Annotated in this window: 83 protein-coding genes, 2 tRNA genes and 1 riboswitch (1 of these 86 cut by a window edge); of the genes, 62 read left to right on the top strand and 23 right to left on the bottom strand. The window is 62.8% G+C overall.

All coding sequences use genetic code 11. The features are described from left to right. The first annotated feature begins 226 nt into the window (after positions 1-226). The 6 genes from H7B90_RS13650 (at position 227) to H7B90_RS13625 (ending at position 8,532) form a co-directional block, all read left to right on the top strand. Positions 227-1,729 (top strand): sugar ABC transporter ATP-binding protein, encoded by a 1,503-nt coding sequence (locus H7B90_RS13650; RefSeq protein WP_185136432.1) that lies wholly within the window; start codon positions 227-229, stop codon positions 1,727-1,729. A gap of 13 nt (positions 1,730-1,742) precedes the next feature. Next, positions 1,743-2,741, top strand: a complete 999-nt coding sequence (locus H7B90_RS13645; RefSeq protein WP_185136431.1) for an ABC transporter permease — start codon at positions 1,743-1,745, stop codon at positions 2,739-2,741. A gap of 57 nt (positions 2,742-2,798) precedes the next feature. Further along, positions 2,799-3,857 (top strand): ABC transporter substrate-binding protein, encoded by a 1,059-nt coding sequence (locus H7B90_RS13640; RefSeq protein ID WP_260411013.1) that lies wholly within the window; start codon positions 2,799-2,801, stop codon positions 3,855-3,857. A 138-nt stretch (positions 3,858-3,995) separates the two neighbouring features. Continuing rightward, positions 3,996-5,612 (top strand): helix-turn-helix domain-containing protein, encoded by a 1,617-nt coding sequence (locus tag H7B90_RS13635; protein WP_185136430.1) that lies wholly within the window; start codon positions 3,996-3,998, stop codon positions 5,610-5,612. Next, the gene (locus tag H7B90_RS13630) at positions 5,612-7,384 is read left to right on the top strand and encodes a cache domain-containing sensor histidine kinase (RefSeq protein WP_185136429.1); all 1,773 of its coding nucleotides are present in this window, start codon (positions 5,612-5,614) and stop codon (positions 7,382-7,384) included. Before H7B90_RS13635 ends, H7B90_RS13630 begins: the two co-directional genes overlap by 1 nt. Further along, a complete protein-coding gene (locus tag H7B90_RS13625; RefSeq protein WP_185136428.1) occupies positions 7,381-8,532 on the top strand; it encodes a substrate-binding domain-containing protein in 1,152 nt (383 codons plus the stop codon). The genes H7B90_RS13630 and H7B90_RS13625 overlap by 4 nt, the downstream gene beginning before the upstream one ends. 635 nt (positions 8,533-9,167) lie before the next feature. On the opposite strand, the gene H7B90_RS13620 is transcribed toward H7B90_RS13625, so the two are convergent. Both H7B90_RS13620 and H7B90_RS13615 read right to left on the bottom strand, forming a co-directional pair. After that, on the bottom strand, positions 9,168-10,250 hold the full coding sequence (locus tag H7B90_RS13620; RefSeq protein WP_185136427.1) for a phosphodiester glycosidase family protein: 1,083 nt from the start codon (positions 10,248-10,250) through the stop codon (positions 9,168-9,170). After that, a complete protein-coding gene (locus tag H7B90_RS13615) occupies positions 10,247-10,678 on the bottom strand; it encodes a hypothetical protein (protein ID WP_185136426.1) in 432 nt (143 codons plus the stop codon). The genes H7B90_RS13620 and H7B90_RS13615 overlap by 4 nt, the downstream gene beginning before the upstream one ends. 162 nt (positions 10,679-10,840) lie before the next feature. Between H7B90_RS13615 and H7B90_RS13610 the strand changes: the two genes are divergently transcribed. Further along, entirely contained in the window at positions 10,841-11,518 is a 678-nt protein-coding gene (locus H7B90_RS13610; RefSeq protein ID WP_185136425.1) for an HAD family hydrolase, read from the top strand. Positions 11,519-11,661: 143 nt separating this feature from the next. Here the strand turns inward: H7B90_RS13610 and H7B90_RS13605 are convergent, their stop codons facing one another. The 6 genes from H7B90_RS13605 to H7B90_RS13580 are packed head-to-tail and all read right to left on the bottom strand — an operon-like array spanning position 11,662 to position 18,507. Further along, entirely contained in the window at positions 11,662-12,909 is a 1,248-nt protein-coding gene (locus H7B90_RS13605; RefSeq protein ID WP_185136424.1) for a YheC/YheD family endospore coat-associated protein, read from the bottom strand. A gap of 6 nt (positions 12,910-12,915) precedes the next feature. Beyond that, complete coding sequence (locus H7B90_RS13600; protein ID WP_185136423.1) at positions 12,916-13,422, bottom strand: GNAT family N-acetyltransferase; 507 nt, start codon at positions 13,420-13,422, stop codon at positions 12,916-12,918. Beyond that, complete coding sequence (locus tag H7B90_RS13595; protein WP_185136422.1) at positions 13,419-14,594, bottom strand: YheC/YheD family endospore coat-associated protein; 1,176 nt, start codon at positions 14,592-14,594, stop codon at positions 13,419-13,421. The genes H7B90_RS13600 and H7B90_RS13595 overlap by 4 nt, the downstream gene beginning before the upstream one ends. Further along, a complete protein-coding gene (locus H7B90_RS13590; RefSeq protein ID WP_185136421.1) occupies positions 14,591-15,970 on the bottom strand; it encodes a YheC/YheD family protein in 1,380 nt (459 codons plus the stop codon). Before H7B90_RS13590 ends, H7B90_RS13595 begins: the two co-directional genes overlap by 4 nt. Then, complete coding sequence (locus H7B90_RS13585) at positions 15,951-17,162, bottom strand: YheC/YheD family endospore coat-associated protein (protein WP_185136420.1); 1,212 nt, start codon at positions 17,160-17,162, stop codon at positions 15,951-15,953. Before H7B90_RS13585 ends, H7B90_RS13590 begins: the two co-directional genes overlap by 20 nt. After that, positions 17,137-18,507: a YheC/YheD family endospore coat-associated protein gene (locus H7B90_RS13580; protein ID WP_185136419.1), complete on the bottom strand. Its 1,371-nt coding sequence runs from the start codon at positions 18,505-18,507 to the stop codon at positions 17,137-17,139. The genes H7B90_RS13585 and H7B90_RS13580 overlap by 26 nt, the downstream gene beginning before the upstream one ends. Positions 18,508-18,799: 292 nt before the next feature. Here H7B90_RS13580 and H7B90_RS13575 point away from each other — a divergent pair, with 292 nt between their 5' ends. The 3 genes from H7B90_RS13575 to H7B90_RS13565 all read left to right on the top strand — a co-directional run bounded on the left by H7B90_RS13575 (position 18,800) and on the right by H7B90_RS13565 (position 21,501). Next, positions 18,800-19,273, top strand: a complete 474-nt coding sequence (locus tag H7B90_RS13575; protein WP_185136418.1) for a methyltransferase domain-containing protein — start codon at positions 18,800-18,802, stop codon at positions 19,271-19,273. Next, positions 19,270-20,331 carry an MBL fold metallo-hydrolase gene (locus tag H7B90_RS13570; RefSeq protein ID WP_185136417.1) on the top strand — a complete coding sequence of 354 codons (1,062 nt, stop codon included), beginning with the start codon at positions 19,270-19,272 and terminating at the stop codon, positions 20,329-20,331. Before H7B90_RS13575 ends, H7B90_RS13570 begins: the two co-directional genes overlap by 4 nt. 150 nt (positions 20,332-20,481) lie before the next feature. Beyond that, complete coding sequence (locus H7B90_RS13565; protein ID WP_185136416.1) at positions 20,482-21,501, top strand: bile acid:sodium symporter family protein; 1,020 nt, start codon at positions 20,482-20,484, stop codon at positions 21,499-21,501. Positions 21,502-21,841: 340 nt separating this feature from the next. Here H7B90_RS13565 and H7B90_RS13560 read toward each other — a convergent pair whose 3' ends face one another. Further along, a complete protein-coding gene (locus H7B90_RS13560) occupies positions 21,842-22,405 on the bottom strand; it encodes a phosphatidylglycerophosphatase A family protein (protein ID WP_185136415.1) in 564 nt (187 codons plus the stop codon). Positions 22,406-22,554: 149 nt separating this feature from the next. Between H7B90_RS13560 and H7B90_RS13555 the strand changes: the two genes are divergently transcribed. Continuing rightward, complete coding sequence (locus tag H7B90_RS13555; protein ID WP_185136414.1) at positions 22,555-23,610, top strand: GerMN domain-containing protein; 1,056 nt, start codon at positions 22,555-22,557, stop codon at positions 23,608-23,610. Here H7B90_RS13555 and H7B90_RS13550 read toward each other — a convergent pair. The 3 genes from H7B90_RS13550 to H7B90_RS13540 are packed head-to-tail and all read right to left on the bottom strand — an operon-like array spanning position 23,607 to position 27,172. Then, positions 23,607-24,686 (bottom strand): Ger(x)C family spore germination protein, encoded by a 1,080-nt coding sequence (locus tag H7B90_RS13550; protein WP_185136413.1) that lies wholly within the window; start codon positions 24,684-24,686, stop codon positions 23,607-23,609. The genes H7B90_RS13555 and H7B90_RS13550 overlap by 4 nt on opposite strands. 15 nt (positions 24,687-24,701) lie before the next feature. After that, positions 24,702-25,841 carry an SLC5/6 family protein gene (locus H7B90_RS13545; RefSeq protein WP_185136412.1) on the bottom strand — a complete coding sequence of 380 codons (1,140 nt, stop codon included), beginning with the start codon at positions 25,839-25,841 and terminating at the stop codon, positions 24,702-24,704. A gap of 2 nt (positions 25,842-25,843) precedes the next feature. Then, positions 25,844-27,172 (bottom strand): spore germination protein, encoded by a 1,329-nt coding sequence (locus tag H7B90_RS13540; protein WP_185136411.1) that lies wholly within the window; start codon positions 27,170-27,172, stop codon positions 25,844-25,846. A 176-nt stretch (positions 27,173-27,348) separates the two neighbouring features. On the opposite strand from H7B90_RS13540, the gene rph reads away from it, so the two are divergent. The 7 genes from rph to H7B90_RS13505 all read left to right on the top strand — a co-directional run bounded on the left by rph (position 27,349) and on the right by H7B90_RS13505 (position 36,250). Next, positions 27,349-28,095 (top strand): ribonuclease PH, encoded by a 747-nt coding sequence (rph, locus tag H7B90_RS13535; RefSeq protein ID WP_185136410.1) that lies wholly within the window; start codon positions 27,349-27,351, stop codon positions 28,093-28,095. Further along, positions 28,092-28,742, top strand: a complete 651-nt coding sequence (locus tag H7B90_RS13530; RefSeq protein WP_185136409.1) for a non-canonical purine NTP pyrophosphatase — start codon at positions 28,092-28,094, stop codon at positions 28,740-28,742. Before rph ends, H7B90_RS13530 begins: the two co-directional genes overlap by 4 nt. 274 nt (positions 28,743-29,016) lie before the next feature. Next, positions 29,017-29,880, top strand: a complete 864-nt coding sequence (locus H7B90_RS13525) for an ABC transporter permease (RefSeq protein WP_185136443.1) — start codon at positions 29,017-29,019, stop codon at positions 29,878-29,880. A 34-nt stretch (positions 29,881-29,914) separates the two neighbouring features. Next, the gene (locus tag H7B90_RS13520; RefSeq protein WP_185136408.1) at positions 29,915-30,811 is read left to right on the top strand and encodes a carbohydrate ABC transporter permease; all 897 of its coding nucleotides are present in this window, start codon (positions 29,915-29,917) and stop codon (positions 30,809-30,811) included. A gap of 77 nt (positions 30,812-30,888) precedes the next feature. Then, complete coding sequence (locus tag H7B90_RS13515) at positions 30,889-32,592, top strand: type 2 periplasmic-binding domain-containing protein (RefSeq protein WP_260411011.1); 1,704 nt, start codon at positions 30,889-30,891, stop codon at positions 32,590-32,592. A gap of 62 nt (positions 32,593-32,654) precedes the next feature. Next, positions 32,655-34,274, top strand: a complete 1,620-nt coding sequence (locus H7B90_RS13510) for a response regulator transcription factor (RefSeq protein ID WP_260411009.1) — start codon at positions 32,655-32,657, stop codon at positions 34,272-34,274. A gap of 164 nt (positions 34,275-34,438) precedes the next feature. Further along, entirely contained in the window at positions 34,439-36,250 is a 1,812-nt protein-coding gene (locus tag H7B90_RS13505) for a cache domain-containing sensor histidine kinase (protein WP_260411008.1), read from the top strand. An 84-nt stretch (positions 36,251-36,334) separates the two neighbouring features. On the opposite strand, the gene asnB is transcribed toward H7B90_RS13505, so the two are convergent. Beyond that, positions 36,335-38,188, bottom strand: a complete 1,854-nt coding sequence (gene asnB, locus H7B90_RS13500; RefSeq protein WP_185136407.1) for an asparagine synthase (glutamine-hydrolyzing) — start codon at positions 38,186-38,188, stop codon at positions 36,335-36,337. A 203-nt stretch (positions 38,189-38,391) separates the two neighbouring features. Here asnB and H7B90_RS13495 point away from each other — a divergent pair, with 203 nt between their 5' ends. The 5 genes from H7B90_RS13495 to H7B90_RS13475 all read left to right on the top strand — a co-directional run bounded on the left by H7B90_RS13495 (position 38,392) and on the right by H7B90_RS13475 (position 41,855). Then, positions 38,392-38,745 (top strand): hypothetical protein, encoded by a 354-nt coding sequence (locus H7B90_RS13495; RefSeq protein WP_185136406.1) that lies wholly within the window; start codon positions 38,392-38,394, stop codon positions 38,743-38,745. Between the two features lie 18 nt (positions 38,746-38,763). Further along, positions 38,764-39,126 carry a hypothetical protein gene (locus H7B90_RS13490; protein WP_185136405.1) on the top strand — a complete coding sequence of 121 codons (363 nt, stop codon included), beginning with the start codon at positions 38,764-38,766 and terminating at the stop codon, positions 39,124-39,126. Next, the gene (locus tag H7B90_RS13485; protein ID WP_185136404.1) at positions 39,116-39,253 is read left to right on the top strand and encodes a hypothetical protein; all 138 of its coding nucleotides are present in this window, start codon (positions 39,116-39,118) and stop codon (positions 39,251-39,253) included. The genes H7B90_RS13490 and H7B90_RS13485 overlap by 11 nt, the downstream gene beginning before the upstream one ends. Positions 39,254-39,600: 347 nt before the next feature. Next, a complete protein-coding gene (locus H7B90_RS13480) occupies positions 39,601-40,782 on the top strand; it encodes a BMP family ABC transporter substrate-binding protein (protein WP_185136403.1) in 1,182 nt (393 codons plus the stop codon). A gap of 89 nt (positions 40,783-40,871) precedes the next feature. Continuing rightward, positions 40,872-41,855, top strand: a complete 984-nt coding sequence (locus H7B90_RS13475; protein WP_185136402.1) for an aromatic ring-hydroxylating dioxygenase subunit alpha — start codon at positions 40,872-40,874, stop codon at positions 41,853-41,855. Between the two features lie 54 nt (positions 41,856-41,909). Here the strand turns inward: H7B90_RS13475 and H7B90_RS13470 are convergent, their stop codons facing one another. The 6 genes from H7B90_RS13470 to H7B90_RS13445 all read right to left on the bottom strand — a co-directional run bounded on the left by H7B90_RS13470 (position 41,910) and on the right by H7B90_RS13445 (position 44,824). Further along, the gene (locus tag H7B90_RS13470; RefSeq protein ID WP_185136401.1) at positions 41,910-42,740 is read right to left on the bottom strand and encodes a YihY/virulence factor BrkB family protein; all 831 of its coding nucleotides are present in this window, start codon (positions 42,738-42,740) and stop codon (positions 41,910-41,912) included. Positions 42,741-42,800: 60 nt separating this feature from the next. Next, positions 42,801-43,226 carry an EamA family transporter gene (locus H7B90_RS13465; protein ID WP_185136400.1) on the bottom strand — a complete coding sequence of 142 codons (426 nt, stop codon included), beginning with the start codon at positions 43,224-43,226 and terminating at the stop codon, positions 42,801-42,803. Further along, positions 43,223-43,627, bottom strand: coding sequence for a potassium channel family protein (locus H7B90_RS13460; protein WP_185136399.1), 405 nt, complete (start codon positions 43,625-43,627; stop codon positions 43,223-43,225). The genes H7B90_RS13465 and H7B90_RS13460 overlap by 4 nt, the downstream gene beginning before the upstream one ends. A gap of 84 nt (positions 43,628-43,711) precedes the next feature. Then, entirely contained in the window at positions 43,712-43,945 is a 234-nt protein-coding gene (locus tag H7B90_RS13455) for an alpha/beta-type small acid-soluble spore protein (RefSeq protein WP_185136398.1), read from the bottom strand. 170 nt (positions 43,946-44,115) lie between these two features. Beyond that, a tRNA-Arg gene (locus tag H7B90_RS13450) sits at positions 44,116-44,192 on the bottom strand. A gap of 71 nt (positions 44,193-44,263) precedes the next feature. Then, entirely contained in the window at positions 44,264-44,824 is a 561-nt protein-coding gene (locus H7B90_RS13445; protein WP_185136397.1) for a GNAT family N-acetyltransferase, read from the bottom strand. A 124-nt stretch (positions 44,825-44,948) separates the two neighbouring features. Next, positions 44,949-45,152, top strand: a riboswitch (cobalamin riboswitch). Between the two features lie 180 nt (positions 45,153-45,332). Here H7B90_RS13445 and cobJ point away from each other — a divergent pair. The 11 genes from cobJ to H7B90_RS13390 all read left to right on the top strand — a co-directional run bounded on the left by cobJ (position 45,333) and on the right by H7B90_RS13390 (position 57,197). Further along, complete coding sequence (gene cobJ, locus H7B90_RS13440; RefSeq protein WP_185136396.1) at positions 45,333-47,264, top strand: precorrin-3B C(17)-methyltransferase; 1,932 nt, start codon at positions 45,333-45,335, stop codon at positions 47,262-47,264. Positions 47,265-47,685: 421 nt separating this feature from the next. Further along, a complete protein-coding gene (locus tag H7B90_RS13435; protein ID WP_311772726.1) occupies positions 47,686-48,729 on the top strand; it encodes a sirohydrochlorin chelatase in 1,044 nt (347 codons plus the stop codon). Further along, positions 48,726-49,502 (top strand): precorrin-6A reductase, encoded by a 777-nt coding sequence (gene cobK / locus H7B90_RS13430; RefSeq protein ID WP_185136394.1) that lies wholly within the window; start codon positions 48,726-48,728, stop codon positions 49,500-49,502. The genes H7B90_RS13435 and cobK overlap by 4 nt, the downstream gene beginning before the upstream one ends. A 3-nt stretch (positions 49,503-49,505) precedes the next feature. Beyond that, complete coding sequence (locus tag H7B90_RS13425; protein WP_185136393.1) at positions 49,506-50,150, top strand: precorrin-8X methylmutase; 645 nt, start codon at positions 49,506-49,508, stop codon at positions 50,148-50,150. A gap of 21 nt (positions 50,151-50,171) precedes the next feature. Next, the gene (locus H7B90_RS13420; RefSeq protein WP_185136392.1) at positions 50,172-51,308 is read left to right on the top strand and encodes a cobalt-precorrin-5B (C(1))-methyltransferase; all 1,137 of its coding nucleotides are present in this window, start codon (positions 50,172-50,174) and stop codon (positions 51,306-51,308) included. Beyond that, complete coding sequence (cbiE, locus tag H7B90_RS13415) at positions 51,305-52,591, top strand: precorrin-6y C5,15-methyltransferase (decarboxylating) subunit CbiE (RefSeq protein ID WP_185136391.1); 1,287 nt, start codon at positions 51,305-51,307, stop codon at positions 52,589-52,591. The genes H7B90_RS13420 and cbiE overlap by 4 nt, the downstream gene beginning before the upstream one ends. Then, a complete protein-coding gene (gene cobI, locus H7B90_RS13410; RefSeq protein WP_185136390.1) occupies positions 52,588-53,298 on the top strand; it encodes a precorrin-2 C(20)-methyltransferase in 711 nt (236 codons plus the stop codon). The genes cbiE and cobI overlap by 4 nt, the downstream gene beginning before the upstream one ends. After that, positions 53,295-54,077, top strand: a complete 783-nt coding sequence (cobM, locus tag H7B90_RS13405) for a precorrin-4 C(11)-methyltransferase (RefSeq protein ID WP_185136389.1) — start codon at positions 53,295-53,297, stop codon at positions 54,075-54,077. Before cobI ends, cobM begins: the two co-directional genes overlap by 4 nt. Continuing rightward, positions 54,074-55,246 (top strand): cobalt-precorrin 5A hydrolase, encoded by a 1,173-nt coding sequence (locus tag H7B90_RS13400; RefSeq protein ID WP_185136388.1) that lies wholly within the window; start codon positions 54,074-54,076, stop codon positions 55,244-55,246. Before cobM ends, H7B90_RS13400 begins: the two co-directional genes overlap by 4 nt. Further along, a complete protein-coding gene (locus tag H7B90_RS13395; protein WP_185136387.1) occupies positions 55,246-56,643 on the top strand; it encodes a cobyrinic acid a,c-diamide synthase CobB in 1,398 nt (465 codons plus the stop codon). The genes H7B90_RS13400 and H7B90_RS13395 overlap by 1 nt, the downstream gene beginning before the upstream one ends. Continuing rightward, positions 56,640-57,197: a nitroreductase family protein gene (locus H7B90_RS13390; protein ID WP_185136386.1), complete on the top strand. Its 558-nt coding sequence runs from the start codon at positions 56,640-56,642 to the stop codon at positions 57,195-57,197. The genes H7B90_RS13395 and H7B90_RS13390 overlap by 4 nt, the downstream gene beginning before the upstream one ends. A 69-nt stretch (positions 57,198-57,266) precedes the next feature. On the opposite strand, the gene H7B90_RS13385 is transcribed toward H7B90_RS13390, so the two are convergent. Further along, complete coding sequence (locus tag H7B90_RS13385) at positions 57,267-57,590, bottom strand: hypothetical protein (RefSeq protein WP_185136385.1); 324 nt, start codon at positions 57,588-57,590, stop codon at positions 57,267-57,269. 141 nt (positions 57,591-57,731) lie between these two features. Here H7B90_RS13385 and H7B90_RS13380 point away from each other — a divergent pair, with 141 nt between their 5' ends. Further along, on the top strand, positions 57,732-57,935 hold the full coding sequence (locus H7B90_RS13380; protein ID WP_185136384.1) for a hypothetical protein: 204 nt from the start codon (positions 57,732-57,734) through the stop codon (positions 57,933-57,935). Between the two features lie 105 nt (positions 57,936-58,040). On the opposite strand, the gene H7B90_RS13375 is transcribed toward H7B90_RS13380, so the two are convergent. Next, a tRNA-Gly gene (locus tag H7B90_RS13375) sits at positions 58,041-58,114 on the bottom strand. Positions 58,115-58,324: 210 nt separating this feature from the next. On the opposite strand from H7B90_RS13375, the gene H7B90_RS13370 reads away from it, so the two are divergent. The 21 genes from H7B90_RS13370 to hemB all read left to right on the top strand — a co-directional run bounded on the left by H7B90_RS13370 (position 58,325) and on the right by hemB (position 81,813). Continuing rightward, positions 58,325-59,242 (top strand): HEAT repeat domain-containing protein, encoded by a 918-nt coding sequence (locus H7B90_RS13370; RefSeq protein ID WP_246578541.1) that lies wholly within the window; start codon positions 58,325-58,327, stop codon positions 59,240-59,242. Between the two features lie 108 nt (positions 59,243-59,350). Continuing rightward, positions 59,351-60,640 (top strand): trigger factor, encoded by a 1,290-nt coding sequence (tig, locus tag H7B90_RS13365; protein WP_185136383.1) that lies wholly within the window; start codon positions 59,351-59,353, stop codon positions 60,638-60,640. A gap of 187 nt (positions 60,641-60,827) precedes the next feature. After that, complete coding sequence (gene clpP, locus H7B90_RS13360; RefSeq protein ID WP_185136382.1) at positions 60,828-61,418, top strand: ATP-dependent Clp endopeptidase proteolytic subunit ClpP; 591 nt, start codon at positions 60,828-60,830, stop codon at positions 61,416-61,418. Between the two features lie 11 nt (positions 61,419-61,429). Further along, the gene (gene clpX / locus H7B90_RS13355) at positions 61,430-62,689 is read left to right on the top strand and encodes an ATP-dependent protease ATP-binding subunit ClpX (RefSeq protein WP_185136381.1); all 1,260 of its coding nucleotides are present in this window, start codon (positions 61,430-61,432) and stop codon (positions 62,687-62,689) included. 120 nt (positions 62,690-62,809) lie between these two features. Continuing rightward, complete coding sequence (gene ispG, locus H7B90_RS13350; protein WP_185136380.1) at positions 62,810-63,907, top strand: flavodoxin-dependent (E)-4-hydroxy-3-methylbut-2-enyl-diphosphate synthase; 1,098 nt, start codon at positions 62,810-62,812, stop codon at positions 63,905-63,907. An 11-nt stretch (positions 63,908-63,918) separates the two neighbouring features. Continuing rightward, entirely contained in the window at positions 63,919-64,428 is a 510-nt protein-coding gene (locus H7B90_RS13345) for a PCYCGC motif-containing (lipo)protein (RefSeq protein ID WP_185136379.1), read from the top strand. 794 nt (positions 64,429-65,222) lie between these two features. After that, positions 65,223-65,843, top strand: a complete 621-nt coding sequence (locus H7B90_RS13340) for a TetR/AcrR family transcriptional regulator (RefSeq protein WP_185136378.1) — start codon at positions 65,223-65,225, stop codon at positions 65,841-65,843. Then, on the top strand, positions 65,840-66,304 hold the full coding sequence (locus tag H7B90_RS13335; RefSeq protein WP_185136377.1) for a DUF2269 family protein: 465 nt from the start codon (positions 65,840-65,842) through the stop codon (positions 66,302-66,304). Before H7B90_RS13340 ends, H7B90_RS13335 begins: the two co-directional genes overlap by 4 nt. Before the next feature lie 21 nt (positions 66,305-66,325). After that, a complete protein-coding gene (locus tag H7B90_RS13330) occupies positions 66,326-66,775 on the top strand; it encodes a DoxX family protein (RefSeq protein ID WP_185136376.1) in 450 nt (149 codons plus the stop codon). A gap of 138 nt (positions 66,776-66,913) precedes the next feature. After that, on the top strand, positions 66,914-68,701 hold the full coding sequence (gene lonB / locus H7B90_RS13325; protein ID WP_185136375.1) for an ATP-dependent protease LonB: 1,788 nt from the start codon (positions 66,914-66,916) through the stop codon (positions 68,699-68,701). Positions 68,702-68,846: 145 nt separating this feature from the next. Beyond that, complete coding sequence (gene lon / locus H7B90_RS13320; protein ID WP_185136374.1) at positions 68,847-71,288, top strand: endopeptidase La; 2,442 nt, start codon at positions 68,847-68,849, stop codon at positions 71,286-71,288. Between the two features lie 19 nt (positions 71,289-71,307). Next, positions 71,308-71,952, top strand: coding sequence for a ribosome biogenesis GTP-binding protein YihA/YsxC (gene yihA / locus H7B90_RS13315; RefSeq protein WP_185136373.1), 645 nt, complete (start codon positions 71,308-71,310; stop codon positions 71,950-71,952). A 155-nt stretch (positions 71,953-72,107) separates the two neighbouring features. After that, entirely contained in the window at positions 72,108-72,698 is a 591-nt protein-coding gene (locus tag H7B90_RS13310; protein ID WP_185136372.1) for a non-ribosomal peptide synthetase module, read from the top strand. A 168-nt stretch (positions 72,699-72,866) separates the two neighbouring features. Continuing rightward, positions 72,867-74,357: an ABC transporter substrate-binding protein gene (locus H7B90_RS13305; RefSeq protein ID WP_185136371.1), complete on the top strand. Its 1,491-nt coding sequence runs from the start codon at positions 72,867-72,869 to the stop codon at positions 74,355-74,357. Between the two features lie 260 nt (positions 74,358-74,617). Continuing rightward, on the top strand, positions 74,618-75,016 hold the full coding sequence (gene speD, locus H7B90_RS13300; RefSeq protein ID WP_185136370.1) for an adenosylmethionine decarboxylase: 399 nt from the start codon (positions 74,618-74,620) through the stop codon (positions 75,014-75,016). Positions 75,017-75,283: 267 nt separating this feature from the next. Next, on the top strand, positions 75,284-76,687 hold the full coding sequence (gene hemA / locus H7B90_RS13295; protein ID WP_185136369.1) for a glutamyl-tRNA reductase: 1,404 nt from the start codon (positions 75,284-75,286) through the stop codon (positions 76,685-76,687). A 43-nt stretch (positions 76,688-76,730) separates the two neighbouring features. Continuing rightward, positions 76,731-77,552 (top strand): cytochrome C assembly family protein, encoded by an 822-nt coding sequence (locus tag H7B90_RS13290; protein WP_185136368.1) that lies wholly within the window; start codon positions 76,731-76,733, stop codon positions 77,550-77,552. 42 nt (positions 77,553-77,594) lie between these two features. After that, the gene (locus tag H7B90_RS13285; RefSeq protein ID WP_185136367.1) at positions 77,595-78,251 is read left to right on the top strand and encodes a precorrin-2 dehydrogenase/sirohydrochlorin ferrochelatase family protein; all 657 of its coding nucleotides are present in this window, start codon (positions 77,595-77,597) and stop codon (positions 78,249-78,251) included. 52 nt (positions 78,252-78,303) lie between these two features. After that, entirely contained in the window at positions 78,304-79,242 is a 939-nt protein-coding gene (hemC, locus tag H7B90_RS13280) for a hydroxymethylbilane synthase (protein WP_185136366.1), read from the top strand. Positions 79,243-79,245: 3 nt separating this feature from the next. Further along, positions 79,246-80,799 (top strand): uroporphyrinogen-III C-methyltransferase, encoded by a 1,554-nt coding sequence (gene cobA, locus H7B90_RS13275; protein WP_185136365.1) that lies wholly within the window; start codon positions 79,246-79,248, stop codon positions 80,797-80,799. A 24-nt stretch (positions 80,800-80,823) separates the two neighbouring features. Continuing rightward, complete coding sequence (gene hemB, locus H7B90_RS13270; RefSeq protein WP_185136364.1) at positions 80,824-81,813, top strand: porphobilinogen synthase; 990 nt, start codon at positions 80,824-80,826, stop codon at positions 81,811-81,813. Positions 81,814-81,849: 36 nt separating this feature from the next. Here the strand turns inward: hemB and H7B90_RS13265 are convergent, their stop codons facing one another. Next, positions 81,850-82,512: a Crp/Fnr family transcriptional regulator gene (locus tag H7B90_RS13265; protein ID WP_185136363.1), complete on the bottom strand. Its 663-nt coding sequence runs from the start codon at positions 82,510-82,512 to the stop codon at positions 81,850-81,852. An 80-nt stretch (positions 82,513-82,592) separates the two neighbouring features. On the opposite strand from H7B90_RS13265, the gene hemL reads away from it, so the two are divergent. Together hemL and H7B90_RS13255 are read left to right on the top strand one after the other, a co-directional pair. Further along, positions 82,593-83,894 (top strand): glutamate-1-semialdehyde 2,1-aminomutase, encoded by a 1,302-nt coding sequence (gene hemL / locus H7B90_RS13260; RefSeq protein ID WP_185136362.1) that lies wholly within the window; start codon positions 82,593-82,595, stop codon positions 83,892-83,894. A gap of 175 nt (positions 83,895-84,069) precedes the next feature. Next, on the top strand, positions 84,070-85,617 hold the full coding sequence (locus H7B90_RS13255) for a LysM peptidoglycan-binding domain-containing protein (RefSeq protein ID WP_260411004.1): 1,548 nt from the start codon (positions 84,070-84,072) through the stop codon (positions 85,615-85,617). Between the two features lie 879 nt (positions 85,618-86,496). Here the strand turns inward: H7B90_RS13255 and H7B90_RS13250 are convergent. Beyond that, positions 86,497-87,363, bottom strand: coding sequence for a transposase (locus H7B90_RS13250; RefSeq protein ID WP_185136361.1), 867 nt, complete (start codon positions 87,361-87,363; stop codon positions 86,497-86,499). An 805-nt stretch (positions 87,364-88,168) separates the two neighbouring features. Here H7B90_RS13250 and H7B90_RS13245 point away from each other — a divergent pair. The 4 genes from H7B90_RS13245 to H7B90_RS13230 all read left to right on the top strand — a co-directional run. After that, positions 88,169-90,835 carry a valine--tRNA ligase gene (locus H7B90_RS13245; RefSeq protein ID WP_185136360.1) on the top strand — a complete coding sequence of 889 codons (2,667 nt, stop codon included), beginning with the start codon at positions 88,169-88,171 and terminating at the stop codon, positions 90,833-90,835. A 16-nt stretch (positions 90,836-90,851) separates the two neighbouring features. Beyond that, positions 90,852-92,228, top strand: coding sequence for a bifunctional folylpolyglutamate synthase/dihydrofolate synthase (locus H7B90_RS13240; protein ID WP_185136359.1), 1,377 nt, complete (start codon positions 90,852-90,854; stop codon positions 92,226-92,228). Positions 92,229-92,235: 7 nt separating this feature from the next. Continuing rightward, positions 92,236-93,621, top strand: coding sequence for a UDP-N-acetylmuramate--L-alanine ligase (gene murC, locus H7B90_RS13235; RefSeq protein WP_185136358.1), 1,386 nt, complete (start codon positions 92,236-92,238; stop codon positions 93,619-93,621). A gap of 138 nt (positions 93,622-93,759) precedes the next feature. Then, on the top strand, positions 93,760-93,762 hold the start of the coding sequence (locus H7B90_RS13230; RefSeq protein ID WP_185136357.1) for an SPOR domain-containing protein. The gene runs 1,566 nt beyond the window's last position; the window shows 3 of its 1,569 coding nt (coding positions 1-3); its start codon is at positions 93,760-93,762; its stop codon lies off the right edge, out of view.

The raw sequence follows: 93,762 nt of genomic DNA, 5'->3' as shown, positions 1-93,762 counted from the left end.
CCGTCAGGCGTTTTTCTTATCTATTTCCAACGCCCCGAAGGGCAAGCTGCATGGCGGGGATTTGCATCGGAGCAGCGGGAAAGCGGGAAGAGGAGCAACGAGCAGGCTGCATAGGCGGCACAACGTTTATCGTAAATTAATCGATTTTTTCCGGAAATTATTCCACTCTCTTCGCCCGCGGCGTTCCCTACAATGGGAGCAGATCAACGAAAACGAGGTGAGAGGAATGGGCGAGCCCTTGGTGCGGATGGAAGGAATCGAGAAGAGCTTCCCGGGCGTGCTGGCCCTGTCCGACTGCCGCTTCGAGCTGAACGCGGGGGAAGTGCACGCTCTCGTCGGCGAGAACGGGGCGGGCAAGTCGACCTTGATGAAAATATTGACGGGCGTCTACCGGAAGGATGCCGGAACGATCCGGTACAAGGGCCGGGAGGTGGACATCCCCCATACGAAGGCGGCCCAGCAGCTCGGCATCGGCATCATTCATCAGGAGCTGAACCTGATTCCGGACCTGACCGTCGCGCAGAATCTGTTCATCGGCCGGGAGCCGCGAAGATGGATGGGGCTTCTGCTCGACGACAAGGAGCTCGAACGACGGGCAAGGCATTGGCTGGAGCAGCTCAACCTGAAGGTCGACCCGCGCGCCAAGGTGGAGGATCTGACGGTCGCCATGCAGCAAATGATCGAAATCGTGAAAGCGCTGTCTCTTCACTCCGAGGTGCTCATCATGGACGAGCCGACCGCCGCGCTCACGGACGCCGAGATCAAGGAGCTGTTCCGGGTCATCGCCCGGCTCAAGGAGAACGGAGTGGGCATGGTGTACATCTCCCACCGGATGGAGGAGCTGAAGGCGATCAGCGACCGGATCACCGTCATGCGCGACGGGCGCTACATCGATACGGTGCCGACGGCGGACACGCCGATCGACCGGATCATCTCCATGATGGTCGGCCGGGAGCTTCAGAGCGCGAGCCGCGCGGCGGCGGGGCGACACCCGACGGAGGCCGTGCTGGAAGCGAACGGCTTAAGCCGCGGCACGGCGGTCAAGGACGTCAGCTTCAGCCTTCGGAAGGGCGAGATTCTCGGAATCGCGGGACTGATGGGCGCGGGCCGAACGGAGGTGGCGCGGATTCTGTTCGGCGCCGACCGGCCGGATTCCGGCGAGATCAAGGTCCGGGAGCGCAAGGCGCGGATCCGGAACCCGCACGACGCGGTCCGGCTCGGGATCGGCTACCTGTCGGAGGACCGCAAGCGCTACGGGCTGCTGCTCGAGATGGACGTCGCCGCCAACATCGCCGTCTCCTCGTACCGGCGCTTCCGCAACTGGGCCGGCTGGATGAAGGACAAGGCGATCGAGAAGACGGCCGAAGAGCAGGTCGGGGCGCTTAGAATCAAGACGCCCGGCGTCCGCCAGGAAGCGAAGAACCTGTCCGGCGGCAACCAGCAGAAGGTCGTCATCGGCAAGTGGCTCGTCCGCGACTGCGACATCCTCATCTTCGACGAGCCGACGCGGGGCATCGACGTCGGGGCGAAGGCGGAGATTTACGCCCTGCTGGAGGAGCTGGCCGCGCAGGGCAAGTCGATCGTCATGATCTCGTCGGAGCTTCCCGAGATCCTGCGGCTCAGCCATCGCATCCTCGTCATGTGCGAAGGCCGGATCACGGGCGAGCTGAACGGGGAAGAAGCGACGCAAGAGCAAATCATGAAGCTGGCCACCCAGAGAGGGGCATAGAGGAGTGAAAACCATGGAATTGTCCGTCTCGCCGTCTTCCAAGCCGTCCGTCCTGAAGCGCTCCGGGGCCGCGCAGAAGCTGCTCGCCTTCGCCAGCCTCATCCTGCTTATCGTCGTGTTCTCGCTGTCGTCGGCGAACTTCTTCAAGTTCGACAACATCGTCGGCATCCTGCTCGCGACGGCGGTCACCGGCATTCTGGCGCTGGGCTCCACCTTCGTCATCATCACGGGGGGCATCGATCTGGCCGTCGGCACGGTCATGACGTTCTGCTCGGTTATCGCCGGCGTTATCATCACTTACGGCGGTGCGCCGATTCCGTTCGGCATCGCCGGGGCGATCGGAGCGGGAGCGCTCTGCGGGGCCGCCAGCGGGTTCGCGGTGTCCCGGATGAAGATTCCGCCGTTCATCGCGACGCTGGCGGTCATGATGATCACGAAGGGGCTGTCGCTCGTCATCTCCGGCACGAAGCCGGTCTACTTCGTCGACACGCCGGCCTTCGCCCAGATCGCGATGGGCACGGCCGTCGAGAAGCTCGTTCCGGGGCTCGCGATTCCGAACGCGGTGTTCATCTTCTTCGGCATGGCGATCCTGGCGAGCCTCCTGCTGTCGAAGACGATCGTCGGGCGCTACAACTTCGCGCTCGGCAGCAACGAAGAGGCGACCCGGCTGTCGGGCGTCAACGTCCGCTTCTGGAAGATCGTCATCTACACGATCACCGGCGTGTTCAGCGGCGTGGCCGGCATCCTCATGGCCTCCCGGCTCAATTCGGCGCAGCCGGCGCTCGGCCAAGGCTACGAGCTGGAAGCGATCGCGGCCGTCGTCATCGGCGGCACGTCGCTCAGCGGGGGCAAAGGCTCGATTCTCGGCACGGTGATCGGGGCGCTCATCATGAGCGTGCTGACGAACGGGCTGCGCATTCTGTCGGTGCCCCAGGAATGGCAGACCGTCATCATCGGCGGGGTCGTGGTGCTCGCGGTGTACACCGATATTCTGCGCCGCCGCAAGGGCTGATCCCTGGCCGCACGGAAGCCTGAAGCTCACATAACCAACGTTAAGGGGAGAAAATCGATGAAAACAAACCGAAAGCTCGGCATGACGATCGTACTCGCGCTGATGTTCGCCTTGCTGGCCGCGTGCGGCGGCAACAACGAAGGGAAGAACGCGGGCGGCGCGTCTTCTTCCCCGGAAGCTTCTTCTCCGCCGGCTTCGTCTTCCGCATCGCCCTCCGCGTCCCCGTCCGGATCGAACGCGGCTGCGGACAAGGTATACATCCCGGTCATCTCCAAGGGATTCCAGCACCAGTTCTGGCAAGCGGTGAAGCAGGGCTCCGAGAAGGCCGCGAAGGAGCTCGGCGTCGAGGTGACGTTCGAAGGGCCGGAGACCGAGTCCCAGGTCGACAAGCAGATCGAGATGCTGCAGGCGGCTCTCGACAAGAAGCCGCAGGCGATCGCCCTGGCGGCGCTGGACAGCAAGGCCGTCATCCCGCTTCTGCAGAAGGCGCAAGCGGCGAACATTCCGGTCGTCGGCTTCGACTCCGGGGTCGACAGCGACATCCCGGTCTCGACGGCCGCCACCGATAACCTGAAGGCTGCCGCGCTCGCCGCCGACAAGATGGCGGAGCTGATCGGGGGCAAGGGCGAGATCGCCATGGTCGTGCACGACCAGACGAGCCGGACCGGCGTCGACCGCCGCGACGGGTTCAAGAAGCGGATCGAAGAGAAGTACCCCGACATCAAGATCGTGGACATTCAATACGGCGGAGGCGACCATCTGAAGTCGACCGACCTGGCCAAGGCGATCATTCAGGCGCATCCGGATCTCAAGGGGATTTTCGGATCGAACGAAGGGTCGGCGGTCGGCGTCGTCAATGCGGTGACGGAGCTGAAGAAGACGGGAATCGTCGTCATCGGCTACGACTCCGGCAAGGCTCAGATGGATGCCATCCGCAGCGGTACGATGGCGGGAGCGATCACGCAGGACCCGATCGGCATCGGCTACTGGGCCGTCAAGGCGGCGTACATGGCGTATAAGGGCGAGAAGGTCGAGAAGACGATCGACACCGGCTTCCACTGGTACGACAAGACGAACATCGACTCCGAGGAGATCAAGCCGCTGCTGTACGAATAAGCGAACCGGAATCGGAGGCGCCTATGCCGGGCTGCCTCCGATTCGCGGCGTCGCGGGAAGGGAATCGTTGCCGCTGGCGGGAGTCCGAGCGGCTCTGGTACACTCTTGGTGAACAGGACGGCGAAGGGGGTCGAACCCATGTACAAGCTCTATCTGATCGACGACGAGGACGAGGTGCGGGAAGGGATCCTGGCGAAGACCGATTGGGCGTCGCTCGGCTTCGAGCTCGCCGGGGCGTTCGCCAACGGCCGGGACGCGCTCGAGGCGGCGGAGGCCGAGCCTCCCGACCTGATCATCACCGACATCTGCATGCCGTTCATGGACGGGCTGGAGCTGACGAAGCGGATCGGGGAGAGGCACCGCGACGTCAAGACGGTCATTCTGACCGGCTACGAGGACTTCGAGTACGCGAAGCGCGCCATCAGTCTCAAGGTGCACGAGTATTTGCTCAAGCCGATCAACTTCCATGAATTTGCCGAGCTGCTCGGAAGGCTCCGGCGGGAGCTCGACGAGGAGAGGGAGAGGCGCGAGGACCTGGCGCGAATCCGCCTGCAGCTGAACGAGAGCTTGCCGCTTCTGCGGGAGAAGTTCCTGGAGCGCCTCGTGACCTCTTCCGTCGGGGAAGAGGAGATCGGGCGCAAGTTCCGGCTGTTCGGCATCGGATTGGATGGGCCCGCTTACGTCGCCCTCGTCATGGATATCGACGAGCTGCCGCCCGAAGCGGCCGGGGATCGGGAATGGGGAAGGGAGCTGCTTCGGTTCGGGGCCGCCAATATCGCGCAGGAGATATTCGAGAAGGAGCGGGGCGGGCTCGTGTTCGGGACGAAGGACGAGCGGACCGCGATTCTGTTCTCGGACGAAGCGGCCGCGTGCTCGGTTGCCGCCCAGACGTTGGCGATGCAGGCGGCGCGCAGCATCGAGAAGTATTTGAAGACGCGCGTGTCGTTCGGTATCGGGCGGGTCAAGGATCGGCTTCCGGAATTGGCTTCCTCTTATATGGAAGCGATTACAGCGCTCGATTACCGGTTCCTCCTCGGCCGCAACCGGGTCATCGCCATCGACGACGTGCAGCGCGGTTCGGGCCGGAACCGGCTCTGCTACGCGGACTGGGAGAAGAAGCTGCTGTCCGCGCTCAAGGCGGGCAACGAGGAAGCGTACGCGGCCCGAATGGCGGAATGGATCGAGCGGCTCAAAAGCGAGTCGCCGTCCGCGGACAAGGGCTACGCGTCCATCCAGCGGTTCCTCGTCTCGGTCATGAACCTCGTGGAGGAGACCGGCTACGGCGAAGCGGCGTTCGAAGCCGGCCGGCCGTTCGCGCGCGCGCCGTCGATCAAGACGCTCGACGAGATGAAGCTGTGGCTGACGGAATGGGGAATCGGCGTCATGCGCGAGATGGAGAGCCTTCGCCGGACCGACGCCCACGCCCAGGCGAAGCTGGCGGCCGACTTCATCCGCGAGCGCTACGCCGATCCGAATCTGTCGCTGCAAGAAGCCGCCCAGGTCGCCTGCATGAGCGTGAACTACTTCAGCGCCGTGTTCAAGCAATATGCCGGCGAGACGTTCATCGAGCATCTGACGAGGCTTCGGATCGAGAAGGCGAGAGAGCTTCTGGCCTCCACCGCGCTCAAGTCGTACGAGATCGCCGAGAGGGTCGGGTACGAGGACCCTCAATATTTCAGCGTCATTTTCAAAAGGAACGTCGGACTTACCCCGAAGGAATACCGGGCCGCGGCGAAGGAAGGGAAGCTCGCTTGATGAGACGGCGTCCGTTCCAATTCAAGAGCATCCATACGAGCATCGCGCTCGCGTTCTCTCTGCTTATTCTCGGAACGACGCTCCTTCTGAGCTACAGCTCCTACCGGCAGTCGGCTTCGTTCGTCGCGGACACCTCGGTCGAGTACACGACGACGCTGATCGAGCAGGTGAACGCCAACATCCGGACTTACGTCGACAACATGGAGAGCATCTCGGCGCTGGCGATCGGCAACGGGGACCTGACGAAGTTCCTCTCCGCCCCGCTCGGGACGCCGGAGAGCGAGCAGCTGAAGGCGCGGATCGGCCGGTTTTTCCATTCGGTCGTCGCGTCCCGCACCGATATCGCCACTCTCGCGTTCGCCGGCTCCAACGGGGCGGTCATCTCGGACCGGGAGGGGGCGAAGCTGAAGGACTACACCGAGCTGATCGGCCAGGACTGGTACCGGGAAGCGCGGGCCGCCAAGGGCGAGGTCGTGCTGTCCTCCTCGCGCGTCCAGCACCTGTACCCGAAGGAATACCGCTGGGTCATCTCGCTCAGCCGGGAGCTGAGCGGGGAAGGGCGGCTCGATCCGAGCGGCGTTCTGCTGGTCGACCTGAATTACAATCTGATCGACGACCTGTGCAGGCAGATCCAGCTCGGCAGCCGGGGGTACGTCTTCATCGTCGATTCCGCGGGCGATCTGATCTATCATCCGCAGCAGCAGATCATGTTCACGGAGCTGAAGACGGAGGATATTCCGCTGATTCTCCGCTCTCCGGACACGACTTTGACCGTCCAAGACGGCAAGGAGCCGAAGAAGTATACGATCCGTTCGACGGACTTCGGTTGGAAAATCGTCGGAGTGACCTACCCGAAGGAGCTGGTCGGCGACAAAGCGAAGATGCAGCTGTCCGCGGCCCTATGGGGAGGCCTCTGTCTCGTTATCGCGCTCGGCCTGTCCGTCCTGCTGTCGTTCACGATGGCGAGGCCGCTGAAGCGGCTCGACGCGCACATGAAGCAGGTCGAGAAGGGCAGCTTCGACATCCGCGTCGACGTGACGAGCACGAACGAGATCGGCAAGCTCGCCCGGACGTTCAACCTGATGATCGCCAAGATCCGGGAGCTCATGAACCAGAAGCTCCGCGACGAGGAGATCAAGCGGACGAGCGAGATCAAGGCGCTGCAGGCTCAGATCCAGCCTCACTTCCTGTACAACACGCTCGATTCGATCATCTGGATGGCGGAGACGAACAAGATGGCGGAGGTCGTCAAGATGACGACGGCGCTGTCCCGATTGTTCCGGTCGAGCATCGGACAGGGAGAAGAGGAGGTGCCGCTCTCCGTGGAGCTCGAGCACGTCGGGAACTACCTGACGATCCAGTCGATGCGCTACCGGAACCGGTTCGTTCACCGCATCGACGTGCCCGAGGAGCTGCGGGACGCCCGCATTCAACGCGTCATCCTGCAGCCTCTCGTCGAGAACGCGATTTACCACGGCATGCGGAACAAGGCGGAGACGGGAGAGATCGTCGTCTCGGGCCGGCTCGCCGGAAGCCTGCTGGAGCTGACCGTCGCGGACGACGGGGCGGGCATGACGCCGGAGCAGGTCCGGACGATTCTGTCCGAGCGGAAGGCGTCGGAGAGCGGCACGGGGATGGGCGTTCTGAACGTGCATCGCCGGATTCAGTTGTTTTACGGGCCGCAATACGGGCTGGAGTACCGGAGCGAACGGGAGGAAGGAACCGTCGTCACGCTTCGGGTTCCTTGGCGCAAGGGAGGCGAGGATACGTGAGAAGGGGACGCCAAGCCGGGCTCGTCGCCCTCGCCGTTCTGCTGGCCGCCGCGGCGGTCGCGGGATCGGTCCGCTGGGCGCAGGCGAAGTGGCTCTCTCCGTCAGGACCGGTCGTCTATATTCCGAAAACGATCGACCCGCGCATCGAGTTCTGGCAGGCGGCGCGCCAAGGGGTGGACGCCGCGGCCAAGGAGCTCGGGACGGAGGTGCTGACGCTGGGCACGGACAAGGAGAAGGACATCGACGGCCAGATCGCGCTCGTCGAGCGGGCGATCGGGATGCGCCCGAAGGCGATCGTGCTGTCGGCCACCGATTACGAGCGGCTCGTCCCGGTCGCGAAGAAGATCCGGAGCGCCCGCATCCCGCTCGTCATCATCGACTCCGGCATCAACGGCGACTACGCGCTCAGCCTGATCGCGACGGACAACTTCGAGGCGGGAAGGAAGGTCGGCGACGCCTTGAAGGAGCTGCTGCCGGAAGGCGGCGAGGTCGGCGTCGTCAACTTCATCAAGGCCTCGTCCACCGCGATCGAGCGGGAGAACGGCGTGCTGGCCAGCCTGCGGGAAGGGAGAGGGGGGCTGGAGGAAGGCGCGGCATCGGGGATCGGGGAACAGGCGAGTAAGGGAGTCGGACGATTGCCGGGGGCGAGTTCGATTGCAGCTGCAGGGCGGGTGGAGAGCGGTTCTAGTTTGGGGGCGGGCTCGGATGAGGGGCAAGTCTATGAGATCGTTCCGACCGTCTATAGCGAAGGGTTGATCGACAAGGCGTACGAGGTGACCAAGGCGCTGCTGCGGGAGCGTCCCGGGCTGGCGGGCATCGCGGCGCTGAACGAGCCGTCCACCGTCGGCGCGGCCCGGGCCATCGAGGAAGCGGGCGCGGCGGGACGGGTGAAGCTGGTCGGGTTCGACAGCTCCACGAGCGAGATCGATTACCTGGAGAGAGAGGTGCTGCAGGCGATCGTCGTCCAGAAGCCGTTCAACATGGGCTATCTGGCGATCAAGACGGCGATGCAGGCGTACCGGGGGCGGAAGGTGGACCCTTCCATCGGCACCGGCTCGGTCGTGATCACGAAGAAGAACATGTTCAGCCGGGAGAATCAGAAGCTGCTGTTCCCGTTCCTGGACGGCTCGGGCGGGGGCGGAGGCTAGCCAAGCCGCGCACGCAAAGCGAGCGGCGGCTCGGCATTCAGCGGCCTCGCGTCGTCGCGAACCGCCGCCAATGCCGAAAAATTCGGCATTCGGGGGCCTCGCGCCGTCGCGAACCGCCTCCAATGCCGAAAAATTCGGCATTCAGCGGCCTCGCGCCATCGCGAACCGCCGCCAATGCCGAAAAATTCGGCATTCAGCGGCCTCGCCCCGTCGCGAACCGCCTCCAATGCCGAAAAATTCGGCATTCAATGGCCTCGCGCCGTCGCGAACCGCCTCCAATGCCGAAAAATTCGGCATTCGGGGGCCTCGCGCCATCGCGAACCGCCTCCAATGCCGAAAAATTCGGCATTCAATGGCCTCGCGTCGTCGCGAACCGCCGCCAATGCCGAAAAATTCGGCATTCAGCGACCTCGCGCCGTCGCGAACCGCCGCCAATGCCGAAAAATTCGGCATTCAATGGCCTCGCCCCGTCGCGAACCGCCTCCAATGCCGAAAAATTCGGCATTCGGCGGCCTCGCGTCATCGCGAACCGCCTCCAATGCCGAAAAATTCGGCATTCAGCCTCAAAGCAAAGCCCCCGCCGGCGCAAATGGAACTTGCGTGCCGGAGGGGGCTTATGTAACGCGACGCCAGGGTTACTTGAAGAACAGAAAGTTCGTGGCGAGCGGCCGGAGCTGCCCGTCGGACGGATGGTTGACGATCCGTCCCTTGAAAATCAAGCTGGAAGACCCGCCGCCGTCCAGGTTGTAGGCATCGACGACGCCGAAGCGGGTCAGCAGCATCTGAACCTCCTCCAGCGTCGCGCCGGAGCTGCCGTTCTCGTCCCGCCCGTCGATGACGAGCAGCAGCAGCTGATCGTCCTTGTAGTTGCCGATGACGGTGCGCGGGGCGCGGACGGGGCTGGTCCGCCACTTGACCGGAATCGGCAGGTTCACGCCGTTCTTGCGCAGCACCGGCACGAACGAAGCGCCGAACTTCGGCTTCTTCTTGTCGAGCTCGGCCTGGCTGGAGAACTCGCCGCCGATCAGCTCCATGTTCTCGCTCAGCCCGACGAAGAACAAATCGTTATAGCTCGGCTCGAAGCCGGTCACGTACTTGCCGTCGACGACGGTCGTGCTGAGCGGATAGCGCTTGCCCCGCGAATCCGCGAAGCCTCCCGCGTTGACGCCGGCCACGGCGCCGGTGCGCTTCACGGCCGCGAGCGTCGTCTCGGCCCCGCCGAGCTTGTCCTTGCCGAGCGCCATCGTCATCGCGCCCGCGCTCTTCAGCTTCACCTTGAGCGCGTAGCCGCTGAACTTCTGGGCGCGAATCGAGAACAGCTGGGCCGTCAGCTTGCCGGACTGCACCGAGTCCTTCACGGCGCCGAGCCGCCGGGTAATCCGCCGGTCGTAGATGAGCGCGGGCCGGTTCGCCTGAGCTTTGGCCGTCGTCATGATCGCGCTCATGTTCCGGTTCGTTTTGACATAGAGCTCCGACACCTTCTTGATAGAGACCGAGATCTCCTTGGCGACGGCCTCGGCTTGCCCGAGACCGGCATCCGCCTCCGCGGCGATCTCCGACAGCAGGGGCGCGGACGGCGCCGACGCTCCCGCGCCCGAATCGCCGAGAGACAGCGAGAGAGAGAAGTTCGAGACAAGAACCCAGATCATCGCCCCGAGGAACGGAGCGCAGGCGAGCAGGACGGTCCGGTTGAGACGCTGCGCCGTAGTGAGCGTCATTTGAGCACGTCCAGGTTTTTCTTCAATTGGTCGAGTTGCTTCTTAAGCTCGCTGATCTGGGTGTACAGCTTGTTGCTGTTGTCGGTCTTGTCGTTCATGTTGTCCTTATTGAACGTCAGCAGTTCGTTCAGGGCTTCGACCTTGGACTGCATCTTGGCCATCTCTTCCTCGTAATTCTTCTTCAACTCTTCGAGCTGATTCGTATAATCGGCCTGCATCGCTTCGATCCGGGTCGCGGTCTGGCGGCTCAGATCTTCGGACAATCGCTGGCGGAGATGGTCGACATAGAGGACGGAGCCCGCGATTCCGGCTCCGATGAGAACGATCCACAGAACGACGAAGGGGAGGACGGACGGCTTGGATCTGCGGCGCGCGATCGGCTCCGGGGAGCCGGCGGGCGCGTGCCTTTGGGGAAGCGGAGTACTCATGATAAGACAAAATCACCTCTTGCTTTTCCTACTTCGATCGAATGTCCATTGTAGCATAAATGATAGAATCGCCCAATAGAATGACGAAGCATGTCGCCGAAGGGTTGCTTCCGGGAGCGGGAATTGGATATGATGGGAAGAAAATCAATCGAGGAGAGTCAGATGACGAAGCTGCAAATGCCGGAAGCGGCGCTATTCGATCTGGACGGGACGCTGTTCAAGACGGAGACGCTGCTGACGACGGTTCATCGGCGGGTATTCGAGACGCTGCGCGAGGAAGGATTGTACATGAAGGAGCAGCCTCCGGTGGAGCTGCTGCTCGGCTCTCTCGGGATGCTGCTGGAGCATATCTGGCAGAAGGTCATGCCGGACGGCTCGCCTCAGGCGCAAGCGCGGGCGAACGATCTGCTTCTGCAATACGAGCTGGAGGAGCTGGAGAACGGCCGCGGCGAGCTCTATCCGGGCGTTCCCGAGACGCTTAGGGCGCTGAAGGAGAAGGGGATTCGGCTGTTCGTGGCGAGCAACGGGCTCGAGGCTTACGTCAAGGATGTGCCTAGGCTGCGGGGGATCGCCGATCTGTTCGACGGCTTCTACAGCGCCGGGGAGTACGGGACCGCGACGAAGGTCGACCTGGTGCGCCTGCTGCTGGAGAAGCACGGCATCCGCACGGCGTGGATGGTCGGAGACCGCTCGTCCGACGTGGAAGCGGGCAAGGGGAACGGCCTGTTCGTCGTCGGCTGCGATTACGCGGGCTTCCGGAAGGAAGGCGAGCTCGACGGGGCGGACGCGGTCATCCGCAGCTTCCCGGAGCTGCTCGATTTGATCGGGCGTATCGGGTGAAAAAAAGGGAAAAGGACCGCAAGGAAGCAGGCGCCGTGCCTGTGTCCGTGCGGTCCTTTTCGTGTGGCGGCGGGGCTGCGGCGCCCCGCCGCGAGATCGGCGCAAGCCGGGAAGACCGAGGGGCGATCGGGCGCCCGTGGCGATTAGCCGACCGCGCCGCCGGACTCCTCCCGGCCCGGATCCGGGAACGAACCGCGATGCTCGATCAGCGCCGCGGAGGAGGAATCCGTCCCCGTGCGGGACGTCTCCTGCGTCTGAGGCGCCGACGCTCCCTTGCCGCTGCGGTCCCGTCGCGAGCGGTACACCCACATCGCGTATTCCATCGGCCGGGTGATCGCATGGCGGTACGCCTCCCGTTCCCCGGCCCGGATGAACACCTCGCGCGAAGGCTTCGGGTTCACCTCGAGCAGCCAGACGCGCCCGTTCCGGTCGATCGCGAGATCGAGCGCCAGCTCGCACAGCGCGCCGAACGTCGCCTCCAGGTGGCGAGCGACGGACAGCCCCAGCTCCTCCGCCGTCTGGCGGATCTGGGAGATCCGGGCCTCGCTGCCGACCCATTGGCGCAGCAGGGAATTCATCGAAGCGGCCGTGCCGCCGCCGTGCAGATTGGACGTGATGCTGCGCGGAGGACCGACCCGGCCGGCGCAGCCGGTCACCTGCCATTCGCCGGAGCCGCTCTTCTGCACGAGCATCCGATAGTCGTGCACGCGCCCGCTCGGCAGCCGGATATGAAGCCCTTGCTGGACGATGTACCGGTCGCCTCTCGTGTCCCAAGAGCGGAGCGCGGCGGGGAGCTGGCCGCGGGAGATGCGCTTCGGCTCGACGATCCGGCGGGAATGATCCCGTCCCTGCAGCAGCAGCATGCCGCTCTTCAGCTTCTCGATCCGCAGAATGCCGCGGCCCCCGGTTCCGTTGATCGGCTTCAGATAGAGAAGCGAATGCTTCCTTAGCATGGCGGCGACGTCGTCGGACGAAGCATAGAGACGCGTCGACGGCAGATGCCCGCGGAAGGCGTTCACTTTGGCGAGAGTGCGATAGACGGTCCACTTGTTGCGCAGCGGGCGATTGAGGAAAGTAAGATGGTTGTACTTCCGGCGGAATTCGAGCAGCTGCTCGAACCGCTTGCTCTTCTGAATTCGGCACCGGTCGTAGATCAGGTTCGGCATCCTAACCGACTTGCGCTGCCAGGATCGGGATTCCGTCCGGTAGACGAGCGCGTTGACCCGGCCGCTGCGATCGTTGACGTCCGCGGGCGTGAACACGATGACTTGCAGGCCTAATTTGGCGCCCGCGACGGTCATTTTCTCGTAGACGCTCTTCTCTTCCAAGGCTTTGTTGTCGTTCAGATACAGAGTCAAGATGCCGAGCACGGGTTTAGCCGCCGTCGCCATGGTGGCTCACCCCCGCGCGGTCGACGGGACCGGCTCGTCGGCCGCCCCGGAGTCGTTAAGGGCGGCTTCCGGCCGCGCCGGATAGACCATGCGCAGCGTCGGCTTGCCCGTCGGCCCGGCTTCCAGGCCGACGGCGACGAGCCCGGCCGCGAAGCAGGCGGCGAGGCTCGCGGCGTTGTCGGAGGCGACCCGGCACGTCAGCCGCCCCCACTCCCCCGCCAGCCTCGCGAGCAGGCCGCGGGCGATCCCCCGGCCGCGCAGCGCCGGATGGACGGCGACGACGCACGCCTCCTCGCCGTATCCGGCCGCGAAGGCGATGCCGGCGGGCAGGCCGCCCGCCGTATACGCGACGGCGACCGCCGTGCCGGGACGGCCGAGGCCCTTCGCGTCGAGGGCGACCAGCTTCAGCCACCCGGCCTGCGTAATGCGGCGGTCGCCGTGCCGCCGGGCGAAGCGCAGCAAGGCGAATCTCCGGCGTTCCCACTCTTCCGGAGCCAATACGGTTACGTTCACGGGCTGACGCCCCCTTTGTGCTGCCTGGCCGTATGATAGAGATATTGGCTGTAGCGGAAAATCTGCTCCAACGATTTCTTGCGGATGTGGGGCTCGTCGAACTTCATCGGCTTGGAGTTCGCTTCGAAGAACCACAGTCCGCCCGAGGCGTCCACGCCCAGGTCCATCGACATCTCCCCCATCCGGTGCTTCGACGACCGCTCGATCTGCCGGGCCAGCAGCAGGACGGTGCTCCTCACCTTCGCCAACACCTTCTGCGCCTTCTCCTGGCCGAACACGGAGACGAGCAGCTTCTCGGGCTCGTCGATATAACCGCCGCGGGGGACGTGGGTCGTAATGCTCGTATCCCCCGCGACCCGGGCGCCGATTCCGGTCAATTCCCATTGTCCCGAGATGTTCTTCTGCACGAGGGCCCGCAGATCGAAGGGACGGCCGTTCACCGAGGCGAGCGTGATGCCCTGCTGGGCGATATAGGGCTCGCCGACGGCCCGGGACTGCTTCAGCACCCGGTCCCACAACTTGTTCATCGTCGCGCAGCGGTAGGTGCGGCTTCCCTTCTCTTCTTGAATCTGCAGCCGGTAAGGCAGGTTCTTCTCCGGCTGAACCCGGACCGACATGATGCCGACCCCGGCTTTGCCGCGCACGGGCTTCAGATAGAGATGCGAATGCCGCCGCAGCAGGCTGGACAGCACGAGCGACTCCGTCAGCCTCTTCGTCTCCGGGATGAAGGGCCTCGTCTGCTTGGATTCGTTGAGCCATTGGAACAGCGTCCACTTGTTGAAGAAGCGCCGGTTGAACAGCTGGATGTCGGGCTGGCGGGCGACGGAGAGGAGCTTCTTGCGCACCCTAGGCAGCCTCTCGTCCTCCCGCTGGGGGATCCGGTTATAGATGATGTCGGGGCGGGGGAAGTAAGCCTTCGCCCAATTCTCGCTTTTCGAATCGTACGTATAGCCCAGAAGCCGCGGCCGATCCAGCTTCAGATGCTTGACGGTCAAGACGTAGGCAATGAACCCCATCTGCTCTCCGGTCGCGAGGAGATCGGCGAAGTTCGCGCGGTTGCCGCGAAAATGTTGGATGTCGTCGTCGATGGTCAAGATCGCCAGCACGGGCTTCTCGTTGGCGGCGGCGTCGGCATGCGCGGCAGGTTCGGCGGTCAGAGTTCCCGGCTTCATGACGATTCTTCCTTCCTGCGGAATTTGCTCAAGTACAGGCAATGGTCAAGAATGTACTCGAGTGACGCGCGCCCTTGTTCCTTCAAGGCGGGATGCTTGAAGATCGACCTCCCCGGCTTGGCGTTCGCTTCGAACATCCAGACGTTGGCGTCCCGATCGATGCCGATGTCCAGCCCCAGCTCGCCCAGCGTATGCGCGTAATTGCGTTCGATCGCTTCCGAGAGCCGAATGGCGACCTGCTTCGCATCCGCGAGAACCTCCTGGGCGCGGTCTCCGAACGTCCGGCCCAGGGCATGCTCCGGCGTCATGAGCGAGCCGCCGTTCTTGATATGGGTCGTCACGCTTCCGCGTCCGGCCTTCTTGGCGCCGATCCCGGCGACGACCCAGTTGTTGTTGCCGTCCTTGTGCATGTGGAACCGGAAGTCGATCGGGCAATTCTCGATCTCGATGAGCCGGATCCCCTGCTGGACGACGTAGCTCGACAGGCCGCTGCCGTGGCGCGTCCGCAGCATCTTCATGAGGCTGGAGAAGTTGTTGAATCTGAGCAGCACGTTCGCGCCGTTGCGCCGGTATCGGGCGAAGTATCCCCTGCGGGGATGGTACGTCAGCCGGTAGATGCCGTTGCCGAGACTGCCGCCCGTCGGCTTGTAGTACAGGAACTGATGCTTCTCCAGCAGCTCCCTGATCTTCTCGGGAGCGGGATTATTGACCGATTCGGGCAGATGGCGCAGCGCCTCCGGATCTTTGTCGAGCAGGCTGTAGACGTCCGACTTGTTGAAGAAGCTCCAGTTGAAGAAGGGAATCTTCTTCTTGACGAACCGGTCGCGGAGGGCGGTGATCGCCGCTCCCGTCTCCGCGCGGCGGCTCGAGAGCCGGTTGTATACGACGTCCGGCAGCGGGACGACCTTGCGGATCCAGCCGCCGCCTCCGTCCAGGAACCATCCGTGGACGGTCTCCTGCTGCCAGTTGATGTCGCGGGGAGTGAACGCGAAGAAGTAGGCTTTTTTCTGCCCGAGCTGGAGCAGCTGCTTGACGAACGACGTCCGGACCCCGAACGGCGCGGCCGACGAGCGGGTCCCGCTGTCCGTCAGAATGCCGATCAGCGGGCCGAGCTGAATCTCCTCGTTCTCGGCGGCGGCGATAAAGACGTTGCCGGTCTTCGGAATCCGGACGGACCTGCGAAGACCCGCCGACAGGAAGACGTGATGGCCTTTGCGATTGATGGTGCGGACCGTGGCCGGCACGGTATCCCGGCCGAGCTTGACGTTAACCGATTTACGTCCGTTCAGCTTCAGGAGCTTCGCGAGGGGGCTGGAGAACCAGACGATTCTCTCCGGCTGCTGGGTGAAGTGGACGTTACATTGAGTCAAACTCATGAAATACCCTCCCAGGTGATCGAAGCAGGATGTATCGGGCGTAAGCGAGCGGCCGCTCGGCGGCTTCCGCAGCCGCGGCTCCGCCGGCGCACGCCATGGAGGCGCGCCCGGGTTTGGCGTTTGCTTCCAGGAACCAAAGTTTGCCCGACCGGTCGATCCCGAAGTCGAGGCCTAGCTCGGCGAACCTTCCGAACGATTCCTCCAGCCGTTCCACGACGGAGGCCGCGGCCTCCCGGAGCTCTTCCAGCAGCCCGGCCGCGGCCCGGCCGCCGAAGAGCTCCGTCAAGTAACCTTCCGCGCTTCGGGGAGTTCCTCCTCCGTGCAGATTGGCGGTCACGGCGCCGCTGCGACCGCAGCGGACGGCGGTTCCCGCCGTCGTCCAGCTTCCCTGGCCGCCGCGCTGCATCAGGACGCGCAGATCGAACGGCTCTTCGTCCGCTCCCCGAAGCTCGAGAAGCGGCTGCATGACATACGGGCGGCCGCCGATCCAGCGATCGATGCGGCGGAGCGCTTCCGCTTCCCGAATACCGCCGATCCGGAAGGAACGGTTGGCTCCGGTGCGGCCGCTCAGGCGAACGAGCCCGCCGCCGGGCTCTTCTCGGGCGACGGCGACGACTCCGCGGCCTTGGGAGCCGTTCGAAGGCTTGAGGAAGGCGGCCCCGCCCCTCCGGCCGAGCCACTCCGCCAGGGACGAAGTCCCCCGATAGGCGGCCGTGGGCGGCAGCCAGCGCCGAAGCCCGGCATCCCGGGACAACGCGCGGTAGACTTCGGCCTTGCCGGGCAGGCGGCCGTTCAACAGCTTCAATCCCCGCGTCTTCGACATGCGGCTTAAGCCCGCCCGGAAGCCCGCGCGTTCTTCGCGATCCCGCGGCCATCCCCGGTCGTAAGCGAGAGCCGGAGCCGCCCGCTCCTCCCGCGACCAGCCGCCGTTCCAGATCCAGGCGCGGACCGTGCCGCGCTCGTCGCTGTAGCTGGACGGCGCGAACGCGAACACGTCGAGCCCGTAAGCCGGACCGGAGGCGATCAGGCGGCGGACGAAGGACGCTTCGGCGAAGGGGACGTTCCCTTCGCGCTCGCAGACGGCGATGCCGAGCGCGAGGCCGGCGGGCGCGGCAGCCCCGCCGCTTCTTCGCGGCTTGCGGACGGATTCGGCGACCTTCAGCGTGTCAGAAGCCGGACAGATAACGGGCATATTGAATCATCATCCGCACCGACGGGCGGATTTTCCCTTCGTTTAATGGGGTGTTATCGTTCTTGGAAGGCTTCGAATTGACTTCGAGCAGCCAGATTCGCCCTCCCGTGTCCAAGGCCAGGTCGATGCCGAGCTCTCCGAAGTGGGCCGGAATATGCGCGTCGATTCCCTTCGCGATGTCGAGCGCCGCCCGGGTCAGCCGGGCGGAGGCATCCCCTCTATACGCGGCGGGCAAGTTGGATTTGGCCACGGACTCGCGGACCGTCGCGAGAGTGCCGCCGCGGGCGAGGTTCGACACGTAATGCTGGTTGCCGGCGGTACGGCCGACGATGGACGTCACGACCCACTTGCCGGTGGCGTTCTTCTGCGTGAGCGCCCGGAAGTCGATCGGCCTGCCGGACGCCTCGATCAGCGTCAAGCCCTGCTGAACGAGATAGCGGACCGTCTTCATCTTGCCGGAGATCGCGGAGAAGAACTTTAGCAGGTTCGGGTAGCTCTGCTTGCGCGTCCCTCCGACGGTCGTGAACGACGCCTGCCAGCCTTCGCCGCCGAGCCGCGACAGCCGGATGATCCCTTTGCCCAGCGAACCCCGCACCGGCTTGAGGAACACGACCGGATAGCGGGAGCACATGCTTTTGAGCATCGTGTAGTTACGCAGGGAGTGCGATTCCGGCAAGTACTTCTGCAGGGACGAATCGTTCTTTAACGCATCGAACACTTCCGACTTGTCGAGGAACTTCTCGTTGAACACGACCCCTCCGTACCGCTGCTTGATGTCGCGGATGAACTGCTGCACGATCGGACGGTTCTCCAGCTTCCGGGACGTCAGCCGGTTGTTGACGACGTCCGGCGCGGGCAGCGTCGCCCGGTGCCAACCGTTCGAATGATACACCCACCCTTCTACGTTCTTCAGGTCGGTATGAATGCTTTGCGGCGTGAAGAAATACACGTGCGTGCCTTGGGCGCGGCAGGTGTCGGCGAGCTCCCGGCAGAACATCGTGATGGCCCCGAACGGCTTGTCGGACTGGTCCGGATAGTCCCGGCTGACGAGAACTCCCAGTAGCGGGCCGAGAGCAAGCGTGCGCGAAGCCGTCCGGTACTGCAGCCGCAGCGGCGTTCCGGTGGTCACTCCCATTCTCCTGGCAAGCGAGTGGCTGATGCGGATGCCTTCGTAACGGGGGACGGATACGACCGACACGGACTGCCTGAGCGAGCCGAATTGAAGCACAAGCTGCTGCTGGACCGGGATTTTCGCTTGCTTGATCACGGATTCCCCCAGCATGAGGACGTCTTCGGACAAGATGCCGGAGCTGATGACCTGGACGTCGATTTTCGGGGTGGACATGCTTCGTTCTCCTTCCACCGTGTCGAATTCTGTGGTGAAGGCCTCGTAGGCTTCCTTCCCGGGGGCATGCGAGAATACTCCATCATATGAGGACATCTATCCATCGGTGATTGGCCACATTCGGGGAAAAACGCTATACTGGAAACGTGAAAAGCGGGCTGAAAACCGCGCCGCGACGGGCGAAATGGCAAGATGAGGGCGGAGGGGAAGACGCCCCCCGGACGAAATTAGGCTTGACCCGAGACCGGGGGAGAGTCCGTCCTTGTCGATTGGAAGGAGTCTACGAACACGGATGTATCGCGAATGGTATGAACGGAGCTTCGAAGAAAAGAAGGGGATCGTCTGCCGCCGTCGGGACCGGCGCGGCGCCAAGCGCGAAGCGGCCGCCTTGACGCGCCGGGCGGAAGCGCCCGAAGGGGCCCGCGCCCGCGAAGGCGACGCGGAGGGCGAAGTCGAACGGATCCGCGGGAGCAGGAGAGGTCTCCCGTCCGGGGATCGTTCGCGCGACGCGGCGGACGACAGGTTCACGTCGTTCGGCTGCTTCGCGGAACCCGGCGATCCTTCGAAGGCTGTGCGAGAGATTCATAGAGAGCGGAAGCCGGGAGGCAAGCTCCCGATCGGCTACCCGAGCGAATCGCACGTCCGAAGTCGCCTGCCGGAGCAAGCGGGACCGAAGCCGGGACAAGTTCGGGGAGACTGCGGGGGTTCCGGCTGCGAGGCCGGGGCTTCCGCCCGCCCCGATCCGATAGGGAGGCGAGCGGGATGAGGGAGCAGGCTGCGGTTACGCGCCATGAGAACGGCTGGATCCGGGCGAAGGTTCCGGTGCCGTTCTCGCTCAAGTGGGTCAACGCCTATCTTCTGCCCGAGGAAGGCGGCGCCTGGACGCTCATCGACCCCGGCCTGCGTTCGGCCGATACGGAAGCGTTCTGGGAAGAGACGTTGAAGAGCCTCGGCATCCGTTGGGGAGACATTCGCAGAATCGTCCTGACGCATCACCACCCCGATCATTACGGCTTGTCGGGCTGGTTCCAGGAGAGAACGGGGGCGCCCGTCCATCTGTCCATGACGGCCCGAAGGTACGCGATGCGGCTGTGGGGAGAGCGCGAGACGTTCTCCGGGGAGCTGATCGCGGCGTTCCGGGAGCACGGTCTTCCGGAGGAGCTGACGGAAGGGATGCGCGGCCACCTGCGGGGCGTGTTCGGGCAGGTGCTTCCCCATCCGGAGGACGTTCGGCCGCTGCCTCCCGCGGGGGAACGGTTCGAGATGGCCGGGCGGTCGTGGGAGCTGATCGGCGGGGAAGGCCACGCTCCGGGCCACATCAGCTTCTACGACCCGGAGACGGGCGTCGTCCTGTGCGGCGACCAGGTGCTGCCGGACATTACGCCGAACATCGGCTGGATGCCGGACGCCGACCCGGATCCGCTGGGCTCGTATCTGGCGAGCCTGCGGGAGATGCGGAGAGTCGGCGAGGCGTACGCCTACCCCGGACATCGGGATCCGTTCCCGAACGCTTCGGAGAGAATCTCGCGCCTGCTCGAGCATCACGACAGGCGGCTGCTGCGGATGCGAGAGCTGCTCGGGGACCGCGATCCGGCATCGAAGGCGGACGGAGCGGGGGAGGGGACGACGTCCTTCGAGATGTGCGAGCTGCTGTTCGGGAAGCATCTTCGCGGCAATCCGCACAATCTGCGGTTCGCGATGGCGGAGACGATCGCGCACCTGGAGCGGTTGACGCTGGCGGGCGGCGCCGTTCGAACCGAGGGCCGCGATCCGGACGGCCGCCGCGTCGTTCGGTACGGGCCTTCGGAACAAGCGGCCGAATAAGCGGCCAATCGCGGCGGCAAGAGAGGGCGGCAAGCGGGCGAGCGGGCGGCTGGCGTTGCGCGCGAGCAGCCTTAAGCGGCAATTCGCAGTCGACGGGTAGGCGGGGAAGCGTCGCAGGTCGGATAGCATACGGGAAGAGGGATAGCAGCCATGGGAATACGGGAAGCGCTTGTCCGGGTGAACGGAGCCTTGGAGAAAATCATGCCGCTGATCACGCCGACGGCCATCCTGGTCGGGGTGCTGAGCGGGACGCGGCTGACGGCTTACGAATGGGCCGTGCCGTGGATCTTCGCGGTCATGACCTTCGTCGGAAGCTTGAAGACGAGCTTCGCCGACATGGCGCGCGTGCTTCGGAGACCGGGGAAGCTGCTGTGGCTCCTGGCGATTCTGCACGTCGTCATGCCTTTGATCGGGTGGGCGGCGGGCAGCCTCTTTTTCTCGGACGATCCCTACGTCGTGACGGGCTTCGTCTTGCTGTTCGTCATTCCGACCGGCGTCGTCAGCGTCGTCTGGGTGACGATCTATAACGGCAACCTGGCCCTGACGCTGGCCTTGATTCTGATCGATACGCTGCTGTCGCCCCTGATCGTCCCGGCCAGCTTGCACGTCCTGATGGGGGCGGCCGTCGAGATTCGGACGTGGGAGATGATGAAGGGGCTGCTGTGGATGATCGTCGTTCCGTCGGCCGCCGGCATGCTGCTCAATCAATGGACGAAGGGAAGCGTCAACCGGACATGGGGGCCGCCGCTCGCCCCGCTCGTCAAGGTCGGTCTCTTCGCCGTCGTGGCCATCAACGGCTCGACGATCTCCGGGGAGCTCAGGCACGCCGACGCGCGGATGGCGACGATTATCGCCGTCACCCTCGCGACGGTCGTGACCGGCTATCTGATCGGCTGGGCGGTCTCCTCCTGGTTCCGCTGGAACCGGGAGGATTCCGTCGCCGTCCAGTTCAACTCCGGGATGCGCAACCTGAGCGCGGGAGCGGTGCTGGCGGTCCAATACTTCCCGCCCGCCGTCTCCTTGCCGGTCATCAGCGGCATGCTGTTCCAGCAGGTGCTCGCCGCCACCTTCGGCTGGCGGATCGGCCGCAGCCTGGGCAAGGGAGAGGATCCCGCCGGCCTGGCAGCGCCGGGTTCGCGGGAGAGCGAAGAGCGTAGGCTCAGCCTTTGAGGCTGCTGGCTCGGTTCTCTTCTCGTTATCGGAGGCGTGCACGCCAACACTGGATCGTCCTGCATGGGCAGGGCGGCGGGGTGTCGCCCTCTCGGGCTCCATCGGCCGAGACCCGGGCTGTTGCGCCCGCCGAGTCTTCACCCAGTAACTCCTCCTCGAGCCAATCGTACCTAATCTAGGATTGACAGGGATCAGAGGTAAATTTGACTCAGCCACTGAGTTACATTAGCGGGGAATCGGAATTGAGAGTAAATTTGACTCAGCCGCTGAGATACATGAGCCGCGCTTAATCGCGCGCAATAAAAAAGAGCCTTGGGGAACCTGCCCCAAGGCTCTTCCATTACGGCGTATCCGGCCCCGAATCGCCGCCGGAGAGCGCTTCTTCCATCGCCTCGCGCTCCGCCTGCTTGCGGTGGGCGATCCGGCTGGACGCGGCGGCGGCGATCGCCCCGACGATGTCGTCCAGGAACGTGTGGACGTCCTTGCCGTTGCGTTCGTTGAGCTTCTTCAATACGCCCGGCTTGAATTTATCGATATACCCGAAGTTGGTGAACCCGATGCTGCCGTATACGTTCACGATGCTGAGAGCCAGCACCTCGTCGCACCCGTACAGCCCTTCGTCGTTGAAGATCATGTTCTGAAGCGGGGGAAGCAGCTTGCCCTCTTCCGCCAGCATATCCAATTGAATGCCCGTCAGGATGGCATTCTGCACTTCTCGCTTGGACAGAACGGATTCCACGTTCACGATGCATTCGTCCAGAGTCAGCTCGGGAAAATAATCCTTCTGCAGCAGCATGACCAACTGGCCGATCTGGCCTTTGGTTACGCCACGCTTCGCAAGCCATTCCTCGGTCGCTCTCGCCACTTCCTTGCTGTTGAGCCGATAGACGCTCGGATCGGACAACGGATACACCTCTTTCGCTTATCGGATTGCGACTCGTACCGCCCGGAAGCGGGACAAACCGTTCATACATTCCCCTAGGGGCTAGTATACATATTACTACATTAGGGATCGCCGGCGAAACGGCGCATCTCCACTTGGGAGGAATAACCATGAAGCCTCGAGGGGCCCGTAAATCCGTACGCAAGCTGCTCGCCGCCTTGCTGCTGCTGCCGCTCGTCGCCGGCTGCGCGCAAGCCGGCAAGGAAATCCGGAAGACCGCGGCGGTCGATCCGCCTCCGCCGGACGTCGAACAGACGATGCTGCAGGCGGCGGAAGCGAAGACGACCTCCGTCAAGGACGGACTCACGGTCTATCTGCAGGACCGCAACGGGTACATCGCCCCGATGACCCTGAGAGCCGGCACCGGCGCGAACGACGCGTCTTCGCCGGAGCGGACGGCCCTCGTCTGGCTGACCCGGGAGGGCCGGTTCGCCGACCAGCTTCCGCCCGGCTTCTCGCCTATGTTGCCCCAAGGGACGAAGATTCGTTCGGCGAAGACCGATTCCGGCACCGTCTCGATCGACTTCGCGGCCCCGTTCCCCGCCGTGCCGGCCAACCAGGAACGCAAGATCGTCGAAGCGATCGTCTGGACGATGACCGAGCTTCCCGGAATCGGGAAGGTGCGGCTCAGCGTCGACGGCCTGCCTCTGCGCGAGCTGCCCTCCTCGGGCCTGCCGCTGCCCGAGACGCTGACCCGGGACATCGGCATCAACCTGGAGCAGGCGGCCGGTACGAACGCCAGCCGTTCGATGGCGGTGACGCTGTATTTCTCCGCCCGCTCGGAGGAGGGCGAAGGCTACTTCGTTCCCGTCACCCGCCTGATCGATCGCCAGCCCGACCGCAACCGGGCCGCGCTCGAGGAGCTGATCAAGGGGCCGCTGGACGATCGCAAGCTGCAGCCCGTCTTCGCTCCCGGAGTATCGGTCGAGCGGGTCGTTCCGACCTCCGAAGCGATGAACGTGGAGCTGAAGGATCCGAGCTGGGAGCCGGAGATGACCGTCCCGAGCGAGACGATCGAGGCTCTGGTGCTGACGCTGACCGAGGAGACGGGAATTCCGAAGGCGAGAATCATCCTGAACGGGGAGTCCTCGTTCAAGGACTCGGACAACCGGACGTACGCGGACCCCGTCGAACGCCCGGCCTTCATCAACGCGCTGGCCAGCTAGCGGACGACGCCCGCTCCGGTGATTTTGACCTCGGTTACGACCTTGAACCGGACCTTCGAATAGGCCTCCACCCATCGCTCGTAATCCTTCTTGCCGCCGAAGTAGGAGGCCAGGTAATGAAGGCCGAAGCCGTATGGATCGACGCCGGCGTCCCGGATCTTGTAGAGAAGCTCCTCCACCTGGCCGGAGAAGTGCTTGCCGAGCTCCCTCTCGAGCCCGTGCCAATCCTTCTCCAGCAGGTCGGGAGGACTCTCTTCCAGAAACCCCCGGATCTTGACCTTCATCGTAACCAGCGGGATGTCGCCCTGGCCGACGTCGATCTTGGACCGGACGTAATTGACGGTCAACACGACGCGGTCCGCTCCGCGCGACATCTTCATCTCGGACTTCGTCGCTTTGTTCGCGGTCATATTGTACAGCTGCGTCTCCTCCGGTGTCAGGATGAGGCGCGATTTCTTTTTGTCCATCAGCAGCACCCGGTCGACCTCGTACGTCTTCTCCTTGGGGCGGATGACGGGCAGAACCGGATCCAGACCCATCTCGAAGTGGCGTCTGACCATATCGAACAGGTAGGTGGTCGTAATATACGGCGATTCGGTCCCTTCCTTGCCGAAGGTCAGGAACAGCGCGTTGCCGGGATACCGTTCCGACTGCGGTTGAACCTTCAGCACCGACAGGGCATCCGGATCCCCGACGGCGAAGTACGAGACGAGCTGGATGTCCCGCCGGCGGGCGAACCAGCTCATCGATCCGGGAGGCCCGTTCTGGAGCAGCTCCTTGCCGAGAATAAACACGCGGCAATGGCCGAATTCCAGCTCCTTGTCGACGAACGACTTCAGGTGGCGCACGCCTTCGGCGATGGACGGGGCGTCGATCGTCACGATCTGGGTCTTCGACGAGCCGCTCTCCACCTTGGCGGACGTGATGGCGAGCCGCACCGAGATCCGGTAGGGCTTCTGCGGATTGCCGCTCCAGTCGATGCCCGTCGTGACGACGTAGAACCTCTTGTCGATATCCTTCATACCGCATCCCGAGAGCAGCAGGCACAGCGAGAGCGCGATCAGGATCCGTCGCATGCGGGGCCTCCCTTCTTACTCGCCGGGCGAGGCCGCCCGCGCGGGGGAAGACGCGCGAGGCTTCCTGCCGGCGGCGACGGCCAAGCTGGCCACGACGAGCATCGTCACGATCTCGAGCGAGAAGCGGCAGACGAGCCAAATCTCCGTCACCCGTTGGTTCTTCTCGTCGTTCGCCCAGATGCCGTAGAGGAAGGCGACCAGCCCGAAGCAGGCGCAGAGAATCCAGTTGATCTTCGGCACCGGAACCTGCTCCGGCTGGGGCTTGTAGCGAGGAGAACACGCTTTGAAGAACTCCATGGCCGAGTGGAACGTATTCATCGCGAACATGAGCGACAGGATGGAATACAGCACGAGGAAGATGAAGAACACCCGCTGAATGAAGCCGAACTTCATGACCATCGAATCCGCCGTCACGCTCCATAGATAGATGTACTCCTCTACCGCCACCGTTCCGTGGAAGCCGATCGGAATGAAGAAGGTGAAGAGCGAGAATAACGTGCCGAGCAGAGGCAGGGTCCACAAATGCCGCACTTTGAAATCCGGGGGGTTCAGGCGGTTGAACAGCATCAGGCTCATATATCCGCTGAAGAAGAAAGTCGCCGCCGCGATAACTTTTATCGAAGGCAGGTCGCGGAAGTGGCCCGCGACGACCCGGATGGCGTCCCAATTCAACTGGCGGTTGGAGACGGCCTTGAACATGATGAGAGCGACGAGCGGCAGGCTGAGAAGAACGAGAATCTCGCAGGCGAACTGAACGGTCCGCGACGAGCGGGAGCCGGCGAACATGGCGGCGAATACCATCAGGGCCATGAATAAATATTCGTTCATCTCGGGGTTGAGGAACGCTCCCATCGTCTGGGTCAGGCTGAAGATGACGAGAACGGCCCCCACCAGCCAGCTCAGCCCGGCCAGCGCGACGAGCGGCGACGCGACATAAGGGGCGAAGTGCCGGTGAAGAATCTCCGGCAGGCCCATCCGGGGGAACCGCCGCATGGAGACGATCGTGACGATGGACAGAAAGGTTCCGATCAGGATCGACGCCAGAATGCCCGCGACCGAGCCGTCGAATCGCTCCTTGATCAAGATGTGCGGCACGAACAGCATAACGTTGATCATGCCGACGTAGAGAACGTGATAGTAGAAATACCGGTTCACGGTCAGGCCCCCGATTTCTTCTGGGATTGCTCGTCGCTCGGCAGGAACAGGGCCAGGTAAGGCTGGCCGAAGCTTCGCAGGTGGCACAGATAGACGATGATGAGGAACATCGTCACGATAACTCCGACCATCCCGTAGAAAATGGCGGCGACGACGAACACGTACTTCATCGCCCGGATCGAGTAGCTGAACGAGCTGTTCGGGATGACGAAGTTGGAGATGGCGACGACGGACGTGACGATGATCATGATGCTGCTGACGAGGCCGGCCTGCTGGGCGGCCTGCCCGAGAATGAGGCCTCCCACGGTCGCGGCGGTCGAACCGACGAACCGGGGGAGCCGAATGCTCGCCTCGATGAGAGCTTCGATCATGAACAGCATGATGAACACTTCTACAAAGGAAGGATAAGGCACCGCGGCCCGGCTGCCGTCGATCGAGAACGCCAGCTGCACGCGGACGAATTCCGGATTGTAGGAAGCGACCGCGATATACAGGGCGGGCAGCGTCATCGAGAGCAGCATCCCGATATAGCGGAACAAAATGATGACCCGTCCCATCCAGAACGGCTCGTAATCGTCGTCCATCGCATGCATGAAGTCGAAGAACCGGACGGGCATGGCGACGGCGAAGCGGCTGCCGTCGACGAGAATGGCGATCTTGCCCCGCTGCAGGAATTGGGCGACCCGGTCCGGGCGTTCGGACTGAATGGTATTCGGGAACATGCTGAAGCGCGCGTTGCCGAGGAGCATGCCGAGCTGACCGGCCGCCTGCAGCAGCTTCGTATGGACGGTGTCCAACCGCTTCTTCAGCTCTTCCAGCGAGTTGAGATCGACCTTGTCCCGGTCGTACAGGATGTTCAGACGCGTCTTGGACACGTCGCCCTTCTCCAGCTTCTCGATCGTCAGCGTCGGAACGTTGTACCGCAGCCGGATGAGGTACGTGTTCATGTCCAGATCCTCGGTCATCGCCGATTGCGGGCCTTGCAGGGACGCTTCCACTTCGGTGTCTTCCGGCTGCTGCTGCATCTTGCGGATGGCGGCGAACGAATAGACCCGGTCCTCGTACTTGATCAGGGCGCAGCCCTTGAGCAGCATGCCGACCCATTCCTCCGGATCGGGCGCGTCGATGAAGCAGACGTCGGCCTTCAGCATCCGCTTGAACTCGTCGGGATCGAACCGGTAGGAGAACGGGACGAGAATTCCGTCCTTCACCTGCTTGATGTCGCACATGCTGGGGAAAAAGCAGAACTCCATCTTGGTAAAGCCGTTGTCCATCGTCTCGGCCACCAAGTCCGCCGGCGCGCCCAGCTTCTTCTTGATCTCGTCCAGCATCGCGGATGCTCCTCCTTCCATGCTGCAATCCCGCTTAGATTGTCCAGCCGCAGGCAATTTATACCGGAAGTGGAAGGCTAGGCTGCGATGCGGCGGAGGCTCGGATGCTTTTCGGTTAAGTCTCTGTTAAAATAGGAGGGATTTACCGAAGACCGAATCGTTCAGGAGGACTAACCATGAGATCCGACGGAAGGCAGCCGAGCGAACTAAGGCCGTTCGCCGTAACGCTTCATCCCAATAAATACGCGGAAGGCTCCGTGCTCATCGAGATGGGCGACACCAAGGTGCTGTGCACCGCCACGATAGACGAGAAGGTGCCTCCGTTCCTCAAGGGGCAGGGGAAGGGCTGGGTCACGGCCGAATATTCGATGCTCCCCCGGGCGACCCAGACCCGCAACCAGCGCGAGTCGATCAAGGGCAAGCTGGGCGGCCGGACGATGGAGATCCAGCGGCTGATCGGCCGCGCTCTCCGGTCCGTGGTCAACCTGGAAGCGCTCGGCGAGCGGACGATCACGCTCGACTGCGACGTGCTCCAGGCGGACGGCGGAACCCGCACGACCTCCATCACGGGAGCGTTCATCGCGCTCGCTCTCGCCGTACATAAGCTATCCGTCGCGGGCAAGCTCGCGAGGTACCCGTTGACCGACTATCTCGCTTCGGTGAGCGTCGGCGTCCTGGGCGGCCAGGCGCTGCTGGACCTCAATTACGAGGAGGATTCGAAGGCGAAGGTCGACATGAACGTCGTCATGACGGGCGGCGGAGCCTTCGTGGAGGTGCAGGGAACCGGCGAGGAATCCCCGTTCAGCCGGGACGAGATGAACCGGATGCTGGAGCTCGCCGAAGCGGGAATCGGCCGGCTCGTCGCCCTGCAGAAGGAAGCGCTGGGAGAAGCCGGCGCCCGGATCGGGGGGAACCCGGCATGATCCGCGGCGGAGAGACGTTATTGATCGCGACCCGCAACAAGGGCAAGACGAAGGAATTCCGCGAAGCGTTCGCGGCGCTGGGCGTCCAGGTGAAGGACTTGAACGAAGTGCCCGGCGTCCCCGACATCGAGGAGACCGGGGACACGTTCGCGGCCAATGCGCTCATCAAGGCGAAGGCGGCGTCGGAGGCGACCGGGCTGCCGGCGCTGGCCGACGACTCCGGCCTCTGCGTCGACGCGCTGGGCGGAGCTCCCGGCGTCTATTCCGCCCGCTACGCGGGCGAAGGAGCCGGCGACGCGGCGAACAACGCGAAGCTGCTGCGGGAGCTCGCGGCGCTCGGGGAGCCGCCGGCGGACCTGCCGTCGCCGGAAGGCCTGCCCGGCGCCCGGCTGCTCAGCCGCGCCCGGTTCGTCTGCTCGCTCGTCCTGTACGAGCCGCGGACGGGGGAGCAGATCGTCGCCGAAGGCGCCGCGGAAGGCTTCATCGCGGATACGGCCAGCGGCTCGGGCGGCTTCGGGTACGACCCGCTGTTCTACCTGCCCGAGTTCGGCCGTTCGATGGCCGACATCTCCGTGGCCGAGAAGAACCGGATCAGCCACCGCGGCAAGGCGCTGCGTCTTCTGCTGGAGAAGCTGGAGGGAGTCTGACCGTCCCTCCTTCAATAACTTGTGAACACCCTACGAATCCGTTAAGGACGAGTAGGGTGTTTTTTTGTAACGCTTGCGTTGCAAAGTATCATATTTCGTTGCTCAGGCAAATTTTAACGGCGCTTACAACCCGCTACACTTAGAAGCGTCAAGATCAAACGCACGAGCAGGAGGGATCGAGGTGGAGCCGCTAACCGCGCGGACGAGGACGGCGGGCAAGAGCGGAGCCGGCGGCGCGATCGTCCGGTTCCTGAGGCAGTGGGACATCCAACTGATGGTGTGGCCCGGGATCGTTCTTATTTTCATCTTCCACTACATACCGATGTACGGCATTCTGACCGCCTTCAAGGATTACAACATTCTGAAGGGCTTCGCGGCCAGTCCTTGGGTCGGCTTCAAGCACTTCGAAGCGTTCTTCTCGAGCCCCGACTTCGGCCGGGTCATGCGCAACACGATCGTCATCGCGCTGCTGAAGCTGCTGGTCGGCTTCCCCGCGCCGATCGTCCTCGCGCTCATGCTCAGCGAGGTCCGGCACGGCTTGTTCAAGCGGATCGTGCAGAGCGTGACGTATTTGCCCTACTTCCTGTCCTGGGTCATCGTCTCGGGCATCGTCATCTCGGTTCTGTCGGTCGACAACGGAACGGTCAACATGGTTCTTCAAGGCGCCGGGCTCGCGGACGAGCCGATCAACTTCCTCTCCGTTCCCGAATACTTCTGGGCGATTCTCATCTCCTCGAACGTGTGGAAGGACGTCGGCTTCGGGTCGATCGTGTTCCTGGCCGCCATCGCGGGCATCGACCCCCATCTGTACGAAGCGGCGGAGATGGACGGGGCGGGCAAGCTGAAGCAGGCGTTCCTCATCACGCTGCCGTCGATCATGCCGGTCGTCGTCATCTTCCTGATCCTCGCCATCGGCAACCTGCTGAACGCCGGCTTCGAAGACATTCTGCTGCTCGCGAAGAACCCGCTGCTGTGGAGAGTGTCGGACGTGCTCGACACGTACGTGTACCGGATCGGGATCGAGAACATGCGCTATTCCTTCGCGACCGCGATCGGCCTGTTCAAGGCGGTCGTCAGCGTGTTGCTGCTCGCGATCGCGAACCAGCTGGCCCGCCGGTCCGGCAACAGCCTGTGGTAGCGGGCGAAGACGATAGGGGGAGGACGAATCCGGTATGCGCCGATTAAGCGCGGGCGACCGCACGCTTCTGATCGTGAACTATACGCTGCTTGCGCTGTTCACCTTCTCGACGTTCTATCCGTTCTGGAACGCCTTGGTCATCTCGTTCAACACCGGGCAGGATACGTCCCTCGGCGGAGTGACGTTCTGGCCGCGGGCGTTCACGACGGAGAACTACGACATCATCTTCAAGGACGACCGGCTGCTGAACGCGTTCGGCATCTCCGTCGCCCGAACCGTCGTCGGCACGTTCGCCTCGGTGCTCGCCACGGCGGTCTTCTCGTACGGAATGACGCTGCCGGGGCTGATGGGGCGGAAGTTTTACATGATTTTCTGCATGATCACGATGTACTTCGGAGGCGGACTCATTCCGACGTACCTGCTCATCCGCGACATCGGCCTCATGAATTCCTTCTGGGTCTACATCGTCCCCGTGCTGATCAACGTCTGGAACATGATCATCTTCCGCACGTTTTTCAAGTCTCTGCCCGAGGGACTTCAAGAAGCGGCCAAGATCGACGGGGCGGGCCATTGGGGCACGCTGCTGCGGGTCGTGCTGCCGCTCTCCGGGCCGGTCGTCGCCACTCTCTCGCTGTTCACGGCGGTCGCGCAATGGAACGAATGGTTCTACGCGAGCATCTACATCCAGAACGAGAAGCTGCTGCCCGTCCAGACGGTTCTCCGGCAGATTCTCAATTCGAACATCGTGACCGAGAACGTCTCCGCCCTCGACGCGGGAGCCCAAGCGGCGCTCGGCAAGATGCAGAAGGTGACGAGCAAGTCGCTCTCGATGGCCGTCATGATGGTGGCCACGCTGCCGATCGTCTGCGTCTACCCGTTCGTGCAGAAGCACTTCGTCAAGGGCGTGCTCGTCGGCTCGCTCAAGGAATAAGCGATTTTTATCCCCGGGTGTAGAGCATTTTGCTTGAACCATAAATTATACTTCATTCAGAGAGGGGCAATACGAGGATGAGAAAGAAGAAGAGCGCTATGCTCGGATCGGCCGCGGGAGCGTTCCTGCTGGCTTCGGTGCTCGCCGGCTGTTCCGGAGGGGGCGACGGCGGCAAGGGCGCCGAAGGCTCCGCTTCCGCATCGCCTTCCCCGAGCGCCAGCCCGTCGGCTTCCGCCTCGGAGCCGGCGTCGGACCGGTACGAGCTCGGCAAGGAACCGCTTACGCTCTCCCTGTACGGCCATTACGACTGGTACGCGGCTCCCCCTTGGGGCGAAGACGCGGCCACGAAGTGGATCAAGGAGAACAAGAAGCTGACGATCGACTTCATTCAATCCGGCGGCGACGCGAAGTCGAAGCTGAGCGTCATGATGGGAAGCAAGCAGCTGCCGGACATCATCTGGATGGACCGCGGCTCTCCGGAATACGAGATGCTGCGCCAGGCCGACATGCTCGTGCCGATGGACGATTATCTGAAGAAATATCCGAATCTTCAGAAGTACCTGACGCCGGAGACCGCGAACCTGCTGCGCGCGGACGACGGCAAGCTGTACCAGTTCCCGAACTGGTACACGAACAAGGATAAGCCGAACGGGAACGCGGGGTATGTCATCAACAAGAAAATTTACGAAGAGCTCGGCTCGCCGAAGCTGGAGACGACGGACGATCTGTACGACTACCTGAAGCAGGTGAAGGCGAAGTACGGCGGCAACATCATCCCCTTCGAGCCGGAGCTTGCGATCGACGGCCAAGGCCTCGACGTCCTGTACTCCGCGTTCGGCGAGAACGCGCTGAACCGCTGGGTCGGCAACCGCGCCGTTCCGCAGGGCGACAAGATGACGTCCGTGTTCAAGGATCCGGTCTACCGCGAATCGATGCAGTACGCCTCCAAGCTGTTCCGCGAGAAGCTGATGACGCAGGACGCCATGACGCAGACGCGAGACCAGGTCATCGAGAAGGTGAACAACGGCAAGGTGGCCGTGTACGCCTCCTCCAGCCCGACGGACATCGCGGCCAAGGGCCAGGAGCTGCTCGCGGCGAAGGACCCGAGCGCCGGCTACTTCATGATCTGGCCGATCGCGAAGCCGGGGCTCGATCGGAACAAGATTTTCCCGGGCACGTACGCGACCCTCGGCTGGAACGTCGCCGTCATCACCAAGTCGGCGAAGAACCCGGAAGCGGCGTTCGCGGCGCTCGACTGGATGACGGGGCCGGAAGGCATGAGCGTGCTGAACTGGGGACCTCCCGGCCTGTACTGGGAAGGCACCGAAGCGGACGGCATCACGCCGAAGTTCAAGGATTCGTACTGGCAGGACGCGAAGGGGCTGGCCGAGCTGCAGGCCGTCACGAACAACCTGATCTTCGTCGGCAACACGGTGTTCACCGACCTGACGAAGGGCAAGTACGAGGCGACGCTAAAGGACGAGCAGCGCAGCTGGACGATGAAGTGGCAGTACGACATCACGTGGAAGACCCAGGCCGACGCGACGGAATACGCGAACCTGAGCCCCGCCAAGGACAGCCCGGAAGGCATCATCCAGACGGCGGTGGAGGACATCTGGGACGAGTCGAGGGCGCAGGCGCTGTACGCGAAGAGCGACGAAGAGGTGCTCAAGATTCTCGACAAGGCGCACGACGACGCGATGGCCGTCGGCTACCAGAAGCTGCTCGACTACCAGACCGAGCGTTGGCACCGCAACCAGAAGATCATGAAGGGCGAGTAAGGCCGAGCAAGCGCGAGTCATCATTCCTTTAATAGAGAAGGGCAAGGAGAGGATACTTCGGTATGCTCTCCTTTGCCATCGGCGGAAGGGAGATCGGCGATATGTACAAGGTGCTGCTGGCGGACGACGAAATGCTCGACCTGGAGGGGATGAAGACGTTCATTCCGTGGCCGGAGCTCGGGCTCGAGGTGGCGGCCGCCGTGAACAGCGGGTTCGAGGCGTGCGAGGTGCTGGACCGGGAGGGGATCGACATTCTCGTGACCGACATCCGCATGCCGAACATGTCGGGTCTCGAGCTCGCGAAGCGGGCCCGGGAGAAGCGGCGCGGCCTTAGGGTCGTCTTCGTGAGCGGGCACCGCGACTTCCAATACGCCAAGCAGGCGATGGAGCTGAACGCCGGCGGCTACGTGCTCAAGCCGATGGACGACCGGGAATTCATCGAGACGCTGATCCGGGTAAGGGAAGAGCTCGATTCCGAGAAGCGCCGTCAGGAGAAGGAGGAATCGTATCGCCGGCTCGTGCCGTTCGTTAAGAACGAATATTTGCTCCGCCTGCTCGAGTCCGCTCCGGGCTCCGTGCCGGATTCCGCGGAAGGGCGCGGGCTGGACCGGGAGTACGGGCTCGACAGGCTCGCCCTGCCTGCGAGAGTCGCGCTGCTCGAGATCGACGACTATTCGTGGAAACTCAATCCCTTCTCGGAGACGGAGCGCCGGGCGCTCATGAACCGGTACGACGAGGCGCTGATCTCTTATCTCGAGGAGATAAGCATCGAGCACGTCTGCCGGGTCGCGAATCGCCGGACCGCCTGCCTGCTCGGCTCGGACGCCGATCCGGCCGCGCTGGAGGCGTTGATCTCCCGGATCGCGTCGTCGTTCCCGTTCACGGTCACGGCCGGGCTCGGCCGTCCGGCCCCGGGGTTGTCCGGCCTGCACGCCTCGTACCGGGAAGCGGGCGAAGCGCTCGAGCGGAAGATGCTGCGGGGCAAAGGGCGGGTGATCGAATACGCGGAAGGCGGAGGCTCCGACCTGGAGGACCTAAGAGGCCTGGACGCCAGCCTGGAAGGGATGCTGCGCGCGATCGTCCGGTACGACCTCGTCCGGGTTCACGACGAGCTGTCCGCCGTATTCGGCCTCGCCTCCCGGCTCGGCTCGAAGATTACGATCCAGCGGTTCGCCATGTATGCGGTCATGAAGCTGAGCGAGCAGCTGAAGGGGATGAACGAGGATCTGTACGGCCTCCTCGGCCTCGAGTTCAAGAACCTCGACATCCTGCTTCAGTTCGAGACGATCGAAGAGATCGAGGGCTGGATGAGGCGCAAGGCGTTCGAGCTGTCCGAGATTCTGCAGGCGAAGAAGCAGTCGAGGAACGGCAAGCTGATCGAGAGCGTCATCGGGCGCGCGAAGGAGCGGCTGCAGGGCAGCATTACGCTCCGCGAGCTGGCGGAGACGTTCGGCTTCTCCCCGAACCATCTCGGGCAGCTGTTCAAGGAAGAGACGGGGCGCAACTTCAGCGATTACGTCATCCAGCTGCGGATGGAGGAGGCCCAGCGGCTGCTGAAGGACACCTGCCTCAAAATTTACGAGGTGGCGGACCGGGTCGGCTACCGGTACCTGCCCTACTTCAGCCGCCAGTTCCGCGAGACGACCGGCATGACTCCGCTCGAATACCGCAGGCGGCAATAAGAGGAGAGAGAGCAAAGGGCGAGGAGCGGGGAACGGGGAACGGGGATTAGGGTGATAGGAACAGGGAGCAAGGAGCTGGGAGCAGGGAGCAGGGAATAAGGATCTGGGATCAGGGAACCAAGACCAGAGCGTCGAGATAAAGCGCCGGAGAGGAGATTCGCCCCATGCCGCAGCCGCCAGCCCATCAACGGCCGTACTTGTCCGTCGGCTACAAGCTCATGCTGTCCTACGCCGTCCTGATCATGGTGCCGGTGCTGCTCGTCGGCTCGATCGCCAACTCGGTGTTCGTCGGCTCGCTCCGCGAGCAGACCCGCGTCAACATCCAGGGGACGCTTCGCCAGATGACGGACAACATCGTCTACAAGATGGACGACACGCGGCGCATCTCCGACATGCTGTATTACGACAACACGCTCGGCGATCACCTCTACCATTACGAAGAAGGCTGGGTCAGCTACCAGGCGACGAAGAAATACGTGCTTCCGAAGCTGCAGACGACGATCGCGGCGACGAACCGGAAGCTGTGGCTCTCCCTCTATCTGCACAATGCCTCGTTCCGGGAGATCTACAGCAACTACGACGGAGCGGACCCGCTGACCCGGGGCAACCGGCTGTTCGACATCTACCAGATGCGGCGGATCGCGGACAAGGATTGGTACAAGCAATTCCCGAAGGAAGAGGTCGGCAAGACGATGAGATGGGTCCGGATCGAGGACGACGAGCGGTACGGACGCATCTCGCTGCTGCGGCGCCTTATCGACTTCAACCGCTACGAGCAGAGGGAGATCGGCTTCGTGCGGATCAGCGTCCGGCTGTCCGATCTGTTCGAGAGCGTCGACTACCGGAAGATCGGGGAGGGGACGACGATCTACATCGCGGACGAGACCGGGCGCGTGCTCAGCGCGTCGGGCGGGGCGGGCGCGGATGCGGACGCGGGCGCTCCGCAAGTCCGGAAGAGTTCGGCATCGGAGGAGGGAGAGCGGTTCGGGCAGGCGGAAGCGGCCGGGCACCTCGCCATTCGCCAGACGATCCCGGAGCTCGGCTGGACGATCCTCGCGCACGTCCCGACGGACATCATCGAGCGGGATTCGGCGAAGGTCCGGGTGCTGACGCTGCTCGTCTGCGCCGGCTGCTTCGCGGTGTTCGCCGTAGCCGGCGTGTTCGTCTCCCGCTTCTTCTCCCGCCGCGTCCGCAAGATCGTGTCCGTCCTGAACTCGTTCCAGGAAGGGGAGTTCCACAAGCGGATCCACTTCAAGGGCAACGACGAATTCACCCGGATCTCGTCCAGCCTGAACGAGATGGGGCAGAACATCGGGAGCCTCATCCGCGAAGTGTACTTGAAGGATCTCGAGAAGAAGGAAGCGGAGCTGACTTCGCTGCAGGCTCAGATCAACCCTCATTTTCTGTACAATACGCTCTCCTCGATCAGCCGGCTGGCCCGGTTCGGGCAGGTGGAGAAGCTCGACCGCATGGTGCGGGACCTGGCGAAGTTCTATCGGCTGTCGCTCAGCGACGGGAAGAACATCATTCCGGTCTTCGACGAGCTGGAGCAGGTGAAGGCTTATATCGACATTCAGAAAACGAAATACGGCGACCGCATGGAGGTGCTCTTCGACATCGATCCGGCCATCGTCGGCTTCCGCATCCCGAAGCTGACCGTGCAGCCGTTCGTCGAGAACGCGCTCGAGCACGCTTGGCGGGGAGACCGGATCGGCCTTCGCATCGCCGGCCGCCTCGAAGGCAAGACGATCTCGCTCTCGGTCATCGACGACGGGGTCGGGTTCCATCCGGACACGGTGAAGGATATATTCGGCTCCGCGGACAACGCGAAGGCCGGTTACGGCATCCGCAACGTCGACCAGCGGATCAAGCTGTACTTCGGCCGGCAGTACGGCGTGACGATCGCGAGCCGGCCGGGCATCGGGGCGGCGGTGAGGATCGCGTTCCCGGCGACGAAGCTGAAGGAGGGCGCTTGAGGCGACCGGAATCGGCCGGGACGTCCGGACTTGCCGGGCAAGGCGAAGACGCCTCCGCCCGATCGGATGGAGGCGCCCTTACGGCTACACGATCCGCACTTTGTACCGCCGCAGCCAGAAGTCGAATTGCAGCAGGTAGGCGAACAGCTGCGGCGCGGACATGAGCTGGCCGAACCACGGAAGATGGGAGCGGGCGTCCGCCGATCTGGCGAGTTCGCGGATCTTGGCGACGTCGATGAGCGGAAGCAGCGGCGAGGAGGAATCGTCCAGCCGCTCCAGCAGCCTGCTCCGGACGGCGTTCAGGTAGCCCGGATTGTGGGTTTTCGGATACGGGCTCTTCTTCCGGTACAGGACGTCGTGCGGCAGCACGCCCTCGAGCGACTTGCGGAGAATGCCCTTCTCGCGGTCTCCGGCCATCTTCAGCTCCCACGGGATGTTGAACACGTACTGCACAAGCCGGTGGTCGCAATACGGCACCCGGACCTCCAGGCCGACGGCCATGCTCATCCGGTCCTTGCGGTCCAGCAGCGTCGGCATGAAGCGCGTGACGTTCAGGTACGACATCCGGCGCATCCGGCGGGCGGCTTCGTCTTCCCCGGGAAGCTCGGGCACCTCGGCGAGCGCCTGGGCGTACCGGTCGGCCAAATAGTCGCGGGGACGAATCTTCTCCCTCAGTTCCGCCGACAGAACGCTCTCCCTCAGCTCGGGGGCGAGCGACCACGGGAACGTGTTCGCTTCGAGCGCCTCCTTCCGGTGGAACCAAGGATAGCCGCCGAAGATCTCGTCGGCCGCTTCTCCCGAGATCGCGACGGTCACGTTCTTCTTGATCTCCCGGCAGAACAGATACAAGGAAGCGTCGATGTCCGCCATCCCCGGCGAGTCCTTCGCCAGCACGGCGGCTTCGAGCGCGTTCGCGAGCTCCGGCGTATCGAATTGGATCGGGTGGTGCTTCGTGTCCAGGTATTCCTGCATCCGCTTGATCCACGGCGCGTCGGAGTTCGGCTGGAAGTCGTGCGCCGTGAAGTATTTGTCGTTGTCCACGTAATCGACGGAGAACGTGCTCACCTGGCCTTGGCCGGTCCGTCCGTAATAGCGGACGGCGAGCGAAGTGAGGGCGCTGGAGTCGAGCCCGCCGGACAGCAGCGTCCCGACCGGAACGTCGGAGACGAGCTGCCGCTCCAGCGTATCCGCGAGCAGCGCCCCGACCGTCTCCGCCGTCGTCTTCTCGTCGTCCTCGTGGGGCCGGCTCTCCAGCTTCCAGTAGGCGGACGTGCGAAGCCCGTCGCGGTCGTACGTCAGGAAGTGCCCCGGCTTCAGCTCGGACATTCCCTTCCAGACGCCATGCCCCGGCGTGCGCGCCGGTCCGATGACGAACAGCTCGGCGAGCCCTTCCCCGTCGATCTCCGGCTCGACGTCCGGGTGGGCCAGAATCGCCTTCGGCTCCGAGCCGAACAGCAGGCGGCCTTCCTCGCGCCGGTAGAACAGAGGCTTGACGCCGAGCCTGTCGCGGGCCATGAACAGACGCTCCTCCGCCGTCTCCCAGATCGCGAAGGCGAAGATGCCGTTGAACCGGTCCAGGCAGGCCGCTCCCCATTCCACGTACGCGAGCAGCAGCACCTCCGTATCGCAAGTCGTGCGGAACGCGTGGCCGAGTCCTTCCAGCTCCTTGCGCAGCTCCGCCGCGTTGTACAGCTCCCCGTTGTAGACGAGAACGACATCCTGGTCCTCGGCCCTCTTGGCCGGACGAACCATCGGCTGCGCCCCGCCGATCGGATCGATGACGCTCAGGCGGCGGTGCCCGAAGGCGCAATGCCGCGACAGCCACGTCCCGGACGCGTCCGGTCCGCGCAGCTCCATCGTCTCCGTCATTTTCTCCACGATATCGGCTTGCTTCGTCAAGTCCTCCCGCCAATCAATCCATCCCGTAATTCCGCACATATCTATTCCTCCCTACGGATTTGCAGCGAATCTTGCCGCGGTCGGTCATCGCGCGTGTCGCGGACATATTCAAACCCTGATAAACGTCCCGGATTCACCATATTCCGTTCGGCGGCGTTTTGACTCTGGCGGCCTGGGCGAATTTCCGGGGCCGGCCGCGGCGGTGCCGACATAAGAACGGGATGGGGGGGAGATTATAGGGGATGGACGACCTGGGAGCGTCGAGGGCCAAGGAGGGATGGAACATCGGGGACGACCGCAAAACGTATTACGTAGCCGTAGGAGCGGGGCAGATTCTGGAAGACAAGGAGGCCGCCCCCTTCGAATTCGCCATTCGCGCCAACGAGGAGGAGCTGAACAAGCTCCAGGAGAAGTTCGAGGAGCTGTCCAGCGCGGACGAAGCGGCCGCCATGCACTTCAGCGGATGGTTGAGCTCGTCGGACGAGCGGGCCAACGAAGAGTACGCCGGGCAATTGAAGGGCGTGTACGGCCTGCTGTACGAGCTGGGAACGGAAGAGACGAAGCGCCATATCGAAGAACATCATTTTCTCGACTGACAAGGGGGACGGAGCGTCATGATGACGATTCGGCACGCGGCGTTCCGCCGGATCCTGGATCGGGGCAGCGGAAGGTACGCCGAGGTCGAGGTGGAGACGGACCATAGCCGCAGCCCGCATCTGCTCGCGTATTTCCGGTCGGAGGGCGGCGGGCGCTACCAACTCGTGCGGGTCATCGCGAACGACGCGGACACGGAGGCGGATTGGTTCGACAACAGCCTGCATTCGGCGTACGAGGACGTGACGACCCGGATGTTCGCGGGACCGAACCACGGCGCGGCCGAAGACCGGGTCGAGTTCGGCCGCCGGCTCGTCGAGTACGGCGACATTCGGGAGCAGTTGGATCGACATTTGAAGGGGGTTCCGCCGAATGGGCGATAAATTCAAGAAGAACAAGGGCAACATGTACGCCAAGCGGGGAGAGGAATTCGCGGAGCAGACGATCAAGACGAGCCAGAGCGAAGTCCATCCCGCCCAGAACGCGCCGGCGACGCCGCACAACCGCTAAGATCGCGGGGCGGCTGGCCGCGGTTTATCGGAAGCCCCTTCCGGAGCTAGAGCCGGGAGGGGCTTCTTTGTCGCGCTTAAGGGCGGACATCTGCGTGCCGCTCGCGGCCCGCCGCCTCCGTTATGACGCGCGCCAGATCTCGGAGTCGAGAGGCAGTCATCGCCCGCGAGGATGGCAAAAAAAGTATCGCATATAAGCATCCTGCACAATGAAAACGACTCAAAATGGGTGGAAAACCGAAACCAAGTCATATTTATTGACGTGAATCAGACTATCGAAGTATCTTCAATCTAATTCGCGACATTTAGCGTAAGATAATCTATCGTATTCATCAGGGGGACGAGAAAATGAGAAAAGCCTGGCTGTCCTTATCCATCGCGCTATTATTCGCGTTCGTCACCGCTTGCTCGAGCTCGAGCTCCGGCACTGGCGCCGGCTCCGGCAACGACGGCGAATCCGCTCCAGGCGGCAGCCCGAGCGGATCCGCGCCGGCGACGGAGGCGGCATCCGGCTCGACGCCGGCTTCGTCCGAGAAGAAGGTTCCTCGCGTCGGATTCGTCTACATCGGCGAGCCGGGAGACGGGGGCTGGACGTACCAGCACGACCAGGCCCGCCTCGCGCTCGAGAAGGAATTCGGCTTCAAGGCGACGGTCGTCGAGAACGTGCCGGAGGGGGCGGACGCCGAGCGCGTGTTCACGGAGCTGGCGCAGAACAACGACATTGTCATCGGGACGAGCTTCGGCTACATGGACTCGATGGTCAACGTGGCCAAGAAGTACCCGGACGTCAAGTTCCTGCACGCATCCGGCTACAAAACGGCCGACAACCTGTCGACCTTCATGGGCCGCGCCTACCAGACGTCCTATCTCGTCGGGGTGGCCGCCGGCAAGATGACGAAGAACAATCATCTCGGCTACGTAGGCGCCTACCCGATCCCGGAGGTCATCTACACGATCAACGCGTTCGCGCTGGGCGCCAAGAGCGTCAACCCCGATATCGACGTCAGCGTCGTCTGGTCGAACACGTGGTACGATCCGACCGTCGAGCGCCAAGCGGCCGAGAGCCTGCTCGACCAAGGCGTCGACGTGCTGGCGACGTACCAGGACTCCCCGGCGGGCATCCAGGCGGCGGCCGAACGAGGCAAGTTCGCCATCGGCAACGACTCGGACATGAACAAGTACGCGCCGGACCACTACATCTCCAACAACGTGTTCAACTGGCTGCCCTACTACGAGAAGAACATCAAGGATTGGATGAACGGCACCTGGAAGCCGGAGAGCTACTGGGGCTGGCTGAAGGACGGCATCGTCGACCTCGCCCCGCTCGGCAAGAGCGTGCCGCAGGACGTCAAGGATCTGGTGGGGAGCCTGAAGCAGGACATGATCGACGGCAAAATCGACGTGTTCCAAGGCCCGCTGCTCGATCAGCAAGGGAAGGAGAAGGTGCCGGCGGGACAGACGATGTCCGACGAAGACATTCTGAACATGACCTGGTTCGTCCAAGGAGTTAAAGGAACGATCCCGTCCTGATGATCCCATCCTGACCGTCCCGTCATTCGCGTCCGAACGCGTACCCGGCGAACCAACCCCATCTATCCCTGGAAAAGGAGGCAGCCCGAATGTCCAACGCGATCCGCGATCCCGCGCTGTGGGACGAATGGCACCCGGTCGCCCTGTCGGAGGAAGTGACCGACAAGCCGAAGGGCGTGCGCGTGCTCGGCGAGGGCGTCGTCGTCTTCCGGACGGCGGACGGCGTGAAGGCGATGCGCGACCTGTGCATCCACCGCGGCGTGCCGCTCTCCCTCGGCCGCGTCGAGAACGACCGGCTCGTCTGCGCGTACCACGGCTGGCAGTACGACGGAAGCGGGGCTTGCGTCTGCATCCCCGCGCTCCCGAAGGGCCAGGCGATCCCGACCAAGGCCCGGACTCCGGCGTTCGCCTGCGCGGAGAGCCTCGGCTTCGTCTGGGTCTGCCTCGGAACGCCGAAGGACCCCGAGCCGCTCTATGCGAAGCACGTCGACCCGGAGCTGATCCCGCTGCGAATGGGGCCCTATCCCGTGCAGGCGTCGGCGCCGCGGGTCGTCGAGAACTTCCTCGACGTCTCGCACCTGATGTTCGTCCACGAAGGGCTGCTCGGCGACAGCCGCTACCCCGAGATCGACGACTATTCGGTCCGGGAGGAGGACGGCGTGCTTCGCTCGGACGAGATCGTCGTCTATCAGCCCGATCCGGACGGCCGCGGGCGCGGCGTGAACAGCCGGTACGTGTACGAAGCGTTCTCGCCGACCGGCGTCCGGCTCGTCAAGCGGGCGGACGGGAGCGACGAGCTGTTCCACCTGTTCCTGTTCGTCCTGCCCGAATCGGAGACGACGTGCACCGCCTTCATGCTGCAGCTTCGCAACTACGGCGAGGACATCCCGGACGAGGTGTTCGTCGGCTTCCAGAACACGCTGCTCGAGCAGGACAAGGTTATCGTCCAGGCGCAGAAGCCGGAGCTGCTGCCGCTCGACCTGCAGGCGGAGCTGCACCTGAAGTGCGACCGCGTCGCCATCGCGTACCGGCGCAAGCTTAAGGAGCTGGGCGTCTCGTTCGGCACGGATTGACCGTCCGATACGCGAACAAGGGCCGCCCTCAACCGACCGGTTGAGGGACGGCCCTTATCGCCGTCCCCTTTTCTCCACCAGGGCGGCGTTCAGCTCTCCTCCCAGCAGCACGATGATCGAGGTGATGTACAGCCAGATCAGCAGCACGATGATGCCTCCGACGCTTCCGTACGTCTTCGAATAGTGGCCGAAGTTGTTGACGTAGAACGAGAAGAGCAGGGAGGAGACGATCCAGCCCGCGGAGGCGAAGACCGACCCCGGCATCACCTCGCGCCAAGTCAGCCTGCGGTTGGGAGTCATCCGGTACAGCAGCAGGAACACGAGGAACAACGCGAGCACGGGGACGGTGAACTGCACGACGTTCCACGTTTTCCACCAGTTGTCCGGAACGCCCAGCTTCTCGAACGCGTGCTCCTCGATCGTCTTCCCGAAGACGAGCAGCACCATGCTGACGAGAATGACGGCGGCCAGCACGAGGGTGGAGGCGAGCGCGAGGCCCCGGACCTTCCAGAACGGGCGGTTCTCCTCTTCGTCGTACGCTTTGTTGAGCCCCTTGATCATGGCGTTGACGCCGCCCGACGCCGTCCAGATCGAGCCGAGCAGGCCGAAGGAGAGCAGCGTCCCGCTCCGGTTCGAGGTCACTTCCTCGACGATGCCGCGGACCGACTCCCCCGTGTCGCTGGGAAGCAGCTTCAGCAGCATGTCCATGAGATCGTCCTGCGACAGGCGCGCGTAGCCGAGGAGGCTGAGGACGAAGATGAGGAACGGGAAAAAAGACAGAATCAAGTAGTAGGAGAGCTGGGCGCCCAGCGACGGCACGTCGTCCTCCCGGAATCTGGCGATCAGGTTCCGAAGAAGCGTCCACGCTCTGGCGGAGAGGTTCATTCGGCATCCCTCCTGGCGAACCGGATTTGCTTCGTATTACCCGGACGGGACCCGATCGATTCACTTCAGCGCGGACAGAATGGCTCCCGCCGCGATCAGGACGACCCCGATGCCGTTCAGCAGCGTGATCTTCTCCCCGAGGAACAGGAACGCGAGAACGACCGCGATCACGACGCTGAGCTTGTCGATCGGGCCGACCTGGGCGACCTTGCCGTACTTGAGCGCGAGAAAATAAAACAGCCAGCTCAGCGCCCCGGCCACGCCGCTGAGGCCGATGAACGCCAGCGCCTTGCGATGGGAGACGATCTCGCCGAGCTGGCTGAACTTGCCCTGGACCGCCACGACGACGAGCAGGAAGACGGCCATGATGACGGAGCGGGCGGCCGTCGCCGTATTGGCGTCGATGTCCTTCAGCCCGATCTTGCCGAAGATCGCCACGAGCGCCGCCGTCGCCGCCGACAGAAGCGCGTAAACGAGCCAGGTCACGAGTCCTTCCTCCTTCCCTTCGAACCTTCTTCTTCCGCGGAGTCTTCGCCGTCCGGCCCTGCGCTCCGCATCTTAGGCTTCGACGAGGAGAAGTGGATGCCCTTCCCGACATAATAGATGACCCCGAAAATAATGCCGATCCCGGCGAACGCGTAGAGAATGGTGAAGATCTTCCCGAAGACGGTATGCGGAGCGAGCTCCGCGCTGCCGACGGTCGTCAGCGTCATGACGCTGAAGAACAACGCGTCGATATAGCTGAAGCGCTCGGCCTCGTGATAGAACATCGTGCCGGACAGGAGAATGATCAGCGTCAGCGCGAACAGCGTCCGGAAGCTCTTCTCCCTGAACGCGTGAAGGAGGCCGGAGATCATTCTCTTGAGCGTCAGAACGAACGAGATCATGGCGTCTCCTCCCGGAATTCGATCGATGCGGGGGCAAAAAAATACCCGCCCGGCCGGAAGGCCGGAGCAGGCGGTTGTTCGCCGTTAGCGGAAGTTGCGGACGTTGGACGTTCCCGCGAGCTGGTGCTCGGCGATCTCGACCAGCCGTCTCGTGATGTTGCCCCCGATGCGGCCGGTGTCGCGAGTGACGACGTTGCCGTAATATCCGTCCTGAGGGATCTGGATGCCCAGCTCCTGAGCGACTTCGAACTTCAATTGCTCCAAGGCGGCGCGGGCTTGTTGGACGACGAGTTGATTGGAGTTGCGATCGTTTGCCATGTTATGCTCACCTCCTCGTTGCTCGTATTATGATTCCAACGATTTCTTTATATGCAAGAACCCGGCCGGAATAAGAAAGTTCTTCAAGCCGGGCGAACGCAAAAATCCCCGCAAGCCTGGTTCGTTCAGGCTTGCGGGGATGCTCGTTCCCTTATTATAAGGTTGGAAGCTGGCGTCCCAGGAGGGATTCGAACCCCCGACCGCACGCTTAGAAGGCGTGTGCTCTATCCAGCTGAGCTACTGGGACACAGCTTGATTATAGTAACACAGGTTGCGGCGCGGACTCAAGTACAAAATTGGCAAAATCCCGCGATCGCCTTAAAGAAATTTCGTCATGTGGCGGAAGGCGTGCCCGTTGATGCGGATACGGTTGTCCTCCTCGAAGCCCAGCTTCACGTACATCGCGTGCGCCTTGTCGTTCTCCACGTCGACGTTCAAGGCGACTTTGCGGATGCCGCTCGCGACCGCCCACTCCTCCGCGGCGGCGATCAGCTCCCGGCCGTAGCCCCGCCCCTCGAAGGCCGGAAAAACCGCGAACGCGTCGATATAAAATTCGCCGTCGTCCGCCTCGTCGTCGATCGTGAGCCACGGATCGCCGGTCATCTCCCGCAGCCGCTCGACGATGGGCCGGTACAACGCCTCCGCGTCGCTTCCGGGGTAGCACAGGATCATGCCCGCGACTTGTCCTTCCGCTATTTTCACCAGATACCGATCATAGCTGAACCGGTTGCCCGGCTCCCGGTAATAAGCTTCCAACCGGGCGAGCGCCCGCGCTTCGTCTTCCTCCCCCGTCAATTGGCCCGCGATGTCGCGGATAGCCCGGACTACGAGCTTCGCGACCGGCTCGCAGTCGGTTGGGACGGCATGTCTTACGGTCATCGGAAATCACCCTGTCTTCGTAGGAATCGTTTTCGAGTCTGCCTGGCCGGACCGTCGTCCGGATGTCTCCCCATTATAGGACAGATGGACAGCTTCGAAAAAGTAGTGTTACAATGGAACCAATTTCATAGCAAGGGATCAAGGTGCCGCATCGGTCGCGATGCGGTTAAAAGGGAAGATCGGTGAGAAGCCGACACGGACCCGCCACTGTGTAGCGCGCCAACGAAGGTTGGCTAGCCGCCCGGCACGTACGTCACTGGGAGCAATTCCCGGGAAGGCGCCGGAGGCGAAGCGAAGTCAGGAAACCTGCCTTGTTCGACAGCACTGTTACCCTACGCGGATTTAGGGAGTGTTAGAGAGCGGGCGAGGACCGCGTTACGGCCGTACGGCGTCTTCCATGAGGCGTCGCGCGTTTGCCGTCGCGCGTTCGTTTACGAGCATTTCTAACATTTCGATGTTGGAGATGCTCTTTTTTATTTTGGTTCGCGGAAGGGAGAAGGATACGGCAATGGGAGAGAGAGGGAAGCTGCTCATCGTCGGCTTCGGCCCGGGAAGCCACGAGCATCTGACGAAGCGGGCCCGGGACGCGATCGCGGAGAGCGAGGTTGTTATCGGCTACAACACGTACGTCGACCTGATCCGCGACCTGCTGACCCCGCGGCACGAGATCGTGCGGACGGGGATGACGGAGGAGGTGAGCCGGGCTCGGGAAGCGGTGCGTCAAGCGGAGTCGGGGAAAAGGGTGGCCGTCATCTCCAGCGGAGACGCGGGGGTGTACGGCATGGCCGGCCTGGTGTACGAGGTGCTGATGGGGAAGGGATGGACCCGCGAGGCAGGCGTGGAGGTCGAGGTCGTTCCAGGCATCTCGGCGATTCAATCGGTCGCCTCCCTGCTCGGCGCGCCCGTCATGCACGACGCCTGCACGATCAGCCTGAGCGACCATCTGACGCCGTGGGAGACGATCGTCCGGCGGGTGGAGGCCGCGGCCAAGGCGGACTTCGTCATCGCGCTGTACAATCCGCGCAGCGGCAGGCGGACGCGCCAGATCGTCGAGACGCGGCGCATCCTGCTCGAGCATCGCTCGCCGGACACGCCGGTCGGCATCGTGAAGAGCGCGTACCGGGACCGGGAGACCGTCGTCGTGACGACGCTCGCGGACATGCTCGGGTACGACATCGGGATGCTGACGACCGTCATTATCGGCAACTCGTCGACGACCGTGTACGACGGGCTGATGATTACGCCGCGCGGCTATCAGCGCAAGTATACGCTGGACAGCGACGTGCAGCGGCTTCGTCCGCACGAGAGGCTCCGGACGGAGGCGGAGCCTTGGTCGATGGAGGCAATGGCGCCTGTCGATGCGCCGCCAGGTACGGGAGGCCGCGGCGTTGGCGAAGGCGACGCCTGGATGGCGCGAGCGCGCGCTTCGACAAGCGCAAGAGCGGGAGAACGAGACGCGAGCGAGGACGACACGCCGCACTCGCTCGCGATGGAGGCGCTGGCGCTCGTCGACGGAAGGGCGTCTCGGGAAGGAGCGGTCGCGGTCGCGCAGGGGACCGCCGGGTTGGGCGCGGTCGCGCAGGGGAACGTCGGGTTGGGTGCGATCGTGCAGGGAAGCGTCGGGCAGGGCGCGATCATGGAGAGAAGCGTCGGGCTGGGTGCGAACATGCAGGGAACCGTCGGGCAAGGGTCGATCGGACAAGCCGCAGCCGGCCCGGTCCCGGCGGGACAGGCGTTCGTCGGGCAGGCCGTCGCCGATGCTCCGGCGGCGCCGAGGCCCGCGTTCCGGCAAGAGGCGATTCTGGAGTTCGCGGTCAGTCCCGGCGTTGCGAACAAGAAGTTCACGGCGCGCCAGATGGCGGCGCTCGGGGAGCTCGTCGGCGAGAGGGGCGAGATCGAATACACGCCCCACCATCAGCTGATCGTCCGTATCCGCGCGGACGAGCCGGAGGCGATCGCCCGGAAGCTGGCCGAGGAAGGCTTCCTGCTGTCGCCGATCGGCGACGTCGCGCAGGTGAAGGCTTGCGACTTCTGCAACCTGGAGAAGGCGGAGTCGATTCCGTACGCGGAGGAGATCCATGCGCGGGTCGGCAACCTGGCGATGCCCAAGGAGCTCAAGATCGGCTTCAACGGCTGCGGGATGGCCTGCTACGGCGCGGTCAAGGAGGACATCGGTCTCGTCTACCGAAGGGGCAAGTTCGATCTGTTCCTCGGCGCGAAAACGGTAGGGAGAAACGCCCACGCCGGCATCCCGGTCGCGGAGGGGGTCCCCCCGGAAGAGATTGCGGGGCTCGTCGAGCGGATCGTGCTGCGTTACCAGAGGGAAGGGCATCCGAACGAGCGGTTCCATAAGTTTTTCAAGCGGGTCGGGACGATCGAAGGCTACGCGTACCGCGAACCCGCCAAGATCGAGATCGAAGCGGCGGCCTGCGGCGATTGAGTCGGGCGCGGGCCGCAAGCTCGCGCCGGCTGGCCGTCTGTAACCGCCAAAATGGCGGTTGCAGCGGCACGCGAGCGGGTTTGGCTGTCTGTAACCGCCAAAATGGCGGTTGCAGCGGCGCGTGAGCGTGTTTGGCTGTCTGTAACCGCCAAAATGGAGGTTACGGAGGTGCGCGAGCGTGTTTGGCTGTCTGTAACCGCCAAAATGGAGGTTACGGAGGTGCGCGAGCGTGTTTGGCTGTCTGTAACCGCCGAAATGGAGGTTACGGAGGTGCGCGAGCGTGTTTGGCTGTCTGTAACCGCCGAAATGGCGGTTACAGAGGCGCGTGAGCGTATTTGGCCGTATGTAATCGCCAAAATGGCGGTTACAGAGGCGCGTGAGCGACGGTGGCTTGTTGGATATGGGGAAGGGAGAGGACGAAGTGGCGGAAAACGCGGTATTGTTCGTCGGACACGGGAGCCGTGATCCGGAGGGGAACGAAGAGGTGCGGCAATTCGTCGCGTCGTTGGCGGAGCGGCTGAAGGACGTCGCCGTCGAGACATGCTATCTGGAGTTCGAGCGGCCGACGATAGCGGACGGGATCGAACGATGCGTCAAGGGAGGCGCGCGGCACGTGGCCGTCATCCCGATCATTCTGTTCGCGGCGGGGCACGCGAAGATTCACATTCCCGCCGCGATCGACGAAGCGAAGGAGCGTTATCCCGGCGTTCGATTCACCTACGGGAGGCCGATCGGCGTTCATGAGCTGGTGCTCGAGATTTTGCTGGAGCGCGTGCGGGAGACGGGAATCGCGGCGTCGGAGACCGCCGAGGACACGGCGCTCCTGGTCGTCGGCCGCGGCAGCAGCGATCCGGACGCGAACAGCGACCTGTTCAAGATCTCCCGCCTGTTCTGGGAGAAGCTGAAGGTCAAATTCGTCGAGACGGCATTCATCGGGGTGACCGCGCCGCTCCTCGACGAAGGGGTGGACCGGTGCGTCCGGCTCGGCGCCCGCAAGGTCGTCGTCGTGCCTTATTTTCTTTTCACGGGGATTCTCATTCAGCGCATGGAGAAGATGGTCGAAGACTACCGGGCGGCCTATGAAGGCGTCGAATTCGCGATGGCCGAATACTTCGGCTTCCATCCGAAGCTGAAGGACATTCTCGTCGAGCGCGCGGAGGAGGCGCTGGCGGACGAGGTGAAGATGAACTGCGACATGTGCCAGTTCCGCCTGGCGGCGATGAAGGATATGGACCACCATCACCACCATCACCACGACCATGATCATCACCACCATGACCACGATCACCATCATCACGATCATGAGCATCATCACGATCATGAACACCATCACGATCATGAACACCATCACGATCATGAGCATCATCACGATCACGAACATCATCACGATCACGCGGGAGAGCGGGCAAGCGGCGAAGCCGGGAAGCTGGCGGCGACGCGCGCGCCGGGAGGCGAACGCCCATGATTCTCGTGCTGGCCGGAACGAGCGACGCGCGGGAGCTGGCCGTCCGGCTCCGGGCCGAAGGGTACCCGGTGCTGGCCACGGTCGTGACCGACAGCGCCGCGCAGTCGCTGGCGGAAGCGGGCCTCGCCGCCCGCGTCGGGCGGCTGACCGCGGAGCAGCTCGCGGAGCTCGCCGCCGAGATCGGCGCGACGGCCGTCGTCGACGCGACGCACCCGTTCGCGGAAGAGGCGTCGCGCAACGCGATGGCGGCGGCGAAGCGGACCGGACTGCCGTACGTGCGCTTCGAGCGCGAGCGGCAGACGTTCTCCGACCGCCCGGGCCTCGTCTGGGCGGACGATTACGAGCGGGCGGCGGAGCTCGCCGCCGAGCGCCGGGGCGTCGTCATGCTGACGACGGGCAGCAAGACATTGCGTATTTTCGCCGAACGCCTGCTCGGTCTTCCCGATACGACGCTGATCGCCCGCATGCTGCCCCGCAAGGACAACATGGAGAAGTGCGAGGAGCTCGGCATCGAGCAGAAGAACATCGTCGCCATGCAGGGGCCGTTCTCCAAGGAGCTGAACGCCGCCCTGTACCGGCATTACGGCGTCACCCTCATGATCACGAAGGAGAGCGGCAAGGTCGGCGCCGTCGACGAGAAGCTCGAGGCGGCGCTGGAGCTCGGCATCGAGTGCATCGTCATCGGCCGGCCGCAGATCGAATACGGCTCCGTGCACGAAGACGCCGAAGGGGTGCTCGCGGAGCTGCGGCGCCACACGAGAGGAGAAGGGTAAACGATGGAGTTCCATACCGAATTCAAGCCGCTGACGGTGCAGCCGCAGGAGATCGAAGCCCGCAGCTTCGAGATGATTACGGAGGAGCTGGGGCCGCACTCGTTCACCGAGGAGCAGTACCCGGTCGTGCAGCGCGTCATCCACGCGTCCGCCGACTTCGAGCTGGGGCGCAGCCTCGTTTTCCACAAGGATGCGATCCGGGCGGGCATCGAAGCGGTGCGCAGCGGTAAAATCGTCGTCGCGGACGTGCAGATGGTCCAAGTCGGCATCAGCAAGCCGCGCATCGAGAAGTTCGGCGGGGACGTGCGGGTGTACATCTCGGACCCCGACGTCATGGCGGAGGCGAAGCGGCTCGACACGACCCGCGCCATCGTCTCGATCCGTAAAGCCGTCAAGGAGGCGGAAGGCGGCATTTTCGCGATCGGCAACGCGCCGACGGCGCTGCTGGAGCTGATCCGGCTCGTCAAGGAAGGCGCGGCGAAGCCCGGGCTCGTCATCGGCGTGCCGGTCGGCTTCGTGTCGGCGGCGGAATCGAAGGAAGAGCTGGCGAAGCTCGACATCCCGTTCATCACGAACGTCGGGCGCAAAGGGGGCAGCCCCGTCGCCGTCGCCGCCGTGAACGCGATCAGCCTTCTGGCGGACCGGTAGAAGGAGAAGGGGGGCGGCCCGATGGGCCTGAAGGAGCAGCAACCCGAGAAGCCGCTTCGCCGCGGGTACACGACGGGCTCCTGCGCGGCGGCGGCGGCCAAGGCGGCGCTGACGGCGCTTATCGCGCAGCGGCCGCAGCTTGAATCCCGGATCCGCCTGCCGATCGGGGAGGACGTGACGTTCGCGCTGCACAGCTGCGAATGCGCGGAAGACAGGGCCGTCGCCGCCATCGTCAAGGACGGCGGGGACGATCCCGACGCGACGCACGGGGCTCTGATCGTGGCGACGGTCGCTTGGCTCGAGGAGGGCGGCGAACCCGGGCGGATCGAGCTGGACGGCGGAGCCGGCGTCGGCCGGGTGACGAAGCCCGGGCTGCCGGTCGCCGTCGGCGAAGCGGCGATCAACCCGGTCCCGCGCAAGATGATCCGCGAGGCGGTCCGGGACGTGCTGGACGGCTTCGAGCTGGCGGAGAGGAGCGTGAAGGTCGTCATCTCCGTGCCGGATGGCGAGGAGATCGCGAAGAAGACGCTGAACGGACGCCTCGGCATCGTAGGCGGCATCTCGATTCTCGGCACCCGCGGCACGGTCGTTCCGTTCTCGACCGCCGCCTACAAGGCGAGCGTCGCCCAGGCGATCCGGGTCGCCCGCGCCGGCGGCTGCGACCATATCGTCCTGTCCACGGGCGGAAGGACGGAGAAGTTCGGAATGGAGCTGTATCCCAAGCTTCCGGAGGAAGCGTTCGTCGAGATGGGCGACTTCGTCGGGTTCGCCTTGACCCAGTGCAAGCGGCAGGGCGTCCGCAAGGTCACCCTCGTCGGCATGATGGGCAAGTTCTCGAAGGTGGCCGAAGGCGTCATGATGGTTCATTCGAAGAGCGCGGGCGTCAACTTCGAATTTCTGGCGAAGGTGGCGGAGGAGTCCGGCGCGGAGGCGGAGACGGTTCGCTCCATCCTGGAGGCGAATACGGCTTCGCAAGTCGGGGATATGATGGCCTCTCTCGGGAACGGGGCTTTTTTCGCGCGGCTGTGCGAGCTCGTCTGCCAAGAGAGCTTGAAGCAGATGCAAGGCGGGGTCGAGACCGAGACGGTTATCGTCTCGATGAAGGCGGAGCTGCTCGGTCGTTGGCTAGCGAATGGGGAGGAAGGGGCGACGAGTTGAAGCCAAAGGTGAAAATCATCGGAATCGGAGACGACGGAGCGGCAGGGCTGCCTCCGCTCTACCGCGAATGGATCGATTCGAGCGAGGTGCTGGCCGGAGGAGAGCGGCACCTGGCTTTTTTTCCGGATTACGAGGGAGAGAAGCGCGTCATCCGGAGCGGAATAACCGAGCGGATCGCCGAGCTGGCGCGCGAGACGAGAAGCGTCGTCCTGCTCGCTTCGGGCGATCCGCTGTTCTACGGGATCGGCGCGTATGCGGCGAAGAAGCTGGACGCCGAGGTGTATCCGGCGCCAAGCTCCATCCAGCTGGCGTTCGCGAGAATGGGTGAGAGCTGGCAGGAAGCGTACCTGGCCAGCGTGCACGGGCGCAGCCTGAAGGGACTCGCGCAGCGGATCGACGGCCGCGACAAAATCGCGCTGCTGACCGACGCGGCGAACGACCCGCCGGCGATCGCGCGATATTTGCTGTCGTTCGGCATGACCGAGTACCGGATGTTCGTCGCCGAGAATTTGGGCGGGGCCGAGGAGAGGACCGGCTGGTACGAGCTTCATGAGCTGGCGGCGGCCGGTGCCGCAGCCGCAGCCGGAAGCGATGCGGGAGAGGAAGCCGCGGCGGTCGTAGCCTTTTCCCCCTTGAACGTGGTTATCCTGCGCCGGATCGGCGATAGCCCGCGTTATGGCCTCGGCATCGACGACGAGGCGTTCGCGCAGCGCAAGCCGGACAAGGGCCTCATCACGAAGAGGGAGGTGCGCGTCCTCAGCATCGCGAACCTGGGCCTGCGCGAGGACAGCGTCGTCTGGGACATCGGAACGTGCACCGGCTCCGTCGCGATCGAATGCGGCCGGATCGCCCGCCTCGGACAAGTATTCGCCATCGAGAAAAACGAGGCGGACCTCGCGAACTGCCTGGAGAACGCGGCGAAGTTCCGGGTCGACCTGACGGCCGTTCGCGGCAAGGCGCCGGAAGGGCTCGGCGATTGGCCCGATCCGGACGCCGTATTCGTCGGAGGCACGGGAGGGGAGCTGCGAGAGCTGATCCGCATTCTCTGCGCTCGTCTTCGGCCGGGCGGCCGGATCGTGCTGAACGCGGTCACGGTCGAGAACTTGTATGAAGCGAAGAAGGCGTTCGAAGAGGAAGCTTACGAAGTTCGGATCGAGCTCGTCCAAGTATCGCGGAGCAAGCCGATTCTGGACATGACCCGGTTCGAAGGACTGAACCCGGTCTATATCATAACCGCTTGGCGGAAGGAAGCCGCGGCGGGAGAGGGGGAGAGCGAGCGATGAGCGCCGTAGGCACGCTGTACGGGGTCGGAGTCGGCCCGGGAGATCCGGAGCTGCTGACCGTCAAAGCTTTTCGCATATTGAAGCAATCGCCCGTCATCGCCTACCCGCGCAAGATGCGGGGAGCGAAGAGCTACGCCCTGCAGATCGCGGAGACGTACGTCGATCCGGACGAGAAGGTGATGCTGGGGCTGACGTTCCCGATGACGAAGGACCCGGAGACGCTGGACCGCGAATGGAACCGGACCGTCGACGCCGTCTGGGAGCATCTGGCCGCGGGGCGGGACGTGGCGTTCGTGACGGAAGGCGATCCGATGCTGTACAGCACGTTTATCCATATGATGCGGCTGCTGCGGGAGAAGCATCCCGAGGCGCCGGCGGTCTCCATCCCCGGCATCTCGTCCGTGAACGCTTCGGCGTCCCGGCTCGGCGTCCCGCTGGCGGACGGCGACGAGAGGGTCGCGATCGTTCCGGCGACGGGCGACCGGGACGAGATGCTGGAGGCGCTCTTGACGCACGATTGCGTCGTGTTCATCAAGGTGGCGAAGGTGCTCGACCTGATGCTGTCGGTGCTCGAGGAGACGGGGCTGACGGCCAAGGCGTCGGTGCTGACGAAGGTCACCTCGTCCGAAGAGAGAATCTGGCGCGACGTTAGGGAACTGGCGGGAAGCGAGCTGGAATATTTGACGCTGATGGTGGTGCGCAAATGAGCAAGGTAACGATCGTCGGAGCGGGACCCGGGGACCCGGATCTCATAACGGTCAAGGGGCTTCGGCTGCTGCAGGAAGCGGACGTCGTGCTGTACACGGACTCCCTCGTCAGCGAAGAGCTGATCGCGAGGGCGAGGCCGGACGCGGAGGTGCTGAAGAGCGCCGGCATGGATCTCGAGGAGATGGTGCGGATCATGGTCGACCGGGTTCGCGCCGGGAAAAAAGTCGTCAGGGTCCACACGGGAGATCCGTCGGTGTTCGGGGCGATTCTGGAACAGGCGGCGCTGCTCAAGAAGGAGGGGATCGGGTACGAGGTCGTTCCCGGCGTCAGCTCGGTGTTCGCCTCGGCGGCCGCGATCGGCGCGGAGCTGACGGTTCCGGAGCTGACGCAGACGCTGATCCTGACGCGAGCGGAAGGAAGGACGCCCGTCCCGGAGCTCGAGAAGCTGCGCGACCTGGCCGCCCACCGGTGCACGATCGCGCTGTTCCTGAGCGCGACGCTGATCAAGAAGGTGGCCCAGGAGCTGAGAGACGCGGGCTGGGAGGAAGAGACGCCGATCGCCGTCGTGCAGCGGGCGACGTGGCCCGACCAGCTCGTCGTCCGGACGACGCTCGGGTCCGTCGAGGAGGACCTGCGCAAGCGCGGCATCCGTTCGCATGCGATGATTCTGGCCGGCTGGGCGCTCGATCCGGACATCCACGGCAAGGACGAGTACCGCTCGAAGCTGTACGACAAGACGTTCACCCACCGTTACCGGAGAGGAGAGAAGCCGGAGTGAGCGAGGTTCTCAGGCTGGAGGAGGGGATCGTGCCCGCCGTCTCGCCCCGGGGCGAATACGCCGTCGTGGCGATCACGAAGCACGGGGCGGAGCTCGCCCGCAAGCTGCAGAGGCGGTTCGCCGGTACGGACCTCTATTATATGAACAAATTCGCGAGAGGCGACGAGGAAGCGCGGGGGATTCGGACGTTCGAGGGCAGCGTCCGGCTGCTGTTCCCGGCTCTTTTTCCGGCGTATAAGGGTCTGATCGTCATCATCTCGCTCGGAGCGGTCGTCCGGATGATCGCGCCCCTGCTCGAGGATAAAAAGAAGGATCCCGCCGTCGTCGTCATCGACGACAAAGGGGAGCACGCCATCAGCGTGCTGTCCGGCCACCTCGGCGGGGCGAACGAGCTGACGCGCGAGGTCGCGGCGGCCATCGGGGCTCGCCCGGTCGTCACGACCGCCTCGGACGTGCAGAAGACGATCGCGGTCGATCTGTTCGGCCGCCGGTTCGGGTGGACGTGGGACCCCGAGTCGGAGAGCAGGCTGACGCCGGTCAGCGCTTCGGTCGTCAACGAGGAGAAGGTCGCCGTCGTCCTCGAATCCGGCGAGCCCGGCTGGTGGACGCACGAGGACCGCGCGATGCCGGACCATATCCGGCCGTTCCGGAGCCTCGCGGACGCGGCGGCCTGGGAGCCTTCGGCGATCCTGCTCGTGACCCACCGGCTGCTCGGCGGCGAGGAGAAGGCGCTGCTCGGCAACGCCGTCGTCTACCGGCCGAAGGTGATCGCCCTCGGCATCGGCTGCAACCGCGGCACTTCGGCGGAAGAGCTTGAAGCCGTCATCGGCGAGACGCTGCTCGGGCTCGGGTTCTCCCGCCTCAGCGTCAAGGCCGTCTGCTCCATCGACCTGAAGAAGGACGAGGAAGGGCTGCTGTCCGTCTGCGCGCGGCACGGCTGGGAGTTCGTCACGTATTCGGCGACGGAGCTGAACGCCGTGCCGATCGACGACCCTTCGGAGACGGTGTTCAAGTTCACGGGCGCCTACGGCGTTAGCGAGCCGGCGGCCAAGCTCTATGTTGGCCGGGCGGAGCTGGCGCTCGGCAAGAAGAAGTCGGGCAACGTGACGATCTCCGTCGGCCTTCTCGATTACGGGGCTTACGACGGGCGGAAGAAGGAGGAGCGCTGATGGCGGCAAGATGGGTCGTCGCGGGAACGGGCAGCGGCGTCGGCAAGACGACGGTGGCGATCGGCCTCATGGCGGCGCTGCGCCGGCGAGGGCTGGCCGTTCAAGGGTTCAAGTGCGGGCCGGATTACATCGACCCGACCTATCATGCCTCGGTGACGGGCAGAGTCTCGCGCAACTTGGACAGCTGGATGTTCGGCGAGGACGGCGTGCGCGAGATTTTCGCGCGGGGGGGCCGGGGCGCGGATATCTCCGTGATCGAGGGAGTGATGGGGCTGTACGACGGCCGGGATTCGCGCTCCGACGAAGGCAGCTCGGCGGACATCGCCCGCATCGTGGACGCGCCGATTCTGCTCGTGGTCAACTGCCAGAGCATGGCGCGGAGCGCCGCCGCCGTCGTGAAGGGGTTCCAATGCTTCGCGGAGGAGGGTCGCCGGATCGCCGGCGTCGTCGCCAACAAGGTCGGCAGCGAGGGCCATTACAAGCTCGTCAAGGAGGCGATCGAGCGCGAGTGCGGCGTTCCGGTGCTCGGGTGGATGGCGCGGGAGACGGACGTCGAGATGCCGGAGCGGCATCTCGGCCTCGTGCCTTCGATCGAGCGGGGCGAGCTGGCCCCGATGTTCGCGCGTCTCGCGGAGAAGGTCGAGGCGAACTTCGAGCTCGGCCGGCTGCTCGAGCTGGGGGAGCGGCCTCCCATGGCGGCGGAGCCCAAGCTGTTCGCGGCGCGGCCGGAGAGCGGCAGCGCCGATGGGCCGGTCATCGCGGTCGCCAAGGACGCGGCGTTTCATTTTTATTACCCCGAGAACCTGGAGCTGCTCGAGCTGTACGGCGCGCGGTGCGTCTTCTTCTCGCCGCTCGCGGGCGAGACGGTGCCGCCCGAGGCGGACGGCCTCTACATCGGGGGAGGCTTCCCCGAGGAGTTCGCGGAGCGGCTGGCCGCGCATGCGGAGGTCGCCGCTTCGATCCGCGATCGCGTTCGGTCCGGCATGCCGACTCTCGCGGAGTGCGGCGGGTATATGTACTTGACGGAGAGCCTCGAGACGACGGACGGGGCGAGGTACCCGATGGTCGGCCTCGTGCCGGGCTGCGTCCGGATGCGTCCGAAGCTGGCCGCGCTCGGCTACCGCGAAGCCGCGGGGACGCCGGGGAACTTCCTGCTCGGTCCGGGCGAGACGGCGCGGGGCCACGAGTTCCATTATTCCGTCTATGAAGCGCCCGAGGGCGAGGAGCCGCCGTACGCCTACGAGACGAAGGGGCTGCGCGGGACGAAGCGGGAGGGGTTCGTCCGGGACCGGCTGGTCGCGGGGTACACGCACCTGCACTTCGCTTCGAATCCGGAGGTCGCCGGCCGGTTCGCGGAGGCGTGCAGGCAGTATAAGTCAAGGAGGGGACGGATATGAACGCTCTGGAAGCGTTGCGGTGCCGCCGGGCGGTCCGGAATTTCGAGCCGAGGGAAGTCGAACGGGAGAAAATCGATTATTTGCTCGAAGCCGCGGTGCTGGCTCCGAACGACCGGCTTCGCGAGCCGTGGCATTTCTACGTCGTGCAGGGGCGGGCCAAGCGCGATTACGAGGACCTGGCGCGAGGGTACTTGGAGGAGCGGTTCCCGACCAAGCCGAATCTCGTGCAGGAGTCGCTCAAGGTGCTGCTGAACACGCCGCTTCTCATCGTCGTGACGGCGGACGTCGTTCCGGGCGATCCCGACGCCTCGGAGGACAACGAGTACGCGGCCGCCTGCGCGCTCCATTCGATGTGGCTGGCGGCGCAGGACGCGGGACTCGGCTTCGTCTGGCGGACGCGCGGCGTCGGGCTCGTCCGCGACGAGCGGCTGTACCGGTTCTTGAACGTTCCGGACATGCGCAAGATCGTCGGCACGGCGTTCGTGGGGTATCCGGCCGGCGACAGCCCGCCTACCGCCCGGACTCCGGCGCGGGACAAGACGACTTGGGTGTGAACCGGCGGCGCGCGGCGGGCGAGAAGAGGAGCCGCCCGGCGGGGCGCTCCTCCTCTTGCCGGCGCGGCGCTATCCGTCGGCGTTAATGAATCCGCTCCGGTGCGGCCCCGGCCCATGGAAGCCGGGTCCGCCCGGGCCGGGGAAGCCCGGTCCGACGGGTCCGGGACCGTGGAAGCCGGGTCCGACGGGGCCGGGTCCGTGGAAGCCCGGGCCGAACGGCCCCGGGAACCCGGGTCCCGGGAAGAACGACCCGGGATAGGGCGGCAGGAACGGGTAGGGCGGGTACAGCGGATACGGCGGATACGGCGGATAAAGGTAAGGCGGATAAGGCGGGTACGGGTATGGCGGATACGGCGGGACGGCGCCGCCGGGAACGAAGGGACCCACTGCCATGCATATTCCTCCAGTTAAGGGATGCTTCAGCCTATGCCCAGACGAACCCCGGTGACACGGTCGCCTCCGATATCCGGCTTGCCAAATTTTCGGGCATCCAGTATAATGGGAACAAATGTTCTTATCGGGAGCGTGATAGGGATGCCGATCGAGAAGGCGATCGGGCGTTGGCCCGTCCGCATCGTTTACCGGGACAGCAAGGGCCGGATCACCCGCAGCGTCGTCACCGTCTATTCGGTGCGGAAGGGCAAGGCGCGGGTGCTGGATTGGAACAAGCGAGGCCTTCGCACGTTGTCGACCGGGCGGATTCTGGAAGCCATTCCGGTTATTCCGCGGGCTTCTTGAAGCGGCGGGACCGGTTTTTTCGTACCCGGACTTGGATGGGATTATCGTACATAGGCAAGTAAAAAAAGCCCTTGCGCAAGGCAAGGGCTTGATCGGATGGCATTATGGAGCGGGTGAAGGGAATCGAACCCTCGCCTCAAGCTTGGGAAGCTGGCGTTCTACCATTGAACTACACCCGCGCGAATCTTGAAGGTAATAAGAAATATAGCACATTTCGGATGCGAAAATCAACCGGTGCGATTCGGCTGCCTCTTCGCCGATTCGCAACCGGGGCCCGGACGCTCCGGTTGGGCGGAAGGGGCCTTTTTCCTTTTCGGACGGGGTTCGTGGTATAATGCGGGTGAATCGGCAACCCAGGCCAGAAGGGCCGGCAGGAAGGGGTTCACTTCGTGAATGATTCCACCAAGGACAATTTGGTCTTGTTCCCCAAGACTTTGGATTATTATCAGATTCAGCTGACGAGAATGCTCGAGACGGAACGGTACGGCGAAGCGAAGGCGCTTCTCTCGTTCCTGCTTCAATGCGGCGGCGAGGCCGAGCGGCACCATACGGAATGGCAGGCGCTGCTCGGCTGGCTCGAGGCCGCCTTCCCGGAGGCCGAGGGCAGCTACGCCGGCGAAGATTGGATGGGCGAGGAAGAGGAGGAGGACGCGGAGGAAGCGCTTCGGGCCCGGTTGAACGAGCGTTCGGGCCAAGACGGCGAATACGTGCCCAAGCTGCTCGCCCAGTTGGAGAACGAAGGGGATCCGGAGCAGCAACTGCTCGCTCTCAGCCAGCTGGTGCATCTCGACCATCCCGATATCGAGCCCCGCATTCGGACGTGGCTGGGCGAACGGGAGCATCATCCCGCCGTTCAATTCCGCGCCCTTCAGCTGCTGCGCAGGCTCGGCTCGTCCGGACCGGTCTCCATGTGGCGGGGAGGCGAGGCGCTGACGCTGGAACCGGAGCTGACGCCTCTGTCGTTCGGCGAGTTCCCCCCGGCCGTGCGGGACGTGCTCGACCGGGTCGGGCAGGCGGCGGAGGTGTCGGATCCGACGCTCTCCTACTTCGCCGAAGAGATGTGGAAGGAGTGCGTGCAGGTCGCGTACGGCACGTCCGTGTACAACCGGATGACGGAGGAGGACGACGGCTCCTCCGACCTGTGGGCCGCCGCGCTTCACCAATTCCTGGTCGAGAAGCTTCACGGCCAGGCGAGCGACGAATGGGTGCGCGAGCAGTACGGGATTACGGGAGAGCTGCGTTTCCGCTACGAACAGGCGCTAAGATGGCTTCGCCAATACGCGGGAGAGCTTCAGCCGGGAACGTGACGAAGTCCCGCAGACCTTGAAATGAGCCCAAGGGTTGTTTATAATGGAATGGTTTATGTTAAGCTGCCGACTTGAGTGGCAAGCTGCTTCGGAGGGGAATAGCTAATCATGAAAGTGAATTGGGAGAAGATAGAAAAGAACGTCGGCCTGCTCGAGGTCGAGATCGATGAGCAGAAGGTAGCGGAAGCGCTGGACAAGGCGTTCCGCAAAGTCGTGCAGAAGGTGAACGTGCCGGGCTTCCGCAAGGGCAAAGTTCCGCGCGCCATCTTCGAAGCCCGGTTCGGCGCCGAGAGCCTGTACCAGGACGCGATCGACATTCTGCTGCCTGGCGCGTACGGCGAAGCCGTCGAGCAGGCTGGCATCGTTCCGGTGGACCGTCCGGACGTGGACGTCGAGCAGTTCGCGAAGGGACAATCCTTCAAGTTCAAGGCTAAGGTTACCGTCAAGCCCGAAGTGAAGCTGGGCGAATACAAGGGGCTGGTCGTTCCGGCCGCGGACACCGAAGTGACGGAAGACGAGATCGCCAAGGAACTGGAGCGCCTGCAGCAGCGCCACGCCGAGCTGGCCGTCGTTGACGAAGGTCCGGCTCAGATGGGCGACATCACGATCATCGACTTCGAAGGCTTCGAGAACGGCGTGCCGTTCGAAGGCGGCAAGGGCGAGCGCTACTCGCTCGAGCTCGGCTCCGGCTCGTTCATCCCGGGCTTCGAAGAGCAAGTCGTCGGCTTGAACATCGCCGAGGAGAAGGACATCAACGTCTCCTTCCCGGAGGACTACCATGCCGAGAACCTGGCCGGCAAGCCGGTCGTGTTCAAAGTGAAGCTGCACGAGATCAAGCGCAAGATTCTTCCGGCCCTTGACGACGAATTCGCGAAGGACGTCAGCGAATTCGACACGCTCGACGAATACAAACAAGATCTGGCGAGCAAGCTGAAGGAACGCAAGGCTAAAGACGCCGAGACGGCCCGCGAGAACGCCGTCATCGATCAAGCGTCCGCGAACGCCGAAGTCGAGATTCCGGAAGCGATGTTCGAGACCGAGATCGACAGCATGCTGAAGGACTTCGAGAGCCGCCTGCGCATGCAAGGCATGACGCTCGAGCTGTACTACCAATTCAGCGGCCAGGACGAAGCGGCTCTGAAGGCGCAGATGAGAGTCGACGCCGAGAAGCGCGTCCGCAACAATCTGGTGCTCGAAGCGATCGCCAAGGCCGAGAACCTCGAAGTGTCCGACGCGGACGTCGAGGAAGAACTGAACAACCTGGCGAAGGTTTACAACCGCTCCGCGGAAGAACTCCGCTCCATCTTCACCTCCAACGGCTACATGGACACGATCCAGGCGGACCTGAAGGTTCGCAAAGCGGTCAAGTTCGTGGTCGAACAGAGCAAGACGGAGTAATCCGAAGCGAAGACCGATACCATAATGAAGAGAGGCACGCCGCAAGCCGCGTGCCTTCTTTTTCACTCTACATAACGGGCGGAGCCCGATTCGGATGAGCCGGGTCGCCGCCAACATGACATTGGGGATTGAACATGTTAGAATATTACCGATGCTCAAAGTCCACTAAAGAAAAGAGGTTGGTCACATGAACTTGGTACCGATCGTCGTCGAACAGACGAACCGCGGAGAGCGTTCGTACGATATTTACTCCCGGCTGTTGAAAGACCGCATTATCTTTCTAGGCAGCGCAATTGATGACGATGTGGCCAACTCCATCATCGCCCAACTGCTTTTCTTGGCCGCGGATGATCCGGAGAAAGACATCAGCCTGTACATCAATTCGCCCGGTGGTTCAGTTACGGCCGGAATGGGAATATATGATACGATGCAGTTCATCAAGCCGGACGTCAGCACGATCTGCGTCGGCATGGCGGCTAGCATGGGTTCGCTGCTCCTGACCGCGGGCGCCAAGGGCAAGCGCTTCGCTCTGCCGAACAGCGAGATCATGATTCACCAGCCCCTCGGCGGCGTTCGGGGGCAAGCGGCGGACATCAAGATTCACGCCGATTGGATTATCAAGACGAAGGAGAAGCTGAACAGGATCTACGTGGAGCGCACCGGTCAATCTTACGAGAAGATCGAGCGCGACACCGACCGCGACAACTTCATGAGCGCGGAAGAAGCCTGTGCCTACGGCCTGGTCGATAAGGTCATCGCTTCTCCCATCAATGGTTAAGGAGTGATCCCATGGGATTCAAATTCAACGACGAGAAAGGCCAATTGAAGTGCTCTTTCTGCGGCAAGTCGCAAGATCAAGTGCGCAAATTGGTCGCCGGACCCGGCGTCTATATATGTGACGAGTGCATCGAGCTGTGCACGGAGATCGTGGAGGAGGAGCTCGGCCACGAGGAAGATCTCGATCTCAAGGATATTCCGAAGCCCAAGGAGATCCGCAACATCCTCGACCAATACGTCATCGGCCAGGAGCAAGCGAAGAAGTCGCTGTCCGTCGCCGTGTACAACCACTACAAGCGCATCAACTCGCAGAGCAAGATCGAGGACGTCGAGCTTCAGAAGAGCAATATTATGCTCGTAGGCCCGACCGGTTCCGGCAAGACCTTGCTCGCTCAGACGATGGCGAAGATTCTGAATGTTCCGTTCGCGATCGCCGACGCCACTTCCTTGACGGAAGCCGGCTATGTGGGCGAAGACGTCGAGAACATTCTGCTTAAGCTTATCCAAGCGGCGGACTACGACGTGGAGAAGGCGGAGCGCGGCATTATCTACATCGACGAGATCGATAAAGTGGCCCGCAAGTCCGAGAACCCTTCGATTACGCGCGACGTGTCCGGCGAAGGCGTCCAACAGGCGCTGCTGAAGATTCTCGAAGGCACGGTCGCTTCCGTTCCTCCGCAAGGAGGCCGCAAGCATCCGCATCAGGAGTTCATCCAGATCGACACGACGAACATCCTGTTCCTGTGCGGAGGCGCCTTCGACGGATTGGAGCAGATCATCAAGCGCCGCATCGGCAAGAAGGTCATCGGCTTCAACGCGGCTCTCGAGGGCCAGAAGGAGCTGAAGCCGGGCGAATACCTGTCGTTGGTTCAGCCGGAGGACCTGCTGAAGTTCGGCTTGATTCCGGAATTCGTCGGCCGCCTTCCGGTCATCTCCGCGCTGGAGCCGCTCGACGAGCCGGCCCTCGTTCGGATTCTGTCCGAGCCGAAGAACGCTCTCGTCAAGCAGTACCAGAAGCTCCTCGAGATGGACAACGTCAAGCTGGAGTTCGAACCGGGAGCGCTGGAAGAGATCGCCCGCGAGGCCATCAAGCGCAACACCGGCGCGCGCGGCCTTCGCGCGATCATCGAGAGCATCATGCTGGAAGTCATGTACGAAGTGCCTTCGCGCGACGACGTGACGACCTGCGTCATCACCGAGAAGGTGGTCAAGGAGAAGGTCGCGCCCGAATTGACTACCAAGAAGGGCAAGAAAAAAGAAGAAAGCGCGTAAAGCCGGGCGGACCGAATTCCGCATGCGGCTGAGCGGCTTCCAGAAGTCAGCCGGTTCCACCCTGTCTCCCCCTCAGCGGAGACGGGGTGGGACTTGGCGTATACGGGGAGATTGGGAGATATGTACTTGCGCACCGATACCGTGCCCGTCCGGGTGGGGAACCTGACGATCGGCGGGAACAATCAAGTCATTCTGCAGAGCATGTGCACGACGAAGACGGCGGACGTCGCCGCTACCGTGGCCGAGATCAAGCGTCTGGAAGAAGCGGGCTGCCAGATCGTCCGCGTGACGGTCAACAACAAGGAAGCCGCCGAGGCGATCAAGGAGATCAAGAAGCAAATCTCGATCCCGCTCGTCGCCGATATTCACTTCGATTACCGGCTTGCGCTTCTGGCCATCGAGAACGGCATCGACAAGGTCCGGATCAATCCCGGCAACATCGGCCGCCGCGAGAAGGTCGAGGCGGTCGTCAAGGCGTGCAAGGAGAAGGGAATTCCAATCCGAATCGGCGTCAACGCGGGTTCGCTGGAGAACCATCTGCTCGAGAAATACGGCTATCCGACCGCCGAAGCGATGGTCGAGAGCGCTCTATATCATATCGGCATTCTGGAAGAGCTCGACTTCCACGACATCATCGTCTCTCTTAAAGCGTCCGACGTGCCGATGGCTATCGCCGCTTACACGAAGGCGGCCGAGGTTATCAAGTATCCGCTGCACCTCGGCATTACCGAAGCCGGTACGCTGTTCTCCGGCACGGTGAAGAGCGCCGCGGGACTCGGCGTCCTGCTGAACGCGGGCATCGGCAACACGATGCGGATCTCGCTGAGCGCCGATCCGGTCGAGGAGATCAAGGTCGCCCGCGAGCTGCTGAAGACGTTCGGCCTCATTACCGACGCGCCGACTCTCGTCTCTTGCCCGACCTGCGGAAGGCTCGACATCGATCTGTTCGCAGTGGCCAACGAGGTCGAGGAATATTTGTCCAAGCTCAAGGTTCCGATCAAGGTATCGGTGCTCGGCTGCGCGGTCAACGGCCCGGGCGAAGCGCGCGAAGCCGACATCGGCATCGCGGGAGCGCGCGGGGAAGGCATGCTGTTCCGTTACGGCGAGATGATTCGCAAGGTACCGGAGGCCGAGCTCGTCAGCGAGCTGAAGAAGGAGATCGACAATATCGTGGCCGCGTACAACGAGACGGGCGTCATTCCGGGCCGCAAGCACTGAGGAGGCGACGGATGGCCGCCAAGCGTTTTTACTGGATTTTGACGGGAATGGCGTTGCTGCTCTTGCTGGCCGCCTGCGGTCAGGACAAGGGGCAGAACCTGGAGCAGGACGAGGCTTCGCATTCCGCTCATCTGGCGCCGAACGGCGATCTGCGGGAGGAGACCGCTTCTCTCGCGGACATGCCTTCGTTCCTGACCGGGGAGCCGGCGCAGGTTACCGTCGCTTACGCGGCCGCCGCCAAGCTGAGGGACACGCTACAGTACATCCCTTGCTATTGCGGCTGCGGGCAATCGGCGGGGCACAAGAGCAATCTGGATTGCTTCATCGCGGACGTCCGGGAAGACGGGACCGTCGTCTGGGACGATCACGGCACGACCTGCGGCGTCTGTCAGCAGATCGCTCTGAAGGCGGCGAAGATGAAGCAGGAAGGCCGCAGCGACCTCGACATCCGCCAGTTCGTCGACCAGACGTACGCGGAAGGGTACGCGAATCCGACCGACACTCCGATGCCGAACGCTTAACGCTTACCGGCAGTCGGTCCATAACCGAGAGCAAGGAAGACACCTTCGGGTGTCTTTTTTTGCTATATGCGTCGTCGTCTCGAGGCTTCGGAGTGCCCTTATCGGACTCGCACGCCTTTGCGGGATTATCCCCACAGCTCAGCACGGCTCAGCAAAGCGGTGCATGGGATACGGATTCGGACGGATGACCGGAACAACGAAACAACGAAACAACGGAACAACGGAAAAACGGAAAAACGGAAAAACGGATAAACGGATAAACGGATAAACGGATAAACGGAACAACTGCACAACGAAACAACGGAACAACGGAACAACTGAACAACGTAAGAATGGAAGAACGTAAGAACGGAAGGACGGAAGGGCTAGCCGTAACCGCATAACCTTATCCCCGCGGCTCAGAGGGCGATATCGCTTCGCGCTTCAATCTGCTTTTGGCGGCCGAATACTCGGTTGGGTTCTACGTACCAGTGAAGCGGAAGAAGCGAGAGGCGCAGGTAAGACCCTGAACCGAGAAGAGGGATCAGCGGGAAGAACGGGAGAAGCAGGAACGGCCAGCGAGGCTTGAGAGGAGGAAGCGGCGGGGAAGTTGAAGGACCGGGAGACTCGGAATAGGCGTAAAAAAACGAGAAGGCGGGAACGGGAGGAGAGGCGGAAGCACTGAGCAGAGGGGATAAGCCTAAAATGGCTTAAAGGTAGGCGGGGACTTTCAAAACGACTATTTACAAACCGACCATCGGTCTGTTATTATAGAACCAAACCTGATACTGGAAGACGGAGGGAGCGAGTAAGCCATGAAACGGGAACAGAAGCGCGAACAAACGCTGCAACTGCTGCTCGACACGACGAAGCGGCTCATCGAAGAGAAGGGCTGCGTCAAAACCACTTTCGGCGACATCATGGAACGGTCCGGCCTGTCGAAGGGGGCGATCTTCCATTACGTGAACGGGAAGGACGAACTGCTGTCCCTCGTGCTGCAATCCAGCATGGAGGAGACGGACCGCCGCTTCTTCGAAGCGATCGACGAGGGCAATCCGTCCTTCCAGGGGCCGATGGACGAGATCGCAGCCGATCTGCACGGATTGACGGAGCCGGGGAGCGTCGCGAACCGGATCTTCCGATACTTGCTGGGCCGGAGCGAGGAGCCGGGCGTCAAGGAGATTCTGGGCGACTTCTACAACCGAACGGTCCGGATCTCGGCCGATTGGATCAAGGAAGGGCAGAAGCATTCGGTCATTCCAGCTTCGGTCGATGCCGACCGGACGGCGGAATTGTTCGTTCTCCTCTCCATGGGAATGCGAATGAGGAGCGGAGTGGTCGACGAACCGCGGCACTTGACGGCGGAGGACGTGGCGAACTTCATGCGCCGGACTCTTCAGCCGGAATCCGACAGCCAAGGAGGAGGAGCAAGATGAACGGATATTTAACCTTGCACGTGCTCGGAGCGATTCTTTTCGTCGGCAATATCGTCACGGCGGCTCTGTGGAAAACGATGGCGGACCGGACCGGCAATCCGGCGGTCATTCACCAGGCGGCGCGCAACGTCATGATGGCGGATTGGGCGTTCACGGTTCCGGGGCTGATCCTGCTCGTCGTCTCGGGCGCCCTGATGGCCGAGCGCGGCGGCTACGCGCTGGACGGCCTGAATTGGCTGACGCTGTCGCTCCTTCTGTTCGGCCTGTCGGGAGCGATCTGGCTCGCCGCGCTGATTCCCCTTCAGCGCCGGATGATCCGGCTTAGCGAAGAATCGCTGCGCACCGGCGTTCCTTCGGATGCGTACCGGAAGGCTTCGAGGAATTGGGCGATCTTCGGAACGGCGGCCACGCTCCTCCCGATCGTCATCTTGTACTTGATGGTGTCGCAAACCGGCATCTAAAAAAAAGGAGGCCTGACGACCATGGTTCCTTTCATCGCGTTGATCGTATCGTTCGCCGCATTCCGGACGGCGGGGTATTTGGGGGCGGAATGGTTCGACGGGTGGGCGGAGTCGCTCCGGCCGGCGGTCGCGGTCATGTTCCTGCTGACGGCCAGCGCCCATTGGGGGGCGAAGCGCAAGGATCTGACGGCGATGGTCCCGCCGACGTTCCGCAATCCCGGCTTCCTCGTGACTCTGACCGGCTGGCTGGAGATCGCGGGGGCGATCGGCATTCTGGTTCCGGGCTGGATCTCCACGGCCGCCGCGGCCGGCCTGACGCTCATGCTGCTCGCGATGTTCCCCGCCAACGTCTACGCGGCCCGCCAGCGGCTGACGCTGTCCGGCAAGCCGGTCACCCCGATCGTCCCCCGGACCGTCATGCAGATTGCGTTCCTGGCCGCGACCGTCGGAGCCGGATGGCCGCAGCCATAAGAGCAATAATAAGCGCAAGGATGACTATATCCTCCGGTATTCGGGCAATACTACCAAGTATGAGCCCGGGTGCCGGTTTTTTTGCGTCGTCGAGAGGATTGCCGCGGTCACGGGAAGGTACGGAAAGGATGGGATAGGATGACTTTAAGCACGCTGCTCATGTTCGTTCAAGTTTTTTTTGCCGTCGTTATCGGCGTTTATTTCTGGAATCTGCTGCGGAATCAGAAAAGCAACCGTACCGCCGTCGACCGGGAGTCGCGCAAGGAGATGGACAAGCTGCGGAAGCTGCGGTCGATCTCGCTGACGAAGCCGCTGTCCGAGAAGACGCGGCCCGCCTCGATGGGCGACATCGTCGGCCAGAAGGAAGGACTTCGGGCGCTGAAGGCGGCTCTGTGCAGCGGCAATCCGCAGCACGTGATCGTATACGGGCCGCCGGGAGTCGGGAAGACGGCCGCCGCCCGCGTCATTCTGGAGGAAGCGAAGCGCAATCCGGCTTCGCCGTTCCGCCTCGACGCGAAGTTCACCGAGATCGACGCGACGACGGCCCGCTTCGACGAGCGGGGCATCGCGGATCCGCTGATCGGCTCCGTGCACGACCCGATCTATCAAGGAGCCGGGGCGATGGGCGTCGCCGGCATTCCCCAGCCGAAGCCGGGGGCGGTGACGAAGGCGCACGGCGGCATTCTGTTCATCGACGAGATCGGAGAGCTTCACCCGATCCAGATGAACAAGCTGCTCAAGGTGCTGGAGGACCGCAAGGTTTACCTCGAGAGCGCCTATTATCACGCGGAAGACCCGAACATTCCGACGTATATCCACGATATTTTCCAGAACGGCCTGCCGGCCGACTTCCGTCTCGTGGGGGCGACGACGCGCTCCCCGAACGAGCTGCCTCCCGCCTTGAGAAGCCGCTGCATGGAGATCTACTTCCGGCCGCTGCTGCCGGAGGAGATCGGCCAGATCGCGGAGAACGCGATCGCGAAGATCGGCTTCGCGCCGCAGCCGGAGGCGGTGGAAGTCGTCAAGCGGTACGCGACCAACGGGCGCGAAGCCGTCAATATGGTGCAGCTGGCGGCGGGGCTGGCATTGGCGGAAAATCGCGAAGGGCTGACGGCCGCGGACGTGGAATGGGTGGCCAACAGCAGCCAGCTCGCGCCGCGCCCGGACCGCAAGGTGCCGGCCGAGCCGCAGGTCGGCTTGGTCAACGGCCTCGCCGTTTACGGGCCGAGCATGGGGGCGCTGCTCGAGATCGAGGTGACGGCGATCCCCGCCGTGCCGGGCAAGGGCATCTTCACCATCACCGGGGTGGTGGAGGAAGAGGAGCTCGGCGGCGGCCAACGGACGCTGCGCCGCAAGAGCATGGCCAAGGGCTCGGTCGACAACGTGCTGACGGTGCTTCGCCGGTACGGCCTGCATCCGGAGAATTTCGACCTGCACATTAACTTCCCCGGCGGGACCCCGGTCGACGGACCGTCCGCCGGCGTGGCGATGGCCGTCGCGATCGCGTCGGCGATCACGGACCGCCCGGTCGACAACAAGCTCGCGATGACGGGCGAGATCAGCATCCACGGCCGCGTGAAGCCGGTCGGCGGCGTCGTCGCCAAGGTCGAAGCGGCGTTCCAGGCCGGCGCGGAGACGGTCATCATCCCGAAGGAGAACTGGCAGGCGATCTTCGAGGGATTGGAAGGCGTGAACGTCGTCGCCGTGGAGAGCATCGAAGAGGTGTTCGCAAGAATCTTCGGCGAACAGCTGACCGTTCCCGCCGGCGCGGATGCGGCGGAACGGCCGATGCCGGCGGACGCCTTCGCGGCGGCTCCGGTCTCCGTGCTTCACGCCGGAAGCATCGGCCTGGACGCCCCGGCGCACGGGACGTACCCGGCCGGCGGCCATCCCTCTCCGGCATCCGGAACCTCCGTTCCGGGCTGAAGCCGGGCATATGCGCAAGCAACATAGGGCGCCGTCCTTCGGGGCGGCCTCTTTTGTGTCCGTTTTGCGGCGTGAGGTAACATTTGATACAATGACTGGAGTACCTGTAAAGCGATAACCATTACATCCATGGAGGTGCCGGATCATGGGTTCGAACAAGTCCAAAAGCCGTTCATTGCCCCTATTGCCCTTGAGAGGACTTCTGGTGTACCCCAGCATGGTGCTCCATCTGGACGTAGGCCGGGAGAAGTCGGTCAAAGCGCTGGAACAATGCATGATCGACGACCACATGATCCTGCTCTGCTCGCAATCGGAAGTCAACATCGAAGAGCCGACCCAAGAGGACATCTACCGGGTCGGGACGATTGCGAAGGTCCGCCAAATGCTCAAGCTGCCCAACGGGACGATCCGCGTGCTGGTCGAAGGGGTCGTCCGTGCGGAGATAGAACAATATTTGCCCAACGATCAGTTCTACGAAGTCGTCGCCAGGGAGCTCCCGGAGACGATGGACGGCGATTCGGAGCTGGACGCGCTTATGCGCGCGGTGCTGAGCCAATTCGAGCACTACATCAATCTGTCCAAGAAGGTCACCCCCGAGACGCTGGCGGCCGTGTCCGACATCGAGCAGCCCGGACGCCTCGCCGACGTCATCACGAGCCATCTCTCGCTGAAGATCAAGGATAAGCAAGAGATTCTCGAGACGGTAGACGTGCGCGAACGCCTCGAGAAGCTGCTCGACTTCCTGAACAACGAGCGCGAAGTGCTCGAGCTGGAGCGCAAGATCAGCCAGCGCGTCAAGAAGCAGATGGAGAAGACGCAGAAGGAATATTACCTGCGCGAACAGATGAAGGCGATCCAGAAGGAGCTCGGCGAGAAGGAAGGCCGGGCCGGCGAGGTGGAGGAGCTCCGCAGCCAGCTCGCGGAAGCGAAGCTGCCGGAGAAGATCGCCGCGAAGGTCGAGAAGGAGATCGACCGGCTCGAGAAGATGCCGGCCTCTTCCGCCGAAGGCGCCGTCATCCGCACGTACGTGGAATGGCTGCTCGCCCTGCCGTGGAACAAGGAGACGGAGGACCATCTCGACATCGCCAAGGCGCAGGAGCTGCTGGAAGAGGAGCATGCCGGCCTCGACAAGCCGAAGGAGCGCGTGCTCGAATACCTCGCGGTCCAGCAGCTGGTGAAGAAGCTGAAGGGACCGATCCTCTGCTTCGTCGGCCCTCCGGGCGTCGGCAAGACGTCGCTCGGCCGCTCCGTCGCCAAGTCGCTCGGCCGCGAGTTCGTCCGCATCTCGCTCGGCGGCGTGCGCGACGAAGCGGAGATCCGCGGCCATCGCCGCACCTACGTCGGCGCGATGCCGGGCCGCATCATCCAGGGCATGCGCACCGCGGGCACGATGAACCCGGTGTTCCTGCTCGACGAGATCGACAAGATGGCGATGGACTTCCGCGGCGACCCGGCGTCGGCGATGCTGGAGGTGCTCGATCCGGAGCAGAACGCGACGTTCAGCGATCATTACATCGAGATGCCGTTCGACCTGTCGAAGGTCATGTTCATCACGACGGCCAACGCCGTTCACCATATCCCGCGGCCGCTGCTCGACCGGATGGAAGTGCTCTACATCCCCGGCTACACCGAGCTGGAGAAGCAGGAGATCGCGACGAAGCATCTGCTGCCGAAGCAGAAGCGGGATCACGGCCTGAGCGAGGAACAGCTCGTGCTCGAGCCGGACACCCTGCTTCAGCTCATCCGCGACTACACCCGGGAATCCGGCGTCCGTAACCTGGAGCAGCAGATCGCGTCGATCTGCCGCAAGGCCGCCAAGCTGATCGTGACGGAGCCGTCGGCCGCTCCCGTCGTCGTGGATAGCGCCAAGCTGAAGGAATTCCTCGGGCCGTCCAAGTTCCGGTACGGCATGGCGGAGCTCGAGGATCAGATCGGAGCCGTCACGGGCCTGGCCTGGACGGAAGTCGGCGGCGACACGCTCGTCATCGAAGTGAGCATCATGCCGGGCAGCGGCAAGCTGACGCTCACCGGCAAGCTCGGCGACGTCATGAAGGAATCGGCGCAGGCCGCCTTCAGCTATATTCGCAGCCGGGCCAAGGAATGGGGCATCGATCCCGCGTTCCACGAGAAGAACGACATTCACATTCACATTCCCGAAGGGGCCATCCCCAAGGACGGACCGTCCGCGGGCATCACGATGGCGACGGCTCTCGTCTCCGCGCTCACGGGACTTCGCGTCGACCGCCAGGTGGCGATGACGGGCGAGATCACGCTGCGCGGCCGCGTGCTTCCGATCGGCGGCCTCAAGGAGAAGTCGCTGGCGGCTCACCGGGCCGGCATCAAGAAGGTGCTGCTCCCGAAGGACAACGAGCGCGATCTGCGCGACGTTCCGGACAGCGTCAAGGCCGACATGACCTTCGTGCCGGTGGCGACGATGGACGAGGTGCTCAAGCACGCCCTGTCCGATCCGCTGCCCGCCCGCGAACCGCGCGAGGACGACGAGCCGTCGTTCGCGGCGGAGAACGCGGCGCTCCCGGCGACGGTCGAGGGCGAACGGGAGGACGTTCCCCCGCTCGGGACTCATTGACAGGAGATAACGCGACCTTATGAAGATCAAATCCAGCGAGTTCGTCATCAGCGCGGTCGGCCCGAAGCAGTATCCCGACGAAGGCTTGCCGGAGGTGGCGCTCGCGGGCCGCTCGAACGTAGGCAAATCCTCGCTGATCAACCGGATGCTGCTGCGCAAGAACCTGGCCCGCACGAGCTCCCAGCCGGGCAAGACGCAGCAGCTCAATTACTACCGCATCAACGGGGAGCTGTTCTTCGTGGACGTCCCCGGCTACGGCTACGCCAAGGTCTCCCGCACCGAGCGGGAGGCCTGGGGCCGGATGATCGAGAATTACCTGATGAACCGCGAGCCTCTTAAGCTCGTCATTCTGCTCGTGGACCTGCGGCATCCGCCGACGGCCCTGGACCGCTCGATGTACGACTGGCTGTCCCACTACGGCATCCCTCTCTGCGTGGTGGGCACGAAGGCCGACAAGCTGAGCCGCAGCCAGTTGCCGAAGCACGCGAAGCAGGTACGGGAGACGCTCGGGATGCCCAAGGGACAGCCGCTCGTCTTGTTCTCCTCCGAGACGGGCGCGGGAAGGGACGAATTATGGAGCATTATCGAGCAAGCGGCCGATTTGTCTCCAATCCCCCCCTCCGAACCGCAGAATGACCCGCAGGAAAGCGAGGATAACGGTTAAAAGCTCGCGAAGATTCCGGCAGGAATCGTTTTTTTCGGATATATCCGGGAAAATCGCGATCGGCCGGGAGGAAAGGTTCCCGGAATTATCGTATAATTATAAGCAAAACAGGAAGCCAGTCGCCTTCGCGACAAAATGGAATTGAGGAGATTTCTATGGCTCAACGCGTAGCCACGGAGTATGTCAGCGCCAGCTTCACCGTAACCGAAGCGGAAATGCCTATTCTTATCTCGATGTGCGAAGCCCAGCAGCTGCGGCTGCAAGTGTTCGTATTGGATAACGGGAATCACGAGGTCGTGCTTACGGACGATGCCGGCGGCGAAGCGATCCGCCTGACCTTCGAACGAAGCGACGGGAAGTTCTTATGCGTCATGTCCTGCCGGGTCGTGCAGCTCAAGCTGACCAACGCGCTTCGCAAGCTGGTCGCTACCTTCAAGGGCGATGCGGTCGTCAACCGGATCTACCAAGGATACACGATGATCTACCATTACATGAAGGGAATGGTCGTCCGGATCGTCGAGAACAAGGACGGCGAGCTGCGTACGGTCTTCGAGCACCGGGATACGCTCGGCTGGATGGAAGCCCAATTCAAGCGCCGGACGGTAGAAGAGGAGATCCGAATTCTCCGACGCTCCGTCAACGAGCTTCTCGATCGAAGGAACCGTTCGGAATCGGACTCCGAGATCGCGGATATCGACGAGAGGCTTAAGCATCACAGCCGATTGCTGTTCGCTCTGGAAGCGTAGCTTCGTTTACTCCATTTATACGGAACGCCAGGTCTGCCGGTTCGCCGGCAGGCTATTTTTTTGCCTTTATTTAGGCCGGCTGCGGGCGGTTAAGACAAAGTTAAGAAACTATTCCCTCTCCTTGATCGTAATTACCATGGAAAATAATAACACGAGGGGGCTGTTCCGGTGAGAAAACGAATGATGGGGCTGGCCGGCGTTCTGCTGCTGTCGGGGCTGCTGGCAAGCTGCAGCGGCGGCGGAGGCGGAGAGGACAAGCTCAAGGCGCTCGGCAAGGACGACAAAGCGACGATCAAGGTCATGTTCTGGGACGAGAATTACTTCTTCCAGGAATACGGCAGCTTGTTCATCAGCAAGTATCCGAACATCGACGTGGAAGTCGCGAATATGCAGACATTGTACTCGGATGGGTATTCCGAAGACAACTTCGAGAAATTCGTGGAGGAGCATAAGCCGGACGTGCTGATGCTCAACTCCGACCAGTACGAGAAGTGGGCGCAGGACGGCAAGCTGTATGCGCTGGACTCCGTTATCGAGCAGGACAAGTACGACACGGAGACGATCCATCCCGCCATTCTGAAGCTGCTGAGGGATAAAGGGAACGGGAAGCTGTACGGCCTGTCTCCGAAGTTCAGCAGCAACGCGTTGTTCTACAACATCGATCTGTTCAAAAAGTACGGGATCGAGCCGCCGAAAGACTCGATGAGCTGGAGCGAGGTGCTCGAGCTGGCCAAGCGATTCCCGACCGGCGGCGACGAGAAGGACCGCGTCTACGGATTCGGCACCCAGCAAGGCAGCACGCCGTTCAATATGCTCTGGACGATCGCCATGACGGACGGGCTTCGCGTTCTGAACCCGGACGGGACCCAGGTCACTCTGTCGGGCGAAGGCTGGAAGCGGGACATGGAGATGGTCGTCGAAGCCATCAAGTCCAAAGCCGTATACAACCCGTCGCTCGACAACCCGACCAGCTTCACGATGCAGGATTATTATATGCAGGATCCGTTCATCTCGGGCAAAGCGGCCATGATGGTCGATTATCCCTACAAAGTGTCGAACATCAAGGGAGCCAAATCGGCGGTCAAAGATTTCAAAGGATTGAATTGGGGGCTCGTCACCGCTCCGGTCGATCCGAACAACCGCAACCAGAGCAAGACGTTCAACGTCAGCAGCATTATGGCGGTCAACGCCCAATCGCCCAACTTGAGGGCCGCTTGGGAATTCGTGAAATACGTGAACAGCGAAGATTTCGCCCGGGTGAAGTCGAAGTCGTCGGCTTCGGGAGACCTTCTGTCCAGAACGGCGTTCAACAAGGAAGCGGACGGAGTCAGTCTGGAGCCGTTCTATAAGCTGGAACCCGCGGCGGATATGACGACCGGATTGGAGAACTCCCCGGGCAACTTCTACGGCATTCTATCTCAATTGGTCGACGAGCAGCTCAAAGCCGTCATCGACGACAAGAAGTCGATCGACGAAGCCATGAAGGAGATTCAGGAGAAGGCGCAGGCCGCGCTCGTGGAAGAGAACCGGAAGAAGAAGGAAGAAGAGGCCGCGAAGAACGCGGAATCGCCGGCCCCGCCGGCTTCCGCTTCGGCCTCTGCTTCGGCCTCCGGATCGGCTTCGCCCGAGACCTCCGGGGAGTCCTCGACGGCGGAATAACCTCGCAGCGGGAAAGGCGTCCGCGCCGCATAACGACGGGGCGGAAGCCGTCCTCTCCCGACGGGACGACAGCTGAAAAAAACAGTTGCAATTCGGGGGGATAGATGTTATTTTTATTTTCGTTGACAACACAATAGGAACCAGGATTCACTCAGGAACGGATTGCGAGAGTGTGCAAATTCCCTCGAGAAGTGAATGACGTAGGTCCTAGCGGATGAAATCAGCTTCACATTTTATTCCTAGGAAGGGGGAACCGAAGGGTGGAATACTCTACTTTCGGACGACACGTTGCGGTTGATGCTTGGGGAGTCGAATTCGACATTCTGAACAACGCGGGGTTGCTCCAATCGCACATGGTTGAAGCCGCCGAGGCGTGCGGCGCTACCGTTCTCTCGGTGCAGGCCAAACAATTCGAGCCTCAAGGCGCGACGGTTCTCGTACTGTTGTCGGAGAGCCATCTCTCCATTCACACGTATCCTGAGAGAGGATTCGCCGCGATCGATTGCTACACTTGCGGCGAGACGGTCGATCCTCAATTGGCGATCGACTACCTGGTTAGCGTACTCAAGCCGACGAGCGCTTATGCCAAGAAGCTTGTTCGCGGATTGGGCGAGATGAAGGTCGAAGATCCGGTCATGAAGCAAGCCGAGTTGGTCTGATCGAGATCGGGCGACCGATGAAGCTGGTTTATATTCAAGCCATGGGGATTTTCCCGTGGCTTTTTTGATTGCGGCGACGGCCGCGGATTCGCGGAAGGGAATAGGAAGCGTCTGATTCGCCCACAATAGGGAAATAACGGATAGGCGAGCGCCCAAGTTCGCAAAGTTTTCAAGAAATCTTTTCATCGCCTCCGATCACTTGTGCTATAATGATTGTTGACTTGCTGGCGAGCCCCATAATCCATACGGAAAGGCAGGTGATGGCTCGTGCATCTGATCGTTGTCGGTTTGAATTACCGGACGGCGCCCGTCGAAGTTCGGGAACGCTTCGCGTTGTCGGAGCAGGAGCTTCCTGAGGCGCTTCAGGCGCTAAGGCGGACGACGGGCATCCTCGAAGGCGTCGTCGTGGCCACTTGCAACCGTACGGAGATTTACGCGGTCGTCGACCGGCATACTTTGTGCGGGCATTATATCCGCTCCTTCATGGAGCAATGGTTCAAGATTCCGCGTACGGAATTCAACCCCTACTTGTTCATGTACGAGGACGAGAAGGCGATCGAGCATCTGTTCCGGGTGACGAGCGGCTTGGATTCGATGGTCATCGGCGAGACGCAGATTCTCGGGCAGGTGCGGGACGCGTTCCTGCTCTCGCAGAAGCTGGGCGCGACCGGAACGCTGTTCAACAAGCTGTTCAAGCAAGCCGTGACTCTCGCCAAGAGAGCTCACAACGAGACGTCGATCGGAGAGAACGCGGTCTCCGTCAGCTACGCGGCCGTCGAGCTGGGCAAGCGGATCTTCGGACGCTTCGACAACAAGAAGGTCATGATCCTCGGCGCGGGCAAGATGAGCGAGTTGACGGCCCGGCACTTGAGCGCCAACGGAGCGAAGGAAGTTCTCGTCGTGAACCGGACGCTCGCGAGAGCCGAGGAGCTGGCGAAGAAGTTCGACGGGGTGGCGCTGTCCATGGACGAAGCGCTGGCCCGGCTGCACGAAGCGGACATCGTCATCAGCAGCACGGGAGCGGATCGGTTCGTCCTGACCCGCGACAGCGTCGAAGCGGCGATGACTCGCCGGAAGATGAAGCCGATGTTCCTCATCGACATCGCCGTGCCCCGCGACATCGAGCCGGCCTGCTCGACGCTGAGCAACGTCTACCTGTACGACATCGACGATCTGGAAGGCATCGTGGAGACGAACATGGCCAATCGCCGGAAGGAAGCGGTCGCCATCGAGAAGATGATCGCCGAAGAGCAGGAAGCTTACTTGCAATGGTACGCGACGCTCGGCGTCGCTCCGCTTATCCGGGGCCTGCAGGAGAAGACCGCGTCGGTGCACGAGCAGACGATGGAGAGCCTGCTGCGGAAGCTTCCGGAGCTGGACGAGCGGCAGATCAAGGTCATCCGCAAGCTGACCAAGAGCATGCTGAATCAAGTGATTCACGATCCGATCCTGAGAGTGAAGGAGATGTCCGCCGAGAAGCGCTCGGAAGCGGCCATGAGCATGTTCGTCCAGATGTTCGCGCTGGAGGACGAGGTCGCCCGGATTCAGGCGGAGATGAAGGCCGAGGAGAAGGCGCGCGCCGCGGCGGCGGCCGAGACGGACGCCAAGCCGGCCGAGAAGACGGCGGAAGCTCCCGGGATACTCTCCCAACTGGCCGGCGCGCTTCGCTGACGAGGCGCGCGTGCCCGTGACGGGATGCGGGAGGGACGCCAAGATGTTGACGAATGACTGGTTAACCGATGCCGTATTGTATATTTACGCCCTGAGCCTGTTGTTCTTCGTATCCGATGCCGCGTACGGCAAGCGGAATGGAAGGCGGATAGGAACAGGGCTGCTTGTTTTCGTATGGATTCTGCAGACCGCGTTCCTGCTCGATCTGCTCGTCAACCGCTTCGCCGTACCGAAGGTGACGCTTCAGGAATACGTTTTTTTCGTCTCGTGGCTGCTCGTGTCGTTGTCGCTGATCATCCACCGCTTCATGCGGGCGGAGTTGCTCGTCCTGCTCGTGAACGCCGTCGGCTTCGCCGTGCTCGGGCTGAATCTGCTGGAGCGTCCCCAGAAGCAGATCGCGCTCGCTCCGGGAGAAGTGGCGCACCGGCTGCTCGTCGTTCATATCAGCCTGATTACGCTGGCGTTCGTCATGCTGACGCTGTCGGCCATTCTATGCGGGATGCATCTGTTCCTGGACAATCGGTTGAAAAGGAAGAAGTGGGGGGCCTTCATGAACCGGATGCCCAGCCTCGAGACGATCGACCGGTACGCGTTCCGCACGGGAGTCGTCGGAGTGCCGCTTCTTCTTCTCGCCTTGTCGACCGGCACCGCCGCCTTGCTCGTCGAGGGCCGTTATTCGGACCTGTTGGACGAGAAGGTGCTGCTGTCGTTCGTCGCCGGCGCGATCTATGTTTTCTACTTGCTGAGAAGGGTAACCCACCGGGTCGACGGAGCGAAGATCGCCAGATGGAATTGGGCGGGCTACGCGCTGCTGGTGGCGGACTTCTTCGCGAATTCGCTCTCCTCGTTCCATCGGTGGGTATAGTCGGTGCCGGTGCGGGAAAATAGGCTTGCTGGGGGGATCACGATGCCGGGCGGATATCCCGTTCTGTTCCATGTCGAAGGCCGGCGCTGCGTCATCGCCGGAGGAGGGGCCGTCGCCGAGAGGAAGGCGGCGGGCCTTCTCGAAGCGGGAGCCGACGTGCTCGTCGTCGCTCCCGGCTTGTCCCTCCGGCTCCGCGAATGGGCGGAGCAGGGGACGATTCGCGCCGAAGCCCGGGAAGTTCGGGCTTCGGATCTGGACGGCGCGGCGCTCGCGTTCGCCGCGACCGACCGGCCGGACGTGAACCGGTGGTTCGCGTCCGAAGCGAGGAGCCGCGGCATCCCCGCGAACGTCGCGGACGACGGCGAAGCCGGCGACTTCGTGACGCCGGCCGTCGTCCGGCGGGGCGACTTCGTGCTGGCCGTCTCCGCCTCGGGGGCGGGGCCGGCGCTGTCCGCGCGCGTCGCCCGCGAGCTGGCGGAGCGGTACGGGCCCGAATACGCCGAGCTGACGGCGATTCTGCGGAAGGTGCGCGAAGCGGTCAAAGCGGGCGTCCCCGATCCCGCGGAGCGAAGACGTCTGCTCGGCGCCGCGGCGACCGACGAAGCGATCCGCCTCTGGCTGTCCGCGCCGCCGGCCGGCGAAGAGCCCGAACGGCTGCTTCGGGAGCTGCGGAAGCTGGCCGACTCGAGTCAGCTCTAGAAATGGTATAATCTTCTTATTGCGATCCAGGACTTACATACGGGAGGACGCCATGCGCACCATTATTGTCGGAAGCCGCCAGAGCGCGCTGGCCTTGACGCAGACCGGTCAGACGATCGACCTGCTCAAGGCGATCTGCGCCGAAGCCGGCTTGCCTTATACGTTCGAAGTGAAGCCGATCGTGACCCGGGGAGACCGGATCCTGGACGTTACTTTATCCAAGGTCGGGGGGAAGGGCTTGTTCGTCAAGGAGATCGAGCAGGCGCTGCTGGACGGGGAGATCGATTGCGCCGTCCACAGCATGAAGGACATGCCCTTCGATTTGCCGGAGGGCCTTACGATTGGAGCCGTCCCGAAGCGGGAAGATCCCCGCGACGTTCTGATCAGCCTTCAAGGCTATAATCTGCAGAGCCTGCCGCAAGGAGCCAAAGTCGGCACGAGCAGCCTGCGGCGCGGAGCGCAGCTGCAGGCCCGCCGTCCCGACCTGCGGATCGAATCGCTGCGGGGCAACATCGATACGCGGCTGAAGAAGCTCGAGACCGAAGGCTTCGACGCCATCCTGCTCGCGGCGGCGGGGTTGCGCCGAATGGGCTGGGGAGACCGCATCACGAATTACCTCGACCCTGAGGACTGCTTGCCGGCGGTCGGCCAAGGGGCGCTGGCGATTGAATGCCGCGAGGCCGACGCCGACGTCATGGACTTGCTGTCGAGGCTGAACGATGCCAAGACGGAGCGAGCGGTGCGGGCGGAGCGGCGCTTCCTCGGCTTGCTCAACGGAGGGTGCCAGGTTCCGATCGGAGCCTACGCCGAGGCCGAATCCGGAGACGAAGGCTCGGCCATTCGCCTGACCGCCATGGTCGCTTCCCCGGACGGCAGCGTGTTCCTGCGGACCGAAGCGAGCGGCACCGATCCGGAAGCCGTCGGCTCCGGCGCGGCGAACGACCTGCTCTCTCGAGGCGCCGCGCGAATCTTGGACGAAGCGAGGGAATAACCGATGGCCAAGGGCAAAGTCTATTTGGTCGGGGCCGGGCCCGGCGATCCGAAGCTGATTACGGTTCGCGGCCTGGAGGCGCTCCGGCGCTCCGAGGTCGTCGTATACGACCGCTTGGCCGGCCCCCAGCTGCTGGGCCAGATCGGCCAAGCGGCGGAGAGAATCTACGTCGGCAAGCGGCCGGACCGCCACACGATGAAGCAAGAGGAGATCAATCAGCTGCTTGTGGACTTGGCCCTTCAAGGCAAGACGGTGTGCCGCCTGAAGGGCGGGGACCCGACGGTGTTCGGGCGCGTCGGGGAAGAGGCCGAGCTGCTCAAGAAGAACGGAATTCCTTACGAGATCATACCCGGCATCACGTCCGCGATCGCCGTTCCGGCTTACGCCGGCATCCCGGTCACGCATCGCGACCTGGCCTCATCCTTCTCCGTCATTACCGGTCACGAGAGTCCGGACAAGCTGGACCGCTCCATTCAATGGGACAAGGTGACCAACGCCACCGGGACGCTGGTGTTCCTGATGGGCGTCGCGAAGATCGGCTACATCAGCGAGCAGTTGATTAAGCACGGCCGGCCGCCGTCGACGCCGGTCGCGCTCGTCCGTTGGGGAACCCGCGCGGAGCAGGCGACGCTGACCGGGACGCTCGAGAATATCGAGGCGAAGGTGAGAGAGGCCGATTTTCAACCGCCGGCGGTCATCGTCGTCGGCGACGTCGTTCGCCAGCGGGAGGAGCTGCGTTGGGTCGAGGACAAGCCGCTGTTCGGGCAGCGGGTGCTCGTGACCCGCGCCCGGGCGCAGGCGAGCGAGCTGTCCGCTCGCATCGACGAGCTGGGCGGAGAGCCGTACGAATATCCGGTCATCGAGGCGAAGATGTCGGAGGATCCGGCGGTTCATGAGGCGGTAAAGGCCGCGCTGGCGGAAGCGGAGACGTATGACTGGGTCATCCTGACGAGCGTGAACGGCGTCGACTTCTTCTTCCGCTGGCTGGAGTTGTGCGGGGTCGACGTCCGCAGGCTGCATCGCGCCGAATTCGCGGCCGTCGGTCCCGCGACCGCGGCCGCTCTGAAGGCGCGGGGCATTATCGCCAGCGCGCTGCCGGAGAAGTTCCTCGCCGAAGGGCTGCTGGACAGCCTCGCTTCGAGGCTGAAGCCTGGACAGAAGGCGCTGCTGCCGAGAGGCGACCTCGCGCGCGCTTGGCTTCCGCAGGAGCTGCGGAAGCTCGGACTGACCGCCGTCGAGCTCGACGTTTACGAGAACGTTCTGACGGCGCCCAAGGACGATTTTCTGCTTGAGGTGCTGAGAGAGGGAGGCATTCACGCCATTACCTTCACGAGCTCCTCGACGGTAACGAATCTGCTCGAAGCGCTGCGGCGATCGGGCGCGGAGCGGCCCGAGGAGCTGCTGCGCGGCATCGATATCGCGTGCATCGGGCCCATCACGGCCAAGACGGCCGAGGAGAACGGCCTGACCGTGACGGCGTGCGCGGAGCCTTCGACGATCGAAGGGCTCGTGCAGGCGCTCGTCCGGTGCAACCAAGCGCGCAATAAGAGACAATAACCGAATCGGAGGGAGCGAATCGACATGGCATTTCCGATCACGAGACATCGCCGGCTTCGCCGGACGGCCGCCCTGCGCGGCATGGTCAGGGAGAACTATCTTCACGCGAACGATCTGATCGCGCCGATCTTCGTCATTCACGGACAGAATATCAAAAACGAAATTCCGTCGATGCCCGGCGTTTATCAATGGTCGATCGACCGGCTGCCCGAAGAGATCGCCGAGCTTCGCGAAGCGGGCATCGGAGCGGTGCTCCTGTTCGGCATTCCGGAGCACAAGGACAGCGTCGGCACCGGCGCGTACGAAGAAGCGGGCATTGTGCAGCAAGCGACGCGCCGGATCAAGGAGCTCGCTCCCGAGCTGGTCGTCATCGCCGACACCTGCCTGTGCGAGTTCACGGATCACGGGCATTGCGGCATCGTTCACCGCGTCGGGAACGAGGCGATCGTCGACAACGACGAATCGCTCGAGGTTCTCGTCAAGACGGCCGTATCCCAAGCCGCCGCGGGAGCCGACATTATCGCGCCTTCCAACATGATGGACGGCTTCGTGGCGGCCATTCGCCAAGGTTTGGACGAGGCGGGCTTCGAGGACATTCCGATCCTGTCATACGCCGTGAAGTACTCCTCCGCGTATTACGGCCCGTTCCGGGAAGCCGCCCAATCGGCTCCCCAATTCGGGGACCGCAAGACGTATCAGATGGACCCGGCGAACGCGCGGGAAGCGCTTCGCGAGGCGCAATCGGACATCGAAGAAGGCGCGGACATGCTGATGGTCAAGCCGGGACTGGCGTTCCTGGATATCGTGCGTCTGCTGAAGGATCGCTTCGACCTGCCGGTCGCGATCTACAACGTCAGCGCGGAATATTCGATGGTGAAGGCGGCGGCGATCCAAGGCTGGATCGACGAGAAGGCGATCGTCCTCGAGACGCTCACCGGAATGAAGCGCGCGGGGGCCGACGTGATCATCACGTATCACGCGAAGGACGCCGCGCGCTGGCTGCGGGGAGAATAAGTCCGTACCGGGAGAAGGAGCCGAAGGCGGATCCGGTCAATTCCTCAGCTTGGCGAGATTGAGCTTGTATTCGTTCAGGCCGAACTGCAGGACGCCGCGGCTCTCCAGCTCCCTCAGAACGTCGGACAACACGGACTTGGACACGCCGGCCATCTGGGCCAGCTCGTCGTAATTCAGCGGGATGTGGATGTAGATAAACATGCCGTCTCTCTTGCCGTGCTGGTTCGCGAGAAGGATCAGGTTCTTCAGGACGCGCGTGCGGTCGTCGAGGAACGTCAGATCGTTGACGTGCTCGTTCGTCTGGCGCAGCCGGCGGCTCAGCTCGGCGAGAATGCCGCGGGTGATATCGAAGTGGGCTTCGAGCAGATTCATAAAAGCGTCGTTGACGATCTCGAGCACGAGAGTCGTCTCGAGCGTCTGCGCGGACGCCGAGCGAGGCCGGCCGTCCAGCAGGGCGAGCTCTCCGAAGCTGTCTCCGGCGGCGACGACCGACAGGATCTTCTCTTCGCCGGAAGCGCTGCGGGTATAGAGCTTGATAGAGCCGCTAAGAACGACGTAGAAGATCGAGCCGGGATCCTTCTCATGGAACAGGACGGTGCCGGTCGATAAGCTTCTGCGCTGAGCGATCCGAAGCACGTGCTCCAGTTGCTCGTCGGTCAGGCTGTCGAACAGCGACACCTTGCGCAGCCATTGGATCATTCATGATTCCTCCACTCTTTATGTATCCGGCTTAAGTGTACCATAGCCTTTTCCAATTCTGATAGTAGGATGTGACGACAATGACCGAAAATCGTCGAATTCGCTCCGATTCTCGTTCCAAGGAAGCCTTCGAACGGGCCAAGCGCTCGATCCCCGGAGGAGTCAACAGCCCGGTCCGGGCGTTTAAGTCCGTCGGATTGACGCCGCTCGTCATCGAGAGCGGAGCCGGCAGCCGGATTACCGATATCGACGGGCAAACCTATATCGATTACGTTCTCTCCTGGGGTCCTTTGATCGTCGGCCACGCCCATCCGGAAGTCGTCGAAGCGATCCAGCGCACCGCGGCCAAAGGAACGAGCTTCGGAGCCCCGACCGAGCTGGAGACGGCGATGGCCGAGCTCGTCTGCGAACGGATGCCGTCGGTCGAGGTCGTGCGCATGGTCAACTCGGGCACCGAAGCGACGATGAGCGCCTTGCGGCTGGCCCGCGGGTTCACCGGCCGCAGCAAGATCCTGAAGTTCGAAGGCTCCTATCACGGCCATGCGGACAGCTTGCTGATCAAGGCGGGGTCCGGCGTCGCCACCTTGGGGCTTCCCGACAGTCCGGGCGTGCCGGAGAGCGTCGCCACGCATACGATCACGGTACCGTATAACGACCTGGAATCGGTCAAGCTCGCCTTCGAGCGGTACGGCGAAGAGATTGCCGCCGTTATCGTCGAGCCCGTCGCCGGGAACATGGGCGTCGTGCCTCCGCTGCCCGGCTTCCTGCAAGGGCTTCGGGACGTGACGACGAAGTACGGGGCGCTGCTCATCTTCGACGAGGTCATGACCGGCTTCCGCGTCGGCTATCACAGCGCGCAAGGGCTGTACAAGATTACGCCGGATTTGACCTGCATGGGCAAAGTGATCGGCGGCGGGCTTCCGGTCGGCGCCTATGGAGGCCGTCGCGACATCATGGAGAAGGTCGCTCCCGTGGGCCCGATCTATCAGGCCGGCACGCTGTCGGGCAACCCGCTGGCGATGGCGGCCGGGTATGCCACCCTTAAGCTGATGACGGAATCGCAATATGCCCTTCTCGAGAGGCTGGCGGTCCGGCTTCATGCCGGCCTGGAACGGAGCGCGAAGGAATACGGCATTCCGCTGACGATCAATCGCGTCGGCTCCATGATCTGTCCGTTCCTTACGGACAAGCATGTCATCAACTTCGAGACGGCCCGCCTGTCGAACGCCGAGCGATTCCGCACCGTGTTCGCCCGCCTGTTGGACGAGGGAGTCAACATTCCGCCATCTCCGTTCGAGGGCTGGTTCTTGTCCACCGCGCATACCGAGGACGACATCGACGCTTCGGTCGAAGCATTCCGGAAGGCGCTGTCCAAATTTTAAGCCCGCAACAGTCCCGCAGCCTCTCCGAATCGGCGTACATACGCCGGATCGGGGAGGCTGCTTGCGTTCGGCGCGTCTGATAGGCATGCCCGACTGTCGGCGGCATATAGATAAGTAGTAAGCTGTGCCTGCCCTGCGCGCACAGGGGCGTCTAGCCGAAAGGAGGACAAATGTCTTGACGGAATCGTTGAACGGGTTGCGATTCGATATTTACGAAAGGGTTCATCTGCCGGAAGACGTAGCCGCCATCGACGAACTGGAAGAGATCGAGCTCGTACCCCACATGCAGGCCATCTCCTTGGAAGACCAGATCGTTCTAAGAGGTCATCTGCTGCTGACCGCTTCTTACCGAACGCCGGACGAGCGCTCCGACCTGCATCCTCTGGAGCACTGGATACCGGTGGAGATCTCCTTGCCGCCCAGCCGCGTGGAGAAGCTGGAGGATTTGGCGGTGGAGATCGACAACTTCGACGTCGACCTGCTCTCGTCCCGCTCGCTTAACGTGACGGGCGTGCTCGGGTTGAAAGGGCTGCAGGTCGCAGCGCCGCAAACGCCGGTGTGGCGGGAAGACGGCTTCACCATCGTGCATCAAGCGCCGGGGGAACCGGAAGTGCCGTTCGGCGAGTCCGACGTCCGCGAGGGTTACCTGAGCCGACAGCGCTCCGAAGCCGGACAAGACGGGCCGCAGGACCCGGCCGTCCGATTGCCGGAGCCCGCAGGACGACCGGAACCGGCGGCGCCCGAGGAAGCGCCTTCGGCGTACTACGAGAGCGAAGCGTCGGCCGCTCCGCCCGTTCAGCCGGACCATCCGTACGCGGCTTATTCGGCTTACGGGGCCGGATACGCTCCCCAGCCGCCGGAAGCTCCGTACCGGCCTCCGAGTCCGGAGCCCCAGGCGCCTAGCGCGTCCGGCGAAAGCCCCGGCAACGAAGAGCCGGAGCCCCGGTCTCCGTACTCTCCGTACGGAGCGAAGGATGACCTGCGACAACGGGAACCGTGGTACCCGTATGCTTCGTACGGGGGAACAGGGAGCGCGAATCCCGATGTCCCCACGTATTCTTCTTATGAGCCGGCAGAAGACGTTCGCCCGGAACCGGCGCATCCGAATGCTCCATACGGGGCTCAGGAGAACGCGATCCCGGAATTCGATCCGGTGAACGCTCCGTATGCGGGCAACGAGCCGCCCGCTCCGTCCTTCCTTCCTTATAAGCCGATCGGGAGCGCGCGGGAAGAGGCTTGGGGCGACGTCACCCAGGAGCGGCTGGAGTCGGACGGAAGGGCGGAACCGGAATGGCAGCAAGACGTTCTACCGGAGGAGAAGCCGGAGCTCAAGGTGGCGCTAAATGCCAAGCCGCCGTCGCAATCCGTCCCTTCCGCCTCTTCCGGCGTAGGGCTGCTGTCCCAAATCGGAGATAGAGGCGCGAGACGGGAATCCGAGCTTCGGTCGGCGGCGGAGGAAGCTCAGCAAGCTGCGCTGGCGGCGAACGCGGCTCCCGCCTATTCGGCGGAAACGTCCGGCGACGAGATCGAATGGACCCGCTTGTTCCTGTCCAAGAGCACCGAATCGCAGCCGTTCCGCAAGGTCAAAATTTGCATCGTGCAGAGAGAAGATACGCTCGACGCCATCGCGGCCCGCTATAACGTCCAGCTGCGAGAGCTCCAGCTTCACAACCGCCTTGCCGACCCCCACGTGACGGAAGGGCAAGTCATCTATATCCCTTGAAGCGAGATTGGGGTTGCTTCATGATCGATCCTTCCGGTTCCGCAGTTTTAATGCGGAGCCGGAAGGCTTTTTTTTTCGGCCCACGAGTCCAGGCGAATGTCACGGGTTTCTCCCCGCTTTTAGGCTTATCCCCTCTCCTCAGTCGGCCTTCGTCTCCCCTCAGTCGGCTATCGTATCCCCCCCAGTCGGTCTTCGTCGAACGGGTTCGGGAGCGGGTTCCGTTTCAGGCACAAGCTCCGGTTCAGGTTCGGGTTCCGGCTCAGGCACAGGCTTCGGTTCAGGTTCGGGTTCAGGTTCGGGTTCAGGCTCAGGTTCAGATTAGATTCCGGTTCAGGCTCAGGTGCAGTTTCGGTTTCTGGTTTGGGTTTGAGAATAGAATCTGGTCGTAGAGGGGATCGTTCTGGAATGAAATAAGTAACGGAGGTGGGATCAGGTTCTGAAATGGTATAGAAGGAGCGGGATTAGGTGACGCGAATAGGCTCGAGATTGCAGTCGAACTGGTACGGGATTGGGTTCAAGCTTGAGTCGGAAACGGAATTGGGATCGAGAAAGTCATAGATTGCTCCATTCTAGGGTTATCCCCACGGATCAGGTACGTTAAGGGGGAACTCCTATTGCATCATCTCGTTCGGCATTATCTACATCTACATCCACATCTACATCCACATCTACATCCACATCTACATCTACATCTATATCTACATCTATAACTATATCTACGTCTACATCTGCTTTTTGCTTTTGCTACTGCTTCAACCTCGGCCACTAGAGCGCTCAACAAATAGATAGAAGGATTAGAAGGACGACAGGATTGGGTCGGAGGCGATGGAGGGCGTAATTGGATTGTGAAGAACGGATGGCCCAACGATAGCAAGGAGGTTATGAGACTTTGCGGGTCAACTGGCGATACGTGATCACGCGACGAGAAGCGCATTGCCTCGACAACTCCAAGAGCAGGGGCAGTTCGGCCGAACCGATATGGAACCGGTAACCGAATTCGTCCAAATAAGCCTGCAGATGCTTGGGGCGAATGCCGTAAAAAGTCGTGTTCAACCACCTCGAGGCGTCTCTGCACAAACGGGACAAAGGCCGATGGCGCGCGGAATTATAGATGCCGGCCGCGATCCGAACTTTGGATTCGGGCAATGCGCATTTTTCGATAAAGGTTTGAAACGCGATCTTAGCGACTCGGACGTCTAGCAAATGGCTTGCGGGAACTTGATAGAGCTTGACGCGCAGAAGAGAGCCCTCCTCCGAGAGGGTCGCCCCGGCTAGCATGGGTTGTCTCTTCCGGTTCTGATTGAAAAGGGATGAAAAAGAAGTCGCTTCATATCGATCCTCGTTCACCTGAACGCTTCCGCCAAGCGGCAATTCGGAAGCGGCCAATCGCATGGCGTTGCGGATTTTGTGCCCGATTAGCCAGGCGGTCTTGTAAGTAACCTGAATCAACCTCGACAATTCGCGGGCGTTCGCTCCTTTTCCAAGCCAATAAATAGACAGGAACCACTTGCGGAGCGGAGTCTTGCTCTTCTCCATAACGGTTCCGGCCGTCAACGAAGTCTGATGGCGACACTTCCTGCATTCATAAAGTGGGAGACGGCGCATTCGAATGACCGACGCCCTGCGATGCCGGCAAACCGGACAAAAGTAACCGTCAGGCCATTTGTTCCGATAGAGTTCCCCGATGCAAGCTTCCTCGCTGCCGTAACGCTGAAGAAAACCATCGTCCATCCGATTCGGATCCATGAAACCGCCACCCTCTCACGAACATGCGTTCCTTTTATTGAGATTATACCAAACATATGTTCCTATATCAATATTAGAAAGGGTAAAAATAGAAAAAAATCTGACCTTATGGGAATCCTGAGTAGGCGAAGATATATAGATGTATGGCGGAGGAAATGCGATATCGTGCTGAGCCATGGGGATAAGATTAAAAATGCAGTACCGAACTAAAAGGATAAGGTTAATTAAGCGAAAGTGTGCTGAGGTACGGGGATAAGGTATAAATGCAGTAACGCGCTGAGGCGCGGGGATAAGGTTAATAATGCGTAACCGTGCTGAGGCATGGGGATAAGGTTAAAAATGCGGCGCAAAGGCAAGCATGGGAATACGAGAACTGAAGCAACGGGATAAGCTCGGAACGGGCGCTAACAACCCTGAGGCCTTATTGAGCGAGCGGAGGTTGAACGGGTCCGTATTGACTGCGAACAACGGGAAAGGTATCATAGGAAAATAAAGACGCGGAAAGGGAAGAGTACGCAATTCGCCCCTTCAGAGAGCGGGACCGCTGCCGCAAGCAGCGCTGGGAGGTCCCGCAGGAAGGCCGTTGCCGAAGTCGCCCCGGAGTCTCTCGTTCGAACCGGAATCCCGGTCGTAGGGCGGGACGGCGGCAGCCGTTAACATGCTTGCGAGCGCCGAACGGGCTTGATCCGCTTGAACCGAAGCGGCGGCCGTTCGGAACGAAGGTGGTACCACGGAAGCGAACCTTTCGTCCTTTGCGACGGGAGGTTTTTGTTATTTTTTGTCCCCAATGGAGGTTGTATCCCGAATGAGCGAAACGCGCGAACCGATTACCGTCGACATGCCGACGACTTACGATCCGACCAGCGCCGAACAGAAATGGTACGAGGCGTGGATTCAAGGCGGTTACTTCAAGGCGGGGCGTCGTCCCGACGCGCCCAAGTACTCGATCGTAATCCCGCCGCCGAACGTGACGGGCATGCTGCACATCGGCCACGCCCTCGACTTCACGCTTCAGGATATCCTGATCCGCTTCAAGCGGATGCAGGGCTTCGACGCCCTGTGGCTGCCGGGCATGGACCACGCGGGCATCGCCACCCAGACGAAGGTGGAGCAGAAGCTGCGGGAGCAAGGCAAGAGCCGGCACGATCTCGGCCGCGAAGCGTTCCTGGAGAAGGTCTGGGAATGGAAGGAGCAATATGCCGGCACGATCCGCAGCCAATGGGCGAAGATGGGGCTGAGCCTCGACTATTCGCGCGAGCGGTTCACGATGGACGAGGGGTTGTCCCGCGCCGTTCGTGAAGTGTTCGTCCGTCTGTACGAGAAGGGGCTCATCTACCGCGGCAAACGGATCATCAACTGGGATCCGGCTGCGCGTACGGCTCTGTCCGACATCGAAGTCGAATATAAGGAAGTCAACGGCCATCTGTACCATCTCCAATATCCGCTCGCCGACGGAAGCGGCACGCTGACCGTGGCGACGACCCGGCCGGAGACGATGCTGGGCGATACCGCCGTCGCGGTCCACCCGGACGACGAGCGCTACAAGCACCTGATCGGGAAGATGCTGAAGCTGCCGATCGTGAACCGCGAGATTCCGATCATCGCCGACGAATACGTCGAGAAGGAGTTCGGAAGCGGCGCGGTCAAGATTACGCCGGCTCACGATCCGAACGACTTCGAAGTGGGTACGCGCCACGACCTGCCGCAGATCATCGTCATGGACGAGGCCGGCATCATGAACGAGAATGCCGGCCCGTACCGCGGGATGGACCGGGCCGATTGCCGCAAGGCGATCGTGAAGGACCTTCAAGAGCAAGGCGTCTGCGTCCGGATCGAGGACCACGTCCATCAAGTCGGCCACAGCGAGCGCTCGGGCGCCGTCGTCGAGCCGTATTTGTCGACGCAATGGTTCGTCGCGATGAAGCCGCTCGCCGACAAGGCGATCGAATCCCAGAAGTCGGGCCAAGGCGTCAACTTCGTGCCGGACCGCTTCGAGAAGATTTACCTGCATTGGATCGAGAACGTCCGCGACTGGTGCATCTCCCGCCAATTGTGGTGGGGCCACCGGATTCCGGCCTGGTATCACGAAGAGACCGGAGAAGTCTACGTCGGCATGGAAGCGCCGGAGGGCGCGGACCAACCGGGGTCCCCGTGGCGCCAGGACGAAGACGTGCTCGACACGTGGTTCAGCTCCGCGCTATGGCCGTTCTCGACATTGGGCTGGCCGGATAACGGCGAGGACCTGAAGCGCTACTATCCGACGGACGTTCTCGTTACCGGGTACGACATCATTTACTTCTGGGTCGCGCGGATGATCTTCACCGCTCTCGAGTTCACGGACGCGATCCCGTTCAAGGACGTTCTCATCCATGGGCTCGTTCGCGACGCGGAAGGACGGAAGATGTCGAAGTCGCTCGGCAACGGCGTCGACCCTCTCGAAGTGATCGAGAAATACGGCGCCGACGCGATGCGTTACATGATCTCGACCGGCAGCACGCCGGGGCAGGATCTTCGCTTCCGCTGGGAGAAGGTCGAGCAGGCGCGCAACTTCGCGAACAAGATCTGGAACGCTTCGCGCTTCACGCTGATGAACCTCGAAGGCTTCAAGGCGGAAGACATCGACCTGACGGGGGCGCTGTCGACGGCGGACCGCTGGATCCTGCATCGGTTCAACGAGACGGCGCGCGATATCACGAGACTTCTGGAAGCTTACGAATTCGGCGAGACCGGCCGCCTTCTGTACAACTTCATCTGGGACGACCTGTGCGACTGGTACATCGAATTCGCCAAGCTGACGCTGTACGGCTCGGACGAAGCCGCGAAGCGCAGCACCCAGTCCGTCCTCGCCTATGTGCTGGACCGCACGCTCCGCTTGCTGCACCCGTTCATGCCTTATCTCTCCGAAGAGATCTGGCAGCACCTGCCGCACGAGCCGGGCGAGACGATTACGCTCGCATCGTGGCCGGCCTACGACGCGGCGTTCGAAGCGCCGGAAGCCGTCGGAGAGATGGGGCTTCTGATGGACGCCATCCGCGCGGTTCGCAACGTGCGCGCGGAAGTGGGCGTCACGCCGGGCAAGAAGGTCGAGCTGCTCGTCAAGCCGACGACGGACGCGACGGACGGCATCCTCCGGCGCAACGAAGACTATTTGCGGCGCTTCTGCAATACGTCTTCGCTGACGCTCGACAGGGACCTGACGCCGCCGGACAAAGCGATGACGGCGATCGTGACGGGAGCCGAGCTGTATTTGCCGCTCGCCGGACTGATCGACATCGGCCTCGAGATCGCTCGGCTGGAGAAGGAGCTGGCCACCCTCAATTCCGAAGTGGAACGGGTGGAGAAGAAGCTGGCCAACGAAGGCTACATCGCGAAGGCGCCGGCGCACGTCGTCGAGCAGGAGAGGGCCAAGGGACAGGATTACCGCGACAAGCGAGACAAGGTATTGGCCAGAATCGCCGAGCTGCGCGGGTAACGGAGGCGCGAAGGACATGAACGACGAGACAGTGCAACAACCGTTCCGGACGGCCGCGGAAGCGGTCGCCTGGATTACCGGGCTGATGCCCACGGTCGGCATCCGGCCGGGCCTCGAGCGGATGAACCTGCTCATGGAGCGGCTGAACCATCCGCACCGGAGACTGAAGTTCATCCATGTGGCCGGAACGAACGGCAAAGGCTCGGTATGCGCCTACCTGACGAGCGTGCTCCGCAAGTGCGGCTACGACGTGGGAACGTTCACGTCCCCCTACATTACGTCGTACGCCAACCGATTCCAATACAACGGCCAAGACATCGCGGACGAGGACCTGGTTCGGCTCGCCAACCGGCTCAAGCCGCTGTCGGAAGAGCTCGCGGCGACCGAGTGGGGGCCGCTTACGATGTTCGAGGTGACGACGGCGCTGGCGATCCTCTATTACGGGACGGTCACGTTCCCCGACTACGTCGTCTGGGAGACTGGCTTGGGCGGCAGGCTCGACGTCACGAACATCGTCAATCCGATCGTGAGCGTCATCACGAACATCGGCCATGACCATATGGACCTGCTGGGGCCGACGCTGTCCGACATCGCGTACGAGAAGGCCGGCATCATCAAGCCGGGCGTTCCCGTCGTCACCGCCGTCTCCCAGCCGGAGACGATCGACGTCATTCGCCGGACGGCCGAGAGCAAGCGATCTACTCTGTATCTGCTGGGAGAAAAGTTCAGCCTCGAGACGAAGTCCGTCTCGGAGAACGAGACGAGATTCTCCTTCGAAGGGCCGTTCCGCGCCATCGGACCGCTGACGATCTCCCTGAACGGCGCCCATCAAGCGACGAACGCGGCCGTAGCGGTTATGACGCTCGAGGTGCTAAGGCAATATTACGCGCTTATCCTGGAGGACGACGCCTTGGCGGAGGGGCTCAAGGAGACGGCGTGGCCGGGGCGCCTCGAGATGGTGTCCCGGGAGCCGCGCATTCTGCTCGACGGGGCGCATAATCCCGAAGGCATGAAGGCGTTGGCGGAGGCGCTGCGCGACGTATATTCATACGATACGCTGAATATGATGATCGCGATGATGCCCAATAAGAATCACGACGAATCGCTCAAGCATATACTACCAATGGTGAATTCCCTGATCGTTACCGAACCGGATTTCCATAAAAAAATGAATGCCGACGAACTGGCCGGCATCGCGAAGCGGCTGCAAAGCGAGCTTGGCGGGCCCCGGGACATCGTGGTCGAGCCCGACTGGCGAAGCGCCCTTGAACGGCTCCGAGGAATGGCCGGCGACGGGGAACGCACGCTGTCCGTGGTCACCGGTACCCTGTACCTGATCGCCGATGCAAGGTCTTGGCTGCTCCATCAAACGAAATCGGAAAAAGGCTGGTGAAGCGACGTTGCGGACGGAAGAGCGCGTACATTTTATCGGCATCGGCGGGTACGGCATGAGCGCGATCGCCCGCGTCATGTTGGAGATGGGTTACGAGGTGACCGGGTCGGACGTGGCCCGGCAGGAGCTGACGGAGAAGCTGGCGGCCAAGGGGGCGCGGATTTATATCGGCCATGAACCGGAGCATGTCCGGGGAGCGAATCTGGTCGTATACTCCACGGCGCTGCCCAAGGACAACGTGGAGCGCAAGGAAGCGGAGCTGCTCAACATTCCGACGCTGCACCGGGCGCAGATGCTGGCCCGGCTGCTGAACGACCGCTCGGGAGTAGCCGTCGCCGGAGCCCACGGCAAGACGACGACGTCGTCCATGATCGCACTCGTCATGGAGACGTGCGGACTGGATCCGACGTACATTATCGGCGGAGAGATCGTCAACGTCGGCACGAACGCGAAGGCGGGCAAGGGAGAATACGTCGTCGCCGAAGCGGACGAGAGCGACGGGTCGTTCCTCCAGTATCGTCCCGCGGTGGCCGTCGTCACGAACATCGAACCGGATCATCTTGAAAATTACGAGGGAGACTTCAACAAGCTGAAGGAAGCTTACGTGAAGTTCCTGAACAACGTCCGGGAGGGCGGCTGCGCGATCGTCTGCTCGGACGACGAGAACGTGCGGTCCATTCTGCCGAGCGCGTCGGCGACCCGGACGATCACGTACGCGATCGACGGCGAAGCGGATTACATGGCGGCCAACGTCGTCCTTGGCGATCGCGTGGCCTCGTTCGACGTTCTGCGGGAAGGGCGCACCCTGGGGACAGTCCGGCTGTCGGTGCCGGGCCGCCACAACGTCTACAACGCGCTCGCGACGGTCGTCGTCTGCCTGGAAGCGGGCGTCGAATTCGAGCGAATCGCCGATGCCATCGTGGAGTTCCGCGGCGCGAAGCGCAGGTTCCAAGTGCTCGGCGAATCGCGGGACATGCTGGTCATCGACGACTACGCCCACCATCCGACCGAGATCGAGGCGACGATCCTGGCCGCGAAGGCGACCGGCAAGCGGATCATCGCGGTGTTCCAGCCGCAGCGCTACACGAGAACGTTCTTCCTGCTGGACGCGTTCAGCCGGGCGTTCAAGGACGCGGACGAGGTGATCATCACCGACATCTACTCGCCGGCCGGCGAGCAGCGGATCGAAGGGGTCACTTCGCAGCGGCTCGTCGAACTGATTGCGGCGAACAGCAATCCGAACGTCTCGTACGTGCCGACGAAGGAAGAAGTGCTGGACCTGCTCGCGGACAAGATAGCCCCGGGCGATCTCGTGCTGACGATGGGAGCCGGCGACATCTGGAAAACCGCGGACAGCCTCGCCCGGCTGCTGCGGGAGCGGGAAGAAGGATAACGCGACCGCGGGAACGCCGCCTCTTCAAGGGAGTCGACCTTGGAGGGGCGGCTTTCTTTTTGAACCGATCGTCTCTCATATTTACGCCTTGTCCGTCATAGGCTGTTACTAGATTAAGGGACAAGGGGAGACGGATGGATG

Source organism: Cohnella xylanilytica (genome assembly GCF_014212175.1).
Classification (GTDB): Bacteria; Bacillota; Bacilli; order Paenibacillales; family Paenibacillaceae; genus Cohnella; species Cohnella xylanilytica.
Note: the sequence above shows the minus strand (reverse complement) of the source record. Positions and strands in the feature narration are given on the sequence as shown.

Bases quoted from the DNA above. Each gene is read 5' to 3' on its own strand.
- H7B90_RS13650 (WP_185136432.1), top strand. From the start codon at position 227: ATGGGCGAGCCCTTGGTGCGGATGGAAGGAATCGAGAAGAGCTTCCCG.
- H7B90_RS13645 (WP_185136431.1), top strand. From the start codon at position 1,743: ATGGAATTGTCCGTCTCGCCGTCTTCCAAGCCGTCCGTCCTGAAGCGC.
- H7B90_RS13640 (WP_260411013.1), top strand. From the start codon at position 2,799: ATGAAAACAAACCGAAAGCTCGGCATGACGATCGTACTCGCGCTGATG.
- H7B90_RS13635 (WP_185136430.1), top strand. From the start codon at position 3,996: ATGTACAAGCTCTATCTGATCGACGACGAGGACGAGGTGCGGGAAGGG.
- H7B90_RS13630 (WP_185136429.1), top strand. From the start codon at position 5,612: ATGAGACGGCGTCCGTTCCAATTCAAGAGCATCCATACGAGCATCGCG.
- H7B90_RS13620 (WP_185136427.1), bottom strand. From the start codon at position 10,250: ATGACGCTCACTACGGCGCAGCGTCTCAACCGGACCGTCCTGCTCGCC.
- H7B90_RS13615 (WP_185136426.1), bottom strand. From the start codon at position 10,678: ATGAGTACTCCGCTTCCCCAAAGGCACGCGCCCGCCGGCTCCCCGGAG.
- H7B90_RS13610 (WP_185136425.1), top strand. From the start codon at position 10,841: ATGACGAAGCTGCAAATGCCGGAAGCGGCGCTATTCGATCTGGACGGG.
- H7B90_RS13605 (WP_185136424.1), bottom strand. From the start codon at position 12,909: ATGGCGACGGCGGCTAAACCCGTGCTCGGCATCTTGACTCTGTATCTG.
- H7B90_RS13595 (WP_185136422.1), bottom strand. From the start codon at position 14,594: ATGAAGCCGGGAACTCTGACCGCCGAACCTGCCGCGCATGCCGACGCC.
- H7B90_RS13590 (WP_185136421.1), bottom strand. From the start codon at position 15,970: ATGAGTTTGACTCAATGTAACGTCCACTTCACCCAGCAGCCGGAGAGA.
- H7B90_RS13585 (WP_185136420.1), bottom strand. From the start codon at position 17,162: ATGCCCGTTATCTGTCCGGCTTCTGACACGCTGAAGGTCGCCGAATCC.
- H7B90_RS13580 (WP_185136419.1), bottom strand. From the start codon at position 18,507: ATGTCCACCCCGAAAATCGACGTCCAGGTCATCAGCTCCGGCATCTTG.
- H7B90_RS13575 (WP_185136418.1), top strand. From the start codon at position 18,800: ATGTATCGCGAATGGTATGAACGGAGCTTCGAAGAAAAGAAGGGGATC.
- H7B90_RS13570 (WP_185136417.1), top strand. From the start codon at position 19,270: ATGAGGGAGCAGGCTGCGGTTACGCGCCATGAGAACGGCTGGATCCGG.
- H7B90_RS13565 (WP_185136416.1), top strand. From the start codon at position 20,482: ATGGGAATACGGGAAGCGCTTGTCCGGGTGAACGGAGCCTTGGAGAAA.
- H7B90_RS13555 (WP_185136414.1), top strand. From the start codon at position 22,555: ATGAAGCCTCGAGGGGCCCGTAAATCCGTACGCAAGCTGCTCGCCGCC.
- H7B90_RS13550 (WP_185136413.1), bottom strand. From the start codon at position 24,686: ATGCGACGGATCCTGATCGCGCTCTCGCTGTGCCTGCTGCTCTCGGGA.
- H7B90_RS13540 (WP_185136411.1), bottom strand. From the start codon at position 27,172: ATGCTGGACGAGATCAAGAAGAAGCTGGGCGCGCCGGCGGACTTGGTG.
- rph (WP_185136410.1), top strand. From the start codon at position 27,349: ATGAGATCCGACGGAAGGCAGCCGAGCGAACTAAGGCCGTTCGCCGTA.
- H7B90_RS13530 (WP_185136409.1), top strand. From the start codon at position 28,092: ATGATCCGCGGCGGAGAGACGTTATTGATCGCGACCCGCAACAAGGGC.
- H7B90_RS13525 (WP_185136443.1), top strand. From the start codon at position 29,017: ATGGTGTGGCCCGGGATCGTTCTTATTTTCATCTTCCACTACATACCG.
- H7B90_RS13520 (WP_185136408.1), top strand. From the start codon at position 29,915: ATGCGCCGATTAAGCGCGGGCGACCGCACGCTTCTGATCGTGAACTAT.
- H7B90_RS13515 (WP_260411011.1), top strand. From the start codon at position 30,889: ATGAGAAAGAAGAAGAGCGCTATGCTCGGATCGGCCGCGGGAGCGTTC.
- H7B90_RS13510 (WP_260411009.1), top strand. From the start codon at position 32,655: ATGCTCTCCTTTGCCATCGGCGGAAGGGAGATCGGCGATATGTACAAG.
- H7B90_RS13505 (WP_260411008.1), top strand. From the start codon at position 34,439: ATGCCGCAGCCGCCAGCCCATCAACGGCCGTACTTGTCCGTCGGCTAC.
- asnB (WP_185136407.1), bottom strand. From the start codon at position 38,188: ATGTGCGGAATTACGGGATGGATTGATTGGCGGGAGGACTTGACGAAG.
- H7B90_RS13495 (WP_185136406.1), top strand. From the start codon at position 38,392: ATGGACGACCTGGGAGCGTCGAGGGCCAAGGAGGGATGGAACATCGGG.
- H7B90_RS13490 (WP_185136405.1), top strand. From the start codon at position 38,764: ATGATGACGATTCGGCACGCGGCGTTCCGCCGGATCCTGGATCGGGGC.
- H7B90_RS13485 (WP_185136404.1), top strand. From the start codon at position 39,116: ATGGGCGATAAATTCAAGAAGAACAAGGGCAACATGTACGCCAAGCGG.
- H7B90_RS13480 (WP_185136403.1), top strand. From the start codon at position 39,601: ATGAGAAAAGCCTGGCTGTCCTTATCCATCGCGCTATTATTCGCGTTC.
- H7B90_RS13475 (WP_185136402.1), top strand. From the start codon at position 40,872: ATGTCCAACGCGATCCGCGATCCCGCGCTGTGGGACGAATGGCACCCG.
- H7B90_RS13470 (WP_185136401.1), bottom strand. From the start codon at position 42,740: ATGAACCTCTCCGCCAGAGCGTGGACGCTTCTTCGGAACCTGATCGCC.
- H7B90_RS13460 (WP_185136399.1), bottom strand. From the start codon at position 43,627: ATGATCTCGTTCGTTCTGACGCTCAAGAGAATGATCTCCGGCCTCCTT.
- H7B90_RS13455 (WP_185136398.1), bottom strand. From the start codon at position 43,945: ATGGCAAACGATCGCAACTCCAATCAACTCGTCGTCCAACAAGCCCGC.
- H7B90_RS13445 (WP_185136397.1), bottom strand. From the start codon at position 44,824: ATGACCGTAAGACATGCCGTCCCAACCGACTGCGAGCCGGTCGCGAAG.
- cobJ (WP_185136396.1), top strand. From the start codon at position 45,333: ATGGGAGAGAGAGGGAAGCTGCTCATCGTCGGCTTCGGCCCGGGAAGC.
- cobK (WP_185136394.1), top strand. From the start codon at position 48,726: ATGATTCTCGTGCTGGCCGGAACGAGCGACGCGCGGGAGCTGGCCGTC.
- H7B90_RS13425 (WP_185136393.1), top strand. From the start codon at position 49,506: ATGGAGTTCCATACCGAATTCAAGCCGCTGACGGTGCAGCCGCAGGAG.
- H7B90_RS13420 (WP_185136392.1), top strand. From the start codon at position 50,172: ATGGGCCTGAAGGAGCAGCAACCCGAGAAGCCGCTTCGCCGCGGGTAC.
- cobI (WP_185136390.1), top strand. From the start codon at position 52,588: ATGAGCGCCGTAGGCACGCTGTACGGGGTCGGAGTCGGCCCGGGAGAT.
- cobM (WP_185136389.1), top strand. From the start codon at position 53,295: ATGAGCAAGGTAACGATCGTCGGAGCGGGACCCGGGGACCCGGATCTC.
- H7B90_RS13395 (WP_185136387.1), top strand. From the start codon at position 55,246: ATGGCGGCAAGATGGGTCGTCGCGGGAACGGGCAGCGGCGTCGGCAAG.
- H7B90_RS13390 (WP_185136386.1), top strand. From the start codon at position 56,640: ATGAACGCTCTGGAAGCGTTGCGGTGCCGCCGGGCGGTCCGGAATTTC.
- H7B90_RS13385 (WP_185136385.1), bottom strand. From the start codon at position 57,590: ATGGCAGTGGGTCCCTTCGTTCCCGGCGGCGCCGTCCCGCCGTATCCG.
- H7B90_RS13380 (WP_185136384.1), top strand. From the start codon at position 57,732: ATGCCGATCGAGAAGGCGATCGGGCGTTGGCCCGTCCGCATCGTTTAC.
- tig (WP_185136383.1), top strand. From the start codon at position 59,351: ATGAAAGTGAATTGGGAGAAGATAGAAAAGAACGTCGGCCTGCTCGAG.
- clpP (WP_185136382.1), top strand. From the start codon at position 60,828: ATGAACTTGGTACCGATCGTCGTCGAACAGACGAACCGCGGAGAGCGT.
- clpX (WP_185136381.1), top strand. From the start codon at position 61,430: ATGGGATTCAAATTCAACGACGAGAAAGGCCAATTGAAGTGCTCTTTC.
- ispG (WP_185136380.1), top strand. From the start codon at position 62,810: ATGTACTTGCGCACCGATACCGTGCCCGTCCGGGTGGGGAACCTGACG.
- H7B90_RS13345 (WP_185136379.1), top strand. From the start codon at position 63,919: ATGGCCGCCAAGCGTTTTTACTGGATTTTGACGGGAATGGCGTTGCTG.
- H7B90_RS13340 (WP_185136378.1), top strand. From the start codon at position 65,223: ATGAAACGGGAACAGAAGCGCGAACAAACGCTGCAACTGCTGCTCGAC.
- H7B90_RS13335 (WP_185136377.1), top strand. From the start codon at position 65,840: ATGAACGGATATTTAACCTTGCACGTGCTCGGAGCGATTCTTTTCGTC.
- H7B90_RS13330 (WP_185136376.1), top strand. From the start codon at position 66,326: ATGGTTCCTTTCATCGCGTTGATCGTATCGTTCGCCGCATTCCGGACG.
- lonB (WP_185136375.1), top strand. From the start codon at position 66,914: ATGACTTTAAGCACGCTGCTCATGTTCGTTCAAGTTTTTTTTGCCGTC.
- lon (WP_185136374.1), top strand. From the start codon at position 68,847: ATGGGTTCGAACAAGTCCAAAAGCCGTTCATTGCCCCTATTGCCCTTG.
- yihA (WP_185136373.1), top strand. From the start codon at position 71,308: ATGAAGATCAAATCCAGCGAGTTCGTCATCAGCGCGGTCGGCCCGAAG.
- H7B90_RS13310 (WP_185136372.1), top strand. From the start codon at position 72,108: ATGGCTCAACGCGTAGCCACGGAGTATGTCAGCGCCAGCTTCACCGTA.
- H7B90_RS13290 (WP_185136368.1), top strand. From the start codon at position 76,731: ATGTTGACGAATGACTGGTTAACCGATGCCGTATTGTATATTTACGCC.
- H7B90_RS13285 (WP_185136367.1), top strand. From the start codon at position 77,595: ATGCCGGGCGGATATCCCGTTCTGTTCCATGTCGAAGGCCGGCGCTGC.
- hemC (WP_185136366.1), top strand. From the start codon at position 78,304: ATGCGCACCATTATTGTCGGAAGCCGCCAGAGCGCGCTGGCCTTGACG.
- cobA (WP_185136365.1), top strand. From the start codon at position 79,246: ATGGCCAAGGGCAAAGTCTATTTGGTCGGGGCCGGGCCCGGCGATCCG.
- hemB (WP_185136364.1), top strand. From the start codon at position 80,824: ATGGCATTTCCGATCACGAGACATCGCCGGCTTCGCCGGACGGCCGCC.
- H7B90_RS13265 (WP_185136363.1), bottom strand. From the start codon at position 82,512: ATGATCCAATGGCTGCGCAAGGTGTCGCTGTTCGACAGCCTGACCGAC.
- hemL (WP_185136362.1), top strand. From the start codon at position 82,593: ATGACCGAAAATCGTCGAATTCGCTCCGATTCTCGTTCCAAGGAAGCC.
- H7B90_RS13250 (WP_185136361.1), bottom strand. From the start codon at position 87,363: ATGGATCCGAATCGGATGGACGATGGTTTTCTTCAGCGTTACGGCAGC.
- H7B90_RS13245 (WP_185136360.1), top strand. From the start codon at position 88,169: ATGAGCGAAACGCGCGAACCGATTACCGTCGACATGCCGACGACTTAC.
- H7B90_RS13240 (WP_185136359.1), top strand. From the start codon at position 90,852: ATGAACGACGAGACAGTGCAACAACCGTTCCGGACGGCCGCGGAAGCG.